The sequence below is a fragment of the Chryseobacterium paludis genome (genome assembly GCF_025403485.1).
Taxonomy (GTDB): domain Bacteria; phylum Bacteroidota; class Bacteroidia; order Flavobacteriales; family Weeksellaceae; genus Chryseobacterium; species Chryseobacterium paludis.
Map to the genome: position 1 here is coordinate 2,652,888 of NZ_CP099966.1, position 115,343 is coordinate 2,768,230.

The 115,343-nt window shown below is 34.3% G+C and carries 102 protein-coding genes and 2 tRNA genes (2 of these 104 cut by a window edge); 57 read left to right on the plus strand and 47 right to left on the minus strand.

Going from position 1 to position 115,343, the window contains the following annotated elements; all coding sequences use genetic code 11:
• Positions 1-471 carry the beginning of a serine hydrolase gene (locus tag NG806_RS11950; RefSeq protein WP_261509822.1) on the minus strand. Its footprint begins 1,074 nt before the window's first position, so only the first 471 of its 1,545 coding nucleotides appear in the window; its start codon is at positions 469-471; its stop codon lies beyond the left edge, outside the window.
• A gap of 76 nt (positions 472-547) precedes the next feature.
• On the opposite strand from NG806_RS11950, the gene NG806_RS11955 reads away from it, so the two are divergent.
• From NG806_RS11955 to NG806_RS11975, 5 genes are read left to right on the plus strand one after another with little or no spacing between them, the layout of a single operon-like run.
• Positions 548-994 carry a hypothetical protein gene (locus NG806_RS11955; protein WP_214828347.1) on the plus strand — a complete coding sequence of 149 codons (447 nt, stop codon included), beginning with the start codon at positions 548-550 and terminating at the stop codon, positions 992-994.
• Entirely contained in the window at positions 994-1,488 is a 495-nt protein-coding gene (locus tag NG806_RS11960) for a metallophosphoesterase family protein (RefSeq protein WP_214828345.1), read from the plus strand. Before NG806_RS11955 ends, NG806_RS11960 begins: the two co-directional genes overlap by 1 nt.
• 7 nt (positions 1,489-1,495) lie before the next feature.
• Positions 1,496-1,990: a Smr/MutS family protein gene (locus NG806_RS11965; RefSeq protein WP_214828342.1), complete on the plus strand. Its 495-nt coding sequence runs from the start codon at positions 1,496-1,498 to the stop codon at positions 1,988-1,990.
• 18 nt (positions 1,991-2,008) lie between these two features.
• Positions 2,009-2,725 (plus strand): DUF3822 family protein, encoded by a 717-nt coding sequence (locus tag NG806_RS11970; protein ID WP_214828339.1) that lies wholly within the window; start codon positions 2,009-2,011, stop codon positions 2,723-2,725.
• Positions 2,726-2,783: 58 nt separating this feature from the next.
• Entirely contained in the window at positions 2,784-3,362 is a 579-nt protein-coding gene (locus NG806_RS11975; protein ID WP_214828336.1) for an RsmD family RNA methyltransferase, read from the plus strand.
• Here NG806_RS11975 and NG806_RS11980 read toward each other — a convergent pair.
• Positions 3,359-3,706, minus strand: a complete 348-nt coding sequence (locus NG806_RS11980; protein ID WP_214828321.1) for a winged helix-turn-helix transcriptional regulator — start codon at positions 3,704-3,706, stop codon at positions 3,359-3,361. The two genes, NG806_RS11975 and NG806_RS11980, sit on opposite strands and share 4 nt — an antisense overlap.
• 85 nt (positions 3,707-3,791) lie before the next feature.
• On the opposite strand from NG806_RS11980, the gene NG806_RS11985 reads away from it, so the two are divergent.
• Entirely contained in the window at positions 3,792-4,391 is a 600-nt protein-coding gene (locus NG806_RS11985; RefSeq protein ID WP_261509823.1) for a nitroreductase family protein, read from the plus strand.
• A 139-nt stretch (positions 4,392-4,530) separates the two neighbouring features.
• On the opposite strand, the gene NG806_RS11990 is transcribed toward NG806_RS11985, so the two are convergent.
• Positions 4,531-5,580, minus strand: a complete 1,050-nt coding sequence (locus NG806_RS11990; protein WP_261509824.1) for a LacI family DNA-binding transcriptional regulator — start codon at positions 5,578-5,580, stop codon at positions 4,531-4,533.
• 248 nt (positions 5,581-5,828) lie between these two features.
• On the opposite strand from NG806_RS11990, the gene NG806_RS11995 reads away from it, so the two are divergent.
• From NG806_RS11995 to NG806_RS12035, 9 genes are all read left to right on the plus strand, one after another.
• A complete protein-coding gene (locus NG806_RS11995; protein WP_214828313.1) occupies positions 5,829-6,767 on the plus strand; it encodes a class II fructose-bisphosphate aldolase in 939 nt (312 codons plus the stop codon).
• Between the two features lie 4 nt (positions 6,768-6,771).
• Positions 6,772-7,653, plus strand: coding sequence for a myo-inosose-2 dehydratase (gene iolE, locus NG806_RS12000; RefSeq protein WP_261509826.1), 882 nt, complete (start codon positions 6,772-6,774; stop codon positions 7,651-7,653).
• A 24-nt stretch (positions 7,654-7,677) separates the two neighbouring features.
• Positions 7,678-8,709: a Gfo/Idh/MocA family oxidoreductase gene (locus NG806_RS12005; RefSeq protein ID WP_261509827.1), complete on the plus strand. Its 1,032-nt coding sequence runs from the start codon at positions 7,678-7,680 to the stop codon at positions 8,707-8,709.
• Positions 8,710-8,737: 28 nt separating this feature from the next.
• On the plus strand, positions 8,738-9,613 hold the full coding sequence (iolB, locus tag NG806_RS12010; protein WP_214828305.1) for a 5-deoxy-glucuronate isomerase: 876 nt from the start codon (positions 8,738-8,740) through the stop codon (positions 9,611-9,613).
• A gap of 12 nt (positions 9,614-9,625) precedes the next feature.
• A complete protein-coding gene (gene iolC, locus NG806_RS12015) occupies positions 9,626-10,630 on the plus strand; it encodes a 5-dehydro-2-deoxygluconokinase (protein WP_214828289.1) in 1,005 nt (334 codons plus the stop codon).
• A gap of 20 nt (positions 10,631-10,650) precedes the next feature.
• On the plus strand, positions 10,651-12,531 hold the full coding sequence (gene iolD / locus NG806_RS12020; protein WP_261509828.1) for a 3D-(3,5/4)-trihydroxycyclohexane-1,2-dione acylhydrolase (decyclizing): 1,881 nt from the start codon (positions 10,651-10,653) through the stop codon (positions 12,529-12,531).
• 17 nt (positions 12,532-12,548) lie between these two features.
• On the plus strand, positions 12,549-14,024 hold the full coding sequence (locus NG806_RS12025; protein WP_261509829.1) for a CoA-acylating methylmalonate-semialdehyde dehydrogenase: 1,476 nt from the start codon (positions 12,549-12,551) through the stop codon (positions 14,022-14,024).
• A 64-nt stretch (positions 14,025-14,088) separates the two neighbouring features.
• Complete coding sequence (iolG, locus tag NG806_RS12030) at positions 14,089-15,069, plus strand: inositol 2-dehydrogenase (protein ID WP_214828280.1); 981 nt, start codon at positions 14,089-14,091, stop codon at positions 15,067-15,069.
• Positions 15,070-15,114: 45 nt separating this feature from the next.
• Positions 15,115-16,722: a solute:sodium symporter family transporter gene (locus NG806_RS12035; RefSeq protein WP_261509830.1), complete on the plus strand. Its 1,608-nt coding sequence runs from the start codon at positions 15,115-15,117 to the stop codon at positions 16,720-16,722.
• 167 nt (positions 16,723-16,889) lie between these two features.
• On the opposite strand, the gene murI is transcribed toward NG806_RS12035, so the two are convergent.
• The 6 genes from murI to NG806_RS12065 form a co-directional block, all read right to left on the minus strand.
• A complete protein-coding gene (gene murI / locus NG806_RS12040; protein ID WP_214828277.1) occupies positions 16,890-17,720 on the minus strand; it encodes a glutamate racemase in 831 nt (276 codons plus the stop codon).
• A 43-nt stretch (positions 17,721-17,763) separates the two neighbouring features.
• Complete coding sequence (locus NG806_RS12045; RefSeq protein ID WP_261509831.1) at positions 17,764-19,362, minus strand: DUF4139 domain-containing protein; 1,599 nt, start codon at positions 19,360-19,362, stop codon at positions 17,764-17,766.
• 39 nt (positions 19,363-19,401) lie between these two features.
• Complete coding sequence (hemW, locus tag NG806_RS12050) at positions 19,402-20,526, minus strand: radical SAM family heme chaperone HemW (protein ID WP_261509832.1); 1,125 nt, start codon at positions 20,524-20,526, stop codon at positions 19,402-19,404.
• 50 nt (positions 20,527-20,576) lie between these two features.
• Complete coding sequence (locus NG806_RS12055) at positions 20,577-21,527, minus strand: PorP/SprF family type IX secretion system membrane protein (RefSeq protein ID WP_172283607.1); 951 nt, start codon at positions 21,525-21,527, stop codon at positions 20,577-20,579.
• Positions 21,528-21,578: 51 nt separating this feature from the next.
• Complete coding sequence (locus tag NG806_RS12060) at positions 21,579-22,643, minus strand: RluA family pseudouridine synthase (protein WP_261509833.1); 1,065 nt, start codon at positions 22,641-22,643, stop codon at positions 21,579-21,581.
• Positions 22,644-22,714: 71 nt separating this feature from the next.
• Entirely contained in the window at positions 22,715-23,815 is a 1,101-nt protein-coding gene (locus NG806_RS12065) for a PASTA domain-containing protein (RefSeq protein WP_261509834.1), read from the minus strand.
• 156 nt (positions 23,816-23,971) lie between these two features.
• Here NG806_RS12065 and NG806_RS12070 point away from each other — a divergent pair, with 156 nt between their 5' ends.
• The 3 genes from NG806_RS12070 to NG806_RS12080 all read left to right on the plus strand — a co-directional run bounded on the left by NG806_RS12070 (position 23,972) and on the right by NG806_RS12080 (position 26,152).
• Positions 23,972-24,964, plus strand: coding sequence for a D-alanine--D-alanine ligase (locus tag NG806_RS12070; protein WP_214828236.1), 993 nt, complete (start codon positions 23,972-23,974; stop codon positions 24,962-24,964).
• Between the two features lie 2 nt (positions 24,965-24,966).
• A complete protein-coding gene (gene coaD / locus NG806_RS12075) occupies positions 24,967-25,440 on the plus strand; it encodes a pantetheine-phosphate adenylyltransferase (protein ID WP_214828233.1) in 474 nt (157 codons plus the stop codon).
• A gap of 79 nt (positions 25,441-25,519) precedes the next feature.
• Entirely contained in the window at positions 25,520-26,152 is a 633-nt protein-coding gene (locus NG806_RS12080) for a trimeric intracellular cation channel family protein (RefSeq protein ID WP_261509835.1), read from the plus strand.
• A gap of 78 nt (positions 26,153-26,230) precedes the next feature.
• Here NG806_RS12080 and NG806_RS12085 read toward each other — a convergent pair whose 3' ends face one another.
• The gene (locus tag NG806_RS12085) at positions 26,231-26,803 is read right to left on the minus strand and encodes a tetratricopeptide repeat protein (RefSeq protein WP_214828230.1); all 573 of its coding nucleotides are present in this window, start codon (positions 26,801-26,803) and stop codon (positions 26,231-26,233) included.
• 76 nt (positions 26,804-26,879) lie between these two features.
• Positions 26,880-27,374: a dihydrofolate reductase gene (locus tag NG806_RS12090; RefSeq protein WP_214828228.1), complete on the minus strand. Its 495-nt coding sequence runs from the start codon at positions 27,372-27,374 to the stop codon at positions 26,880-26,882.
• Positions 27,375-27,448: 74 nt separating this feature from the next.
• Between NG806_RS12090 and NG806_RS12095 the strand changes: the two genes are divergently transcribed.
• The 6 genes from NG806_RS12095 (at position 27,449) to NG806_RS12120 (ending at position 33,290) form a co-directional block, all read left to right on the plus strand.
• Complete coding sequence (locus tag NG806_RS12095) at positions 27,449-28,057, plus strand: LemA family protein (RefSeq protein WP_214828226.1); 609 nt, start codon at positions 27,449-27,451, stop codon at positions 28,055-28,057.
• Positions 28,054-28,485 (plus strand): TPM domain-containing protein, encoded by a 432-nt coding sequence (locus NG806_RS12100; protein WP_214829208.1) that lies wholly within the window; start codon positions 28,054-28,056, stop codon positions 28,483-28,485. Before NG806_RS12095 ends, NG806_RS12100 begins: the two co-directional genes overlap by 4 nt.
• The gene (locus NG806_RS12105; protein ID WP_214828225.1) at positions 28,466-29,272 is read left to right on the plus strand and encodes a TPM domain-containing protein; all 807 of its coding nucleotides are present in this window, start codon (positions 28,466-28,468) and stop codon (positions 29,270-29,272) included. The genes NG806_RS12100 and NG806_RS12105 overlap by 20 nt, the downstream gene beginning before the upstream one ends.
• 579 nt (positions 29,273-29,851) lie before the next feature.
• On the plus strand, positions 29,852-30,766 hold the full coding sequence (locus tag NG806_RS12110) for a hypothetical protein (protein ID WP_261509837.1): 915 nt from the start codon (positions 29,852-29,854) through the stop codon (positions 30,764-30,766).
• A 115-nt stretch (positions 30,767-30,881) separates the two neighbouring features.
• On the plus strand, positions 30,882-31,403 hold the full coding sequence (locus NG806_RS12115) for an NAD(P)H-dependent oxidoreductase (protein ID WP_261509838.1): 522 nt from the start codon (positions 30,882-30,884) through the stop codon (positions 31,401-31,403).
• Positions 31,404-31,406: 3 nt separating this feature from the next.
• Positions 31,407-33,290 (plus strand): monovalent cation:proton antiporter-2 (CPA2) family protein, encoded by a 1,884-nt coding sequence (locus NG806_RS12120; RefSeq protein ID WP_214828222.1) that lies wholly within the window; start codon positions 31,407-31,409, stop codon positions 33,288-33,290.
• 5 nt (positions 33,291-33,295) lie between these two features.
• Here NG806_RS12120 and NG806_RS12125 read toward each other — a convergent pair whose 3' ends face one another.
• Positions 33,296-34,111 carry a head GIN domain-containing protein gene (locus tag NG806_RS12125; RefSeq protein WP_261509839.1) on the minus strand — a complete coding sequence of 272 codons (816 nt, stop codon included), beginning with the start codon at positions 34,109-34,111 and terminating at the stop codon, positions 33,296-33,298.
• A 227-nt stretch (positions 34,112-34,338) separates the two neighbouring features.
• Between NG806_RS12125 and NG806_RS12130 the strand changes: the two genes are divergently transcribed.
• Positions 34,339-36,480 carry a M3 family metallopeptidase gene (locus tag NG806_RS12130; protein WP_261509840.1) on the plus strand — a complete coding sequence of 714 codons (2,142 nt, stop codon included), beginning with the start codon at positions 34,339-34,341 and terminating at the stop codon, positions 36,478-36,480.
• 181 nt (positions 36,481-36,661) lie between these two features.
• Positions 36,662-37,039 (plus strand): YchJ family protein, encoded by a 378-nt coding sequence (locus NG806_RS12135; protein WP_261509841.1) that lies wholly within the window; start codon positions 36,662-36,664, stop codon positions 37,037-37,039.
• Positions 37,040-37,104: 65 nt separating this feature from the next.
• On the opposite strand, the gene NG806_RS12140 is transcribed toward NG806_RS12135, so the two are convergent.
• Together NG806_RS12140 and NG806_RS12145 are read right to left on the minus strand one after the other, a co-directional pair.
• Positions 37,105-37,605: an FKBP-type peptidyl-prolyl cis-trans isomerase gene (locus NG806_RS12140; RefSeq protein WP_214828213.1), complete on the minus strand. Its 501-nt coding sequence runs from the start codon at positions 37,603-37,605 to the stop codon at positions 37,105-37,107.
• Between the two features lie 110 nt (positions 37,606-37,715).
• Positions 37,716-37,967: a VF530 family protein gene (locus NG806_RS12145; RefSeq protein ID WP_261509842.1), complete on the minus strand. Its 252-nt coding sequence runs from the start codon at positions 37,965-37,967 to the stop codon at positions 37,716-37,718.
• Positions 37,968-38,153: 186 nt separating this feature from the next.
• Here NG806_RS12145 and NG806_RS12150 point away from each other — a divergent pair, with 186 nt between their 5' ends.
• The 3 genes from NG806_RS12150 to NG806_RS12160 all read left to right on the plus strand — a co-directional run bounded on the left by NG806_RS12150 (position 38,154) and on the right by NG806_RS12160 (position 43,018).
• Entirely contained in the window at positions 38,154-38,447 is a 294-nt protein-coding gene (locus NG806_RS12150) for a GIY-YIG nuclease family protein (protein WP_261509843.1), read from the plus strand.
• Positions 38,448-38,771: 324 nt separating this feature from the next.
• A complete protein-coding gene (locus tag NG806_RS12155) occupies positions 38,772-39,977 on the plus strand; it encodes a metallophosphoesterase family protein (protein WP_214828198.1) in 1,206 nt (401 codons plus the stop codon).
• Positions 39,978-39,979: 2 nt separating this feature from the next.
• Complete coding sequence (locus NG806_RS12160) at positions 39,980-43,018, plus strand: AAA family ATPase (protein WP_261509844.1); 3,039 nt, start codon at positions 39,980-39,982, stop codon at positions 43,016-43,018.
• 71 nt (positions 43,019-43,089) lie between these two features.
• On the opposite strand, the gene NG806_RS12165 is transcribed toward NG806_RS12160, so the two are convergent.
• The 3 genes from NG806_RS12165 to NG806_RS12175 all read right to left on the minus strand — a co-directional run bounded on the left by NG806_RS12165 (position 43,090) and on the right by NG806_RS12175 (position 45,325).
• On the minus strand, positions 43,090-44,115 hold the full coding sequence (locus NG806_RS12165; protein WP_261509845.1) for an LLM class flavin-dependent oxidoreductase: 1,026 nt from the start codon (positions 44,113-44,115) through the stop codon (positions 43,090-43,092).
• Positions 44,116-44,307: 192 nt separating this feature from the next.
• Positions 44,308-44,622 carry a hypothetical protein gene (locus tag NG806_RS12170; protein ID WP_214828193.1) on the minus strand — a complete coding sequence of 105 codons (315 nt, stop codon included), beginning with the start codon at positions 44,620-44,622 and terminating at the stop codon, positions 44,308-44,310.
• Between the two features lie 10 nt (positions 44,623-44,632).
• Positions 44,633-45,325 carry a hypothetical protein gene (locus tag NG806_RS12175; protein WP_214828190.1) on the minus strand — a complete coding sequence of 231 codons (693 nt, stop codon included), beginning with the start codon at positions 45,323-45,325 and terminating at the stop codon, positions 44,633-44,635.
• 148 nt (positions 45,326-45,473) lie between these two features.
• On the opposite strand from NG806_RS12175, the gene NG806_RS12180 reads away from it, so the two are divergent.
• Entirely contained in the window at positions 45,474-45,854 is a 381-nt protein-coding gene (locus NG806_RS12180; protein WP_214828187.1) for a helix-turn-helix transcriptional regulator, read from the plus strand.
• A gap of 2 nt (positions 45,855-45,856) precedes the next feature.
• Here the strand turns inward: NG806_RS12180 and NG806_RS12185 are convergent, their stop codons facing one another.
• Positions 45,857-46,153, minus strand: a complete 297-nt coding sequence (locus tag NG806_RS12185) for an MGMT family protein (protein ID WP_214828184.1) — start codon at positions 46,151-46,153, stop codon at positions 45,857-45,859.
• Positions 46,154-46,240: 87 nt separating this feature from the next.
• Here NG806_RS12185 and NG806_RS12190 point away from each other — a divergent pair, with 87 nt between their 5' ends.
• Complete coding sequence (locus tag NG806_RS12190; protein WP_261509848.1) at positions 46,241-46,387, plus strand: hypothetical protein; 147 nt, start codon at positions 46,241-46,243, stop codon at positions 46,385-46,387.
• A gap of 162 nt (positions 46,388-46,549) precedes the next feature.
• On the opposite strand, the gene NG806_RS12195 is transcribed toward NG806_RS12190, so the two are convergent.
• The 4 genes from NG806_RS12195 to NG806_RS12210 form a co-directional block, all read right to left on the minus strand.
• Positions 46,550-47,524, minus strand: coding sequence for a deoxyhypusine synthase family protein (locus NG806_RS12195; protein WP_261509850.1), 975 nt, complete (start codon positions 47,522-47,524; stop codon positions 46,550-46,552).
• Between the two features lie 27 nt (positions 47,525-47,551).
• Positions 47,552-48,031 carry a hypothetical protein gene (locus NG806_RS12200; RefSeq protein ID WP_261509851.1) on the minus strand — a complete coding sequence of 160 codons (480 nt, stop codon included), beginning with the start codon at positions 48,029-48,031 and terminating at the stop codon, positions 47,552-47,554.
• Positions 48,032-48,246: 215 nt separating this feature from the next.
• The gene (gene arfB, locus NG806_RS12205; RefSeq protein ID WP_214828178.1) at positions 48,247-48,639 is read right to left on the minus strand and encodes an alternative ribosome rescue aminoacyl-tRNA hydrolase ArfB; all 393 of its coding nucleotides are present in this window, start codon (positions 48,637-48,639) and stop codon (positions 48,247-48,249) included.
• A gap of 24 nt (positions 48,640-48,663) precedes the next feature.
• Positions 48,664-49,680, minus strand: coding sequence for an AMP-binding protein (locus NG806_RS12210; RefSeq protein ID WP_261509852.1), 1,017 nt, complete (start codon positions 49,678-49,680; stop codon positions 48,664-48,666).
• A gap of 99 nt (positions 49,681-49,779) precedes the next feature.
• Between NG806_RS12210 and NG806_RS12215 the strand changes: the two genes are divergently transcribed.
• A tRNA-Gln gene (locus tag NG806_RS12215) sits at positions 49,780-49,850 on the plus strand.
• Positions 49,851-50,058: 208 nt separating this feature from the next.
• Positions 50,059-50,129: transfer RNA gene (locus tag NG806_RS12220), tRNA-Gln, on the plus strand.
• Positions 50,130-50,314: 185 nt separating this feature from the next.
• Here the strand turns inward: NG806_RS12220 and NG806_RS12225 are convergent.
• From NG806_RS12225 to NG806_RS12255, 7 genes are all read right to left on the minus strand, one after another.
• Positions 50,315-51,526, minus strand: coding sequence for a hypothetical protein (locus NG806_RS12225; protein ID WP_261509853.1), 1,212 nt, complete (start codon positions 51,524-51,526; stop codon positions 50,315-50,317).
• A 295-nt stretch (positions 51,527-51,821) separates the two neighbouring features.
• On the minus strand, positions 51,822-52,877 hold the full coding sequence (locus tag NG806_RS12230) for an agmatine deiminase family protein (protein WP_251040530.1): 1,056 nt from the start codon (positions 52,875-52,877) through the stop codon (positions 51,822-51,824).
• Between the two features lie 55 nt (positions 52,878-52,932).
• Positions 52,933-53,547, minus strand: a complete 615-nt coding sequence (locus NG806_RS12235) for a hypothetical protein (protein WP_261509854.1) — start codon at positions 53,545-53,547, stop codon at positions 52,933-52,935.
• A gap of 105 nt (positions 53,548-53,652) precedes the next feature.
• Positions 53,653-54,456 carry an AraC family transcriptional regulator gene (locus tag NG806_RS12240; protein ID WP_214828163.1) on the minus strand — a complete coding sequence of 268 codons (804 nt, stop codon included), beginning with the start codon at positions 54,454-54,456 and terminating at the stop codon, positions 53,653-53,655.
• Between the two features lie 159 nt (positions 54,457-54,615).
• Positions 54,616-55,077, minus strand: a complete 462-nt coding sequence (locus tag NG806_RS12245) for a carboxypeptidase-like regulatory domain-containing protein (RefSeq protein WP_261509855.1) — start codon at positions 55,075-55,077, stop codon at positions 54,616-54,618.
• Between the two features lie 7 nt (positions 55,078-55,084).
• Entirely contained in the window at positions 55,085-56,521 is a 1,437-nt protein-coding gene (locus tag NG806_RS12250; protein WP_261509856.1) for an amino acid permease, read from the minus strand.
• A 129-nt stretch (positions 56,522-56,650) separates the two neighbouring features.
• Positions 56,651-56,944, minus strand: coding sequence for a helix-turn-helix domain-containing protein (locus NG806_RS12255; RefSeq protein WP_214828156.1), 294 nt, complete (start codon positions 56,942-56,944; stop codon positions 56,651-56,653).
• 193 nt (positions 56,945-57,137) lie between these two features.
• Between NG806_RS12255 and ccoN the strand changes: the two genes are divergently transcribed.
• The 5 genes from ccoN to NG806_RS12280 all read left to right on the plus strand — a co-directional run bounded on the left by ccoN (position 57,138) and on the right by NG806_RS12280 (position 68,911).
• Positions 57,138-59,417 (plus strand): cytochrome-c oxidase, cbb3-type subunit I, encoded by a 2,280-nt coding sequence (gene ccoN / locus NG806_RS12260; RefSeq protein WP_261509857.1) that lies wholly within the window; start codon positions 57,138-57,140, stop codon positions 59,415-59,417.
• 19 nt (positions 59,418-59,436) lie between these two features.
• Entirely contained in the window at positions 59,437-60,324 is an 888-nt protein-coding gene (locus tag NG806_RS12265) for a cbb3-type cytochrome c oxidase N-terminal domain-containing protein (RefSeq protein ID WP_261509858.1), read from the plus strand.
• Positions 60,325-60,612: 288 nt separating this feature from the next.
• A complete protein-coding gene (locus NG806_RS12270; RefSeq protein WP_261509859.1) occupies positions 60,613-65,640 on the plus strand; it encodes a translocation/assembly module TamB in 5,028 nt (1,675 codons plus the stop codon).
• Entirely contained in the window at positions 65,641-67,968 is a 2,328-nt protein-coding gene (tamL, locus tag NG806_RS12275; protein WP_214828146.1) for a translocation and assembly module lipoprotein TamL, read from the plus strand.
• Position 67,969: 1 nt separating this feature from the next.
• A complete protein-coding gene (locus NG806_RS12280; protein WP_214828141.1) occupies positions 67,970-68,911 on the plus strand; it encodes a YihY/virulence factor BrkB family protein in 942 nt (313 codons plus the stop codon).
• 31 nt (positions 68,912-68,942) lie between these two features.
• Here NG806_RS12280 and argS read toward each other — a convergent pair whose 3' ends face one another.
• The 8 genes from argS to NG806_RS12320 all read right to left on the minus strand — a co-directional run bounded on the left by argS (position 68,943) and on the right by NG806_RS12320 (position 86,070).
• Entirely contained in the window at positions 68,943-70,703 is a 1,761-nt protein-coding gene (gene argS / locus NG806_RS12285) for an arginine--tRNA ligase (RefSeq protein WP_261509861.1), read from the minus strand.
• Between the two features lie 68 nt (positions 70,704-70,771).
• Complete coding sequence (locus tag NG806_RS12290) at positions 70,772-71,218, minus strand: lipocalin-like domain-containing protein (RefSeq protein ID WP_214828136.1); 447 nt, start codon at positions 71,216-71,218, stop codon at positions 70,772-70,774.
• Between the two features lie 54 nt (positions 71,219-71,272).
• Positions 71,273-72,733 carry a SusD/RagB family nutrient-binding outer membrane lipoprotein gene (locus NG806_RS12295; protein WP_261509862.1) on the minus strand — a complete coding sequence of 487 codons (1,461 nt, stop codon included), beginning with the start codon at positions 72,731-72,733 and terminating at the stop codon, positions 71,273-71,275.
• 3 nt (positions 72,734-72,736) lie between these two features.
• On the minus strand, positions 72,737-75,697 hold the full coding sequence (locus NG806_RS12300) for a SusC/RagA family TonB-linked outer membrane protein (protein WP_214828130.1): 2,961 nt from the start codon (positions 75,695-75,697) through the stop codon (positions 72,737-72,739).
• Positions 75,698-76,189: 492 nt separating this feature from the next.
• Entirely contained in the window at positions 76,190-77,812 is a 1,623-nt protein-coding gene (locus NG806_RS12305; RefSeq protein WP_261509864.1) for a SusD/RagB family nutrient-binding outer membrane lipoprotein, read from the minus strand.
• 14 nt (positions 77,813-77,826) lie between these two features.
• On the minus strand, positions 77,827-80,856 hold the full coding sequence (locus NG806_RS12310; protein WP_261509865.1) for a SusC/RagA family TonB-linked outer membrane protein: 3,030 nt from the start codon (positions 80,854-80,856) through the stop codon (positions 77,827-77,829).
• A gap of 576 nt (positions 80,857-81,432) precedes the next feature.
• Positions 81,433-83,061: a SusD/RagB family nutrient-binding outer membrane lipoprotein gene (locus tag NG806_RS12315; RefSeq protein WP_214828122.1), complete on the minus strand. Its 1,629-nt coding sequence runs from the start codon at positions 83,059-83,061 to the stop codon at positions 81,433-81,435.
• A 9-nt stretch (positions 83,062-83,070) separates the two neighbouring features.
• Positions 83,071-86,070, minus strand: coding sequence for a SusC/RagA family TonB-linked outer membrane protein (locus NG806_RS12320; RefSeq protein ID WP_261509866.1), 3,000 nt, complete (start codon positions 86,068-86,070; stop codon positions 83,071-83,073).
• A gap of 309 nt (positions 86,071-86,379) precedes the next feature.
• On the opposite strand from NG806_RS12320, the gene NG806_RS12325 reads away from it, so the two are divergent.
• Entirely contained in the window at positions 86,380-86,964 is a 585-nt protein-coding gene (locus NG806_RS12325) for a ribonuclease HII (RefSeq protein WP_261509867.1), read from the plus strand.
• Positions 86,965-87,032: 68 nt separating this feature from the next.
• Here NG806_RS12325 and yidC read toward each other — a convergent pair whose 3' ends face one another.
• The 4 genes from yidC to NG806_RS12345 form a co-directional block, all read right to left on the minus strand.
• Positions 87,033-88,829 carry a membrane protein insertase YidC gene (yidC, locus tag NG806_RS12330; RefSeq protein ID WP_214828113.1) on the minus strand — a complete coding sequence of 599 codons (1,797 nt, stop codon included), beginning with the start codon at positions 88,827-88,829 and terminating at the stop codon, positions 87,033-87,035.
• Positions 88,830-89,022: 193 nt separating this feature from the next.
• Positions 89,023-90,630 carry a CTP synthase gene (locus NG806_RS12335; RefSeq protein WP_214828111.1) on the minus strand — a complete coding sequence of 536 codons (1,608 nt, stop codon included), beginning with the start codon at positions 90,628-90,630 and terminating at the stop codon, positions 89,023-89,025.
• Positions 90,631-90,757: 127 nt separating this feature from the next.
• Positions 90,758-91,327 (minus strand): YceI family protein, encoded by a 570-nt coding sequence (locus tag NG806_RS12340; protein ID WP_214828108.1) that lies wholly within the window; start codon positions 91,325-91,327, stop codon positions 90,758-90,760.
• A gap of 64 nt (positions 91,328-91,391) precedes the next feature.
• Positions 91,392-91,796, minus strand: a complete 405-nt coding sequence (locus NG806_RS12345; RefSeq protein ID WP_261509869.1) for a hypothetical protein — start codon at positions 91,794-91,796, stop codon at positions 91,392-91,394.
• Positions 91,797-91,856: 60 nt separating this feature from the next.
• On the opposite strand from NG806_RS12345, the gene radA reads away from it, so the two are divergent.
• The 4 genes from radA to NG806_RS12365 all read left to right on the plus strand — a co-directional run bounded on the left by radA (position 91,857) and on the right by NG806_RS12365 (position 96,725).
• Complete coding sequence (gene radA / locus NG806_RS12350; RefSeq protein ID WP_261509870.1) at positions 91,857-93,206, plus strand: DNA repair protein RadA; 1,350 nt, start codon at positions 91,857-91,859, stop codon at positions 93,204-93,206.
• 14 nt (positions 93,207-93,220) lie between these two features.
• Positions 93,221-94,330 (plus strand): AraC family transcriptional regulator, encoded by a 1,110-nt coding sequence (locus NG806_RS12355; RefSeq protein WP_261509871.1) that lies wholly within the window; start codon positions 93,221-93,223, stop codon positions 94,328-94,330.
• 179 nt (positions 94,331-94,509) lie between these two features.
• Positions 94,510-96,051 carry a zinc-dependent metalloprotease gene (locus NG806_RS12360; protein ID WP_261509872.1) on the plus strand — a complete coding sequence of 514 codons (1,542 nt, stop codon included), beginning with the start codon at positions 94,510-94,512 and terminating at the stop codon, positions 96,049-96,051.
• Positions 96,052-96,131: 80 nt separating this feature from the next.
• Positions 96,132-96,725 (plus strand): acyl carrier protein phosphodiesterase, encoded by a 594-nt coding sequence (locus NG806_RS12365; protein ID WP_261509873.1) that lies wholly within the window; start codon positions 96,132-96,134, stop codon positions 96,723-96,725.
• A gap of 1,108 nt (positions 96,726-97,833) precedes the next feature.
• Here NG806_RS12365 and NG806_RS12370 read toward each other — a convergent pair.
• Positions 97,834-98,334 carry a DUF6702 family protein gene (locus NG806_RS12370; protein WP_214828077.1) on the minus strand — a complete coding sequence of 167 codons (501 nt, stop codon included), beginning with the start codon at positions 98,332-98,334 and terminating at the stop codon, positions 97,834-97,836.
• Between the two features lie 68 nt (positions 98,335-98,402).
• On the opposite strand from NG806_RS12370, the gene NG806_RS12375 reads away from it, so the two are divergent.
• Positions 98,403-98,981, plus strand: a complete 579-nt coding sequence (locus tag NG806_RS12375) for a HupE/UreJ family protein (protein ID WP_261509875.1) — start codon at positions 98,403-98,405, stop codon at positions 98,979-98,981.
• 67 nt (positions 98,982-99,048) lie between these two features.
• Positions 99,049-101,424 carry a M1 family metallopeptidase gene (locus NG806_RS12380; RefSeq protein WP_261509876.1) on the plus strand — a complete coding sequence of 792 codons (2,376 nt, stop codon included), beginning with the start codon at positions 99,049-99,051 and terminating at the stop codon, positions 101,422-101,424.
• Between the two features lie 35 nt (positions 101,425-101,459).
• Here the strand turns inward: NG806_RS12380 and NG806_RS12385 are convergent, their stop codons facing one another.
• Both NG806_RS12385 and NG806_RS12390 read right to left on the minus strand, forming a co-directional pair.
• Positions 101,460-102,161, minus strand: a complete 702-nt coding sequence (locus tag NG806_RS12385; protein ID WP_214828067.1) for a LytR/AlgR family response regulator transcription factor — start codon at positions 102,159-102,161, stop codon at positions 101,460-101,462.
• Positions 102,154-103,263, minus strand: coding sequence for a sensor histidine kinase (locus NG806_RS12390; RefSeq protein ID WP_261509877.1), 1,110 nt, complete (start codon positions 103,261-103,263; stop codon positions 102,154-102,156). Before NG806_RS12390 ends, NG806_RS12385 begins: the two co-directional genes overlap by 8 nt.
• 151 nt (positions 103,264-103,414) lie before the next feature.
• Between NG806_RS12390 and NG806_RS12395 the strand changes: the two genes are divergently transcribed.
• The 3 genes from NG806_RS12395 (at position 103,415) to NG806_RS12405 (ending at position 106,740) form a co-directional block, all read left to right on the plus strand.
• Positions 103,415-104,104 (plus strand): DUF2490 domain-containing protein, encoded by a 690-nt coding sequence (locus NG806_RS12395; RefSeq protein WP_214828061.1) that lies wholly within the window; start codon positions 103,415-103,417, stop codon positions 104,102-104,104.
• A gap of 34 nt (positions 104,105-104,138) precedes the next feature.
• Positions 104,139-105,425 carry a CitMHS family transporter gene (locus NG806_RS12400; RefSeq protein WP_261509878.1) on the plus strand — a complete coding sequence of 429 codons (1,287 nt, stop codon included), beginning with the start codon at positions 104,139-104,141 and terminating at the stop codon, positions 105,423-105,425.
• A gap of 82 nt (positions 105,426-105,507) precedes the next feature.
• Positions 105,508-106,740, plus strand: coding sequence for a cation:dicarboxylate symporter family transporter (locus NG806_RS12405; RefSeq protein ID WP_261509879.1), 1,233 nt, complete (start codon positions 105,508-105,510; stop codon positions 106,738-106,740).
• Here NG806_RS12405 and NG806_RS12410 read toward each other — a convergent pair.
• Together NG806_RS12410 and NG806_RS12415 are read right to left on the minus strand one after the other, a co-directional pair.
• Entirely contained in the window at positions 106,737-107,369 is a 633-nt protein-coding gene (locus tag NG806_RS12410; protein WP_261509880.1) for a hypothetical protein, read from the minus strand. The two genes, NG806_RS12405 and NG806_RS12410, sit on opposite strands and share 4 nt — an antisense overlap.
• 100 nt (positions 107,370-107,469) lie before the next feature.
• Positions 107,470-108,654 carry a trypsin-like serine peptidase gene (locus NG806_RS12415; protein ID WP_261509881.1) on the minus strand — a complete coding sequence of 395 codons (1,185 nt, stop codon included), beginning with the start codon at positions 108,652-108,654 and terminating at the stop codon, positions 107,470-107,472.
• Between the two features lie 279 nt (positions 108,655-108,933).
• On the opposite strand from NG806_RS12415, the gene NG806_RS12420 reads away from it, so the two are divergent.
• The 6 genes from NG806_RS12420 to NG806_RS12445 all read left to right on the plus strand — a co-directional run bounded on the left by NG806_RS12420 (position 108,934) and on the right by NG806_RS12445 (position 113,532).
• Positions 108,934-109,068, plus strand: a complete 135-nt coding sequence (locus tag NG806_RS12420) for a hypothetical protein (protein ID WP_261509882.1) — start codon at positions 108,934-108,936, stop codon at positions 109,066-109,068.
• 190 nt (positions 109,069-109,258) lie between these two features.
• Positions 109,259-109,537, plus strand: coding sequence for a co-chaperone GroES (locus NG806_RS12425; RefSeq protein WP_089027780.1), 279 nt, complete (start codon positions 109,259-109,261; stop codon positions 109,535-109,537).
• A 104-nt stretch (positions 109,538-109,641) separates the two neighbouring features.
• A complete protein-coding gene (gene groL / locus NG806_RS12430) occupies positions 109,642-111,267 on the plus strand; it encodes a chaperonin GroEL (RefSeq protein WP_214828049.1) in 1,626 nt (541 codons plus the stop codon).
• A 215-nt stretch (positions 111,268-111,482) separates the two neighbouring features.
• Positions 111,483-111,974, plus strand: coding sequence for a hypothetical protein (locus tag NG806_RS12435; RefSeq protein WP_261509884.1), 492 nt, complete (start codon positions 111,483-111,485; stop codon positions 111,972-111,974).
• 280 nt (positions 111,975-112,254) lie between these two features.
• Positions 112,255-112,773, plus strand: a complete 519-nt coding sequence (locus NG806_RS12440) for a hypothetical protein (RefSeq protein ID WP_261509885.1) — start codon at positions 112,255-112,257, stop codon at positions 112,771-112,773.
• A gap of 27 nt (positions 112,774-112,800) precedes the next feature.
• Positions 112,801-113,532 carry a hypothetical protein gene (locus tag NG806_RS12445; protein ID WP_261509886.1) on the plus strand — a complete coding sequence of 244 codons (732 nt, stop codon included), beginning with the start codon at positions 112,801-112,803 and terminating at the stop codon, positions 113,530-113,532.
• Positions 113,533-113,627: 95 nt separating this feature from the next.
• Here the strand turns inward: NG806_RS12445 and NG806_RS12450 are convergent, their stop codons facing one another.
• A complete protein-coding gene (locus tag NG806_RS12450; RefSeq protein WP_261509887.1) occupies positions 113,628-113,846 on the minus strand; it encodes a helix-turn-helix transcriptional regulator in 219 nt (72 codons plus the stop codon).
• Between the two features lie 94 nt (positions 113,847-113,940).
• Here NG806_RS12450 and NG806_RS12455 point away from each other — a divergent pair, with 94 nt between their 5' ends.
• The 3 genes from NG806_RS12455 to NG806_RS12465 form a co-directional block, all read left to right on the plus strand.
• Positions 113,941-114,129, plus strand: coding sequence for a type I toxin-antitoxin system SymE family toxin (locus NG806_RS12455; protein ID WP_261509888.1), 189 nt, complete (start codon positions 113,941-113,943; stop codon positions 114,127-114,129).
• A 190-nt stretch (positions 114,130-114,319) separates the two neighbouring features.
• The gene (locus NG806_RS12460) at positions 114,320-114,934 is read left to right on the plus strand and encodes an SMI1/KNR4 family protein (protein ID WP_261509889.1); all 615 of its coding nucleotides are present in this window, start codon (positions 114,320-114,322) and stop codon (positions 114,932-114,934) included.
• 76 nt (positions 114,935-115,010) lie between these two features.
• Positions 115,011-115,343, plus strand: the start of a protein-coding gene (locus tag NG806_RS12465) for a hypothetical protein (RefSeq protein WP_261509890.1). Its footprint extends 342 nt past the window's final position; only the first 333 of its 675 coding nucleotides appear in the window; the start codon lies at positions 115,011-115,013; its stop codon lies beyond the right edge, outside the window.

A 115,343-nucleotide genomic window follows, 5' to 3' on the forward strand; every position in this document is an offset into this window, starting at 1 on the left:
ATGTACAATATCATTTACAGTAAGGCTTCCTCCTTCGGGAAAGAACATTAAATCCCCCTGCCCTAATCCTAATCCTGCCCTGTGAGTTACAAGATCTTTTATCGTAACATTTTGTGAAACATAAGGATCATACATCTGAAATTCCGGAAGATATTTTGAAACTTTATCATCCCAGTTCAGTTTTCCTTCATCTGCTAAAATAGCAAGAGCAGTACAGGTAAAACCTTTTGAATTAGAAGCAATCCCCACCAGAGTATTGTCATCCATCGGTTCTTTTGAAGTTAGAGAACGTACCCCAAAACCTTTTGAGTAAATAAGTTTACCATCTTTAATAACACCAACAGACATTCCCGGAACATCAAAAGTTTTTAAGGTATTTTGAACTAGTTCATCCAGTTTTTTTTTTTCAACCTGAGCATTGAATAAGCCAACCGCTAAAAGAAAAATGAAAAAAGAAATTTTCTGTTTCATTATTTTTAAATTTTCTCAAAGTTAATCAATTCGAGTTTTATTAAGTAAATTTGAACTTTATTTTAAGTGTGAAAAAATGATTTCAGAAAAAATACTGTCCTTCTTTTTATTATTAAGTCTTAATTTATATTTCTCGCAACAGGTCACCATCAAAGATGACAAGGTTCTGGTGGATGGAAAGCAGATTTTAAAAGCAGAAAAAATTGATATTACTCAATACTCATTTTTTACAATGAAAGATGATGAAGAAATTCTCCTTTACCGATATATGGATAATGAGACTCCAAAATATGTAAGTGATGATTATTTTATATTAAACTTTCTGACCGAAAAAGTAAAAGTAGAAACAACTGATATTGCAAAAATTGCCAACTTTATGAATTCCAAAAAAGGAATGGAAAAGCTTATCAAATGGCTATTGAAAGAAAGAGTAATCAATCATGAAGGAGAATTAAATCCTGAACGTATTGCTATATTTAAAGAAAAGTACGACGAAAATATTACTGAAAGAACACTAAGATAATGACTAAAGTCCTTCTCCTTTCCGATTCCCATTCCTATATTGACGATCGAATCTTAGAATATGCCAGTCAGGCTGACGAAATTTGGCACTGTGGTGATTTTGGAAGCTTTGAAATTATAGAACAGCTCGAAAAAATCAAACCTTTAAAAGGTGTTTACGGAAATATTGACAACGCCAAAATCCGTTCTGAATTTCCAGAAGTGAATCGTTTTTTCTGTGAGAATCTGGAAGTTTTGATGATTCATATTGGAGGTTATCCGGGAAGATACACACCATTAGCTAAGAAGGAAATTAGTGAAAAGGCTCCCAAACTATTTATTTCAGGCCATTCACATATTTTAAAAGCAATGTTCGACGCGAAGAATAATTTACTTCATCTTAATCCCGGCGCATGTGGAAAACAAGGCTGGCATAAAGTAAGAACAATGATGCGCTTTGTAGTGGAAGGTGAGGAAGTAAAAGACTTAGAGGTAATTGAATTAGGTCCAAAATAGATTGAATATGAACATTGGTGATCAGGTTTCTGTAGTAGATGAAAATTTAAGCGGCGTAATAACTTCCGTGAAAGGTAATATTGTTGTTTTGAAAGATGAATATGGATTTACCCATCAATATCCTAAAGAAAAGCTGGTTCCGAAAAATCCTTCTTTATATGAAAACATTAAGGTCGAAAAAAAAGCAGAACCCAAAAAGATAATCTCAAAAAAACACCAAAAAGAAGCTCTAATTTTAGACTTACATTTTCACAATCTGGTTAAAAACCCAAATGATTATGATAGTTTCGAAAGGCTTTTTATTCAAAAGGAAAAGCTATTAAGTGTTTTAGCATTCTGTAGAAAGAATCATCTTAAAAGGTTGGAAATTGTTCATGGAATTGGTGATGGAGTCCTCCAGAGAATGGTTTTAGACGTTTTAGAAAGTCAGACTCACCTGGATTTTTACAATAAGGAAATACTTCACCATCAATCAGGTGCCGTAATGGTAGAATTTCACTAAATTTGCATCAATTGAACTATGAACGTACTTAATTTACTTTTCACAAAAGACGGATTAATCTACCAAATTGCCAAAAACAAGAGCATTTTGGAGGAAAAATCCTATTTCGTTACTGAAGAATCTCCTAAGGATTTTATCGCTGAAAAACTGGATGAAGTTTTAATTAAACAAAGATTCGATGAAATTTCTGTTATTTCAGCTTTTAATCATTTTACATTAATGCCTGAAGGTTTTTCAGAGCATGAGGCGGGATATGACCTGATCTCTTTTAACGCTCCCGTTGATAAGGAGAATGAAGAGCTTATGCTTTCTTTAAATAAAAAGTTCAGGATCCAGTTCTATTATACTTTTCCAAAAGCTTTTTACAAGAAAATAAAAGAGTTGGCAATTCCTGTTCACTTTAATTTTTCGGGAGAAAAGTTTTTAAACTCGATCAATAATAAAAATAATAAAGAAATTCACATTAATCTTTATCATAATCAATGTGAGTTTTTTGCAATCGACAATAAAAAACTCATCTTATACAATAACCTGGATGTAAATTCAGAGGTTGACTTTCTTTACTTCGTTATGTTTACTTTAAGTAAAATAGGCTTTGGAATAAATGAAACTAATTTCTATGCATACGGAGAAACTACGGAAAACGAAACCTTCATTTCTGAACTGCAAAAGTTCGTAAAGAATTTGAAAATTGTATTTGATAATGTTCCTAATAAGAATTTCATACTTAACTAGGTTATAGGCAGCAAATAATACCTGCTACCCATTACCTACAATCTAACTACTAAACAACATGTACAGAATAATCTCAGGCCGTTGGAAAGCCAAAAAAATAGCCGCTCCTAAAAATTTCGATGTAAGGCCAACTACAGACTTTGCAAAGGAAGCTCTATTCAGTATTTTGGAAAACAAATACGATATGCAGTCGATCTCTGTACTTGATCTCTTTGCTGGCATCGGTTCTATTTCATTAGAATTTGCCTCAAGAGGCTGCCAGGATGTAACTTCTGTAGAACTGAACCCAAAACACACAAGCTTCATTAATTCGACAGCTTCTGAGTTAGATATGTCTTCACAGATTAATGTACAGAGAGGCGATGTTACCGATTGGCTAAAGAAGTTCAGGAATAAAAAATCATTTGAGATCGCTTTTGCTGATGCTCCTTTTGAAACTGAAGAAAAGAAATACCATGAAATTATTTCTCTGGTATTACACAATAAGTACCTGAAAGAAAACGGAGTTTTAATTATAGAACACCAAAGCCGTTTTAAATTCGATCATCCCAACCTGATAGACACACGAAAGTATGGAAATGTAAGTTTCAGCTTTTTTGAACCAAATAAAATAGATGCTAGTAGCCAGGAAATTTAATTTCTGGCTATTTTTTTTGATATTGATATTGCATCTTCACCCCATTTTGTAATTTCATTTAAAACAGGTAATAAGGTTTTTCCAAAATCTGTTAGGGAATATTCTACGACCAACGGTGGTTTAGCAGTAAAAACCTTCCTACTGATAATTCCATCTTCTTCTAATTGCTTTAACTGAAGACTCAACGTTCGCTCTGTAATCGTTGGAATATCTTTTCTGATCTCATTATATCTTTTTGTTCCCTCAATGAGGTGATATAAAATTACAGCTTTCCATTTGCCACCTATAAATTTCATCGTTACGCTTGTACAGCATGGGTATGTTTTATTATCTATTGTATACATTTTAATACTATCATTTTTGACCGTTATTGCAAAGATAGTAAACTTACATTAGTTTTGCAACTATAAAAAATATAGTATAAAAATTATGAACTTTTTAAACAAAATGAAAACAAGATATACTGTAAAAAAGTATAATCCACAAGGTAAAGTAAGTAGTGAACAAATACTTCAGTTGAAAGAAATTCTTAACCTGAGTCCATCGTCTATTAATAGCCAACCATGGAATTTTGTCTTTATAAATGACAATCAGGTCAAAAAAGAATTAGCAGAAGTATCTTACTTTAACAAAGAAAAGATATTGGATAGCAGTCATCTAATTGCTTTTCAGGTTTTGAAAAATGTTGAAGATTTTGAAAAACAGATAGAAGAAAATCTACCAGAGGGCTCTATAAATTATTACAGAACTATGGTAAAACCTAAAGGCGAAATAGAAATAAAATCATGGCTGGCACATCAGGTATATCTTTCTTTAGGAATTTTGCTTTCCGCTTGCGCAGACATGGGAATAGATTCAACGCCAATGGAAGGAATTGAAACGGATAAATATGATGATATTCTAAAAAATGATTCTTACGAAACCCTCTTTGCTGTTGCAATTGGTGAAAGATCAGAAGACGATACCAATCATCCAATGGTAACCACAAAGAAAAGATTGAAATCCGAAACGGTAATTTTCGAGGTATAAAGAAAAAATTTGTTTCGCAACTAATGATATGGGTTGAGAATCTTCAATTTGAAAATCCCTTCAATAGAAGGTCGATCAAAAAAATAAAAAGACCGTTTTCAAGAGTTTTGATGCGGTCTCTTTTTATAACAGACATGAATCAATCAATGTAATATTCTAAGTTTTCTTTAGCCAGAATCTGTATCGGTGAATGGTAAACTCTGTTAAGTTTCTTTCCATATATTAAATGTTCAAACATTAATTTAATGCTTTTATATCCTTGTTGAAAAGGTTCCTGACAGATTAAAAAGGTAAAAATACCCTTATTCATATATTCTTTATTTTCTTCTGTCATATCATATCCTACAACCATATCCAGCTTTATCTGGTGCATATCAAAATACTTCCCGGCCTTTGTAAGTGCATTAGATGGAAAAAACATCCCACCAATATCATCATACATTTTAAGGCTTTCTTCCAACAATTGATAAAAAACCTGGCTATTTTTATTGGGAACCCTCAGCTTATCGATCTTAAAATAGGAAGGATGGTCTGCGAAAAAACTTATAAAACCTTTTACACGCTGATCTAAACCATAATAATTTTCAAAATCTTCCAATACTTCTACTACTATAATCCTTGGTTTTCTGGTATTTTGAGAAATATGGAAAAGCTTCGCTGCAAGACGGCCGCTTCCAAAAGAGTCTTGCCCTACAAAAGATATATTATTAAGTCCAGTAAGTGGCACATTCATAAAAACGTATGGTATATTCAGCGCTTCCAACTGTGATTTTCTGTCGAGAGTCTCTCTTGTAAAATGAGGAGCAATGATAATTCCATCCAGGTTTTTATCTTTTAAAATTTCATCCAGTGCTTTCTTGTATGTTTCGACATCAAATTCGTCAAAATACGAAATATTAACCTTCATCCCATAACTGGAAACTTCTTCTATAGCTTTCAGTACACCCTCTTTAGGATATTGCCAAAAGGGGCTTTCCGCATTAAAAAGCGGCATTAAAACGGCAATCTGATATACTTTATTAAGTACCAGATTCCGGGCAATAACATTGGGGGTAAATCCGCCAACCTGTTCGATGATCTCAAGAACTTTTTTTTCCGCATCTTTTGAGACTCCGCCTCTTTTATGCAGTATTCTGTCAACCGTTCCAGGAGAAACGCCAGCCAGCCGGGCTATATCTTTAATTGTCAAATTACCTGTTTTTTAGATGAATATAAGGATAACAAATATAAAAAAATACCTCCATTTTTTATTACACCAAAAAACGTTGGATAATCCACCTTAAACACATAAAAATAAAATTAAAAAAATAAATTATCACTAAAAATTTTGCGTATTATAAATAAATATATAAATTCGTGTTCGAACACAATCGATATTTTATCAAAAACAAAACGTATTTATTGATAAAACAATAATAAAAATATTTATTAGCACAGATGAAAATTAATCCCGTTATCCTTTTTAAAAAAGCCTATGGAAAGTTTTGTATTCCGGCGATCAATATATCCAGTCCCGAACAGATTCATGGGCTGTTCAGCACAGCTCAAAAATTGAATGCCCCCTTTATTATACAAACCACACCCGCTGCAAGAGAATACATGAATCCCATAATGCTGGTCAACTGTATCAAGTCTGCAACAAAAATATATCCGAATGTTGTTTTTGCCATGCATCTTGATCATGGCAATGAGCCTCATATCAATAATGCCATTGATTCCGGTGAGTATACTTCTGTAATGATTGATGCATCCCATGATCCTTTGGAAAAGAATATTGAAAGAACGAAATTAGTGGTAGACCAGGCTCATCAAAAAAACATTGCAGTAGAAGCGGAACTTGGTGTACTAAGCGGTATTGAAGATCATCTCAATATAGAGGAAGAAAATGCATTGTACACTAATCCTGCCGATGTAGAGTATTTTGTAAAGAAAACCCATTGCGACAGTCTTGCCGTAGCCATTGGCACAAGTCATGGTGCTTATAAATTTTCAGGAGGAAAAGGCCTGCGTCTCGATTTACTGGAAGACATCCAAAAAAGGGTCCCTAATTTCCCGATTGTTTTACATGGGGCTTCCTCTATAGATATTGAAGAGATAAAACGGATTAATATCGCTGGAGGAAACATCAAAGAAGACGCAAAAGGTATTACCGAGGACGAAATAAGAAAAGCCATCAGCTATGGAGTCTGTAAACTGAATATTGCTACAGATCTGAGGATTCTCTGGATAAGGATCTTCAGAGAATATTTTCAAGATTCTCCCGAACATCTTGATCCTCTTAAGGCCGGTCGACAGTATATGGAAGAACTGGAGGTTCTTTTGACTAAAAAATTTGAGATTTTAGGTAACATCAATAAATCAGCATTATATAAATAACACTATGATACAATTAGGAATAGCCCCTATTGGCTGGACCAATGATGATATGCCCGAATTAGGAGGGAATATCACTTTTGAACAATGCATTAGCGAAATGGCATTGGCCGGATATCAAGGTTGTGAAATCGGAAACAAATATCCGAAAGATCCCAATGTTTTAAAAAAATATCTGGATATAAGAGGTCTTACAATCTGTAATAAGTGGTTCAGCTATGAGCTTACTACAAAACCTTATGAACAGGTAAAACAGGATTTTATTAAACAGCTCAATTTTCTTAAGCATTTTAATACAAAAGTAGTGGGTGGTGCAGAGTGTGGAAACACAATTCATGGAGAATTTAATACCCCTATTACACAGCGTAAAAAAGTGTCCAATGAAGATTGGAAAAAACTGACTGAAGGATTAACTGAGCTTGGAAAAATTGCGCTGAATGATTTTGGAATTCAGCTTTCTTACCATCATCATATGGGCACCATGGTGCAAACCCAAGAGGAGGTAGAACGTTTGTTCAATGAGACTGATGAAAAATATGTAAAACTTAATTATGACTGTGGACATTTTGATTTTGCCAACGAAAATCCTGCAGAAGCATTAACAAAATTCATAGGACGTACAGCGCATATTCACTTTAAGGATGTAAGAAAAGATGTAAAGGACAACATGTATAAAGACAATAATAGTTTTTTAAAATCTGTAAAGCTAGGGATATATACAGTACCAGGAGATGGTGATCTTGATATGCAGGCTCTATCAAAAATTATCCACAGTAGTGACTACAAAGGGTGGATTGTTGTGGAAGCAGAACAAGATCCAGGCAAAGCAAATCCGTTTGAATATGCAAAAAAAGGATATCAATTTATAACGGAAACCTTAAAGTTTTAAAGTAAAAAAAGTAGAAGATAGAAGATGAAAAAACTGAATATCGGAATTGTAGGATTGGGAAGACTAGGTAAAGAATATGCTAAAAACATCACTTACCTTGTGCCCAATGCCAATCTTGTAGCGGCATGCAGTATCAGAAAGGAGGAATTAGATTATGTAAAAGACAGATACAATGTCCCGAATTTATATGCTTCTTATGAGCAAATGCTTGAACAACAAGAGGAAATGGATGCTGTAGTTATTGTTACATCTACAGATCAGCATGCCGATGCCATTATTAAAGCAGTACAAGCCGGTTATCATGTTTTTTGTGAAAAACCTCTCGCTCTTAACATCGAAGACTGCATTCGTGTGGAAAAAGCAGTTGCCAAACACCCGGACAGAATTACCATGTTAGGATTTGTCCGAAGATTCGATGTAAGCTATGCAGACGCTAAGGCTAAAATCAATGAAGGATTGGTAGGCACACCCTACCTTATACATTCTCAAACAATAGATAAAGACACTTTTGCTCCATTTCAAATTAAATTCTGTACAACTGGAGGTGGCATTTTTCATGATTATAATGTTCATGATATTGATCTTGCCCATTGGTTCTTAGGCTCCAGAATCCAAAAAGTATGGGCATTAGGTGGTGCCTACAGATTCCCTGAATTCGCACTAGCAGGAGATGCTGATAATACCAGTTCTATGTGCGAATTAGAAAATGGAACAATGGCAGTATTAACAGCTTCCAGAACATCTTCCTTCGGTCATAATACCTGTACAGAGATCTTCGCCACAGAAGGAAACCTAAAAATAGGTGATCCACCAGCAAAAAACATGCTTCAGATATCCGATAAACACGGTATCAGAAGAGAAGGAATGGAAACTTTTTTCGACAGGTTTCAAACTGCTTTTCTAATACAGATCCAAGCTTTTGTAAACCATGTACTGGAAAACAAACAACCTGAACTTACTATGAATAATGCAACCAATGCCACTTTGGTAGCTACAGCATTAACCAAATCATTCAAAGAAAAAAAGCCGGTAATCATATCCGACCTACTTTCTTAAGATTCTTAATTATCAAAAAAACATGCAAATGAACCTTATCAGAAAACCTACAGATCAGAAAATTTATCAAAACATATCTGCTAAAAATGCAGACTGGAATTGGTTAAATTTTGGAGCTCGCCTCATGGAGCTGAACGAAACATGGACTTATGATACCGGTGAAAATGAAATGGTCATTGTATTATTATCCGGTAATTATATCGTAGAAAGCAACAGAGGAAGCTGGGAAATAAAAAACGGGCGTAAAGATGTGTTCAGAGGTGTTGCACATACGCTGTATCTTCCCCGCAAAACAACATTCATTCTTATATCAACTTCCGATAAGTTGGATATTGCCTACAGTTGGTGCAGAGCCGATGATGATTTTGAACCCCAACTGGTAACCCCGGAAGAAACACCTACTGTGATTTTTGGTGGAGACAATGCTACCCGTCAGTTTAACGATTTAATTCCTCCGGGATTCAAATGTTCGCGACTGGTATGCAGAGAGGTTTACACTCCTTCAGGAAATTGGAGCTCTTTTCCGGCTCACAAGCACGATGAAAGAATTCTAGATGATAGCGGACAGTTACGGGAGGCACAACTGGAAGAGATCTACTTTTACAAATTCCAAAAGCCAGAAGCGTATGCTATCCAGCAGGTTTATACAAAAAATGACGCAGATCCTATAGATGAAATCCTACGGACAAGAAATAATGATGCCGTATTGATTCCTAAAGGCTACCATCCTGTTGCAGCAGAACACGGCTACCACTGTTATTATTTAAACTTCTTGGCAGGAACCGATCAATCTCTGGCCAACACTACAGATAGTGACCTCGAATGGATTTTCGATTCATGGAAGGGAAAAGATTCCCGCCTTCCATTAGTAACCTCAGCAATGAACAATCAACAGAACGATTAATACAAAGTTAAAATGAAATTTGATTTACTAACATTCGGAAGAGCAAGTATAGATTTATATTCCAAAAATATCGGTGCTGAATTTAATGATATCAAAGAATTGACCACTGCCATTGGCGGATCACCCGTCAATATTTCTATAGGAGCACAAAGACTTGGTCTTAAAACAAGTATAGTAACAGGTGTAGGAAATGATCCTATAGGCGGTTTTATCATTAATACATTGAAATTGGAAAATGTAGATACCTCTTATATAAATACTATCGAAGGGACAACGAGTACGGCTGTAGTATGCGGTATTGTACCTCCTGATAAATTCCCGCTTGTATTTTACCGGGATAAAGCCCCTGACAATTATATGACCATCGACATGGTAAATACCATAGACTTTGATCAATATAAATCATTTTTAATGACTGGTACAGCACTTTCCATAGAACCTACCCGAAGCGCTGCGATCTATGCAACAGAAAAAGCAAAAGCAAAAGGTATCACTATTTTTCTGGATATCGATTTCAGGGCCAGTTTATGGCATGATGTACGTGCATTTGGAGTCACTTTACGTCAGTATTTACCCTTATGTGATATTGTAATGGGAACAGAAGAAGAGCTTTTAGCAATGGGACTTACGGATTCTAACCAAGTGAAAATAACCGACAGTGCCATCTCCTCTCCTACTATCGAAGGCGATATCAACACTGTGATCAGACAGGTATTACATTCTGGAATCAAACTTCTTTTAGTAAAAACAGGCCCCAAAGGCGTTACAGCATATTATCCAGATGGAAGGATAGAAACTATTCCTGGCTTTCCTGTAGAAGTTGTTAATGTACTGGGTGCAGGAGATGCATTTGCCTCCGGATTTGTATACGGATATCTTCAAGGTTGGGATACCTACCAATCTGCCCGTCTGGCAAATGCCTGTGGGGCCTGGATGGTCACCAAGCAGGGATGCAGCAACTTTGCTCCTACTTATCCGGAGATTATTCAGTTTATTGAAGATAATGGAAATTTTTAAATCGATCAAGCACCGAAATCATGGATACAAAAAGATTAACCGTGGCACAGGCCACCATAGAATTTTTAAAAAATCAATACACAAAAAGAGACGATAAAGAATTACAGTTTTTTGCAGGATGTTTTGGAATTTTTGGACATGGAAATGTAGCTGGATTAGGTGAAGCACTGAAACAGAATCATGATTTTAAATATTATCAGAGCCGCCATGAACAGGCAATGGTGCATACTGCCGCTGCCTATGCAAAAATGAAAAATAGAATGCAGACATTTGTCTGTACTACTTCTATAGGTCCGGGAGCACTTAACATGGTCACTGCAGCAGCAGGTGCCACGATCAATAGATTACCTGTACTACTGCTACCGGGAGATTTTTTTGCCACCCGCTCTGCTTCTCCTCTATTGCAGCAATTAGAAGTTAGCCAAACGCAGGATATTTCTGTCAACGATTGTTTTAAACCTATCTCAAAATACTGGGATCGTATTCAGCGTCCCGAACAACTTACTTCCTCATTACTGGAAGCGATGCGTGTCCTTACTTCTCCGGCTGAAACTGGTGCTGTTACCCTCGCTCTTCCGCATGATGTACAGACGGAAGCTTATGATTTCCCGACTCAGCTTTTTGAAAAAAGAATATGGTACATTCCCAGACCTATTCCAGATCAGCAATTATTAAAAAAAGCAGTACACCTTATAAAAAAAGCGAAAAAACCGATGTTGATCGCGGGTGGAGGAGTCATTTACTCCGAAGCAGAAGAAGAGCTGAAATCTTTTGTCGAGCAACATGGAATTCCTGTTGCAGAAACCTATGGCGGAAAGGGTTCTTTACATTACCAACATCCGCTTAATTTAGGAGCAATGGGAGGAACAGGTACTAAAGGAGCCAATGAAATCGCCAGAGAAACAGACCTAGTCATCGGTATAGGTACCCGTTATGGAGATTTTATGTCGGCCTCAAAGTCGGCTTGGCAAAACCCCGACGTTACCTTTATTAATATCAATATTGCAGAAATTGATGCCTTTAAACATAGTGCAGTTCCTTTACAGGGAGATGCCAGAGAGATCCTGAAAATACTGAAAGAAATGTTAGGGGATTATTATACTGGAAGTGATTATGTGGAAAGAATCCGAGCTTATCATTATGAGTGGGATGGGATAGTAACGAAAGCTTATTTATGTGAAAATCCTGACTATCCCGTACAGGCAGAATATATTGGTGCATTAAATGATTTTATAGACGATCAAGATGTAGTGTTATGTGCTGCAGGTTCTTTGCCAGGAGATTTACATAAATTATGGCGGACCAAGAGCTCAAAGGGATTCCATCTGGAATATGGCAACTCATGCATGGGATATGAAATTCCCGGTGGACTTGGTGCTAAAATGGCTGCTCCAGACCGGGAAATATATGTAATGTGCGGTGATGCTACCTACCTTATGATGCCATCGGATCTAGTAACAAGTCTACAGGAAGGATATAAAATCACCGTGATATTAATCAATAACAGCGGTTATGCTTCTATTGGAGGGCTTTCAAATTCTGTTGGAGGTGAAGGTTTCGGAACCTATTTCAATTATAGAAATGAAATAACAGGTCAGCTTGACGGAGATCCCCTTATGACAGATTTAGCAACAAATGCTGAAAGTCTTGGAGCAATAGTTTACCGTCCTCAAAATATGGATGAATTTAAAGAAAGTCTGGTCAACGCAAAAAGCAATAATCAAACAACTGTTATCTATGCAGAAACTATTCGGGACAGAAAAATGCAGGGCTATGAATATTCATGGTGGGAAGTGCCTATACCCGAAATATCTGTCTTTCCTGAAGTGAATGAAGCCCGAAAACAATATGAGCTTAATAAACAAAAGCAAAGACAATATATAAAACCTAATCAATATTAATTAATAATAAAACCCATATGGATCAATTAAAAAATTATATCAACGGAGAATGGAAAAGCAGTAGCAGCACCCAAAACCTTTCGGTACATAATCCGGCTACTCAGGAACTCATCGCAAAGGTACCCTATGGACCGGACACTGCAAAAGATGTCAATAAAGTAATAGAATATGCCCATCAGGCCTATTTGGAATGGAAAGATATTCCCGCTATGAAAAGAGTACAGCCGCTTTTCAAAATGAAGACCCTTTTGGAAAATCATAAAGAAGAGATTGCTAAATTGATCACCTCCGAATGTGGAAAAACCTATACCGAATCTTTAGGAGAAATCCAGCGCGCCATTGAAAATATTGAGGTAGCATGCGGTACTTATGTCATGAATCAATCTGAATTTTCAGAAAATATAGCTTCTGGTATTGATGAATTTATGATCAGACAGCCTTTAGGTGTATGCGTCTGTATTACACCATTTAATTTTCCCGGAATGATTCCCTTTTGGTTCCTTCCGTATGCTATTGCAACAGGTAATTCATTCATTTTAAAATCTTCAGAAAAGGTACCTACTACCATGCAGTATGTATTCGATCTTATTCATAACAATATTGATCTTCCAAAAGGAATTTTAAATCTGGTACATGGCGGAAAAGAATCTGTGGATGCTATGCTTCAACATCCTGATGTAAAAGCCGTCAGCTTTGTTGGTTCTACAAATGTAGCCAAATACATCTACTCCGAAGGTGCCAAATACGGGAAACGTGTTCAGGCGCAAGGGGGTGCTAAAAATCCTATTGTCATTATGCCTGATGCAGACATCGAGATGACAACAAAAATCATTACCGATTCGGTATATGGCTGCGCCGGTCAACGTTGTCTTGCTGCCTCCCTTGTAATCACAATTGGAGACGATAAAAATTACAAAGAAGCATTGGTAGAAGCTGCCAAATCCAGAAAAGTAGGATATGGGATGGAAGCGGGAATCGAAATGGGCCCTGTGATCTCCAAAGAAAGTAAAACCAGAATAGAAGAACTTATCCAGAAGGGACTCAGTGAAGGAGCTAATTTTCTGGTAGATGGAACTCAAAAAAAAGTCTCAGGTTATGAAAACGGCCACTTCCTTTATCCTTCTATTCTTGAAAATATTCCATTAGGAAAAGAATTTATCTCCACGGAAATTTTTGGACCTGTCATGAGTCTGCTAAATTTTAAATCCCTGGAGGATTCTATCCAATTTATCAATAGTGGACGTTATGGCAACATGGCGTGTATATTTACACAGGATGGTCTTTCAGCCCGTAAATTCCGTAATGAAGCTATGGCCGGGAATATTGGAATCAACGTTGGGGTTGCTGCTCCTGTTGCTCAATTCCCATTCTCAGGATGGAAAGATTCTTTCTTCGGAGATCTTCATGCACAGGGTCGTCATGGAATAGAATTTTACACTCAGACAAAAGTTGTTATCGAACGTTGGCCAAAAAACTGGTCTAGGACTTTTTAAAATTCTTATCAATATCCTTTATGCTTATTCAGATAAACAAAAACACAAATGAAATTATAAAAAAGTGAGTACAAAAAAAATAAAGGCAGGCATTATTGGCCTCGGAAGAATTGGGCAAATACATCTTGCTGCTCTAAAAGCATTAACGAATATAGAAATAATAGCAATATCAGATCCTGTTATAGAGCATGGAAAAAAAATAGCCAAAGAACATCAGATTCCAGATTTTTATCCTGATTATCGTAACATTCTTCAACAAGAAGAAATTGATGCAGTTTGGATATGCTCCCCTACTGCTTATCATTTTATTCAGGTAAAAGAAGCTCTGGAAAACAATAAATATGTTTTCTGCGAGAAACCTCTGGATGCAGATCTAGGTAAAATACAGTCTCTAATTGATTCCTATCCCAATATCAATAATCGTCTTATGGTAGGTTTTAACCGTCGTTTCGATCCTGATTTTGCTTCTGTCAAAAAAAGGATGAAGGACATTGGAAAACCTGTTATCATTAAAATAACAAGCCGAGATCCTTTTCCTCCTTCTACAGAATACACCAGACAATCAGGTGGTATCTACAATGACATGAGCATTCATGATTTGGATATGGCCCGTTTTATTAGCGGAAGCGAAGTTGAGCAGGTTATTGCTATAGGCTCAAAAAACTACACCGAAGATATAGATACAACCCTTATTACCCTGAAATTTAAAAATGGGATTATTTGCAATATAGACAACAGTAGAAAAGCTTCATATGGATATGATCAGAGGTTAGAGATATTAGGAGATGAGGGAATGATCTGTGCAGAAAATAAAAAGATCAACAACATCCAATTTTATTCTGGAAGCACTATCCAGAGCAGTGTTTTGGAACCGTTCTTTCTAGAAAGATATAAAGATTCCTATGTAGAAGAAGCAAAAGCATTTCTCTCTTGTATACAGGAACAAAAAGATTTTCCTTCTACTGCCAATGACGCTTTGAAAGCATCAATGTTAGCAAATGCATGTGAACAATCCTTGGAAAAGCACCAGTTGATTTTTCTGTAAAGAAAATAATTAATACAACAATTTAAAAAATCAAATCTTAAAATCATGTTTATTATATTAATTCCTTTTCTCTTATTTACTGGTGGAGTAGCATTTATCTCCTGGTGGTATACAAGAAAAACAAAAATGGCACATTCCTCTATCGGTTATTTTTTGGGTGGCCGGGATCTCAGCGCTATCTTAATTGTAGCTTCATTGCTACTTACAAATCTATCGACAGAACATTTAGTAGGTCTCAACGGAAGTGCCTATGCTTTTGGGATGGAAGTAATGGCCTGGGAGACCTTAGCTGCTGTAGCTTTAGTACTTATGGCTGTATATTTTCTTCCGAGATATCTAAAGATGGGCCTAGTAACCATTACAGAGTTTTTAGAACTGCGTTATGATAAACAAACCAGAATGATTTGCTCCACGTTATTCCTTCTACTCTATATCACCACCCTTCTTCCTATTGTTCTCTATACAGGGGCTATCACTATGGAAAGTATTTTCAATGTTTCTGAGAATCTGAATATTGATAAATTCACCGCTATGGTGGTGATGGTGGTTGGAATTGGGGTCATGGGATCTATATATGCTATTTTAGGAGGATTAAAAGCAGTGGCGATATCAGATCTTATCAATGGGATAGGGCTGATTATCGGAGGGTCATTAATTCCGATATTGGCTTTTTATAAAATTGGCGATGGAAATTTTCTAACCGGTGTACACACTGTTTTTGAAGCAGTTCCCGACCGTTTTAATGCAGTAGGAGAATCCACTTCCGATCTTCCGTTTCCCGTACTTTTTACAGGAATGTTTATTCCACAGATTTTCTATTGGACAATGAACCAATCTATTATCCAACGGGCACTGGCAGCTAAAAATCTGGCAGAAGGACAAAAGGGAGTATTACTGACTGCCTTTTTCAAAATTTTCGTTCCTTTTATTGTTGTGGTACCAGGTATAATAGCTTACTATTATTTTAAAAATAGTTTAAATGATCCAGATTATGCCTATCCAGAGCTTGTAAAGTCTGTATTACCCATTGGTGGTATTGGTATTTTTGCGGCGATTGTAGTAGGAGCTATATTAAGTACCTTTAACGGAGCGCTAAATAGTGCTTCCACTTTGTTCTCCATCGATATCTATAAAGGATATTTGAAGAAAGATGCTACCGAAACCCAGATCGTAAAATTCGGCAAAAAAAGTGGTACTGTCATGGCTTTAGTATCTATGGCTATTGCTCCCTTTATTAGCATGGCAGGCAAAGGACTTTATATTATTCTTCAGGAATTCAGTTCCATCTTCAATATGCCCATTTTTGCGATCATCATTGCAGGATTACTACTCCCAAAAGTGTCTGCAAAAGCAGCTAAAATAGGATTAATATCGGGTACAATACTTTATCTATTTTCAAAATTTGGATTAGAAGCAATGGAAGTAAAAATCCATTTTTTACACCGTCTGGCCGTTGCATTTTTTGTTACTATTCTTACCCTTGTTATTGCGAGTAAATATTACCCCAGAGAAAACAACTTCGTTATTAAGGATACAGGTACAGTAAACGTAGAAAACTGGAAATACCTAAAGCCTGCATCTATCTGCATCATTATTCTTACCATTATTGTTTTTATCGTTTTCAGCCCCCTAGGAATTATTCCTAATCGTTAAATTACAATCAGATTTTATTACAGTTTAAAAAATAACAACACATTTCCATTTTTGGTATTTTATATTGATGACCGCCATTAAGTTAAACTTAATGGCGGTTTATTTAGAAAAATCTATTCTCTTATTTCTTTAATTTCTAAACAGTAATCCAGAAGAATATTTTAAGATCATAATACTTTTAACTCTAAATCAATTGTCTTCCCAAAGAACTTTTTCGAAATCTTTTCAAAATTCTTAGTCAGATCCGAAAGATAGAAATGATAGTTTGGCTTGGCATTCTGGTCATTTAAAAGATTGTATTTATCTAAAATAATTTTTAAATGACTGGCTACAATGTTTGGTGAGTCAATAACACGAACACGATTTCCATAATACTGCTTTATTTCATCAATTAATAAAGGATAGTGGGTACACCCTAAAATTAAAGTTTCTATATTCTTTAATTTACTATTACTTAAATAATTATAAATGATCGCATGTGTAATCGGATGATTCTTAAAACCTTCTTCGATCGCGGGCACTAACAAAGGAGTTGCCAATTCATCTACTTTAATCCATTTATTATGTTTTCGGATGCTTTTTTTATATAAGCCTGAATTTACCGTCGCTTTCGTAGCAATTACTCCAACATTCGTATGAATTTCATAGGATACTTTTTCTGCTACCGGATTGATCACGTCAATAACAGGAACTTTTCCGGCTACTGCCTGCATTACTTCATTTAATGCATTTGCTGTTGCCGTATTACAAGCTATGACTATTGCTTTACAGTTTTGCTCCAGCAAAAAATTAGTAATTTTCGTAGAATATTCTATAATTGCCTCACGAGACTTCTCACCATAAGGAAGGTGTTTTGTATCCCCAAAATAAATGAGGTCTTCATTAGGAAGCAGTCTTTTTATTTCTTTAGCCACCGTTAATCCTCCCACTCCACTATCAAAAATTCCGATAGGTTGTTTTGGTGAAAGATGTGAGTAGTCTTGTTTTTTAGTTTTCAAATGAGTTGAAATTTTATACAAAAATAGTAAATACTATGATATCTTAATTAAGATTGTTTATTGAATAATCCTTTGGATATCTTACTTTGTAACTCACCCGAAACTTCTTAGTTTCTGATGGAGAAATTTTCACATTCCAGGTCAAATATCCTTTCTCCTTGTCAACTTCCGCCTGATCACTTTGTAAGAGCTCAATTTTTACAGACTCATCTTTACTTAGCGGAAACTGATCTTTAAGTTCCATATCTATTGGATCCTTCTTATTATTTCGGATTACAATATCATAGGTATAAGTTTTTTCTTGATAAGATGAAAATAATTTGATGCTACTTTTATCATCAACAATTTCTTTTTGAATACTTATTTTTTTATCATCGCCTAAAGTAATACTTAGCTCATCGTTCGTTTGATCAGGTTTAATGTTTGTTTCCCCTATATACATATTTTCAAAGACTATTGTAGCAGGTGCTGAAATGAGATTGAATTTATTAAAGTCCTTAATCTTTGCAACTAAAAATGCATCTCTATTATATTTTGGAATTGCCGAATATTTGTAAGTAGCAGGGATTTTTATTTGTTTAAGATTAATAAGATGATCTTCATTATTACCTAAAATATCATACGGAACATCTACATCAAAACTAATATTAAATTGATTTTCAACAGAGGTAAAACCCATTGCTGTTACAACAACCTCTTCAATATTTTGCTCTTTAGCAATTGTATCACTTTTAATACCATATGCTCTTGCCACAACTTTTTCTTCATTCTTATATGAATTTAGAAACCAAGGGTTTAATACTGGAGCTATATTCTTATGGGAGGATCTTCCATTAATTAGAGACAGCTTAACCCCTTTCCAGTCTAAACCTGTATCTTGTCTTATTTTAGCTTTAAAAATCACATCTAAGGGTTCTGAAAGTTTATTTCCCCTTATTTCATAAAATGGCTGCCATGATGCATTTCTAGTCAAATAGCTTACTTCAGCTTTTACATTTACAGGAGTACTACTCGTTAACCTTACAATTAGAACACCATCTGAAGAGGCTTCTTCCATTTCAGAATTTATTTTCAAACTGCTTTTTAATCTAGCCAATTTTTTCTGAAGCACAGCATTATTTTTATTAACAGCGGCTAAAATATTGCTTATTTCAATTCTTTTATTCTTATAGAATTCTGTTAGTTGTATCAATTGTGTAACATTTGATGCATTGCTACCCACTAAAACAGTTTGGTTTTTATCCAAAAGTTCAAGAGTCTTAGTATTGGCTTCCAATTCTATATTGGATTTTGAAATGAGGTTCTCAACTATAGTAATACTGTCAGTCACTTTTTTAATCCTAGGATTTGTCTTATCCATATCATATTCAGATGTATAGTTATCTGTATACTGAGAAGAAAGGATAGACACATTCTTGTTATTAATATTGATTTGCAAAGATCTTTCTTCAATCTCATCTGAAATATTTGTAATAACAACTTCAGACGAACCAGCAGGTATGGAAAAACTGATGGAATTTTGCAATTCAGCAGAACTTCTATAGACATTCACAGCATTTACTTTCGCTTTAACAAAAATTGGTTTTTGTGCAAGACACAAAGCATTTATACATAGAAAAAATAGGAACAAATTTTTCTTCATAATTATTAGTTTTCAATAAAAGGATATTATTAATTAAAATTATACTAAAAACAGATCCGAAGCAACCCCATCTGCCATAAACCAATGCTTTTCAGGAATTTTTAGATGGCTGTTTTCAATAATTAAAATACCGTCAGCTATTTTTTGCTTTATTTCATTTTGAAACTTTTGAAGTATTTCATCCGAAAATTTAGTCTTCATACTATTCAAATCCACCCCCCAGATTGTTCTCAGCCCAATCATAATCATTTCGTTAAACTGATCTTCTTGTGAAAGGATCTCCGTTTCTTTAGCCAAAGTATTTGAATTAAGCTTTTTGATATAAATTTGATTGTTAGCAACATTCCAGCTTCTTATATCCGATCCATTATAAGAATGGGCAGATGGTCCTATTCCGAGATATTCTTTATATTTCCAATATGCTGAATTATGTCTGGAATAAAACCCCGGTTTCGCGAAATTAGAAACTTCATAGTGATCAAATCCATTATCTTTTAAAAAGTCTGACAGATAATAAAACTCTTTATTCTGCTCCTCTTCTTTGGGTTTGGATACTTTTCCTTTTAAAATCCAGTCATTTAAAGCTGTTTTTGGCTCCACTGTTAATGCGTATGAAGAAATATGAGGAACTTCAAGAGCTATTGTTTTATTGAGATTCTCTTTCCAGATCTCTAAATTAGAAGTCGGAGAGCCATAAATAAGATCAATACTTAGGTTTTCAAACCCAAAATCCTGTGCTCTTTTGATTGAACCCTCAGCTTCTGATGCATTATGAGCACGGTTCATTAACTTAAGATCTTCATCGAAAAAGCTTTGGGTACCAATTGAGAGCCGATTTACAGGCGACCTGGAAAGGTCTCTAAGAAAGTTTTTATCAAGATCATCTGGATTTGCCTCTAAAGTAACCTCTATATCCTTTGCAAAGCTATAATATTTTAGCGCCTCATCGACAATAGAATTGATTTCATCTCCCGAGAGAATGGATGGCGTACCACCTCCAAAGTAGAGAGACTGCAGTGTTTTATTCTGTAATTCATCTTTCCTTAGAAAAATCTCTTTCTTAATAGCAGAGAGTACCTCATCTTTAGATTGCAAAGATGTTGAAAAATGGAAGTTACAGTAGCTGCACTTTTGTTTGCAGAAAGGAATGTGAATATAAATCATAAAAAAAGCTCTGAAAAAATCAGAGCTCAAATTTATTTAAATTAAATTGATTAATATCTATATCCTCTATGATTAATAAAGTTATCAAAGTTATAACCTAATCCGATCATAAAGCTGTTTCCGCCATAAGTCTGGATATCAGATAATCCTAAGTTATAAGTTGCACCAATCATAAATTTATTGAATCTTACTTTTACTAATGGTGAGATACTTAACTGCTGGTTATCAAATCTATTCTGAACTGATCTATAACTAACTCCAAAAGAGAATGAATTGATATCATTAAAGAATGTAGCCATCAGGTTATAATCAATTGTTCTTGTAGAGTTGGTATTCAAGTTAATTAATGCAGATGGTGTTACATACATATTATCTGCAAAATGCCAGTCATATCCTAAGTTTAAGAAGAATTTTATTGGCGATGGCTCACGACCGTTAACGATAGATTCATCATTCGTTAAAGCGATATCATTCACAGAAACACCTGCAAAAATATTTCTGAAAGTAGCTGCTAAACCAAAGTTAGCATAAGCCATGAAAATATTACTTTCTGTACCCTGTAATAATGGGTCATAACCGTCTTCAGTATTAATTTTAGTATAATCAAAATTCATATTGTAGAAACTAACACTCGTACCAAAAGAGAATTGATCTTTTCTTTCTCCCTCACTACTAAGTGGGATAAAATATGAAGCACCCGCTGTAATACCTCCTGCCGAAATAGGACCATTACTATCTCTAAAAACTGATATCCCTGCCCCAACTCTATCAAAAATATTCGCATTAATCCCTACAGATTGTACATTAGGGGATTCGTTAAATTTTGAAAATTGTTGTTGATAATTGAGGTTGAGTTGTACATAATCTGTCTTACCGTATTGTGCTGGGTTGAACAGGAACTCACCATCCAAAAGATATTGTTGATAGTATGGTAATGTTTCTTGTGCTTTGTATGCATTTGACAAAAGAGCCAAACACACTATAGCATATAGTTTTCTCATAACAAATCTTGATTTCAATTCAACAAATATAAAAAAAATCTCAATATATTTTTAGTTTTCCAAATAATTTCTCCATTTTTTTACAGCATCCGCCATATCTTGAGGCATTGGGCTCTCAAAATACAATTCCTGTTTAGTGGTTGGATGTATAAATCCTAAGGTATGGGCATGAAGTGCATGTCTAGGAAGAATTTCGAAAACATTCTTGATAAACTGCTTGTATTTTGGTAGATTAACTCCTCGTAACGGCGTATGCCCCTCATATCTTTCATCATTGAACAAGGTATGCCCTATATGTTTGAAGTGCGCTCTGATCTGATGTGTTCTTCCGGTTTCAAGTTTACATTCTACCCAGGTCATGTATTTAAATCTCTCTAAAACTTTATAATGTGTCACAGCATGCTTCCCGTGGCTTCCATCTTCATATACCGACATCTGCATTCTATTCTTAGGATGCCTTCCTATATGACCCTTAATAGTACCTTCATCGTCCTGTACATTTCCCCAAACAAAAGCCCAATACAATCTTTTGGTCTTTCTTTCAAAAAATTGCTTAGCCAAGAAGCTTAAAGCATATTCGTTTTTAGCAATAACTAATAAGCCCGAGGTATCTTTATCTATTCTATGCACAAGCCCTACTCTATCCAGATCAGATTTTTCCCCTTTCTTAGCAAAATGAAATGCCAAAGCATTCACTAAAGTGCCATCCCAGTTTCCAAATCCTGGATGTACAACCATTCCTGGTTCTTTATCCACAACAACAAGATCGTCGTCCTCATAAATAATGTTGATTGGGATATCCTGTGGAATGATTACATTCTCTCTTGGAGGATGAGCCAGTAAAACGGAAATCTGATCACCAGGCTTCACACGATAATTTTGTTTTACAGGAGTTCCATTTACAACAACATTACCTGCTCTGCAGGTTTGTGAAATTTTATTTCTCGAGGAGTTTTGTCTGAATATTAATAAGAACTTGTCTATTCTTAGAGGCTCCTGGTTTTTGTCGACAGTGATATTAACATGCTCATACAATCCTTTATTTTCCTCATCAATATCGATATTGTTAGGATCTAATAATTCTTCATCTAAAAAATCTTCGTTATCTTCTGTCATGATTTTTATTTTTTACACAAAAGGCTTCAACATAAAAAGTTGAAGCCTATATTTTTTATAATAAATACTTGTTATTCTACTACGACTTTCTTGGCTTTTGGCTTTTGAGCAGGCTGTTGCACTGCATTATTTGCCGTTTTATTGTTACTTCCAGTATTATTTCCTGAAGAAACATTGGTAGTCGTCTTAGGTTTATTTTCCGTTGGTTTTGGTTTTGTTTCCGTAGCAGCTGGTTTTGTAGCAGAAACTTTTGGTGCTTCTACTTTTGCAGGTTCTACTTTTTTATGGACAACAGGTGTAGGAACAGGTTCATAAACCGGTTGCTGATGAACAGGAACTTCTTCATATTGTATCGGTGGAAGTGAGGTATCTACTTTCATTCGATATACAGAATTCAGTTCGTCTATTTTAGATCGTAATTCAGCTGGAGTTTTCTTACTGGCCCAAAGGTCTATTTGCATTCCCTGATCTCTTACATCTCCTGCAGCAGGATCCTGATAATAAATGATATCAGATTCATCTTTTCCACCATCTTCATGTTCTACCAATCCCACTTCAAACATACTTCTCGCGATAGCTGCTCTGGCATCTTTTACAGTGAAGCCAACAACATTGGGAATAGATATATTTCTCATTGGCCCAGAACCTACCACTACATCGATTGTTGAAAATCTAGGAATTAATGATCCTGGTTTTACAGGATTTCCTTTAAATAGGATTCTGAGAATTGCATCTTTCTGGATACTTGGTTCGAAAATGGTATCCCCTACCTTTAGACCAACCTGATCTATTCGTTGGAAAGCTAATCCGGAATACTTATTAATAACATCCGGAATTGCAACCGGAGCCCAGCTTCTAGGATTAACCATTAAATGTATTGCACGCCCGTCTTTCACATGGGAACCAGGTGTAGGCGACATTTTTAAAACCTGAAAAGGTCTGTATTTAGGATTATAAGTAGCACTATCTACTTCATACCCAAGCCCGGCATCATCTAATATTTTGACAGCCTCGTGTACGGATTTGTTGACAACATTGGGAACGGGTATTTCCTGACCATGATTTGTATGATATTCTAACCAACGAAATGTAAGCCAGACCAAACCCACAAAAACACCGATGGCTACTAACAAATTCAGTAAAACTTTCCAGTTGAAAAGTGATTTAAGCATACTTAAAAATACTTTAATTATAATGGCAAATATAGCTAATAATTTTAGAATGTACTTTTTATTTATCACAATTCATATTTGCTTTCAAAATTTTGAATTTTCCCTAATTGCATTACATAAAATGATTAAATTTGCCTTAATTGATACTATATGGTTATGAGCAAAAAAAGTGTTGCCGTAGTTATGGGAGGCTATTCTGATGAATATGTTGTTTCCCTGAAAAGCGGTCAATTAATTTATGATTCTTTAGATAGAGATCTATATAATGTACATAAAGTAGTTGTTTTAAAGGATAAGTGGTATTTTTTAGATGAAAATAACAAACAATACCCGATCAACAAAGGAGATTTCTCTGTAACATTGGAGAATAATGAACAATTAAAGTTTGATGTCTGCTTTAATATAATCCACGGAACACCAGGTGAAAATGGTATCCTGCAGGCTTATTGGGACGCGATAGGACAAACCTATACTGGATGTGATTTTTATCAGAGTGCTTTAACGTTCAATAAAAAAGACACATTAGCTGTATTATCTAAATATGGTATTCCTTCAGCAAAAAGTATTTATTTAAGGAAGGGAGAAAACATAAATGTTGATGAAATAGTAGACTATCTTGGGCTTCCTCTTTTCGTTAAACCAAATCAATCCGGATCGTCTCTAGGAATATCTAAGGTAAAAGAAAAGTCTGAATTACTCCCAGCAACAGAAATTGCATTTAAAGAAGATCATGAAATTCTAATTGAAAGCTTCTTAGATGGTATGGAAGTATCTGTCGGAGTAATTGATTTTAAAGGAGAAACTATTGTTTTAGGAATAACAGAAATTGTTCCTCAAAATGAATTCTTTGATTACGAAGCCAAATACGAAGGAGCTTCTGAAGAAATAACCCCGGCTAGAATTGACGAGGAGACAACTAAAAGAGTAGAAGAAATTTCCAAAAGAGCCTATGATTCTTTAGGGATGAGTGGTTTTTCCCGCAGCGAATTCATTTTAATGGATGGTATTCCTTATATGTTGGAAATGAATACCAATCCAGGATTCTCTCCGGCAAGTATTTTACCTCAGCAAGCAAGACATTACGGAATTTCTATTATGGATCTTTGCGGCAATGAAGTTGAAAAGGCATTAGCGAAAAAAACGAACTAATTATGAAAATTGCTGTTTTCCCAGGATCATTTGATCCAATTACTCTAGGACATTATGATATTATAGAAAGGGCCGCACCACTTTTTGATAAACTCATCATCGCAATTGGACAGAACTCACAAAAGAAATACATGTTTCCTCTTGAAAAGAGAATGGAATTTATTCAGAATTCCGTAGCAGAATTTCCTAATGTAGAAGTCGATTATTTTGAAGGTTTAACGGTTGATTTCTGTTTTGAAAAAAATGCTCAGTTCATTCTTAGAGGACTAAGAAATCCTGCTGACTTCGAATTTGAAAAAGCCATTGCTCATACGAACAGAACTTTAGCTCATAAAAAATTAGAAACTGTATTTCTATTAACTTCATCCGGAAAATCTTTTATCAGCAGCAGCATTGTAAGAGAAATTATCAATCACGGTGGTGAATATGAACTACTCGTTCCAGAAGCCGTAAGGGTTGAAAAAATAAAAAAATAGATGATCATTGATAAATGGTAAAAGATTTGCTTATGGAAGAATCAATCATTAATCTCTTGCCATTTATCATTCATAATATATGCACGAACAGTTCAATTTTGCCATAGAAGTATTGGGAACCATTTCCTTTTCCATGTCCGGAAGCTTTGCAGCGATGCAAAAGCGACTTGATCCGTTTGGTGTTCTCATTATCGCTTTCGTTACTTCTGTAGGAGGTGGAACTGTTAGGGATTTACTTCTTGATATTCCGGTATTCTGGATGCATGATTTATTAACCTGCGCCGTGATTATTATGACCAGTATTTTCACAATGGTTTTTAAATCCCTGGAAAAAAACTTTCAGGTCACCCTATTTATTTTTGACAGCCTTGGACTGGGATTGTTTACTATAATAGGAGTTCAAAAAGGCTTAAATGCAGACATTCATCCTTTAATATGTATTGGACTTGGGACCATTACTGGTTGTTTTGGAGGTATTATCCGAGATATCCTGCTCAACAGAATACCCTTAATCTTTAGAAAAGAGATTTATGCAACAGCCTGTATAGTGGGTGGGGCTGCATTTTTATTAATGACCAAATACACTGATCTTTCATACACATTCATCCAGATATTTACTATTATACTGATTGTAGCAATACGTACATTAGCTGTAAAATACCACTGGCAGATGCCTAAATTTTATGGTTACGATAATAATTCGGAAATGTAGATATAAAGAACAAAATAACACAAACAAAAGGCAGAAAATAAATTTTCTGCCTTTTTATATTTTTAAATTTTGAGTAAATTATCTTATTTTTCCTCCTCTCTGTCTCATATTAGGATTATGCATATGCTTTTGCATTGTTGGCATTTTCAACTGATCTTTCATCATTTTGATCTGATCCGTCATCATTCCTGCACTATCAAGTCTTTTAGCTTCTTCCAATAGTTTTTGCCCTTCCTGTTTTCTTCCTTTAGAAATTGCAGAAGCTGCAAGATTCAACGTAGCCATTGCTCTATCATGTTTCATATTCAAACCATATTCAAGAGCTTTCTTCATTAAAGGTTCTACTTTTGTAGGGTGTTCCTGAGCTAAAGTTAATCCCTGAAGATAGTGAAAATACCCATATTGAGATTTATGAAGCTGGCTTGGATAGTTCGTGATATGATCTAAATATGTCACCGCTTTCTGCATATTTTGTTTTCTCAATTGCCAGAATGCCAAAAGGATGTATTCATTTTTAAAGAAAAGAAAAATAGGCAATGCTGCTAGAAGAAATACTACGATTCCCCAGCCTAAACTTCTTGTGAAGATCATCAAATAAAGACCCGCGATGATAAGAAGTGCTGCGATTACAATTTTTATATATTTGTTCATTATTAAAATTTAGAAGTGCAAAGATAAAAAATTTAGAGGTTAGAAGCTAGAGGTTAGCTGTCTGAATTCTTAACAACTATTCATTTTTAATTTTTTCATAAGTTTGAAAGCAGAAATCATACTGATTTTTTTCATCTTTCTCATGGCAGATCTCACTTGTTTTGCTCCACAATCTTCCATCTATTTTTGGAAAGAATGTGTCAGCTTTTAAATCCGCTTTCACTAAAGTCACTTCAAGCCTGTCTGCAATATCCATGGTCTGTTCATAGATATTTCCACCTCCGATAATAAAGACATTTTCATCAATTTTCTTAGCAAACTTTACCGCTTCTTTAATACTTCCAACAATTAGAATCCCTTCTTCAAACCAATTTTTTTTACGTGAAATAACAATATTGGTACGATTAGGAAGTGGTTTTCCAATACTTTCGTAAGTCTTTCTTCCCATGATAATCGGATGCTCCGAGGTTAAATCTTTAAAGTGCTTTAAATCTTTAGGAAGATGCCAAAGTAACTGGTTTTCAAAACCAATTTCATTCTTCTCTCCCATGGCTACCACTATTGTTGTCATTCAAATTATTTTCTGCAAAATTAGCACATAATTTGTATATTTGATTAGCACAAAAAATTTAAAAAAAATAAACTATGAAAAATAAAGGCTGTCTGAGCGCTGGAACAATTGGCATCGCTCTCCTTATCATTGTTGCTGTCATCTTCTTCTGGGGAAAAAGCGGATATAATAGTTTCGTTACAAAAGAACAAAATGTCAATAGCAAATGGTCTAACGTAGAAACTGTATATCAGAAAAGAGCCAACTTAATTCCTAATCTTGAAAGAACGGTAAAATCGTATTCAAAATTTGAACAAGAGACTTTAACTAAAGTTGTTGAAGCTCGTTCTAAAGCGACATCTATCAATATTGACCCTACCAATATGACAGAAGCAGATCTTGCAAAATTCCAAGCTGCACAGGGAGAATTATCCGGAGCATTAAGCAGATTAATGGCTGTCGTAGAATCTTATCCTAACCTGAAAGCTGATCAACAATATATTAATTTCCAAAGAGAATATACTGCAATCGAAAACAGTATCAGATCAGAAACTGTTTATTTTAACGATGCTGCTAAGGATTATAATACATCAATTAAAACTTTCCCAAATAATATTTTGGCGAATTTTACAAACTTTAAAGAAAAACCATACTTCAAGGCGGAAGCAGGAGCGAGTAAAGCACCTGATGTTTTCTCTGAATAATGAGCAATTTCCTAACAAATCAGCAAATAGCTTCCCTCGTGGAAGCTATTAAATCTGCGGAAGAAAATTCTACAGGCGAGATCAGAGTGCATATAGATTCCAATACAGAGACTCAGAACGCCGGAACGGCGTTAGAAGTTTTTAAAAAACTGGATATGCATAAAACCGCCGAAAGAAATGCAGTACTCTTTCATGTCAATTTCGAACAAAAATATCTTACGATTATTGGGGATGTTGGAATTCATGAGAAGGTGCAGCAATATTACTGGGACCATCTCCATGATTTTATCACTTCTGAATTTGCAAAAGGAAACTATCATAAGGCATTGAAAAGTGCTATTCTGGAAACCGGTCTTGAACTTAAAAAGTATTTTCCTGTAAAAGGAGAAAATCACAACGAACTTCCCAATGAAATTACATTCTCTTAAAATAGTATTTTCATTTCTATTTATTTGCTTTTACAGCTTTGTATCAGCACAATATACTATACCTAAAAAACCAACTGTTTTATATCCTGTTTATGATGAAGCCAACTTGCTTTCACAGCAGGAAAAAGATGCTCTAAATAATAAACTAATTAAGTTTGCTGATTCAACATCAACGGAAATTGAAGTAATCATCATTCCAAGTACCAAAGGACAGGATGTCAATTTTCTGGCAACAATGTTTGGTGAAAAATGGGGAATTGGCAAAAAAGGAGTGGATAATGGTATTGTATTTCTTATTGCTACCCAGGACAGAACAATGTCTATACAGCAAGGAAGAGCAGTTGAACAATACCTGACAGCTTCTGTTTCAGGGCAAATATTGGATTATCTCGTAACTCCTAACTTCAAACAAGGACTTTGGTACGAAGGCATTAACAGGGGAACCTCAGCCATTATGGAGGCGGTACAGGGAAAGTTTAAACCCATCAATGAACCCTCCGGTGGCGGGAATACAAAAGCATTTAAAGTACTCATCATTGCCTTCGTGATATTTATTATTCTCGCTATACTCTTTGGAAACAGAGGTGGTGGTGGCGGAAATAATAATGACGACGATGATGTGATCCTTACAAGAAGAGGTCGTAGAAATTATCCTGGTGGATTCTTTCCTTTCCCAGGCAGTTTTGGAGGTGGTGGTTTTGGAGGTGGAAGCTCCGGAGGCGGTGGATTTGGAGGCTTTGGCGGCGGTGGAAGTTTCGGCGGCGGTGGCGCTTCAGGAGGATGGTAAGATAAAGGTAAACACATACAATAAAGTATTAGAATACATCAATTAGTGATGATCTTTCAACAAATATATTTCCTTTTCCAATTCTTGGAATCATCATTGAGAAAATACTTTCATTAAAGGAGAATGAAGTTATCCATACTGATTCTCAATACTGTTTCTATGAATATTAATATATTTAACAAATCCTATATCTTTTTATAAAATTTAAATATAAAAGCTTCTAAGGTCTTCTGGTCTTAGAGGCTTTTGCTTTTGGGGTAATTCTTATACTTTTTTTCATGTCCTCAAAGACAAATCCCTTAAAGAATAATTTAGTTTCTGTTACAACATAATTTGTCGGGCAATAAGCTGTGAATCACATATCGTAATCCCTAATTACAAAGATTTTAAAAATATTAAATTTATTCTAGGTAAAACATTTACAGTACTAGAAAATCTCAACCAAGATGTTTAATTCAATTAATTTCTATTGTAAAAAATATTCACGAATGAGGGATTTTAAAAAAAAATTGATATTTTTGAAGGAAGTGAAATCTCCGAAGAATTTCATATAATAAAAAACACAAAAAATTATTTAAGATGAAAAAGAAAATTTTCAGAATCTCAGCATTATTATTTCCATTGCTTGTAACAGCTCAGGTAGGAGTAAATACAAGTGATCCAAAAGCAATGTTTCATATCGATGGTAATAGGGATAATGGCACTACAGCAAATTTCATGCAGCAACTAAATGATTTTGTTGTTACTAAAGATGGAAAGGTAGGGATAGGAACAACAACTCCAATAGATCTCCTAACCATGGTAGGAAATGGAAATGCAGATGTAAATATTGGTCTATTTACCAATGGTAATAAAGGCCAGGCAATCGCTTATCATAATACACTTTTTGATGGCACTCCAATTACTCCGCAGACTGTAGGAACATCCAGAAGTATCACTGCTTTTGAAGGATATGCCTATAATCAGAATTTCACAAAACCCAACCTGATATCTTCTGTTGTAATGAGAACAGGAAGGAATGTAGGAGGAGAAATTTGGTTTGGAACCTCTACTACTAATACAGGGAATTACACTAATCACTATAATTCATCTATTGACAACAATGGAAATATGGGAATTGGTGTAGATCCTACAATAAGAACCGCAAAATCAAGGCTTGAAGTAAATGGTGTCATAAGTTCAACCCCTCAAACCTTAATAAGTAGTGGGGCACAAATAACAAGCACTGTAGTAAGTCTACAACCAGCTGCACAAAATGATAATTACATTTTACCAAGCCCTAAAACTGCTCCTGGTGCTATTATTTTTGTACGAAATATTACAACAATTACTGCTCAAATTACTACTCTTGTTGGTCAAATTATTGATGCTTCAAAAATTGGAGGAAATACAAATTTCTCGATGATTGGAAGCGACAGTGATCCCAGCAAAACCAAGACTGTAATGCTTGTGAGTGACGGGTTTAACTGGACAGTATTTAAACCCAGCAATTAGAATAGCTATTTAGAATGAAAAGACTATAACAATCGTTGTAGTCTTTTTTTACATTACCTAGAAATCAATCCATTATTGTAAAAAAATCTTTTTAAATTTACAGAAAGAGCACATTTTGAAAAAGACATTAGTGGTTTTTGCACATCCTTACCTAGAACATTCTAACTCGAATGTAGAGCTTATCAACTTCTATGTTCGCCACCAGCATTTTACCCTACGTGATCTTTATGAGGATTATCCAGACTTTCATATCGCTGCCTTCAGAGAAAGAAAAAGACTGAATAATTATGATCGTTTTATTTTTCAATTTCCGATCATCTGGTTTGGAATGCCTCCACTACTAAGGTTATGGATTGATGAAGTTTTTGACCGCGACTGGTTAAAAGAGGGGGAGTATAATCCATTGGAAGGAAAAGAGGTGCACATTTTAGTAACCACAGGAGGGAAAGAAAGATCTTTTACAAAAACAGGAACTTATAAATACACTATAGATGAACTTATAAGTGGATTAATTGTTTCTTTAAATGTTTTCAAAGCCAATATCAAAAATATCAAGATCGTCTATGAAGCTAATAAACTGACAAAAAAGGAAATTATTCTGCATAAAAAAGAATTTATGGAACTACTGAATCAATAGAATATGGAATCTTCTTTAGCAATGAACACATTATTATTCCTTGGTGTAGCCATTATTATGGTTCCACTGGCGAGGAAATTTGGACTCAGTTCCGTAATTGGATACATTGCTGGAGGAATAATTATTGGCCCTTATGTTCTTAAACTCACAGGAAAGAATGTAAACGATATTATGCATGCCAGTGAGTTTGGAGTGATCATGCTTTTATTTTTAGTCGGATTAGAACTGGAACCCAGAAAGTTCTGGGAAATGCGAAAAAAAATTATCGGACTGGGATTAACCCAGATGCTTCTTACCATTTCTTTGCTTATTTTGGTTTTCATTGCTGTAGGATGGAGAATTGATAAAGCGGCGGCTGTAGCCATGTGTTTTGCACTGTCATCTACCGCTATTGTTCTGCAGACTTTACAGGAAAAGAATAACCTGAAAACAATGGCCGGTGAAGCTTCTTTCTCCACTTTATTATTTCAGGATATTGCGGTAATTCCAATCCTTGCCATACTTCCTCTTATAGCACATTATAAAGCGAGAAGTCACGATAATGAAATACAAATAATCATTCAAAAACTGCCTGAATGGTTGCAAGCAGCTACCGTATTATTTGGAGTAGCTTTTCTTATCTTATTGGGAAGATACGTATTTGTTCCGTTTTTAAGGTATGTTTCAAAATCAGGAATGACGGAATTGTTAACTGCTTCTTCTCTATTTCTGGTTATTGGAGTTTCAGAACTAATGATCGCTATAGGTTTATCTCCAGCACTAGGAGCTTTCCTTGCAGGAGTTATGTTAGCTAATAGTGAGTTTAGACACGAACTTGAAGCACAGATAGATCCATTTAAGGGTTTATTATTGGCTGTCTTTTTTGTGAGTGTAGGATCTACAATGAATTTCAATATTATTCAACAGGATCCCATATTTATTTTCAGCACTGTATTTGCCGTTTTAATGATAAAGTTTGTTGTTTTATATGCGATCGGAAAGTTTTTCAAAATTGATACACCGCAAAGTTTATTTTATGCGTTTGCTCTTTCGCAAGTTGGAGAGTTCTCTTTCGTTCTCCTGAACTACGCCTCGGATCTTTATCTTTTAAGTCCTGAACTAAATGCTCAAATGATGGCTGTAACCGCGATTACAATGTGTATCACTCCGTTCCTTCTAATTTTAAACGATAAATTTCTTACCCCTAAATTCATTAAGAAAGAGCCAGAAGGTGAACATGATTTTAATATTCTCGACAGTAATGTCACTCAAAAGAAAATTATCATTGTTGGTTTTGGTCATTTTGGAAGTACAGTGGGGAGGTTATTAAAAGCCAATAAAATTACAGCAACTGTTTTGGACAGAGATTCTGATCGGGTAAAGTTATTAAGAAGTTATGGCTTTAAAGTGTATTACGGGGATGCTACCAGAATTCCTATCTTAAGAGCCGCTGGAATTGAAGATGCTGAAGTATTGGTTCTCTGTCTTGATGATGCGAATGATAATATGTTCATTGCTGATCTTGTTCGTGAACACTATCCGACCGTTAAAATTTTTGTAAGGGCAAAAAATAGAATTGATGCGTACAGTTACCTAAACAACGGTATTGATAATATCTACCGTGAAACATTAGGCACAGCCGTAGATATGGCTATTGATGTTCTTCATGAAACAGGTATGAGAAAATATGCAGCAAGACGACTTGGTCAAAGATTTATGGCTATTGATAAAGCCTCTATAAGAAGACTGGCGAAAATAAAAGAAGAAGATGAAATACTCCTTTTTACCACAAAAGAACTCCTCCAAAGAGAGGAGGAGCTATTGGCATTTGATAATCTTAGTTTTGATAATAAAGATTGGGAAGGCTCTACAACTGTTGAAGAAGAAGAAGAAGATCCTGAAAATTAACTCCCTTAGTGTATGTTTACACTTCCGCCACTGCTTTCCTCTTTGTTTACAGCAGTAACATTCCCTTTTTTATGTACATCAATACTTCCACCTGAAGAAGCGTTAGCATCAATTTTTGATGTTACACTTATTTCAACATTTGCTCCACTTGAAGCTTCAGCTTTTACATTGTCTGCAACAACATTCTCAGCAGAAATACTACTTCCTGAAGAGGAAGTAATCGTGGCATTTTTAGATTTTCCGGATATTGAAATACTTGCCGCAGAAGAGGCGTCAACATCTAAGTCAACAGCCCAGATTTTACCTTCAAAGCTACTGCTGCTACCAGCAGAAATTTCAAAATCATTAGCTTCCAGGTCTCCGGTAATACTTCCGGCACTGGATATTTCTATATCTGTCTTTTCCTGAACAAACTTATCTTTAACTGTAATTTTTCCCGCAGAATTTGCTGCAAGCTTAGTAAAGTCTTTAGTGTAAATTTTTGCAGTTACATTACTTGAATTCATTACTCTGATTCCTGGCTTATAATGAATATGAAGTTTTCCCCCACTATTATCTACAAGAATTTCATTAATAATATTTTCAGGTGCTGAAATAACTACTCTTTCTGTTTCAGATTTTATAATTTGTGCATCAATAGCCTGAGAAACCTCTATTTCATCAAAGTCACCTTTAAATTCCTTTTCCCTTGTAGGTCCGTGATCTTTGTCTGTTACAGTAGACACCCAATCACTTTTTTCTTTGTATTTTCTATCATGTTTTTCATTACACGAGGCTAATACCACGAAAGCTGAAAAGATAAAAAGAGTCGTTTTTTTCATATGTATCAATTTTATAAATTAAGTTTAAGTATTCTATATTAATAACAACTAATGTATAAAAAATATTACAACCGTCTGGATAATTATATTCATTTTCCAAATTAGAAGCACTGCCAATTCCCATCAAAACAGATTTTCCTGCACACTCTTTTTAATCTTTTCAATAAAGACTTTCGTGTCAATACATTAGTTTTTAATATCTTTATCCTTCAATAATAACTAATTTTATGAAAAATATTTCATCGGTATTATTAATTTCTGCTTTGGCATTTAACTACTCTTGTACAACAATGAAAAAAACCGATACTCAACAGGAAATTCCTGTCCCAGATTCTTCTCTTTCGTCAAACCCTTTTATGAAGAAAAGCAAACTTCAGTATGAGGCTCCCGAATTTGATAAAATTAAAAATGAAGATTTTAAACCGGCTTTTGATTTCGGATTAAAACAGCACGATGCTGAAATCGTTACAATTGCTAACAACTCAGCAGCACCTACTTTTGAAAACACGGTCGTTGCTTTAGAAAAGAGCGGCGAAGTTTTAAAAAGAGCATTGACTGTATTTTCAAACTTAACAGGTGCAAATACAAACCCCACATTACAAGCTTTAGATGAGGAATATGCTCCAATTCTGGCAGCTCATTCTGATAAAATGTATCTTAATGATAATCTTTATAAAAGGATAAAGGCCATTAAAGAAGGTGGCTTAGATTCTGAAAGTAAAAGATTATTACAATTCTATAAGCAGAATTTTGAAATTGCAGGTGCTAATCTTTCTGCTGCAGATAAAGAGAAATTAAAGCAAGTAAACCAAGAGCTAGCCTCACTTTCTACTCAATATTCAAATAAATTGTTAGAAGCTAGAAAGCAAGGTGGTGTTTTCTTTTCAGACGCTAAAGAACTTGATGGGCTTTCTCCTGATGAAATTGAAGCGGCAGCAACAGATGCAAAAACAGCAGGACAACCTGGAAAATATCTGTTAGCTTTACAAAATACCACTCAACAACCTTTATTACAAAACCTAAAAAACAGAGCTACCAGAGAAAAGCTTTTTAAAGCTTCATGGTTAAGAGCTGAAAAAGGAGATGCCAATGATACGAGAGAGACAATTGAAAAACTTGCTAAATTAAGACTTAAAAAAGCCCAGATCTTAGGTAAAAAGAGCTTCGCAGAATGGAAACTGCAGGATCAGATGGCAAAGACTCCTGAAGCAGCTACCAAATTAATGAATCAGATTGCAACTCCTGCTGTAGAAACAGCAAGACGAGAGGCAAAAGATATCCAGGATTTAATTGATCAACAAAAAGGGGGTTTCAAAGTAGAGCCCTGGGACTGGACTTTCTATGCTGAACAGGTAAGAAAGGCAAAATTTGATCTAGATGAAAACCAGATCAAACCCTATTTTGAAGTAACAACTGTTTTAGAAAAAGGAGTTTTCTATGCTGCCGAAAAATTCTATGGTCTTACTTTCAAAAAAAGAACAGATCTTCCAACCTATCATCCTGACGTTGTAACTTATGAAGTTTTCGACCATGACGGAAAATCAATTGCCATTTATTATTTAGATTTCTATACCAGAGATTCTAAAAATGGTGGTGCATGGATGAGTAATTTTGTTGAACAGTCTTACCTCTTGGGAACAAAACCAGTCATTGTCAATTGCTATAACTATCAAAAACCAGCTCCTGGAAAACCATCTTTAATTAGTTATGATGATGTTTCCACTATGTTTCATGAGTTTGGCCACTCTATTCACGGAATGTTTGCAAGTCAAAAATATCCTTCTCTTTCAGGAACTAATGTACCAAGAGATTTTGTAGAGTTTCCTTCACAGATTAATGAGCATTGGGCATTAGATCCTATTATTCTAAAAAACTATGCACTTCATTATGAAACTAAACAGCCTATACCACAAGCATTAGTTGATAAGATAAAAAAAGCTGGAACTTTCAATCAAGGTTATATGACAACAGAATTGGTTTCTGCGGCAGAACTTGATATGGATTGGCATACTGTAACGAATGAAAGCCAGTTGATCCCAGTTCTCGATTTTGAAAAACAATCTTTAGAAAAACATGGATTTAACTTGGCAACCGTTCCGCCAAGATACCATACCCCTTATTTTGCACATATTTGGGGTGGTGGATATTCAGCAGGATATTATGCTTACTTATGGTCTGAAACACTAGATAATGATGCTTGGGAATGGATTGAGAATAATGGTGGATTAACAAGAGAAAACGGAGACCGTTTCAGAAAATACATTCTTTCTGTAGGAAACTCTGTAGATTTGAATCAGGCATTTAGAGATTTTACAGGACATGATCCGGATATTAAACCTTTATTGAGAAACAGAGGGTTTATAAAATAAATTTTTAGAGCATTCATTAAGTTGGATGCTTTTTTTGTTTTTAAACATACATGGTCCAAATAAATTCACGTATAAGCACAGAAATTATACCATTGATTCAAATGAAATTTTAATTAATAGAACAAAAACTGTGGTATTTGTGATAAAAATTCGTGATTTTTGTGTTTTAAAAAATAAATAAATGAATTGTCCCTGTTGCTCTGGAAAATCATATGAACAATGTTGTAAGCCTTATCATACAGGAGAAAAACATGCTCCAACAGCAGAAGCTTTAATGCGTTCCCGATTTTCAGCATTTGCTATTCCTAATGGAGAATATTTAATGGAAACCACTCCACCTGGAAAGCGCAAGTTGCATAACAAAAAAGATTTGCAGGAATGGTGTGAAATTAATGAATGGACAAAATTAGAAATTGTCCAAACTCCAGCTTTAAATCATGTTGAATTTAAGGCTTATTATACAGATCAGGATGGAAACCCACAAGTTCATCATGAGTTTTCTGTTTTTCAGAAAATGCATGACCGCTGGTATTATGTTTCTGGAAAATTTTTAGATTAAAATAATCATCAACAATATTGATATTAAAAAAAATGTCCGAAAAAATCGGACATTTCTATTATTTTTTAGTGAGCATCTGTTCCGTCAATTCCATGAGGATGACCATGTGCTAATTCTTCTTCTGTAGCGGGACGTGTGTTTAAAATTTCCACCTGGAAATCTAAAACTTTTCCAGCCATCGGATGGTTAAGGTCAGCTATTACAACTTCTGGCGTTACTTCAACTACCAATGCTTGAAAATTATTCCCTTGATTATCAGACAAAGGCAAAATAGCTCCAACAGGTGGAAGACCAGATTCATTAAACATATCAACTGGTAATTGTGCTATAGCATCCGGTTGTCTGTCACCATAGGCTTCTTCAGGCAGAATAGTAAAAGCTGCTTTATCACCCGCTTTTAAACCAAGGATATTTTGCTCAAACTTTGGGATCATCATTCCTACACCGTGCAAAAATGTAAGTGGATTTTCTGCTGTTGTTTCTTCTACAAGAATCTTACTTCCATCCTCTTCGATTGTGTGAAGTATGTAACTTACAGCTACAACATGATTGTTTTCGATTGTCATATTTTTTCTTTTTTTCGTGAGTCTTTTTTCACGATTAACGGTGCAAATATACTATTTTGATTTATTTAGAGAAGAAATACGAAAAGAGTATTAAAGCAATATCAGATCTTCTACTTTCTATTCTTTGTTTCATTCCTTTTTTTCTGTCTCAACATAAAGAGATACAGACTTTCAACTTTTGTTCTTGCCCAATCGGTTTTACGTAAAAATTTCAACGAAGAATTAATACTTGGATTATCCGTAAAACATTTAATATTAATCTGCTCTCCTAACTTTTCAAATCCTTCATAATATTCAACTAACTCCTCTAGCATAGCATCAAGCCTTTTGCCGTGTAAGGGATCTGGAGATTTTTCGTGCATCTTTTTTTTGTAAAAATAAGAATAAGACTTTAAAATTCTTTAAAATTTAAATAAGTATGCTAAACCACTTCTTGATACTCCGTTTTGTAATCGAAGTGATGATGGCCATTCCGTCAGTTCGAGTGAAATTATTTGAAATGAAATGGAAAATAATTTTGTATCGAGAACTTTTCACTATTTTTAATTATGCAAAGTTCATTTGTCTACATATTACTATGTTCTGATAATACTTATTACACCGGTGTAACAGAAAACGTTTACAAACGTTTTGAAGAACATCAGAATGGAAAACACTTCGACTCATACACGTACGGAAGAAGACCTTTGGACTTAGTTTACTACTGCCATTTTATGGATATCACACAAGCATTCACTTTTGAAAAGAAAATAAAAAAATGGTCGAGGGCTAAAAAACAGGCTCTTATCGAAGACCGTTTTAATGACTTACCTAATCTGGCAAAGAAAAATTTTACGAAATAATGAGAGAGATCACTTTTGCAATAGATCATTAATAGAGGTTTGAAAAACCACTTCTCGATACATTCTACTTCGTTTCATACTCGAAGTGACGACAGTCATTCCGTCAGTTCGAGTGAAATTATTTGAAATGAAATGGAAAATAATTTTGTATCGAGAACCTTCTACTACGAAGTACGATAAACCATTTCTTGATACGCTCCATTCCGTTTCATATGAAGTGACAATTGTTATAATTAACCACACCTAATAGCTCAATCTATTATTAGGTTAGCGAAATTACCATCTAAATTTCACTTTCCCTTTTTTGTTTCTTACATTTGAGTTATGAAAATTCTGCATACTGCCGACTGGCATTTAGGGAAACGTCTGGATCGGTTTTCACGTCTGGAAGAACAGGTTCAGGTTATGAATGAAATTGTTCAAATAGCCGACGTACAAAAGGTAGATCTGATTATTGTAGCCGGGGACCTGTTTGATAACTTCAACCCTAGAGTTGATGCCATTGAGTTGTTTTATAAAACGTTAAAACGTTTATCATTAAATGGGAAGCGTCCTGTTATAGCTATTTCGGGAAATCATGATGCTCCAAGTTTAATTGATGCTCCCGATCCACTTGCCAGAGAATGTGGAATTATTTTAATTGGTCATCCAAAAGCTAAGATTAACCCATTTGAACTGGAAAATTTTACGATTTCAAATTCGGTTGAAGGATTGATCGAGTTACAACTTAATGGTTTAGATTTCCCAATACGAATTTTACATACTCCTTATGCAAACGAGGTCCGATTAAAGGAATATTTTGGAGAGAATAAAGAGGAAGAACTTAATAAAGTTCTAGCTGAAAACTGGAAAAAGCTTGCTGATGAATTTTGTGACACCAATGGCGTCAATATTTTAACAGCTCATTTATATATGAATAAAAGAGGCACAGAACTCATTGAAGAGCCTGAAGGTGAAAAGCCTATTAAAATTGGAGCTGCAGACCTTATTTATTCCGATATTATCCCTGATCAAATTCAATATACTGCTTTGGGACATCTTCACAGTTTTCAGAATATTGGAACAAAAGAAAAACCGGTTGTATATTCTTCTTCACCCCTATGTTATAGCTTCAGTGAAGCTGGACAAACAAAATATGTCAATATTATCGAAGCAGAGCCCAACAAAGAGGTTTCATATGAAAGAGTAGCTCTAAAAAATGGAAAGTCTCTCATTAGAAAAACATTTGATTCTATAGAAAAAACTATTGAATGGTTACTTGAAAATCAAGATACTCTGGTTGAATTGACACTGGAAAGTGAAACATTTTTAAAAGCAGATGAAAGAAAACGTATTTACCAGTCTCACAATGGTATCGTTCACTTGATTCCGAAGGTTAAAAATCAGGATTTCAATGAAAACCATCTTCATGAAATTAATCTGAATCAGGATATTCAATCTTTATTTCAGGATTATTTTAAATCTAAAAATAATGGACAGCAACCTAATGAAGACTTAATGAAAATGTTCAATGAAATTTTAAACGCTTAATCATGATCCCAATTCAAGTAACAATAGAAGGTCTATATTCTTATCAGGAACGTCAGACTATCGATTTCAGAAACCTTACTGAGGCTGGATTGTTCGGAATCTTTGGTTCGGTTGGTTCCGGAAAATCATCTATCCTTGAAGCAATTTCTTTTGCTTTATATGGTGAAACGGAGCGTTTGAATATGCGTGACAAACGAGCTTACAATATGATGAATCTGAAATCAAACAGTTCCTATATTGAATTTGATTTCATAAACCATGAAAATAAATTATTCCGTGCAACCCGAGATTTCAAAAGAAATTCCAAAAAATTTGATGATGTAAAACCTTCCTCTGTAACTTTTTATGAAAAGAGGAATGAAAAATGGATACCACTCGACCATTCTGATGCTGAGCAAATTATAGGATTAAGTTATGCGAATTTTAAGCGTACAATTATTATTCCGCAAGGCCAGTTTAAGGAATTCCTTGAATTGGGAGCAGCAGAAAGAACGAGCATGATGAAGGAAATTTTTAATCTTCAACGGTTTGATTTACAAAACAATGTCTCGGTTTTAAATATCAGAAACAAATCTGAGCTGGATCAATTACAAGGTGAATTGAAAGGATTTGAGGAAATAAGTGCGGAACAGATTAATTCTCAAAAAGAAAATCTTACAAAAGAGCAGCAAAAATACGATCAGGTAAAAAATGAGCATCAACAAGCTTCAGAAAAATATCAGCAATTAAAAAGTCTAAAAACAGATTTTGAAAATTTACAACAAAAGAAAGAGGATTTTGAAAAGATATCTGCTGATAAATTAAAGATTGATGCTTTAGAAAAGAAAACAAATATCTATGATACTGTTTTCAGAATCTTTAATCCTTTGCTAAATGAAAAAAAGAAGCTATCACATGAAATTTCCGCAAGACAAAAAGAGCAGGAAGTCCATATAAAATATGTAGCGGAAACCGAGAAAAATTTCACTAAAATAAGAGAACAGCTTCTATCGCTCCAACCTAAATTTGATGCATTAGGACAGTCAAAAACACAAGAAAATGATTTAGGTTTGATCTTACAAATATTGAAGTTTTCGACTGAAATAAAAACACTTGAAGAAAGGACACAGAAGGGTTCTGAAAAAGTGCAGGAAGTTGAAGAAAAACAAAAGAACACTTTAAAAAAAATAAATGATCTTACTAAGGAGACAGAAGCTTTAAAACCAAAAAAAATTGAGGCTAATTTATTAATTAGTGTTGGAAATTGGTTTGTACACAAAAAAAATCTGAATGATCTCCAACACAAGCAAACCGAAAAACTAATTCATTACAAGGGATTAATCACAAAGGTTTTAGAAGACTTAAAGCCCTTTAATATCAATCCTGAAAATTTTCGAGAAGATTTTAAACTAAAAACAGATTCTTTAGAAACTGGCAGAAAAGAATTATCACAAAAGTTTGACCACCTTAAAATTCAGAATGAATTATCCCGTTTTGCCAACGAATTACATGATGGTGAATCATGTCCACTTTGCGGATCGTTAGAACATCCAAATATTGTCGGATTTCACGATGTGAATACTGAGCTCAATGATATTCAGGAAAAAATACAATCTATCGAAAATGAACTTTTAAAAATTCAAAAACAGACTTCTGAAATTGAAAAAATTCTGGATCGTAAAAAGATCTTTGAAGATCAATTACGAACAGAGCAGGAAGTTTTAAATCAGCTTCAAAAAGAGATATTAACTCATCGTCAAAATTTTATATGGGAAAATTTTAATGCTGATCAAGAAAATGACTTTGAATTAAAACGTCAACAGTCATTTACCATAGAAAAGCAGATGGAACAAATCAGTCAGCTGATTTTAAAGGAAAGAGAAATTCTTGAAAAAGAGCAGGAAACCCTAGAAAAGTATAAAAAAGCTTTGGACGAATTTAAACTGGAAGAAGCAAAAAAAGAAGAACAGATCAACACCAATCGTTCAAATTTAAAGACTTTGAATTGGAATGATTATAAGGACCAATCATATCCTGAGGTTTTCGACCTTCATCAAAAATTAGCTGAATCCAATCTTGATGTTGAAAGAAATTATCAGACTCTAACTAATCAGGAAAAAGAAACTGCGCCCAAACTGGCAGAACAAAAAACCATTGTAAATCAGCTAGCTATCAGGGTTTCAGAGCTAGAAAAAGAAATTTCTTCCAACGAAGAATCATTACAGCTCGCTTTAGCACAACAAGGTTTTACTACATTAATGGATGTTCAAAATATCTTAATAGAAGAAATCCATGTTCAGGAGAAAAGGAATCAAATCCAACAGTTCAGAATTCAGTTTGAAACATTAAAAAACGGAATTCAGGAACTAGAGGTAAAGCTTAAAGATTTCTCTTTTAACAAAGAAGAGTTTCATTCTGTTGAAGATCAATTTAAAATTATTGAAACAACATTAAAGCAAGCTAACGACACTGTTGTTAAAACTATTTCTGAAATTGACAGGCTTGAAAAAGAGTTTAAGAAAAAAGAAAGTCTTCTGAAAAATCTCAGTGAACTTCAGAAGCGATCTGAGAATTTAAAAGTGATGACCAACTTGTTTAAAGCAGCCGGTTTTGTTCAGTACGTTTCATCCATTTATCTAAGACAACTCTGCGATCACGCAAATGTACGATTCCATAAGATGACCAGAAATCAACTGAGTCTCCAACTGAATGAGAACAATGATTTTGAAATAGTTGACTACCTGAATGAGGGACGAACCCGAAGTGTAAAAACATTATCTGGAGGACAGGCATTCCAGGTATCATTAAGTTTGGCTTTAGCTTTAGCAGAAAGTGTACAGGCTACAACAAAAGCAGATAAAAATTTCTTTTTTATAGATGAAGGTTTTGGAACACAGGATGTGGAATCAGTAAATATTGTTTTTGAAACGTTGATGGGGCTCCAAAAGGAAAACAGGATCGTAGGAATTATCTCGCATGTAGAAGAACTTAAAGAAAAAATCCCCGTTTCATTGAGTATTGTAAAAGATGAAGAGCGTGGAAGTCTTATTAAGATCATTTAAATAGCATTTTTCAATCTTCAATATCATATCAAAAAAAACTCCATTGAATTGCTCAATGGAGTTTCTTTGTTTTATAAAGATTTAATGTTAGGTAATACTTCCTGACCAAATAATTCAATAGATTTCATCATCAAATTATGGTCCGGATCCCCTACATCCATGTGTCCAACAAATCTGGTAATACCAAAAATTTCCTTCATATAAGCAATCTTATCAGAAACTTCAGCAAGACTTCCAATAAATAAAGCACCATCTTTACTTCTTCCACCATCATATTGAGCTTTAGTATATGGAGCCCAACCTCTGGAAGATCCTATCCTGTCCATCTGTGACTTATAATTATTGAAATAGCCATCTACCACATTCTGGTCATCACTTACAAAAGTATGAGAATGTATGGCGATCTGCATCTCAGAAATATCGTGTCCAGCATTTTGATATTCCTGTTTATAGAATTCTATCAGGTTTCTAAACTGAATAGGCATTCCACCAATAATCGCCACGACTAATGGCATTCCTAGTTTCGCAGCACTTAAAACTGATTGCGGAGTTCCACCAACAGCTCTCCATATAGGAAGCCTTCCATCATTCTTTGCTCTTGGATAGACCGTTTGATTCTGCATCGGTGCACGAAGCTTTCCTGACCATGAAACATTCTCTTCTGAGTTTATTTTTAACAACAATTCTAACTTCTCATCAAAGAGTTGCTCATAATCATTCAGTGAATATCCATAAAGTGGAAAGGATTCAATAAAACTGCCTCTTCCTACAAATATTTCTGCTCTTCCATCAGAAATAAGGTCTAATGTTGAAAAATCTTCATAAACTTTTACTGGTTCCGATGAACTTAAAACAGTAACACCACTTGCCAGTTTAATATTTTTTGTAATGCTCGCTGCTGCTGCCAATACCATTTCAGGAGAAGAAACAGCATAATCAGGACGATGGTGTTCTCCCATTGCAAAAACGTCGATTCCAACCTCATCCATTAATTTTACCTGTTCGAGAATTTCTCTGATTTTTACTCCGGCATCTTTATATTTCCCTGTTGTCTGGTCAAAAGCTAAATCACCAAACATTCCTATTCCTAATTCCATATTGTATGTTTTTAATTTATCTCAAAATTACAGGAATCAAAAATCAAAAACATTGATCAATGGTAAGAATGGAAATCAAGATTATTAAATGAAATTACCATCCATAATCTTGACCTTTATAAAAAAACAACTGAAATAATTAGATAATACTAGGAAAAATAAATCCATGTCTTGATAATAAAAGTAGCATAGTTAATCTATGCCACTTTTATTTTTTGCTCTACTCCATTCCAGAATTCCCAGAATAAGCATTATTATTAAAAGAATAATCTGAACAAAAAAATAATTATCTCCTTTATCCAATACTTGGATACCATTCGTCAGTATTAAGAATACATATGCAATAAATGCCATTCTTTCATTTCGTTTCCACGCAATAATTGCCAACAGAAAAAATAGTATAAAACAGGAAATTTCAAAAATAATACGCCATGTGCTATCTCTTGCAAATAAAGGAGTAAGAGCTAATATGAGGACTGAAAACATTAAAGCATATTTAAATTTCATATCTTAAATTTTATTTTCCACCTCCATTTCTCACACATCCCTGATAATCACTTTCTGCATCCGAATTACAGACTACCATATGGGCGGTAGCTATACCTCCTGCAATAACTCCACCAACTCCACCAGTAAATACACCAACTAAAACTGATCCACCTATTTCTATAGCATAATCTCTCATACATCTATTAGAAGCTGTCATAAAAGCAGAATGACAATTTCTTCTACCTGTAAGGGTACCATTTTCATTATAGCCAAGCTGTTGATCTATTTCATTCGTTAGCATTTTCCTTCTTTCTCCTTCATTATATTTGGAATAAAAATCTGAGTTAGAATCTCTAAAACTCTTGCTATTATCCCTTAATTTTTCATACATAGAAATTAATTCTTTACTATGTTCAACTTTCGCAGATTTATACAATATTTCCAGCTCTTCGACTGTATTTATTCTATTTATTCCTGATTGAATTACAGAAAAGTTGGCATTCTTTTCATTGTCAAGAATACTTTTAATTTCAGACTGAATGCTGAGTTGAACGGACACATAATTAGATAAAGCTTCTGAACTTAATTTCCCATTCTTTAAAGAAACTTTTTGAGTTACGTCCGCATTAGAATCTTTTCCAGTAGATAAATCTTCATTAGAAGAACATGACTGAAAAACCAGCAGGAACATTGTTCCTACTATAAATAATTTTTTTCTCATTGTGTTGTGTTTTTGTTTGTTGTCTTCCAAAACTATAAAAGTAAGAACGTTCTTAGTGCATCATCGTATTGTATCTTTTTTGTGTTTTTACTGTACACGCGTCATGTGATTTGTACATTTTTTTTGCATATTTGTATAAAAATGCGAGATGCAAAAAGAAAAATTACGTTTGATTAGAAAGAAAAAGGGATACACTCAGCAGCAGATTGCTGATATCATTGCTACCGATGTCTCCAACTATAGTAGAAAGGAAAGTGGGGATGTGAAAATAGTACGAGCCGAATGGGAAAAAATAGCTAATTTCTTAGATGTCACCATGGAAGAGATCTATGAAGAAGATGATGCTCAAATCGTAGTTAATAACGACCATCCTGTTTTTAATGACAGTTCGGCATCTGGTATCTATCAATATAATAATAGTACAATTCCTCTTTCTATCGTTGAGAACCTTCAGGAATATATTTCTTTATTAAAAGAAGAAAATCGAAAATTAAATGAAGAAATTAAAAGCTTAAAAGGAAAAAAATAAGTCTACAATTCTTTAAGAGGATCCCAGAAAAGCTGTTTGAAGTTTTTGATTCTAAAATTCTCAACTACAACACCCTCTGCTTCAAGCTTAGGCTGAAACTCTTTTACCGATAAAGTTCCGGAACTTGAAATAACCCGATGTGCCGGAACATCTTTTGGGCAACCGCCCATGGCTTTTCCAACATGTCGGGAATGATTTGGATAACCCACTGCTTTTGCTATTGCTCCATACGAAGAAACCCGGCCTTTTGGAATAAGCCTGGTTATTTCATAAATCTGTTGCTTGAAAACCTCGTCCATATCAGGTATATTAAGATTATTTAATTATTTGCATCATTTTTGAACTATAATAATTTCAATGATGTTTCTCATTAAAAATATAAAGTTATGAAAAAATCATTCTTCAGCCTTCTGAATAAAATCAATAAAAAGATTTTACCTAAATTAAGTGATAAAGATCCAGGCTCTCTAACAAAGATCCAAAAAGGCATTTTGGCCTATCGATACTTTGTACTTATTAATTCTATGGATTAGCTGCCTATTATTTTGCATCTCATTACAAACCTGATATTTTTTTATTTATTCCCACATCTATCAGATTGCATGAATATTTTTCATATCCCAACAAATAAAAAACGCTCCAACAAAGTGAAGCGTTTTTTATATTTTTTTCTCACGATCAGTGAGAAATAATGATTAAGAATTCTCTAAAATGTAAGAAAACATTAAAGGTGCACAAATTGTCGCATCACTTTCAACGATAAACTTAGGTGTTGTAATATCCAGTTTCCCCCAAGTGATCTTCTCATTTGGAACAGCCCCTGAATATGAACCGTAAGATGTTGTAGAATCAGAAATCTGACAGAAATAAGACCAGAAAGGCACATCATGCATTTCCATATCCTGATATAACATTGGTACTACACAAATAGGGAAATCTCCTGCAATTCCGCCACCAATCTGGAAGAATCCAACTCCTTTTCCAGCAGAATTTTTAGTATACCAATCTGCCAAATACATCATGTATTCAATTCCTGACTTCATTGTTGTAGCTGTAAGTTCTCCTTTGATACAGTAAGATGCAAAAATATTCCCCATTGTAGAATCTTCCCATCCCGGAACTACAATTGGAAGGTTTTTTTCAGCGGCAGCAATCATCCATGAATTCTCTCTCGGGATCTCATAATACTGCTCTAAAACTCCTGAAAGAATCATTTTGTACATATATTCGTGTGGAAAATACCTTTCACCTTTTGCCTCGGCATCTTTCCAGATCTCAACAATATGTTTCTGTAATCTTCTGAAAGCTTCTTCTTCAGGGATACAAGTATCTGTAACTCTGTTTAAACCTCTTTCTAACAAGTCCCACTCTTCCTGCGGTGTAAGATCTCTGTAATGTGGAACTCTTTCATAGTGAGAATGTGCAACCAGGTTCATTAAATCTTCCTCAAGGTTCGCTCCTGTACAAGAGATAAAATCTACTTTATCCTGACTGATCATTTCAGCAAGAATTTTCCCTAATTCAGCAGTTGACATTGCTCCCGCTAAAGTGATCATCATTTTTCCACCATCTTTAAGATGTGCAACATAACCTTTTGATGCATCCACCAATGCAGCTGCATTGAAGTGCAGGTAATATTTCTCTATAAACTCAGAAATTGGCTTGTTCATTTATTTTGATTTTTGCAAAGATAAAACTTAAAATCGGAATGTTGCAGCCGCACTTAGAGAAAGTCTGGTTAATCCTTCTTTTTCATCATCTCCTAAATTCACTGTGTTTCCGTTGAAAGTCATTTTACTCAATGTTCCGGCAGTCAATCCTACTTTTGGACCGATAAAGAAATATTTTGATAATGCATACTGATAAGCAAAATTAGCATCTAATCCCAAGTTAGAACCTTTTCCTTTTACTGTTCCGGTTTTTGTAGTATATGTAATAGCACCTAATGCAACATCATAATAAAACTTATGCTTTGACTCATCATTGAAATTAGAATACATAAATGCAGGCCCAAAGAAACTGATATTATCTTTTGTACTTACATTTGCAGAAACAACTTGTCCATTATTATCCAGCACAGAGATTCTTCCATTACTTGAGGCACTGTAATTAGAATATTTTATTCCCAAATTTATATTCCCTTTCACATTGTAGTAGGCTGAAATATCGAAATTCACACCGCTCTTTAAGCCTTTAATATAATTTTTTGTATCTCGTGAAATATTTGTTGGGGTCTTAGCAACTCTCCATGCGTATCCAACCGAAGGAAGAATTTAAATTTTTTGCTGTGCCAGAGATAACATAGAAATAAAAAACATCCCTAATAATGTAATTTTTTTTATCATTTATTTTAATATTTCGGCAAAAATAATGTTTTTGTCAAACTAAACAATTAAAATTTAAAACGGCGGTTTTCTTTTTTATCTGCTATTTTCTTTTTAGTATCAAGCCTTTTCTGCTTTTGCCCTTTTGACGGCTTTGTTGCTACTCTTTTCTTAGGAATTATTAAAGCTTTATTTACAATTTCTAGAATTTTTTCAATAGCTTTATTTTTATTCATTAGCTGGGCTCTGCTCTCAGAGACCGTTAAGAATAAAAAGCCCTCTGCATTGATCCTATTTTTTAATTTATTTTGAATTAAAACCTTTTCATTCTCATCAAAAAATCCAGAGTCATCAACATGCCAAAGTACAGTAACAGCGGTTTCAACTTTGTTTACATTTTGCCCTCCTGCGCCACTGCTTCGGGAAGTTTTAAAATTAAGTTCTTTGGAAAAGTCTTTCATGATTATGGATTAGGAAATTAAGGGTTATAAACTATCGCTTATTTTTTTGTATAGCTCAATACGACTAACCTTTCCGTTTGGAGTTCTCGGTATTTGCTGAGTAAAAATAATCTTTTTGGGTTTATGAAAGTTTTTTTCAAACGGGATATTTGATATCGTTCTTATGATTTCATCTGATTCTTCACCTTCAATTACTAAAATGAGTTTCTGTCCTAAAAGTTCATCTGCTGCTCCCATAAATACCACTTCATTCGGAATTTCCTTTTTCACCAAAGCTTCCAGTTCTTCAGGAAATATTTTTGCTCCACCAGTGTTGATAACATGATCAATTCTCCCCAAAAATTTAAACTGATTTCTATTCCTAACATCAACTAAATCGTTAGTTTGTAAAATCTCACCATTCACATTAGGTGCGAAAATTTTCAGACATCCTCTTTCATCTGTAGAGATGGTAACATGTTCAAAGGCAGTGAAATAATCTTCCTTTTGTGGTGCCAATTGTTTTAAAGCAATATGTGAAAGGGTTTCAGACATTCCATATGTTTCAAATATATGGGTTGTAAGATGTGAGATTCTTTTCTTTAAACTTTCTGATACTGATGCTCCACCAATGATTAAGTTTCTAACTAAATGTAGCTTATCCACTGAATTTTCAACCTGTAATGGAGTCATGGCACAAAAGTCGATTTCTGTTTCAAGATTCTTAAGCGGTTGTAAAGATGGTTCAGCAATTATTAACTTCATCTTTCTTTCAAATGAGCGTACAATCATCATCTTCCCGGAAATGTATTCTGTTGGTAAGCACAACAAAGCTATATCTCCCGTTTTCAAATGTAAGAAGTTACAGGTCATCATTGCGGAATTCAGCATTTTGTCCTTTTCAATTTCAAAAACCTTTGGAACTCCGGTGGACCCCGATGTTTGCACCGCCACCGTTTTTGAATCATCCAACCATTTTTCTAAAAAAAAAATCACTTTTCTTTCAAATTCAGTCTGTGAATGTAAATTATTAGTTTTGAGATTATTGAAGTCTATCACCATGTTTGTTGTAAATAAAAAGTGATGTAAATGTAAAAAAAAGTTTAAAAAGTTCTTGTATGTATAGAAAAAAGCTTTAAATTTGCATCACCAAAATAAAACAGACTCATAGTGTAACGGTAGCACTCCGGTTTTTGGTACCGTCAGTCGGGGTTCGAATCCCTGTGGGTCTACAAACCATCCTTTTTAAGGGTGGTTTTTGTTTTTCATATGGTTTGCTTTAATTTCATTAATAAATAATCTAATTCAAAAAAGATCTTTCAATAACAGACTAAAATACAATTTGTTATTATTTTATATTGATCAACAAAGAGAATTTTCGCCAAAGATTTTTGCATATAAGGAAAAAATTTATAAATTTGCACCACCAAAAAATAACGCAGACTCATAGTGTAACGGTAGCACTCCGGTTTTTGGTACCGTCAGTCGGGGTTCGAATCCCTGTGGGTCTACAAACCATCCTTTTTAAGGGTGGTTTTTTATTATACTTGCTATTATATCATCAGAAATCATTCTTGACATTCAAAAATAAAAAGTATGACTGGTAAACCAGCCATACCTATATTAAAAACGGTACGTTTTTCACTCGATCACTTTACTATCTTATGAAAGAGCAATTATAGTAAAAACACGAAAATTACAATCTTGAATTAAATTTGATTTGTCCACTTATATCTCTTGAAAAATGATTCATATCACCAGGTCCATTAAGATAATTATAGATAATTCCTTTATCATAATAATTATCTGCAGAACGATACTGATAATTTCCATTAAACCCATTATTGTTAATAGTCGTTGATTTCACTCCTGTTGGCCATGTATCTTTTTCATAAATAACATAATTCAGTGCATCTCCTTGCCACCCGCCAACATTTCCTGGTCCTGGATCCCAAGATCCTGCATATCCACAAACAACATATAATGCTATATTAGGAATCATATATCTTGTGAACTTCTTTACAAACACCTCACCATTCGGATTATTGGTCCACATAATACGAGATAAAGAAGAGTTACAAGGATTTACACTATTGGGTGTATTCCATCCGGTATAGGTTTTAGTCCAGATATCACTTTTCCCGGCCAGGAATGATTCATTATGTTTTCTTATGGTCATATATTCAAAATAAGGCCAATAATGAATTCCGTTCTGGCAACGATCGTCTGGAGGAGGGGGAGGACCTGCAGGATCGGGTTGCTGAGTACGTTGAACATTTTCCTTAGGCAATATTGATAAATCTATCGTATCAACAAAAGTTTCATTTAAAGAGAAAATCCATACTTCTTCATTATTAACAGTGTCTTCATCAATCATTTTTACAAACTCCCAATCTCCAGCAGCATTTAGCTTATATGCTCTTACCGATGTCTGTGTTTCATCACCTGTGTGAAAAGCTACTAAAATTGGATTTGTTGTTCCTATATTACCCGCAGATTTTAGGCCACTATAGTTATAAATAAAGATTTGCGGAAAATATTTATTTCCTTCCAAATCATTGAAAGCCATAAGACTGTTTTTAAATTCATCACTATTATTTAAAGCTGGAATATTTTTGTAAAAAACATCAACTAATGCATTATCATCACCATCAATGTTTTTCTCTAATTCAGTGTATATGACGTGCCTTGATTCATCATTGTTCTGAGCTTCCAAAACGATGGCTTTAGCTGAATTCATTAAGATAGATTCCAAAAAACTCCTTTTGTCATCTAGAGACATGTTTGGTAAATCAGCTTTCATAGCTGTTGGATTTGCTTTTAGATTTGCTGCGGGAGGATCTGGGTCATTATTACAGGATGAAATAATAAGCCCCACCAATACTAAGGATAAAGTAATTTTTTTCATGGCTTTTGAATTTGGTTTAAAGATTCCTTACTTCTTTTTAAGGTTGTTTTTCAGAATTAGTTCCAACCATTAGAGCTATACAAACACTGCTTTTGTTCTATAAAGCAGATATATTCAGCACTTAATTCAACAAATTTTGAATTAATAAATCATATAACAAACCTGGATTTAGCAAGTGTAGAAGATTATCAATTAAGTGTAGCACTTTAGATTGTTTCTGTAATCTGCCTGATTAAAAACAATAAAAAACCTTGACCAAATTCTGATCAAGGTTATTACTTTTATTTTTGTATTATTATTTGAGAAGACTTCCAGCTGGCTGCTGTTGAGTAACACAATGTACCATTCCTCCATTTTCATATAGATTTCTTACATCAATCCCTATTACTTTTCTACCCGGATATTGCTCCTGAATAATTTTATTAGCAACTGCATCATTCGGATCTCCATAGTTAGGAACAAGAACGACATTATTTGCCACATAATAATTTACATACGAACCTTTCTCTTCCAACTGTTTTCCATAAGCCGTTTTTACTTTATTTTTTGTAGCAGGCACATAGATTTTTTTATATTCTTTTCCATTAATGTTTGCCGCAGTATAAAGTGTATTGATATCTTTATCAGAAAGTCCCATATCTGATAAATCTTCTTCATCCATGGTAATCATGGTATTATGATTGATGAATTTCATAAATCCATCAATATGCATATCAGTAACATCCAAACCTGTAACACCATCCAACCAGATCACTTTTGACACTCCATAATAGGTTTCAAACATCTCCTCAGCTTCTTGCTGGGTGATTCCTTTTGTTCTTGTAGCTCCACTTTTCTGACTGATCACTGAACTTTTACACGCCATCAAAACTCCATTTCCATCAGTTTCTACAGCACCACCTTCATTAACCATTTCTTCATTTAAATCAATAACCTTGATACCAAGATCTTTTCCAATACGCTGTGGAATTTGATCACAGTTTTCGGAGTCAAATTTATCCCCCCAACCGTTAAACCCCCAATCTTCAATCAAAAGACGGCCTTGATCATCTTTTACGAAAATAGGTCCGTTATCTCTTATCCATACATCATCAGTAGGATAAATTTTAAAATCAATATTCTTTAACGAAACCTTATTTTGTTCCAATAGGCTAATGATCCTTTTTTTCTCTTTTTCATCATAAGCAATAATGTGCACTTTCTCATTATTCTGTAGCGCTTTGGTCATATCGATCCAGGTCTGTTCTACTCTTTCCCTGTATGTTTTTCCATGTTGATAATGATGTGGCCACTGAAGCCAGGTTCCTTCGTGAGGTGATGATTCTTCAGGGAAATGATAATTCTGTGACATACAAAATATTGAACCTAATGTTAAAAAAAACGTGAAAAATTTATTATTCATAATATTAAAATTTCTTTCCTATAAAAATTCCAAAATCAGCCTCCGTTTCAAAATTATTCCCAGTCTGAGAAATAGTACTACCTAAACCAAATTGCAGCTTTTTTCTGGTCTCTAGTCCCAGTCTGATTATCTGGCCACTACCCTGATGTTGTTTAAAACTAAAATCAGATTCCATAATCAGCATACTGTACAAATTAAAGTGTTCATTAATTTTAGGAGTGTATTCAATTAATGTGTAAAGTCCAAATCCCATTTCTTCACTATCAAAAGAATAAGTTAAGGCTGGAAATAAATTAATTCCAAAATCACCTTTTTCTTTGATAAATGCAAAGCCTGCAGATGGCATAATATCTTCATTAGAAATATAAACCCCCGCAGAAATTCCCCAGTTTTGACTTATATAATAATTGAGGTTTTGATATACTTCCGCATTCAGTTTTTTAGATTCATATCTATAAGAAATCGTTCCTGAAGCAAAATAGTTCCACTTTGATTTAAAATCTTTATCATAGATTCCTAAAACTTCCGATTCTTTAGTTCCTGCATATCCCTGTATAGAAATTTGAGCAGTCACTTCATATGAAAATAGCAGTAAAAGAGGAAATAATATTCTTTTCATTAATCTTGTCTTCTAAATTTTTAAAATAAATTTCTGTTGTTATAGATATTTACTTTTGCAAAATTAGATCATCAGAAAAACAAAAATTGTCCTAAAAGGACAATCTTATGAGTATACAGGAAAATAAACATGAGTAATATTCTCTCCATTTTGAGAATGCATATATTCTTCAATTACCTCTGAATGATCAAGCATTAAAGAAGATTCACCCAACCAAAATCGATAAAAAAGACGATAGGTTTCCAGGATATTTTCAAAATCTCCGTAATGGGTAAATTTTATATATTTTCCACCAAAAATTTCCTTTTTTTGAAACCCTGAAATACTCGAAGAGATTTCACTTATTGCTACTCCATATCTGCAGTGTGAACCACTTGTGATAAGTGGCTGATCACTAATAATCCCATAGGAAGAAATGGAAATACCATTTTCATTTTCAATTGTTTCCCATAGATCATTAATCTCCCGATTATTATAATCTTTGGCTTTAATAAATTTACAATAAACTAAAATTGAATCTTTGTATTTTATTTCATACTGAAAATCAGCTTTGTCATTCTCTATAAATTTATTAAACATATCCTGTTTATTTTTTCTCGCCAATGCCGGTGAAATATGATACTGTTGTTTAAATGCTTTTGAAAAAGACTGAATGTTAAAATAACCAACCTGCCATGAAATATCAGAGACCTTATCTGTTGTATAGATTAGTTTTTTATAGGCATTCTCCAGACGTAGTCGTTTTTGGAATCCGGAAATAGTTTCATTAAAAATTTTAAAAAATATCCGTTGAAAATTTCGATAAGAATAATGGGACATATTCTCAATTTCATAAGCCGTAATTTCTCTGTCAAAATTTTCTTCGATATGATCAACAATCTTCTGGATTTCACTAAAACTTATAAGCATGATCCTACATTTTACAAATTACCATGACTATACAATTTATTCATAAGTATATTAGACTATTAAAGATACAGCATTTTAGGTTATTTTTACTGAGCACAAAAAAAAGGATAAATCAACATCTATCCTTTGTATTGTTTTCATTAAGCCTATCTCTGCATTTTATAAATTTTCGTTCTTTATAAAACGTTCGGCAATTGTATCATAATTGACAAGATCATTCTTCACTGGAAGCATTTTAGAAAAAGAGTCATCATTGATTCTCCATTTATTCTTTATTCCCAAATAATAGATTGCACCAGGATCCTTCTGATCTGCCCAATGTTCTATTTGAGTGAGCTTGGTGTACCCTTTTTTCTTAACCGTAAATCTAAAATCAATCTCGCCTTTTTCAGATTTATTCAGTTTTGAAAAAAAATATCCTTTATCGTCTGTAGAAGCAATAACATTATTATTTTCATCTACAATTGTAGCTCCCATTACCGGTTGCTTTGTTTTAGAATCAATAATAATTCCTGCAATATGAATTTCTCTTGAATTTTCTTGAATTTGGGCATACATAGTAGAAAAAAATGCAGCTACGAAGATCATTAAAAAACCTAGAATTCCTGTTCGTTTTTTCATTTATTAATTATTTAGTTTTAGGTTTATACAATTTATACATTACAAATAAGAAGGTTAACCAAATCGGAATTAAAATTACCTGTATCTCCATTCCTGTGATACACATAAGTACTAAAATTATCAATAAAAAAACAATACAGATATAATTAGAGACAGGATAAAATATAGATGGAAATAGTGTTCTAACTCCATCTTTTATTTTGCTTTTTCTGAATTTTAAATGGGTATAGCATATCATCAACCAGTTGATAATAAGTGTAGATACCACCAAGGCCATTAAATATTCAAAAGCCTTTTCAGGAACTAATTTATTAATGATGATACAGATACCCGCAAAACAAGAGGACACGATAATCGCATTGGTAGGTACGTGATTTTTATTAAGTTTCATTAAGCCTTTGGGAGCGTTTCCTTGCTGAGCCAATCCAAAAAGCATTCGACTATTGCTGTAAACACTACTGTTATAAACTGACAGAGCTGCTGTTAGAACAATTAAATTAAGAATATTTGCAATCAATGAATTGAATTGAATCACTTTCCCAAAAATGGTAAATTCAAGTCCGTTTAGATTTTGAAAAACCATCACGAAAGGGCTTGATCCCTCTGTAATATCTCTCCATGGGCTTAATGCAAATAAAATAACCAAAGCCCCAACATAGAAAATTAAAATCCTATAAATTACCTGATTGGTCGCTTTTGGTATTGTTTTTTCGGGGTTTTTAGCTTCAGCAGCAGTAATCCCAATTAATTCTAATCCGCCAAAAGAAAACATAATCATAGCCATTGCTGCGAAAAGACCTGTATATCCGTTTTCATTTTTATTAAATAATCCTTTTGGGAAAAATCCGCCATCATTCCATAAATTCTGGATGCTCGCTTTCTCACCTCCGCTTCCACTTACCAATAAGTAAATACCAAAAACGATCATAGCAACGATAGCTACTACTTTGATAATTGAAAACCAAAATTCGGTTTCTCCATATACTTTTACAGAAGCGAGATTAAGCGCATTAATCAGCACAAAGAAAACTAAGCTTGAAACCCAGAGTGGAATTTCCGGCCACCAGAAATGAATATAGTGACCAATCGCTGTAAGCTCGGCCATACTCACCAAAATATAAAGAATCCAATAATTCCATCCTGAGGCAAAACCAGGGAAATTCCCCCAATATTTATAGGCAAAATAACTAAAGCTTCCTGATACAGGTTCCTGAACGACCATTTCACCAAGCTGACGCATAATAAAGAAGGCAATAATCCCAGCTAAAGCATATCCTAAAATAACAGATGGACCTGCTAAAACGGCAGCGGGACCGATTCCAAGAAACAGTCCTGTTCCAATAGCGCCACCTAAGGCGATTAATTGAATATGTCGGTTGGTTAGTCCTCTAACCAAAGAGGTATTTTGTTGTGGATTTTGTTCAGTTTTCTCTTCGTGGTTCATAGAATGAATTATTCGCTAAATATATAAAAACTTCACAGAAATTCCCTTCTATAAACAAAGTTCAACGTTCAATTTATTAAACACTCAAGAATTTAGCTAAAATTAGAAAAGTAGAATAATTATAGAAAATTAAATATATTCTTCAGGAATCGGAATATTATTTTGTTTCATATAGTGAATAAGATCATGGTATTTATCTTCATAATCTGTTATTCCACATCGATGAGAAATGCTGCAAATATCTGAGGGCTTAATTTCCAGGATATTTGAAATTTTACTTAAAATATCGAGATTGATCTTTACTTTAGAATTCTCAATATCAGAATAGGCTTTTTGTGAAATCCCCATTTCAAAAGCCATATATTCCTGTGTAAAATCTTTACTTCGTCGAACTTTTCTTATATTTTGACCACATATTTTCATCGTATTTGTTTTAGTAGTTTTTGGTATGGTTTAGAAGGATATCTACTAGCCTCTAACAAAGTTAATAAATACCTTTGGCAAAACATTATACACGTTACATGATATTTATTTCCTAATCAGATTTAGCCTTAAAAACATCAGTATAAAGCTAAATGGTAATAAATATTAATTCTGTACAACAACTATTGGAATTATGGAGACGCAAAAATTTAATTATGACAATAATATTGTCAGAGCATTTCTCTATGCTACTATTGTATTTGGCCTGGTTGGTTTTTTACTTGGTCTTACTGCAGCATTAATGCTCTTCTACCCGGAGTTACCCGAATTTTTATTCGGAACTGATGATACAACGATCCAAAGTTTAAGAAGTGGAAATATCCAGGGATTAATAAACACACAGGGAGCAATGGGATTCGGAAGAATCCGAATGCTTCATACAAGTGCTGTTATTTTTGCTTTTGTCTGTAATTCATTTTTCTGTGGTGCCTATTATAGCATGCAGCGATTATTAAAAACAAGAATGTATAGTGATACCTTGTCATGGATCCACTTCTGGTCATGGCAGATCATGATTATCAGCGTTGTTATAACTTTCTTAATGGGAATTAATACTTCAAAAGAATATGCTGAACACGAATGGCCAATTGATATTTTAATTGCTTTCTCGTGGATCATCTTTGGTATTAATATGTTTGGAACGATTGCCAGAAGAAGGGTCAGACATCTGTATGTTGCCATCTGGTTTTATATTGCAACCTGGATTGCTGTAGCCATGCTTCATATTTTTAATAATCTTGAAGTTCCATTATCATTTACGAGCTGGAAATCCTATTCTGTATATGCGGGAGTAAAAGATGCTCTTGTGCAATGGTGGTATGGTCATAATGCAGTTGCATTTGTACTGACAACTCCGGTATTGGGTTTGATGTATTACTTTATGCCAAAAGCGGCACAGCGTCCTGTATTTTCTTACAAATTATCTATTATCCATTTTTGGTCGCTGATATTCGTATACCTTTGGGCAGGTCCGCATCACCTTCAGTATACAGCGCTTCCGGCATGGGCTCAGGCGGTAGGTACAGGTTTTTCTATTATGCTTATTGCTCCATCTTGGGGAGGCATGCTCAATGGTCTTCTTACTTTAAGAGGAGCTTGGGATAAAGTAAGAGAAAATCCTATCCTTAAATTCTTCGTTGTAGCAGTAACCTGTTATGGAATGGCCACTTTTGAAGGACCACTTTTAGCGACTAAATCTTTAAATAAAATCGGACATTACACCGACTGGGTAATTGGCCACGTTCACCTGGGAGCTCTTGGATGGAATGGTTTTATGGCCTTTGGAGTAATTTATTACCTGATCCCGATCATGTGGAGAACAGAGCTTTGGTCTAAAAAACTGGCCAACTGGCACTTCTGGCTGGGAACTTTAGGAATCATTTTCTACGCTGTTCCGATGTATATTTCAGGATTTACTCAGGGATTGATGTGGAAGCAATTTAACCCGGATGGAACACTATTGTGGAAAAACTGGTTAGATACGGTAACTGCTATTATACCTTACTTCAAAATGAGATTTTTGGGTGGTATCCTTTATCTGTCAGGAGCGATCTTAATGGTTATCAATGTTATTAAAACCATCAAAGCAGGCTCATTCCAGAAAGAAGTTCCGGCAGAAGCACCTGCTTTAGCTAATATTGGAAGCCAAAGAAAAGAGGGTGAAGGTGCTCACCTTTGGCTTGAAAGAACACCAAAACTACTTTCTATATTAGCTTTTATTGTAATCTCAGTTGGTGGATTGGTGGAAATTGTCCCTACCCTGACCATAAAAAGTAATCTCCCTCAAATTACTGCTGTAAAACCATATTCACCACTGGAACTTGAAGGCAGGGATCTGTATATCCGTGAGGGTTGTAATTCCTGTCACTCCCAAATGGTCAGACCATTCAGAGATGAAGTGATGAGATTTGATGGTAAAAATGGACAATACTCTAAAGCGGGAGAGTTCGTATATGATCGTCCATTCCTATGGGGATCTAAAAGAACAGGACCCGACTTACATAGGGAAGGAAGTAGAAATCCAGATTCATGGCATTTTAAACATATGTACAATCCAAGAATTACTTCAGCAGGATCTATCATGCCTCGTTTCCCGTGGTTAATTACCAATAAACTTGACCGTTCTGAAATGGTTAGCAAAATGGAATTAATGAAAAACACTTTTGACATTCCTTACACAAAAGCTCAGATAGACTCGGCCAATCAATGGGCAGACAATCAATCTAAAGCTATTGTAAAAAGAATCTATTCTGAAGCAACTGACGTAAAAGATCAGGTGCAGAAAGACAAGATAACAAAAGGTCCGGCATTCGTTCCTCTTGAACAAAGAGAAATTATTGCCATGATCGCCTATTTGCAAAGATTGGGTACAGATATCAAAACCACCGATATTAAAACTGCAAGTGTTGACTAACTATTAAAATCAATGTAAAATGAAAACGAGAACACCCATTTCAATATATATCATTGTAACCATCGGGCTAACCATTATGGCATTTGAGATGTTCGCACAGGATTCGGGTTATTTCACATCTCCTTTCTTCTGGGCATTATTACTCATTGCAATCATCCTGCTTTTGATTATGAATTCTATAGGAGATCTGGTGGAAAATGAACAGTTCAGCAGATTAACAGAAAATGAAAAGAAAGAATATCTGACAGAAAAGAATATTTCCTATTTTCAAAAGCTTTGGAATTCTGCGTTTAAGAAACAGTCGCAGACTGAAGAAAAAGACATTCTCATCGATCATGGTTTTGATGGAATTACTGAACTTGATAATTCTTTACCAAAATGGTGGATTGGATTATTCTATTTTGGAATTGTCTTCTGCGCCATCTATATGATTGCTTTTGCATTTACAGATTACGCGCATCCTGATGTGGAATATGACAAGGAAACAAAAACGATGCTTGCATCGATTGTAGAATATGAAAAAAATGCACCTACTATTGATTTAGAAACAGCAAAATACAGTGCTGACAATATCGCAGAAGGTGAACAGCTTTTCAAAACCAACTGTGTAACCTGCCATGGAGATGGTGCAAAAGGAGGAATCGGACCAAATCTTACTGATAAGCACTGGATTAATATCAAAGAAAAAAGCCTTTTTAAGAATGTTTTCTGGATGCTTGAAAACGGTTCTCCAAATAATCCTACCATGAGACCTTTCATTAAGGAAGGAACGATCACAGGAAGGGATGCCGAAAAAATTGCAGCTTACATATACCATATCAATCAGGAAACAAGTCCGATTACCCAAGCTCTGGGCGGGGCGGCTCCACAAGGAGAAGAAGTAAAATGGGAAAACAATAATGAATAAATATTTAACTAAAACTATCACTATATCATGCCCCCTTTTATCACTAACTAACATTAAATTTCATTTTTCTAAACCTTTTCATACTTTGAAAAATGTATAAAAAGGGGGCTTTTTAAACTAAAAAATAAATCCAAGCCTTGACTGTTGTCTCAACTAATTCACTTCACTTCGATTCAACTAAAATTCCATAAAAGGCAGTCAAGGCAGGATTTTTGCATTCGCAAAGGGGTACCACATCGGGTAATTTTTTAAATAGTATTATTATCTTTGTTATAAACCCTATCACATTTGAAACTAAAAATTAATAAAAGAAAACTCCTGAGGCGCTTTGCCATTACCATTATATCAATATTGGTACTTCTTGCCCTACTTATACTAAGTTTGCGTCTTCCAGCGGTTCAAAACTTTATTAAAGACAAACTTATTGTCTACCTCGAGAAAAAAATCAAAACAAAAGTCAGCCTTGAAAAGGTTTATATAGGATTCCCTAACAGTCTTGTTATGGAAAATCTTTATTTAAAAGGTCAGGATATTGATACCCTTCTAGCTGTTAAAAAACTGGATGTTGGATTAAATATGCTTAAACTCATCAATTCTACTGCGGATATTACTTCTGTCGATCTTGAAGGTGTGAAGGCTAATGTGGTCAGAAAAAAACATGGGAAATTTAATTTCGATTATATTATTGATGCTTTTGCCACTTCAGATAAGGAAGAAAGCCCTTCAAAACCATTTATTATTTCACTTGATAAAATCAACTTAAAAGATATTGGGGTTACTTTTAATGATCAGCAATCAGGAAATGACATAAAATTATACTTCAAATCTTTCGATACAAGAGTAAAAACTTTTGATTTAAATAAAAATAATTACGCAGTCAATGACATTAATCTGGATGGATTAAAACTAAAATTAAAACAAGATCTCGTAGAAGAAGTTTCGAAGAAAGTTGAGAAAAAAGTTGATTCTTTAAATCAGAAAAAATCAATGAATATTGGTTTGAGAGGAATCAAACTAACCAATTTTGATATTGATTACGGTGATGACAATACAAAAACTTTTGCAAAGGTTTTATTTAAAGAACTAAGTACAAAGGTCAATAAACTGGATCTGGATAATAATTCCTATAATGTGTCAAATATTATTCTTTCCGGAGCAGATATCAATGCCAATCTTTATTTACCTGCCCAAAATGCTAATCCAAAAAAAGAAGAAGCCACCTCACCAGGAAGCTCAGAAAAGGAAAAAGCAATGAAAGTACTTTTGGGTAAACTGGTTCTTAATGATGTAAAAGTAGCTTACCATAATACCGCAATCGCTCCTACCAAACAGGGGATGGACTTCAACCACCTTAATTTTTCAAAAATGAATGTTGAGGTCCGAAGTTTCAAAATGGAAAACAACACCTTTGCAGGAACGGTAAATTCAGCAGAAATCCAGGAAGGACGTGGTCTGGATATTCAAAAATTTAACACAGATTTTGTTTATGGAGAAAAGGAAGCCTATCTTAAAGATCTATACTTACAGACTCCAAAAACAATATTAAGAGATGAGGTTATTTTACAATATAATTCTATTGAACAGCTGACTTCTAATCTTGGGGCCGTAAAAATATCTGCTAATATCCATGATTCTAAAATAGGTTTTTCTGACATTCTAAATTTAGTTCCGACCTTAGGAAACACTGTTCCATTCAATAAATACCCCAATACCATACTTGCTGTAAATGCAAATGTAAAAGGAAGTGTGAATGATTTATTGATTCAGGATTTAAAAGTTGCAGGATTGGATCAGTTAAGGGTTGCAGCATCAGGAAGAATCAGAAATGCCATGAACCCTGATCAATTGTATTATGATTTAAAAATTGAAGAATTTTCTTCATCAGCAAAAACGATCTATAATCTGGTTCCTAAAAATACTATACCATCCAATATTTCATTACCTTCTAATTTCAGTATAAAAGGAACTGCAAAAGGAACTACCAAACTGGTCAATACCAATCTTAATCTTTATTCTACTCTAGGGAATGCAGCTATCATTGCCAATGTAGATATGCGTAGAAAAAATTACGAATTATATGATATAAAAGCCAATCTTCAAGGAATACAGGTTGGAAAGATCATTCAGAATAAAGATATTGGATCAGTTACTGCACAGATTTCCGCAAAGGGAGAAAGTTTTGATTTCAAAAAAGCAAAAGCGGATCTTAAGGGTCATGTTGCTTCCGCCACATATAAAGGCTATCAGTACCGCGACATGAATTTGACCGGAAAAATAAATAATGGTGCTTATCATATTCTTTTAGATTCTAATGATCCGAATGCCAATCTGAAATTGACCGCTTCCGGAGTTTATAATGAGAAGAATCCTACAGTAAAGGTTAATGGAGATATTATCAAACTAGATCTTAATAAACTTGGGTTCTATGAAAAACAAATGATCATTGGAGGGAAAATTGATGGTGACTTCACCAATCTGGACCCTGATCATTTGAATGGATATTTAAATCTTCAGAACTTCGCATTTTCAGATACCAAAGAGGTTTATCCTATTCAGGAAGTACATTTGAAAGCAAGTTCAGCAAATGATTCAACGAATATTGTTTTCAATTCTCAAATCGCAGATGTAGAACTGAAAGGAAAATATAAATTGACTCAGATATTTGGATCATTAACCCAAACTATTAATCAATATTATCAATTTCAGAAACCCGATAAAACTCAAAAGATTGATGCTGGTCAGTATTTTACATTTAATGCGAAGGTTAAAAATGACGATCTGATCAGAAAATTTGTTCCTGATCTGAAAAGTTTTGAAACCATCAATTTAGTTGGAAATTACAATGCCGATTCTCAAAAGATTGAAATTGATGGACAGATCCCACAGTTATTATACGGAGAGAATTCAATTGAAAATGCAACGTTAAAAGTAACCAACGAGAATCAGGCATTACAATACAACCTGAATGTTGCTGCCCTAAAAAGTTCGAGTCTTGCTTTAAATAAAATTAATATCGGAGGTGATGTTTCGAACAATATCATTAATTACAATATCACAACCAAAGATCAAAAAGATGTTACTCAATTTCTGATTGCCGGAAATGCAAAATCATTAAATGACATTACAGAAGTTTCTCTGAATCCGGATGGTTTAAAATTAAATTATAATGACTGGACAGTTGCTGAAGGAAATAAAATCCAAATTGGCAGTAAGGGGATTGTAGCTGATAATTTTAAACTTTCAAATGCCGGAAGTGAGATTTCTCTGCAGTCAGAAAGTGAATCTGCCAACAGTCCTTTAAATATCTCATTGAAAGATTTCAAAATCGAAACCATCACCGAGATCATTAAGAAAGACTCTCTTTTAGCTAAAGGAACCATTAACGGGACTGCTCAGCTTCGGGATTTAACAAAAGATATGACATTCACTTCTGATCTCAATATTTCAGATCTGTTCGTGTATGGAAATCCAATTGGAAATCTAGCTGTAAAGGTAAACAGCACATCATCTAAACTTTTAAATGCTGATATTGCGCTTTCCGGAAATAACAATGATGTGAAAATTGCTGGAAATTACAACACTTCTTCCAGCACATTTGATCTGAATATGGCCATCAATAAGCTTCAGATGAAAAGTGTTCAAGGATTCTCCATGAATGCCATTACCAATACAGAGGGTTATCTTTCCGGAAATCTGAATATAACCGGGAGTACAGATAAACCTAATATCTTGGGTAAAGTGAAATTTAATAATGTAGGTCTTGAAATCGCTAAAACGGGAAGTGATTTCAGAAAGCTGAATGATGAAATTGATTTTACAAACAGAGGCATTGAGTTTAATAAATTTAAAATCAATGATAAAGATGGAAATGCACTTGTTGTAAACGGTCAGGTTCTTACACAAACATATCGGGATTTCGCATTCAACCTTGATGTTAATGCTAAAGGTTTCAAGGTAGTCAATTCTGAAAAATCTAATGACGCCATGATGTATGGAACACTTGCGATTGATGCGGGGTTACATATTCGAGGAAACTTAGACTTACCAAAAGTGGATGGAAGATTGGCTGTGACTGACAATACAGATTTCACTTTTGTACTGCCTCAATCCAGTCCTTCATTACAGGAAAGAGATGGAATTGTAGAATTTGTAGATCAGGATCAGGTTGTTCTCAATAAGACCATTAAAGCCGATTCCTTAAAAGCGCAAAGCCGTATTAAAGGAATGGATGTAAGTGTAAATATCGAAGTAAGCAAAGAAGCTAAAATGTCGATCATCATCGATAAAGCCAACGGTGATTTTGTACAACTTCAGGGGGAAGCACAACTAACTGGTGGGGTTGATCCATCAGGAAAAACGACTTTGGTTGGAGTATATCAGGTAGAAAAAGGATCTTATGACCTTTCCGTAAGTTTACTTAAAAGAAAATTTGACATTCAGAAAGGAAGCACCATTACCTGGACAGGAGAACCTACTGCAGCGATTATGGATATTACTGCCGTCTATAAAGCTGACGTAGCACCTATCGATCTTGTAGAACAACAGATAAGTGGTGAAAGTTCTTCGACTATCAATCAATTTAAACAAAGAATCCCTTTCAATACTTTATTAAAAATGAGTGGTGAATTGCTGAAACCGCAGATTACATTTGATATTACCACTGATAAAAAAAATAGTTCTGTTTCATCAACAGTAACAGATCTTGTTGATCAAAAACTTACCCAGCTCAGAACTCAGGAATCTGAAATGAATAAACAGGTTTTTGCTCTATTATTATTGAATCGTTTTATAGGTGAAAACCCCTTCCAAAGCGGCGCAGGAATGTCTGCTGAGGCAATGGCAAGACAGAGTGTAAGTAAAATTCTTTCCCAACAGCTAAATAACCTTGCTTCAGGCTTGATTAAAGGGGTAGACTTAAATTTTGGACTGGACTCCTCTGAAGATTATTCTACCGGGCAAAAAAATACGAGAACTGATCTTAATGTAGATATCAGCAAAAAACTATTGAATGATCGTCTTAAAGTTACGGTAGGAAGTAATTTCGGTTTGGAAGGTGATGCCAGACAAAATGAGACTACGAACAACATTGCGGGAAATGTAACGGTAGATTACAGCCTCTCCAAAGACGGCAGGTATATGTTGAGAGCTTATCGTAAAGATGAATATCAGGTGGCTCTGCAAGGACAAATTATTGAAACCGGAGTTGGATTTATCATCACATTGGATTATGATCAATTCCGTGATATTTTCAAAAAATCAAAAAAAGACAGACCGAAAAAAGAAAATAAGAATAACCAAGTGGTAGAATTTAAATAAATGGGAAATAAACTCAAAAAATACTTTACATATTTTTTCGCTTCAGGACTTACTGCAGTTAGTCTTTCGTGTAGCAATACCAGATTTCTTAAGGAAGGGCAGATGCTTTATACCGGCGCAGAAGTAAAGATTGACAATGATACCATCCCTAAAAAAGATAAAAAAGAACTTCAGGCTGCTCTGGAGGAAAATCTAATTCCTAAACCGAACTCAACCCTACTTGGGCTACGTCCCAGGTTATACTTTTACAATATTGCCAAAGAACCTAAAAAAGATAAGGGTTTCAACTACTGGTTAAAATACAAGATCGGTGAAAAACCGGTTCTATTAGGTGATGTTGATCGTGAATTCAATAAAGATATCATTGTCAACTATTCTGAAAATAAGGGATATTTTAACGCTAAAGCAACCTATGATACGATTTCAAAAAACAAGAAGGCAAGAGTTATTTATACTCTAAAACCTGGTGCTCAGTATTTAATCAGTAGTGTGAAATTTCAGCAGGATTCTTCTGTGGTCAACCATGAGATTCAAAATTTAAAAGAAAAAACCCTGCTTAAAAATGGAAATCCGTTTGATCTGGGCGTTATCAAAACTGAGCGGGATCGAATTGATAATGGTTTGAAGGAAAAGGGTTTTTATTATTTCCATCCCGATAATATTATTGTTCAGGCAGACAGTACAGTGACCAAGAATCATAAAGTAGAGCTTAATGTAAAATTAAAAGAGGACACTCCTGATCTGGCTACCCAACAATTCAGTATCGACAAAGTGATTGTTTTCCCTACTTATAATCTTCAGGATGTAAAAAAGGGTAAATACAGTGTTCCAATGAACAAGGATTCTCTTTCAAAGTATGCTTATAATGACATATATGTGATTGACCCACAACATAAATTTAAACCTAAAATTTTCGATAGGGCATTATACTTTGAGAAAGGAGATTTGTACAACCGTACCGATCACAATCTTTCATTAAACCGTTTAATCAGCTTAGGCGTTTTTAAATTTGTAAAAAATGAATTCATTGTTTCAGATTCTCTACAGCATAAATTTGATGCTTACTATTTATTGACGCCAAGAGAAGTACAATCTCTTCGTCTGGAAGCTTTAGGAAGAACCAATTCTGCCAGCTATGCAGGTAGTGAGTTGAATCTAAACTGGACGCATCGAAATTTTTTCAAAGGTGCTGAACAATTTAAAGCAGCTATTTATGGAGCTTTTGATGTACAGATGGGTGGCCAGTCACAGGCTAAAAACATGTATCGTGCCGGAGCAAATGTACAGTTGTCTATTCCTAGAATAGTTGCCCCATTCAGATTCCACTCTTCCAGCGCTTTTGTCCCAAGGACCAATATAACTCTTGGGTATGAATTCCAAAACCGTACTGAATATTACACACTTAATAATTTTACAGCTTCATTCGGATATGTATGGAAGGAAAATGCAAGAAAAGAACATGACTTAAAAGTTCTAGATATAACTTTAGTTTCACCAGCTAATGTCACTCCATTATATCAATCAATAGCGACTACTCCTGCTATGCAAAGAGTAGTCGAAGAGCAACTTATTTTTGGTCCTACTTATTCATATACCTATACGAATACTATGTTGCCAAAAACAAATACCTTCTATTACAAGGGCACACTTGATTTGGCGGGAAATATTACAGGCTTAGTAACAGGAGCCAGCGCAAAAAAAGGGAAACAAAAAGAAATCTTTGGAGTTCCGTTCAGTCAGTATGCAAAAATGGAAAACGATTTCAGATTCTATCACAAGTTTTCAGAAAAAACTAACTTCGCTTCACGAATTATAGCCGGTATTGCTTACCCTTATGGGAATTCAGAATACATCCCTTTTTCCAAACAATTTTTTGTAGGCGGAAGTAACAGTATTCGAGCGTTTCGAGCAAGAACCTTAGGACCTGGAAGCTATGATCCAAGAGGCTTAAATGAGAAGCTTTCGTTTGATCAATCGGGGGATATCAAATTAGAGATGAATGCAGAATATCGTGCTAATCTTTATAAATTTTTAAATGTAGCCGCGTTTATAGACGCTGGAAATGTTTGGTTAATTAAGGATAAGGACAATGACCGCCCAGGTGGAACATTTTCAAAAGATTTTTTGAGTGAAATTGCTGTAGGTGCCGGAGTTGGTCTAAGACTTGATTTCTCAATATTAATTTTAAGATTAGACTTAGCAATGCCCCTTCGTGTTCCTTACTATGAAAAAGGAGACAGATGGACTTTTAACAGGATCAATTTTGGAGATGGCAGCTGGAGAAAAGATAATCTTGTTTTAAATATAGCAATCGGATATCCATTTTAATATGATCAACAATATAAAATTTTTCTGGGAGGTTTTAAAAGACACATTTGCAGAATGGAACAGTTCTACCGCATCAAGAGATTCGGCGAGTTTAGCATATTATGCGATCTTTTCTATTCCGGGATTATTAATTATTATCATATGGATTGCCGGAAACTTTTTCGGGGAAGAAGCCATCCGTGGGCAGATCAGTACTCAGATCAGTGGATTGATGGGAAATGATGTTGCCAAAAGTGTAGAAAATATGATTGCCGGCGCATTGATCGACAAACAGAACATTTTCATGAAGGCAGTAGGAATAGGCTCTTTGGTCTTTGGTTCCACCACATTATTTTTTCAATTGCAACATTCTTTAAATACCCTTTGGGATGTACAATCAGCACCAAAAAAAGCATTAATTAAATTTCTTCTTGACAGAGCCAATTCCCTGGGAATGATCCTCATCCTTGGATTTTTATTAATGATCACCATGATCCTTTCTTCAGCAATAAGCCTTTTTAATACCTGGATCACAAATTATTTTGGTTTTGAAACTTATATGCTGGTGGAATTGGTAAATTTTGCTGTTGGCTTTGCTCTTGTGATGCTGTTATTCGCCCTAATGTTTAAATTTCTACCTGATGTACAAATCAACTGGAGACCGGTCTGGAAAGGTGCTATATTGACGACCCTTTTGTTTACATTAGGTAAGTTTTTATTGAGTCTTTACTTTAGTAATTTCAAACCAACCTCAACTTTTGGAACCGCAGGAACTGTTATTCTTATTATGATGTGGATCAATTATTCCTGTATGCTGATATTTTTCGGAGCAGAATTTACAAAAGTATACTCTTACAAAAGAGGATATAAAATTGTTCCTTCCAAACATGCCAAGTGGAGTGACGCCAAATTATATGAAGACAGTCACAAAAATCAACCTAAACAAAACGAATCTGCTTCATAAAAAAGCCTCTTGAATTCAAGAGGCTGATATTTTACATTCTGTTTACGGTTCCTATTCCCAGTAATCCTAAAGATTTCTTTATTGTCTGAGCCGTTAGATCTGATAGATTTAATCGGGTCTGTTTTACATTCTCATCTTCCTGAATCATAATAGGATTATTCTGATAGAAAGAATTGTAAGATTTTACAAGATCGTAAAGGTAATTAGCAACTAAGGCTGGGCTTAATGTTTCTGCTGCTCTAGCAACTACCGTTTTATAATTGGCTAATTGCATGATCAGTTCCTTTTCAGATTGATTTAATTCAACATTAGCTACTTCTTTTTGAGCGTACATTGCTTTTGTTAATAAAGATTGAATACGAGCATAGGTATATTGAATAAAAGGACCTGTATTTCCGTTAAAATCAATACTGTCTGCCGGGTTAAACAGCATTTTTTTCTTAGGATCTACCTTTAGCATAAAATACTTTAATGCTCCCAATCCAACAGTCTCGTAGGATGTTTCTTTATCTTCATCAGACAGGTGTTCAAGTTTTCCTAATTCCTGCGCCTTAGATTTCGCTGTTGCATACATTTCCTGCATCAAATCATCAGCATCTACAACAGTTCCTTCACGGGATTTCATTTTTCCTTCAGGAAGTTCCACCATTCCATAAGATAAGTGGAATAATTGATCAGCCCAGGCATAGCCTAATTTTTTCAGGATTTTAAATAAAACCTGGAAATGATAATCCTGTTCATTCCCTACCGTATAAATTAGCTTTTGAATATTATTTTGCTTAAATCTTTCAACCGCAGTTCCCAAGTCCTGAGTCATATAAACAGAAGTCCCATCAGAGCGTAATAAAAGCTTTTGATCCAATCCTTCATCTGTAAGATCACACCAAACCGATCCGTCTTCTTTTTGATATAGAATCCCTTTCTCCAAGCCTTCCTGGATAAGATCCTTTCCTAAAATATAGGTATTGCTTTCGTATTGAACCTGGTCAAAATCAACGCCTAGTCTCTTATAAGTTTCATTAAACCCTTTATAGACCCAAGAGTTCATTTCATTCCACAGGCTTCTTACTTTTTCATCACCATTTTCCCAGTCCAGCAACATCTTTTGAGCTTCCTTCATTAAAGGAGCCTCTTTCTTCGCCTCATCCTCTCCTATTCCCTTCTCAACAAGCTCGGCTATTTCTTTTTTGTAATTTTTATCAAATTCTACATAATAATTTCCAACAAACTTATCTCCTTTGGTATGGGTTGTCTCAGGTGTTTCCCCATTTCCAAACTTTTCCCAAGCCAACATCGATTTACAAATATGAATCCCTCTATCATTAATGATCTGTGACTTGATCACATCATATCCTGCCTCTTTTAGAATTTGAGCAACAGAGAAACCTAATAAATTATTTCTAATATGTCCTAAATGCAGTGGTTTGTTAGTATTTGGAGAAGAATATTCTACCATCACTGTTGCATCTTTCTTTTCAATTTTTGAGAAACCATCAGTTACAGATCTCAATTGATCTACAAAGAATTGGTTTTTAACTTTAACATTCAGAAATCCTTTAACCACATTAAAGCTTTCAAACACATCTGTTTGTGCTGTTAAAGATTCTCCTAATTCTATTCCTATACTTTCGGGATTTTTCTTTAATTGTTTAACTAGTGGAAAGGTAACAATCGTAAAATCTCCTTCATACTCAGTTTTATTTTCCTGAACCTCCAGATTAATTTCTTTTAACTGATATACATTTAAAATGACTTCCGAAAGTTTTTCCTCTATTATATCTTTAATATTCATGTTCTAATTTTGAAATACAAATATACGGAAATAAAAAAACCGCCCGAAGGCGGTTTATTATAGAAATACTATTGTTTTATAAAAATTAAAACGGCTTCATCATTTCCAGGCACATTATCTAAATTTTTAGAATTATCATATACCCTAAGCTCAGTAGTGGAAAATGACTCTACCTCCTTTTTAAGAGTTTTAACTGCTCCACCTTCATTATATGTAAGTGTAAGAGTACTATATAGATTGTCATAGCCCCATTTACCAGCAAAGGAATCAAATTTAGTACAGTTACCTGAAGTAGAAAGATCATATCTTTCATAAACTCCAGTAAAATCTGCATTGATCAATAGCTGACCTTTGAGACCACAATCATTTACCATATAAGTTTTACCCCTGAATTCATATTTATAGGGTTTCCAATTTCCATTGATGCTTACATTGTCTACAATATTGTTATTATCGTCATCATTGGAGCATGAAATAATGCACATTAAAAAAAAGAATCCTATTAAAAATTTCATATAAAAACATTTACTTTATCTAAACAGAAATACTTGTTTAGATTATTAATTAATTTAAAATTTGTCCCAAAAGATTTTTGTTGACACTTTATCGCCTCCAATTTTTGCAGCTGCAGCTTTTACATTAGTAGCATTTAAAAGATATTCCTGGTCAGAATAAGGCATTCTTACTGGCACTGCTTCTACTAATGATCCTGATGGATTTGCAAATACAGGAAAATCCAGTCTTCTTGTAAAATTCCATGCTTGGAAGCCCTTATTAAACATCGCTATCCACGCCTGCTCACCAATTGACTTTTTCCAATTAATTGGATCAAATGGATGTGCAGCTATAAATGCACTAGCCTGAGTTGGGTCAACATTATATTCCGTCATGGAAGCTTGAATTGCCTGCGAATATAAGGTAGTAGCAGTTCCACCCACAGCAAAACCTCGAGCAGCAGCCTCAGTTCTCAAAAACATAATTTCAGCATAATCTAATAAAAATCCTTGTGCATTCTCTCCTGAAATAACATTTGTAAAGTGAGAATATTGGTTAAATACATTTTGGCTACCGTACACTCCACCAATATAAGCATTAGCAACAGTAGTAAACCAAACCGCTCTTCTTGGATCATTATTAGTATTCATGAAATTTACCAGAATATTTGAAGGTAAGAAATCATTTCTACCAGATTGTATTACGTCTTGATAAACCGGATTGGATAATAATCCTGAAGGAAATGTCTGTAGTCCAAAATTATCAGCCTTCTCTGTAAATAACCCTCCTGTATATGCCGCTTCAGCATAGGTTTTGGCAAGTACGGGTTCTACATCTGCTAAAGCAATAGCGAGTCTAAACTTCAAAGAATTTCCCATCTTTTTCCATTTAAACATATCTCCTTTGTAAATTAAATCTTTATCATATCCTATTTCAGAAGTATTAATCAATGCCAAAGCAGCATCAATCCTTTTAACAAGATCAAGGTAAATGACCTTTGCATCATCATAAGGAATTTCAGCATTTCCAGGATTTTCCGCTGTAGCTTTCAATGCTCCAAAATATGGTATATCTCCATAAGTATCTACTAAATTAGCCCATGCGTAAGCATTCACTAATTCTATCATAGCGATGCTATTATTTCTTTGAACCGGAGTTACACTTTCTCCATCAAGAAACCTTCTTGCATCTCTTAATGCTGACAGAACCCCCGGAGAGTTTATTGTAGCAGAAGCAGACGACATCATACGGTTGTAATGATTTCTAGGTATCGGACGAGCAGTCATATTATAATTTGTCTCATCCGGATATGTTGTTTCCGACCATTGCTGGGTGAAAAATCGACTTATGTTTCTGTTAACATTAACGTTCAATACCTGATCAAGCAATGCGTGTTCCGCACTTGCAAAAAGTACTCCTGATGGAACTTCTGTTGGATGTTTTGGATCTTCGTTCAATGAAGTAATATCCCTCTCACATGAATTCAAAGTTAATGCGAGTGAAGCAACACCTATAATTAAAAATATTTTTTTCATTTTTTAGAATTTTAAAGTTATGTCTATCCCAATGTCACGAGTTGTAGGCAACGATCCTATGGATTGTCCTTTAGCAGCTAGCCCATTCCCTGTTCCTGTTTCAGGATCGGCATAAGGTAAATTTTTATGGATGATCCAAAGGTTTCTTCCAACAATTGAAATTTTTGCATCCTGGATACCTGTATTCGCTAAGTATGATTTTGGTAAATTATACCCTATACTGGCTTCTCTTAATTTTACATAAGATGCGTCATAAACAAATCGTTTGTTTGGCATAGCATTATATCCATCTACACGACCACTAATTCCAGGAGTACTTGTAGGTGTTGTATTGACTTGTCCATTTGGATTCACTCCTGGATAGACTACCCCACTTTCTCTATAATACGCTGTTTCTTCATATAACCCGGTAGAGATACCATATCCCATATCTGGAGAAAATACATCCCCTCCTTGTTTCACATCAATCAGGAAGCTGAATGAAAAATCTTTGTAGCGAAGACTATTTCTTACACCACCTACCCAATCAGGTGTAACATTTCCTATAATCTGATTATTGTTTCTTAAATACCTTCCTGTAGTCGCATTAACTACTTTTTGTCCATTAGCATCATATACATAATCCGATCCCACCAAAGCTCCAAATGCTTCGCCAACACGAGCATTAAGAGATACATTGTTCTGATAACTTGCTAAAAGATAATTTTGAGAATTTCCATTTAAAGAAACTACTTCATTTTCATTTTTAGACCAGTTTACATCAATATCCCATCTAAAGTCATCGGTTTTAAATGGCGTACCATTTAACTGCACTTCTATACCTTTGTTATTGACCTGCCCGGCATTTACTAAAAACGTTCTATATCCTGTAGCTGAAGATACTGGCAAATTAATGATTTGATCAATTGTTCTTGTTTTATAGATAGCTACATCAAATCCTAATCTGTTTTTAAAGAATTGTGCTTCCATACCAAATTCTGTTTCCTTAGATCTCTGCGGCTTTAAATTTGGATTAGCAAGGAAAAAAGGCTGATCAAACAATCCTTCTCCTCTGGCTTTAAATGTATTTACTAATCTGTAATTCGTTGTTGAGGAACCTACCTCTGCATAATTTCCTCTTATTTTCCAGAAGCTAAGCCAATCCTGCTTTACAAATTCTGAAAGAATTAAAGATCCTGTAACTGAATAATAATCGTAGTTATTATTCTTTTTTGGAAGGTTAGAACTTTGATCCATTCTATACGTTCCATCAACGTATAAGAAATTTTTATACCCAAAAGATGCTGTTGCATAAATACTCGAAGTAACAAACTTTTGGTAGGTCTCATCAGGAGGAAGTATTGTTCTTACTGAGTTTGAAATCGCAAATAATCCCGGCTTCGAAAGTCCTCCTTCCGTAGTTGCAAATACATTATCTACTAAATTTCTTCTGACGTTTCCTCCGACAATACCACTCACATTCAAATCAGAGGTAATATCAAATTTATAGTTAGCAAATAAATCAAAATTGATTTCTGTATTTTTCACATTTGTTCTCGAATATCCTGAACCTACATTAAGGCCTGACGCTCCAAATACCTGAGGTATTGATCCGTTCATTAACCTTTCTTCTATAACCATCTGTAGATCATCATACGATAACTTTCCTGTAATTCCGAAATTTTTGGAAACATCGTATTTTAACTGTGCATAACTGAATATTCTGGTTCTATCATCTGACTGATAACTCTGATATCTTTGAAAGTAAGGGTTGTTCCAATATTGAGGTGTTGCATCATCAGAAGCAGTTCTGTTCCAGGAAAAATTAGAGTTTCCATTATTTTGATATGCCTGTCTCAATGCTTCAACATCTACGTTAGTCTGCCACCATTGTCGGAAACCAGTAATAATATTGTCAGAATAACCTGTTTCGTTTCTACCTCTTGTACCCTGCAAAGTTAAAGTGGTGAAAACTGATGCATGTAATTTCTCTGTAAAATCATGATTAAATTTTGCTGATATGGTATTCTTCCTTAATTCAGAGTTTGGCATAAGACCATTAGAAAGCATATTAGAATAAGATAGTGAGAGATTCGATGTTTTATTTCCTTTCTCAAGCGTAAGCGTATTCACATAGGTAATCGGAGTTTCAAAAAATTTAATCGGTCCGTTTTTAGCTGCAACCCATGGTGTTGCTTTTTTATAATTTGGAGACGATGGATCGTAAGAATCCCATTGATATACCAAAAGATTGGGATCGAATGCAGGTCCATAAGATGCATCATCTACGAAGTTAGCATAATTGTGTCCGTCTGGGTTTGGATCTTCATTCCAAGAATTCCCTCCGTAACCGGCGCCGTATTTTGTTTGGTATTTAGGAAAGGTAGACTTGTCAATAAATCCCGCAGTTATTCCAGAATTTATTGTTACTCCCCAAGTACCGTCATCTTTACCTTTACCACTTTTTGTAACGATCAAGATAACACCATCACTACCTCTTTCTCCATATAATGCAGATGCGGCGGCTCCTTTCAGAACGTTTACAGACTCAATATCTTCCTGATTAATATCGGAGAGAAAGTTTCCGTAATCGAATATTGATCCTGCAACCGTGTTATTGTTCACTGGAGAACCATCTATTACGATAAGTGGAGAACCTCCGGATAGAGATTTGTAACCTCTAATTAAAAGGTTAGCTGATCCGCCAAAGTTATTGTTTGTATTAACCTGTAACCCGGCTACCTTACCTGAAAGAAGTGATGCTACGTTTCCGGTGTTTGTCGTTCCACCAGTTAACGCCTCGGCCTTTATTTCTTCAGAGGCATAACCAAGAGATTTCTTATCTCTTTTAATTCCAAGGGCAGTCACTACGACTCCTTCGATGTCTTGTGTTCTTACTGTATCTGTCTTCTTTTGTTGTGCATTGGTGAGTGCAAACGATGAGGACAACACAAGTATAAGTACACTTGCTGTTATTTTCTTCATATCAAATTATTTAAGCTTTACAAATTTGTAAAACTTTCTTAAGAACACAAAAGAAAATTATAAAAAATTAACAATTGTTCAAAAATCATCAACATAATCATCAATTAAGTTAATAATTTCTGTTAAACATTGAAGATTTAACAAAAACTAAAACTCTAATAAGTGATTTAATTGTAAAAAATAGACCAGTCTATAAAAACGACATACTATATCATACAGTAGTGATATTTAATTATAAAAAGGAGCCTAATAATAGAATTAACAGCTGATTAACAGAATATTAAAAGCAATCCCTTCATTAGATATTACATTCAATTACTATATTTTCAATCCATTCGTGATCAAATTTACGACCATATACAATGCTATGCATATAATATTTTTATCCTTATTTCTTCTTATTAGTATAAATTATCAAAAATTAAATATTACTTAAAACAAAAAAAACCGCTCTAAAGAGCGGTTTTAAATATATTAAAATGAATGATCAAATTAATTTCTTGCCCAGAATGGCGTGTACTGATTTTTGCTAAATACATCAGAATTACTTATTCCTGGAACATTGCTAGCATTACCAATATATTCTGAAAGAGGATAAATCAGTCTGTTAGGTTTTGGATTTGAAGAAACAGTTGCTAGAGGAGTTACAGGGAAACCTGTTCTAGTATAATCAAAGAAAGATTGCTCAGGATTAACACCTGTTAAAGCGATCCACTTCTGTGTCATAATAGCATCTAATTTATTCGCATCAGTTCCAGTCCAACCCAACCCCGGTCTTGCTGCTATTGCTGTTAAATAGAGTCCAGGTATGTCAATAGGTGTAGCTGGAGGAACGGGAACAGTATGATCAATCGCATCAAAGAATTCAAAAGAAGCTCTTATTCCTGCTTTAAAATTTCCTTCAGCATCTCCTCCAAAGATTCCAGGATATCTTAAAGCAGCTTCCGCTTGTAAAAATTTCGACTCTGCTCTGGTCATGATACAACCAGACTTAGCAGAAGCTTTAGCTGTATAATCAGCACCAGTATTCTCAGGTGTCCCTTTTCCTATAGTGATTCCATAAGTAAATCTCGAAACAGCAGTTGGAACACCCGGCTGACCTGGTAAATTCCCCTGTCTAATACCTTGAACTTTTCCACCTGGAAGAGTAAACATTCTTCCTCTTCTACCATCAACTATACCGTTAAATTTCTGATAAACTGGACGGGTATCTCCCTCCATATTTCCATTTAATACAAGTGCTTCATGCTCAGAAGCAACATTAATGGAGAAATTTGCAGCATTATTACCTGAACTAGTTCTTACATAGAAATTAGTGAACGGATTTTGTTGCGCATCATTTGCTGCTGAATATCCTGGGTTCTCCAATACATCTTGATCAATAAACTGCGCACCACTTAATGATGCTAATTTTTGATCTCTGTAAGTCGCCATAGCACCTGTTACATTCGACATTCTTAACAAATATCTTAGCTTTAATGTATTAGCAAAAGCTTTCCACTTAGTTTTATCTCCTTTAAAAACGATATCAGCCGTTGGAGTATCTCCTGTATTAGAATTTAATAGAGCAATTGCACTTTCTAAATCAGCAATAGAAGCTTTATAGATATCTTCACCTTTATCATATTTAGGTGTTAAATTATCCTGTCCTTTCCAAGCTTCAGAATATGGCATATCACCATACAAATCTGTTAATATCTGTACATAATTCGCCTTCATAATCATTGCCATCGCCTTATGCTGGGTATATTTCTTAGTAGGATCATTAAATACGATTATCTGTTGAAAATTGGCAATCCCTCTGAAAATACTATCCCAAACATCATTGTAAAATGTATTGGAAACGTTAGGCTTATAATCATCAATAAATGGAGCACCGTATACCAATGAGTTTCCTGCAGTTGAATTCATTGCAACGCTGGCAAATCTGTTTAATGTCTGAGACTGCTTTGCATATGTTAATGTAATACCAACAGGCAATAATTCATTTGGAGTAACTTTATCAATCCCAATGTTATTTGGATCTTCATTTACATCAAGATATCGATTACAAGATACCGAAGCAAACAACATTGATAAAGATAAAACCGCTGTTGTTAATTTTATATTTTTCATAATTTTATTAAAGTTTAGAATGTAGCTTTTAAGTTAATACCAAAAGATCTTTGAGAAGGATATTGGCCTGCGATCGCAATACCAGCACCATTACCATTAGTGTAAGAGGTTTCAGGATCAGCATAGTTTCTGTTTTCTTTTGAATAGACAAAGAATGGATTTCTCGCAAACAATCCTACTGTAAAACCAGTAACAAAGGTTGACGATAAAACAGATTTTGGAATATCATAAGATAATGCAATTTCTCTTACCTTAAAGGCTGTAGCATCTAATACCATTGGTTCTCCTAATCTTTGTAGAGATTGAGAACTGAAATATCCTGCAACACCATCATAATCTGCAGTTCCTCCTACTGGAGTAACGTTGGCAACAGATTGACCATTCACTATTTGAACTGAATTAGGAATCACATACCCTTGGCTTCTGTCAAAACCAGCAGTATCTTCTGTCATCCCGGCAAATGTAAGAATACTCTTACCTAATGATGCAAATTTACCTCCTTTACGGTAATCCATAGTACCGGAAAGTGTAAAGCTCTTATATCTGATAGAAGTATTCAAACCAAGTGTATAATCTGGAGTCACTCTACCCATACTAGTTAAAGTAGTACTTTGCAATGGAACACCATCTGCGCCTACAATAATTCTTCCCTGATCATCTCTTTGGAATGTTGTGGCTTTAATAACCTGTGCATCAGATCCCTTTATTGCAAAAACACCAAGTCCAACCGTTTGATAAGGAACAGCAAGTGCTACTTCATCAAGTCCATTTGGTAAATCTATTACAGTAGTTCTGGATTTCGCGAAAGAAGCTCTTAAATTCCAAGTGAAGTCTTGAGTTTTGAATGGTGTAATACCCAAATCTATCTCCAAACCTTTCATTCTGGTTTTCCCAAAATTATCCTTCAAGGTATTAAGTCCTGAAGTATTTGAAACATTCGCATTCGTAATCAAATCTTTTGTATCAGACTGATAAATTGATCCTTCTAAAGTAATACGATCATTGAAGAAACCCAACTGAACGTTTAAGTCAACAGTAGATATAAATTCTGGTTTAATAGCTCTGTTTGTTTGTGCAGCATTTACCGCATAACCTGGTAATCCTGAAAAAGGATAGCCAGGAGGAATAATACCAACATTTGTAGTATTATAAGGCAATACCGCTGATGTATTCCCAACTCTTGTGAAACTTGGTGCAATCTTGATATAACTAATCACATCGTTTTTCAATCCTTCAAATGCTTTTGTAGGAACAAATGAAAGACCTACAGAGTAATAAGGGTATGTTTTATTATGAAGCTCTCCATTATAGAATGTAGATAAAACAGAACTTTGTTCAATTCTAAACGTAGAGTTTAAGAATAAATAGTCTTTGTATGATAAATCTAAATTGGCAAAACCAGCAACAACTCTTTGTCTTGTTGTACTATTATCAAAAGCGATATTATCTAATGCAGCTGCTCCATTTAAATTTCCAGGCTGAATAGGACTGTTAACATTACGAATATCATACCATCCCGGAACAATTAAATTGGTTCCTCCCATTGCTCTTGAAGTTCTGTAGCTATCCTGGATGTTATTACCAATGTTTAATTTCAAATTAATGTCATTGGTTAGATCATAGTTAAAATTCAACATGATATCTCCGTAATAGCTTCTAGTGCTTACTGTACGACTGATATAATAGGAATCATAATTAGCATTTTGCGTATAATCCTGTAAATTCCCTCCGTCAAATGCTAGCCCGGCATTATATATCTGAGTTGCTTTAAAACCATCATCATGGTTGTCTGATCTCGAATTATTTAAATATACGTTACCTGTATATGTTAAATTGATATTCTTGTTAAAATCATATTGTAATGACAAGATTCCAGACAAATAATCATTAATAGTATTCTGTCTGGTATGCTCAATCTGATAATAAGGGTTTTTAGTAAATGCAGATAAACCACCTTCGATACCAGAGTTTCTATACTTTCTGATATCGTTCATTGTAGGCATTTGCAGGATATCGTTGTATAGCTCAGAATCAGATTGGTTTGTTATTTTGCTAATGTAATTAACAGTTCCGTCAATTCTTAATTTATCTAATTTTTTACCAGCCTTCAATAAAAAGCTATTTTGTCTTAATTTATCACCTTCAACAACGAAATCATTCTCTAATCTGTTGATTGATAGCATGGCATAAGAATCGGCCCCACCAGAATTGATAGTAATACCGTTCTGTAAGATTACTCCATTTTTGAAAAATTTAGAAAAATGATCTTTTACAGGAGCAAACTTTTCATAGATAAATTGATTGTTTGCCTGTGGAAGTCCTGAAGGAACCATTTGTCCTCCAATATCTGGATTGTTATAAGCTGGACCCCAAGACATATTTTCGAAAGGTACATAAGTTGCTCCATTATAATCTGGATCACCAGCACTAAAAGCTGGCTCATGAGGATAACCTTTCCCATATTGCTGTTGTACTATTGGGAACTTGAAAGCTTGATTCATTTGTATTGAAGAGGTAAGAGTAAATGACATTTTCTCTCCTTTAGATCCTCTTTTAGTGGTTACAATAATAACCCCGTTTACCCCTTGTTGTCCATAAAGTGCTGCTCCTTGTAAACCTTTAATAACGTTTACATTTTCAATCACTTCAGGAGGTAGTTGAGCTAAAACAGTAGCACTAGAAATTACATTATCAATAACAACTAAAGCCTGGTTATCACCAGAAATTGATTTATTCCCTCTAATTACAATTCTACTTGTAGCTCCTACACTATTGTCAGTCTGAGTAATCTGTAAACCAGATACTTTTCCTGTTAAAGCTTGTACAGCATTTGGAGCTGAAGCCTGGTTTAATTCTTTTGTACCAACTACTTGTTGCGCATTTGTTACTGCATCAGCTTTTTTCTTAATACCAAGAGCCCCTGTAACAACGACTTCTTCGATATTCTGTGTTCTTACTGTATCACTCTTTCTTTGCTGTGCATTTGCAACAAAAAAAGACGAAGACAAAACTACAATTAGAACACTAGTTGTTAATTTCTTCATATTTAAATTGATTATTTTTTTTATTATTGCAAATTTGTAAAACTTTCTTAACAATACAAAAGAAAATCGTAAAAAATTAACAACTTTTTAATAATCGACAAAATTAAATATTAAAATTTAACACAATTAGTTAAATATAAGGATTTTAACAAAAATTCATAAAAAAAAAGAAGGTTTAATTAAATTAAAAATACATTTGAGAAAAATTACAAAGCCGTTATATTAATGGAGATAATTTGATTAAAAAAAAACAAATTAAACACTGATTAACAGTAGATTACGATTAAAAGCCATATCACATTGTATTATTCACCACTAGTTGTATTAAATTGTTTTTAAATTTAACAAATAAAAACAACCATCAATTAAGCACTTTTCATCGAAAATTTTTCTTAAAATAAGCACAAATTGTAAAAAAAATGCCAAAATTTAAAATATATGATTCAGATTTGAATTACAAAATCATCATTAAAAAAAATCACCACATTTCGAGTGATATGAAATAAGATGTGACCAGAATTTCTTCCGGTCACATCTGCTATATATAGCATTTGTTAATTGAATGTAATTTTTAAATTATTTCATCCAGAATGGTGAATACTGATTAACCGTATACATTTCATCAATTCCCGGATTTGGAACATTTGCCGTATTTGAAATATATTCAGATTGAGCATACATTAATCTTTTTGGCCTTGACGGATAATAAGATCCTAAAGGCATTGGTAAAACTGGAAATCCTGTTTTATTATAGCTAATAAATGTTTCAGTAGGATTAATATTCGTCAGAGCAACCCATTTTTGATATTGAATAGCCTGAATTTTATTAGGAGAAGCTGCCCATCCCATTCCTGGCTTAGTAGAAATAGCTGCCAAATAATTATTAGTAGCTGTTGGACTAGCACCAAAAGTAAGAAAAGATTGAGTAACACCATCATTAAATGAAGTCTGAGCATTAAATGCCATTGTCGTAGGATAAACAGTCGCTGCTTCAGCCTGTAAAAACCTAACCTCAGCAAGAGTTAAAACCAAACCTGGCAATGCTGAACCTCCAGATGGAGATGCAAAAGCAGAGAATAAGCCCAAAGTCGCAAAATCGGTTTCAACCTTGGAAGCATCTTTACCCCCACCCTGAGGCTGTCCAACCATTAAATTTGCATTAGCAGAAGGCCCAGACACTCCCCCAATATAATTAGATGCCTGTCCAACTCCATTATTTAAGAACAATCTTGTAATCCTACCATCAGCAACGCCAGAAGTCTCGGGTATTTGTCCTTTTAATGCTTTGATAATATGATCAGAAGCAAATGTCAATCTATAATCCGCACTCATATCATTTGAGGCTATATTAATCACACCATAAGTTGTATAAAATGGGTTCTGCTGCCCCGTACTAGCACTACTATACCCTGGATTTATCTTAACATCGGCGCTTACAAATTTTGTTACATCTGACGTTAAAGGTGCTAATGCTTGCAACTCTGTATTTCTCCAGGCGATTACTTCGGGATCTGTACAATTTGAAAGCCTCACCAACATTTTCAACTTCACCGTGTTTGCCATCTGAGCCCACTTACTCATATCAGCAGATGCAGCCGCAAATATAGGATCCTCAACAGGCAACAAAGCATAAGTTGCATTTTCAGGTGTTTGCCCCAATAAAACTAAAGCTTGATTAAGCTCAGCTAACAATCCTTTGTAAACATCTTTACCCTTATCATATTTCGGATGCTTATTAGCTTGACCTTTAAAAGCCTCAGTATAAGGCACATCATTATACAAATCCACAATCATTTGCATATAATAAGCCTTCATAATCTTAGCAATCGCTACATGATGTGGATATTTAGCTGCATTAGGACTTTCAATTATCGCCTGATAATTTGAGATTCCTAAATATAAATTATCCCAAATCGTATCATAAAATTGAGAATCAGCTCTCATTCTAAATTCATCTCCATAAGGTGAAGCATAGAAATAAATATTTCCAGCCCATGCATTCATTATTAAATTCCCAAACCTATTCATAGTTCCTGCTTGGGTTCTAAAAACTACAGTTTCTGCAGCAGACAATCTATCTTTTGGGGTAAGCTGATTACTGTAAGCATCATTAACATTCTTATTCACATCTAAGAACTCCTCACTACACGAGTTAAAAAATAACAATGCTGTTATTCCTAAAATTGGTATTAATATCTTTTTCATTGTTTTTATTTAAAAATTAATTGTAGTAGTAAACCCGACAGTTCTTGTCGACGGATACTGGTTAGAATTTGATATACCTGAAATATTTCCTGTTGTAAATGATGCCTCAGGATCTGCATACCCTCTATTCTCCTTAGCAAACTTATAGAATGGATTCCTAGCATAAACACTAAAACTAAGTCCGGTTAACCCAATAGATCGCGCTGCATCTCCTCCAAGAGCATAAGATACCCCAAGTTCTCTTACTCTAAATGCCGTACCACTCATGATAAAATTCTCAGCAACTCTACTGTAAACACTTCCATAATAATCCGGCAGTCCTGCATAAGAATCTCCACCCGATTTAATAGAGGTATTTTCAACATATTGACCGGCATTATTCATATACACTGAATTTGGAATAATATACCCTCCTTGAGTTCTATCAAAAGATGCAGACTGCTCTAGACCTCCACTAAACGCTAGGTTTTGCATTGCTCCAGAGTACAAAACCCCGCCATTCCTATAGTCAAGCACCGCATAAACTCCAAAATTCTTGTATTTAAAATTGGTATTAAGTGCTAATGTATAATTTGGAGTTACCCTACCAAAGTTTACATAATTATTTGAGATGTATGGATTACCGTTATCTGGGTTAATAATAATTCTTCCCTGATCGTCTCTTAAATAAGCAGTTCCTTTTAACATTGGAAACTCTTCACCTTTAATTGCATAAATACCAGCATTTCCACCCACAGAAAGATTCACCTCATCCTGTCCGTTAGCAAGCTCAATAACTTTAGTTCTATTGATACTCCATCCAAAATTCAGATCCCACGAGAAGTCCGACGTCTTAATTGGAGTAGCACCTAAGTTAACCTCAAACCCCTTATTTCTAATATCACCAACGTTAATAGGCGTAAATCTTATACCAGTCGTATTAGATGTAGTTTGGTTTGTTATCAGATCTTTTGTGGTCTGAATATACCCACTAACATCTAATGTAATTCTATTTTTCAAAAAGCCCAAACCTATACTGATTTCATTACTGGTAACAATTTCAGGTCTGATATTAGTATCTGTTGGCGTCTGATTATTAACAAAACTTAATGGACCAGTTCCAAATGGATAACCAGGCGCAAGTGTAGCAGTATCCTCAATTCCAAAAACATTTACATTGTCATTACCAACACGTGTATAAGAACCTTTAACAACCAATCGGCTTAAGATATCGCTTTCAACCTCAAAAGCCTTTAAAGGCATGAACGACACCCCAGCAGAATTATAAAAATAATGTGCTGTACTCTCAATACTTGAGTCAGAATGCAATAGTTTAGAAGAATTCTCCAATCTACCTGTTACATTTAAGTATAAATAATCTTTATAGGACAAATCAAGATTTGCAAAAAAAGCGAATTTATTGTCTGTAAATCTCCTATTATTTAAGTTATAAGGAATCGTTAATGTAGTCAAATTCCAATATTGATAGATTCCAGGAATTTTCAAACCAGTACCACTTACTGAAGTAGTTTTAGATTCATTCTGTTGAACATTATAACCAACTAATAATTTAAAATTAATATCCTTAGTAAAGTCATAATTAAAATTAGCCATTAAGTCATTATAAAAATATCTGCTAATAGCATTAGACTGAGATAATGATGAAGTAACTGAACTAACAGCAGTAATCCCATCTACATCAGTGATCCTTGGGCTGGCAGTTGAAGCAACATATCCATTATTATAATTTAAAATATCAGTTGAGGTAATTTGAGCCGTTCCATTATTATTAATCGAAATATGATCATTAATTTTATAACCTAATGAAATGGTTCCATTGAAGATATCCTGTTTTGAAGTATTCCTTACATTCTGAATAGTCCAGTATGGATTCTGATAATACATTGTCCATGCATAAGGCAAAGAACTATCCCGGAAAGCAGTGATAGGAATCTCTGAAGAAGATTGAAGAAGATTGGTGTACAAATCTGGAGTGGTTGTAGAAGCAGACCTATTAATGTACGTAACGCTTCCATCCAAAGAAAGCTTACCTAACTTAAAGCCTCCATTAAACATTACTGAAGTTTTCTTTAATTTATCTTCCGCTACAATAAACTCTCTATCCTGACGGTTTATTGACAAACCACCATATGCACCCTCACTTCCACCTGTAACAGTTAAAGTATTATTAAAACTCGGCCCTGTCTGAAAAAATTCTTTAGCATTATCCTTTTTTCTTGGCGAATAAATCCCACGTACTGAAGCCGCAGCATCTTCACTAGGAACATCCCCGTTAGGATCCACAAATATCATTCCGTCACCATTTACATCATAGAACGGAACACCCATTGCAAGGTTTTGTCCCGCATATGCCGGATCAGAATAAGACGGACCCCACGATCCATTCTCAGCATGAATTCGATCACCAAACCAACCTTGACCATAAGCCTTTTGTCTGCTTGGTGTAAATAATACATTCTCAAATTCAACGTTACTATTAAAACTAATTCTCGGCTTTCTTGACCCACTTCCTTTTTTTGTAGTTATAACAATTGCTCCATTTACACCTTGTGAACCATATAGTGCGGCACCTTGCAAACCTAACAATGTAGTAACAGATTCAAGCATATCAGATGGGAGAGCCTGAAATATTTGAATTGATGATATCACCCCGTCAATTACGATTAAGGGAGATGTACTACCAGTCAGTGTTCTCGAACCTCTAATTTTAATATCATAAGTCCCATCAACACCACTGCTGGTTTTATTAATGGTAAGCCCAGGCACCTTACTGGTTAAACCCGCGATAGCATTTGGAGCACCTGCCTGAGTAAGCTTCTCCTTACCAATAACAGCTGCCGTTGAAGTTTGGGCATCTAATTTCATTTTACGCCCCATAGCTCCAGTCATAATAACTTCGGCAATGTCTGTGGTTTTGAGAGTATCCCTTCTTTTCTTTTCCTGTCCACTTGCTAACGCAAATGTCGAAGAAAGCACTACCATCAAAACACTTGTTGTAAATTTCTTCATATTCAAATTGATTATTATTTTATCAATTACAAATATGTAAAACTTTCTTAAAAAAACCAAATAAATTGTTAAAAAGATTTAATTTAATATTTTTTCCATCATAAATAACACTCAAGAATAACAATAAAACAATAAAAAACATTTATTATTAAATCTTGAAAAAAGCTTTATTTTAACGACTTCCCAATAATTATAAATTATAAATAATATATTTTCACTATTTAATGAAATAAATAACTAAATACTTATTTTATTAAAAATATATTTTTATTTATTTTTACACCTATTTACAAGATTATATACAATTTCATGGATTTATTAAAAAGCTGGTCAGAATCTTATATTGAAGCAGGATGCGATGAAGTTGGCAGAGGATGCCTAAGTGGCCCTGTTGTAGCCGCAGCTGTTGTCCTTGATCATAGCTTCAGCCAAAGTCTAGTAAACGACTCTAAAAAGCTTAATTTTAAAACACGAATGGATCTTGATAATTATATCAAAGACAATGTTCAGGATTATGCGATTGCAGAATTACCCCCGGATTTTATTGATCTACACAACATTCTTAACGCCAGTATCCATGCCATGCATAAGGCGTTAGATAAATTAACAATAAGGCCCGAGCTCATATTAGTAGATGGAAACAAATTTCATCCTTACAATTATATACCTCATCAATGCATTATAAAAGGGGATTCAAAAATGCTTTCGATAGCAGCGGCTTCTATATTAGCTAAAAACTACAGAGACCGTTTAATGATCAACCTTCATGATGAGTTTCCGGAATACGGCTGGGATACAAATTTCGGCTATGCAACCAAGAAACACCAGAATGCACTTATAAAATTTGGACCAACCCGATATCATAGACAATCTTTCAGGCTTAAATACGATTAACAAAAAATATAAACAAAAAAAGAGGGGCAAATAAATTTGCTCCTCTTTTTTATAATCTATTAACAAGATTATTTTTTCTTCTTTTGTTGCTCTGTAACTTTTTGTTGTTCCTGAGCCTTCTCCATCATTTCTCTCATTCTCTTCTGGAATTTGCCCTCAGTTTTAGGCTTCTCTTTATTAGCCTGAATCTGAGCATGAATCTTCTTCTCATCCAAAATTACATATTTGATAACAAGGATAATTAAGATGTTGATCGCATTTGATACAAAGTAATACCAAGAAAGACCTGATGCTGAAGTATTCAGGAAGAATAAGAAAGTAATCGGGAAGATATACATCAATACCTTCATATTCGGCATACCTTCCTGCTGTGGCTGCTGGATATTCCCTGATGTCATAATCGTATAGATTAAGATTACTACTGTACACGCCAATGCAAAAACACTTAGATGATCTCCCAAGAAAGGAATCTTAAATGGTAATTTAATTAAATCATCATATGCCGTTAAATCTTTTGCGAACCAGAATCCTTTTCCTCTTAAGTCAATAAAGTTTGGGAAGAAACGGAATAATGCATAGAAAATAGGAATCTGAACCAACGCCGGTAAACAACCCGCCATTTGATTAACTCCTGCCTTTCGATAAATCTCCATGGTCGCCTGCTGCTTTTTCATAGGATCTGCATCCTTCAACTTAGCTGTAGCTTCATCAATCTCCGGACGAATCACTCTCATCATCGCACTCAGCTTATGCTGCTTGTACATAATCGGAGACAGGATCAATTTCACGATAATCGTCATGATGAAAATTACCCATCCTGCAGTTAATCCCCATGATGCAATAATATTATACATCGGCATGAAGAAATAACGGTTCATTCCTCCGATCAACGACCAACCTAATGGCAATATTTCATCAAAGTTTTTATCATAAGATTTCAACAACGGCAGATCCAATGGCATAAAGTACCAGGTAAAATCCTGATTTAATTCGCTCCCTGTCATCTGAACAAACCCTTCATAGTTGAATTTCTTCAAATACTCCCCTTCTTCTATAGATTCCTGATTTCCTTTACTTTGTGTAAATCCATTCTTAGCTTCGATTACTGAAGAGAAAAACTGCTGTTTTACACCAATCCAATTAAGGGTTTCTTTTTCCTCCTCCATTGTAGTTCTTCCATCATAATCATAACTCTTATAGTTATTAAATGCATATGAGAATTCTGAATGAGACTGCTCTTGAGCTCTACCTTTTTCAAAATTCCTTACATTATAATTCCATAAGAAATCAGCTTTTGTATCTGAAGTTATTTTAGCTAACCCTTGAGTTCTTACTTTAAAATCTAAAGTATACTTTGGAAGTAGTGTATAAATAAACTGAATAACAGCTCCGTTATAATTAGCTGACAACGTTACCGCGTTTCCATTCACTGTTGGAGAGAAAACTAGGTCTTTAGTATTAATAACTTTTCCAGTCTTATCTTTAAACTGAAAACCGTAGTTTGAGTTGTTTTTATTGATTAGATAAAGAGGCAGATCAGCTTTATCACTCTTATGATCATAAGCCTTATATTTTAAAAGTTCTACTTTAGAAACCTGTCCTCCCAAGCTGGAAAATTCCAATTTCAATTCATTATTTCCTAGGGTAGAAACCTGAATAGCATTAGGAGTTACATTTGGATTGATATTACTTGCCTGAGTTTGTTTTACGGCAGTTTTTACTTGTTCAGTTTTTTGTTGTTGAGCTTTCAACTGTTCCTCTTTCTGCTGTTTATTTTGGAAATAAAACATGAATCCGAAGAGAACCAAACATAAAACCGCAAAACTAATCATTTGACTTTTATCGAGTCCGTTGTTCTGTTGCATTTTGATTTTATTAAAATTATTTTTTCATAACCCATCGCAAAACTCAATATTAAATTTCACCCTGGATTTCGAGCTGACAAAAATACTGATTTTTTATCAAAACTCTATCTTTTACTCTATTACAATATAATAAACTCAGACTGATAATAATCAACCTGAGTTTACACATGACGTTTATACGATATAAATCCCTTTATTTCTTTTCACAAGCTTTAATAAAAGCTCTGAATAAAGGATGCGGTGTTGCTACCGTACTCTTATATTCAGGATGATACTGTACTCCTACATAGAAAGGATGATCTGTAAGCTCAAGAGCTTCAACCAATCCTGTTTCAGGATTTGTTCCTGTTGCCAAGAAACCATTTTTCTCAAATTCCTGTAAATAATCACTGTTAAACTCATAACGGTGACGGTGTCTTTCGGAAATATTCTTACTTCCGTAGATCTCCGATAATTTAGAATGGTTTTTTATAGAACACTTCCAAGAACCAAGACGCATCGTGCCGCCTTTATCTACTACATTTTTTTGCTCTTCCATTAATGAAATTACAGGATGCTCCGTAGCAGTATCAAACTCCATAGAGTTTGCTTTTGAATACCCAAGAATATTTCTTGCAAATTCAACAGTCATAATCTGCATTCCCAAACAAATTCCTAACATTGGAATTTTATTTTCTCTTGCGTACTGTGCTGTAAGAACCTTTCCTTCAATACCTCTGTCTCCAAAACCTGGAGCAACAAGGATTCCGTTAACTCCTTTTAATGTTTCTTTAATATTCTCTGGAGTAATATCTCCACTGTAAACCCATCTTACTTTAACTTCAGTTTCCTGATCTGCTCCAGCGTGTTTGAAAGCTTCAGCAATAGAGATATAAGAATCCTGTAGAGAAATATATTTTCCAACTAAAGCAATCTCAACTGTTCTTTTCGGATTCTGGAATTTCTTAAGGAAGTTCTTCCAGTCTTTAAGATCAGCTTCTTTATCACTCTTAAGATCCAGTCCTTTTAAAACTACATCATCAAAATTTTGTTTCTGAAGGTACATTGGAACCTCATAGATCGTTTCCAGATCCTTACATTCAATAACGTTATCTAATGGAACGTTACAGAACTGAGCTAATTTGGCCCTCTGATCTTTTGGAATTTTATGTTCTGTTCTACAAACCAAAACATCAGCCATAATTCCACTTTCCATCAATTGACGAACGGAATGCTGAGAAGGCTTCGTTTTTAATTCTCCACTTGAAGCCAGATATGGCAACAAAGTAAGGTGAATCACCATAGAGTTTTTCTCACCTAACTCCCATTTTAACTGACGTACAGTTTCAATGTAAGGCAAAGATTCAATATCTCCGACAGTACCTCCGATTTCAGTAATAATGATATCATAGTTCTGCTTGGAAAGCATTTTAATTCTACGTTTAATTTCGTTTGTAATATGAGGTATTACCTGAACTGTTTTCCCAAGGAAATCTCCTTTTCTTTCTTTTTCAATTACAGTTTGGTAAATTTTCCCTGTCGTAACATTGTTATTTTGGGAAGTGGGAGCATCCAAGTATCGCTCGTAGTGACCTAAATCCAGATCCGTCTCCGCACCATCTTCGGTTACATAGCATTCTCCGTGTTCATAAGGATTCAAAGTTCCTGGGTCAATATTAATATAAGGATCTAGTTTTTGGATCGTTACATTAAAACCGCGAGATTTCAGCAATAGTCCCAGAGAAGCAGAAACGATTCCTTTTCCCAAAGATGAAGTTACACCTCCTGTCACAAAGATGTATTTAGTATTCTTTTTACTCATTAGATTAGGTTTGTGCAAAGTTATGGGAAAAAGAAATACGAGGCAATTTATTTACCAACAAATAAAAAAAAGGTTCCTCAAAATTACTTGAGAAACCTTTCACCAAACCAAATTATATTTAAAAAAATTATTCTTTAATTAATTCGAAATATAAGTTAACATCAACATCTTTAGCAACTCCGGCACCCGTTGGATCGTATTTAATATTATAATCTAAACGGTTAACTGTAAATTTCGTTTGAAAACCTAAAATTTCTTTTCCCTGTTGGTTTTTTGTTATTCCACCATAGGTTACCGGAACAGAGATCTCTTTAGTTACATCTTTGATTGTCAATTTTCCTTTAAGTGTATAGGTGTTATTTTTACCCTTCGTAATAGAACCGCTTTCAAATTTCATTGCCTGAAATTTTTCAGCATCAAAGAAATCGGCACTTTTTAAGTGCTTATCTCTCATCTCAACGCCCGTATTCACAGAGCCAGTGATAACACTAAACTTGAACGTTGCATTATCCAAATCTTTTCCGGGAGCAGCTATTACCCCTTCGAACTTATCAAATCTTCCCTGTACAAAGCTAATCCCCATATGCTTGATATTGAAGTTAACTGAAGAATGCATAGGATCTACGTTCCACGTAGACTGAGCAAAACCGGTGATGCTTAAAAAAGCAAAAATAAAAGCTAATAGTATCTTTTTCATAATAATATATTTTATATTTATTTATAATCCAAAGGTAACGTGATAAACTCAATTGTGTCTTGATCTATGATAGTTTTTTATTTTTTGAAGAAGAAATTTTTGAATCAATTAGATACAAAAGGTAAATAATAAGTAAAACAATACCTGAATTCGCATAAATTAGTAAACTAAAAAAGTTATCATCCTTACTGCCAAAAGGATTAAAGCCCGACATAATAAGCCCAATCAAATAAATAATTTCAAACAAAACAGCAATTCTCATCATTGAATGATAGCTTTTTTTAAAAATTAATACTGTAATAAAACCAATAATTGATACCAATATATTTTCTATTAAAATAAAAAAGGGAGTCATTCCAAAACTACCACCAGGCAAATTCATAATATATAGAACCACGACGCTCAATATAAAATTCAGAAATGCCATTACTCCAAAAATTTGGACACTATTTAGAAGAATATTTTTCATGATTGAAAATTAACCAAAATTTCAGGAGCAAAATTGAAAAAAAATTTTGAACTTCGCAGTATGGCAAAACTTAGAACAGCATATTTCTGTCAGAACTGTGGAACACAGTATTCACAATGGATGGGACAATGTAAAAACTGTGGAGAATGGAATACTTTAGTGGAAGAGGTTGTAGAAAAACCGGCTAGTAAAAGCCTTCCTTCCTCCCGAACAAAGCAGCATGTCATTAATATCATTGAAGTTGAGGCTATTGAAGAACCACGAATTAAAACACCTTCCGAAGAACTCAACCGAGTGATGGGTGGCGGAATTGTTTTAGGTTCTGTTACGTTGATTGGTGGCGAACCTGGAATTGGAAAATCTACCTTACTGCTACAGTTAGCCTTAAAAATGAAAAAGAAGGTATTCTACGTTTCTGGAGAAGAAAGTGCCTCACAAATTAAGATGAGAGCAGATAGATTATCCGAAGTTCAGAATCCTAACTGTTTTTTGTATACAGAAACTTCATTAGAAAAAATTCTTCATGAAGCTAAAAAACTGGAACCGGATTTTGTAATCATTGATTCTATTCAAACTCTGCAATCTCAACTGATTGAAAGCTCACCGGGAACAGTTTCTCAAATCAGAGAGTGTTCTAACGAAATTATTAAGTACGCCAAGGAAAACAATACACCAGTCTTCTTAGTCGGTCACATTACAAAAGACGGACAAATTGCTGGTCCAAAAGTTCTGGAGCATATGGTGGATGTGGTTTTAAATTTTGATGGTGACAGAAACCATCTTTTCAGATTATTGAGGGCAAATAAAAACCGTTTTGGTTCTACGTCAGAAATCGGAATTTATGAAATGATCTCCCAAGGTTTAAAGGAAATCAAAAACCCCTCTGAAATTTTAATCACTAAAAAATTCGAAGAACTTTCCGGAAACTCTATCGCGGTAACCTTAGAAGGAAACCGACCAATGCTCTTGGAGATCCAGGCATTAGTAAGTACAGCAGTTTATGGAACACCACAAAGAAGCTCTACCGGTTTTGATGCAAAAAGATTAAACATGCTTCTTGCTGTATTAGAAAAACGGGCTGGTTTTCAGCTGGGTGCCAAAGACGTTTTCCTTAATATTACAGGTGGAATAAAAACCGATGATCCGGCTCTCGATCTGGCTGTTGTCGCTTCTATTCTTTCTTCCAATGAAGATATTGCGATCTCTGAACATTTCTGTTTTGCAGGAGAGATTGGCCTTAGTGGTGAAATCAGACCTGTAGCTCAAGTTGAGCAACGAATCTCAGAAGCTGAGAAGCTAGGATATGAAAAAATATTTGTTTCAAATCTTAACAAAATTCCGAAAAGAAAATTTGGGATTAAAATTGAAGAGGTAAGCAAAATCGAAGATTTCCATGAGCGAATCTTCTAATAAAAAATAATATAATGTCACTAGAAAACATCCAGAGATTCGTTCTTGTATTGCTTTATGGCGGCTTAATTTTGTTTTCATTCACCGTATTGATCAATCCAATGCGGGTCAACAAAAAAGCAAACTTATTTTTTGGATTATTTCTCTTTTTATGGTCAAGCTACTGGATCCTGAATGTATTGCAATTTTGCGACATTCCCTCGGATCCTTTATTTGAACTTGGAGTATATGCTATACAAATATTCACGCCCATCTTTTTGTTTTTCAGTGTTATATTTTTCATTAATCCGAATTACAGGTTTCAAAAAAGAGATGCTGTCTGTATCATTATCCCTTTTATTTATTGGATATTGCTCGTAAACTCTGGGGATAATAAAACGATTCATGCTATTGTAATGCTCATAGCCGTCTCCCACAATCTTCCTTATATCACTCTTATTTATTTTAAAATAAGAAAACATCAAAAACGAATAGAAACCATCTCTTCCAATACCGAAAATATCGACCTCCAATGGCTCATTAAACTCAGCTTCCTTCTTTTCATAACAATAATTATAACTGTCGGTTATGAGCTATTCAATACTTTTATTTATAAGATGCACCAACATCTGGTAATGGATCTTTTATTTTTGTTTATTGTATACAGCACCTTATATTATGTACTCCGTCAAAAGGAAATCTACCCAGTAGATAAAAAGCAACGGGAAGAACTTTTATCCATCGAACTGGAAAGTGATTCGGAGCAAATTGAAAAGAAAAAATTAATTTCTGATCAGGAGTTTGAGATTTTAAAGCAAAAACTGATCTCTTTAATGGAAGCTGAAAAACCTTATCTGGATGGTGATCTTAATTTATTGAAACTCTCTGATTTAATTCAAATCAATGCACATCAGCTATCTTATCTTCTGAATACGGGTTTTAATGAAAATTTCTTTCATTTTGTAAATAAGTACCGTGTACAATATGCTAAGGAACTTCTTTTAGACGATTCTCAAAAAAAACTTTCTATGGTAGGAATTGCTTTTGAATCCGGTTTCAATTCTAAAACAGCTTTTAATACCATTTTCAAAAAAATGACGGAAATGACTCCTTCTGAATTCAAAAAAAATCATTCTGATCTATAAAAATACTCCCTTTAATTCCGAGACCAAAGAACTTACGACTTTACACAACAACCAGCAAACAAGCTTAAAAATCCACATAAAAACAGAGGATTCATTGTGAAAACTTTCATTAAAATATAAAATTCACCAAGTATTGATATTTTGTATATATTTGTATTACACCACTTAACCAAATTAAAATGAAAACAAAATTCACTATTCTAGTCATGTTTTGTGCTGCCTTATTGTTTGCACAAAACAAGGTTTTCCAAAATCCCATTAACGAAAGTACCTTAAAAAACAATCAGAAAGTAAGCAGGGAATTATCATCCACTTATTTACTGACGAAGTACTATTCGCAATCTCCTTTCAATTTAAAATCTGATCTCCAGATCACTCTTCCTACCGGTAACGAAATTACTGCAAAATTTAGCCGTACCTTCAACTACAGTAACAAGAGTGAATCTTATGTTTATGCTATTGAAAACGATCCTAAAGCAGAGCTTGTTCTTTCAAAGTATGATAACATTGTAACAGGAATGTATGCTTCCGGCACCGGTGAAAAAATTATGTTCCATCAGACGGATGCCTCTGTTTTTGCACTCTCTTTAGTAAGTGATTCTAAAATCATCAATCAGGATACTATAGATGATTATATTTTAGACAAAACAGAAAACTTTAACAAAGCCAATTCCAATGTCTGTTCATCTTCAACACCGGTTTGCCCGGCAACAAGAATAGATGTCATGATCGTTTTTACAACAGCAGCAAAAAATGCATGGGGAGGACTTTCCCAAAGTAATTCTTTTGTTGCAACAGCAATTACGAATTTCAATACAGCATTAACAAATTCAGGAGTTTCCAATGTAACAATCAATCTTGTTTACTCAGGGGAAATTGCCTATACCGAATCCGGAAGTCTAAATACCGACCTACCTCGACTTAGAAACAACAATGATGGTTTCATGGATAATGTACACACCCTAAGAACAACATATGGAGCCGACTTATGTGCATTAGTCACTTCTACACCAACCAATACCTGTGGTTTAGGATACGTAAATACCAGCTCAACCAACTACTCCAGTTCTTCAGGATTCTGTGTAAGCCTATATAATTGTGCTGTTTCCAATTATTCCCTTGCTCATGAACTTGGCCACAATATGGGTCTGAGACATGACTGGTATGTAGATACCAGCACCACCCCATGTGATCATCATCATGGCTATACCAATAAAAAAGCTATTGATCTGGGAACCTCCAGTACTTCTTCCCAGAGATGGAGAACAATTATGGCTTACAATGATGAATGTTCATCAAAAGGATTTAACTGTACCAGAATCAACCGTTGGGCTAATCCAAGTGTAAATTACAATAGTGATCCTACCGGAGTGGCTATAGGAAGTACTAAACCAGCTAATGAAGCCTATGGATTTACAAGATTTGCTTGTGTTGTTTCCAACTTCATGCCTGAAACTCAATCTTTCTTAGCCATAAAAGAGGAAACTAAGGAGAAACAGAATTTTTCATTATACCCGAATCCAGCTAAAGATGTCATTACTATTTCTGGAGAAGATAAAGGTAAATATTCATTCAGAATATACAATTCTTCCGGGCAGCATATCACAACTACGAATGAAAAAACAATCCATTTGAAAGGACTGACATCGGGAGAATATTTTTTAAATATCTATAATGATAAAAACGTCATGATAGAAAGTAAAAAGTTTATTGTTAGATAATTTCTCTGAAGAAATAACAAATAAGACCTTCAAATATCTTACATTTATTTGAGGGTTTTATTTTTTGGCCTTAATACGATATGAATTATTTAGCTCATTCCTTTCTTTCTTTTACAGATCAACAAATTGTAGGACAGTTTCTGGAAGACTTTATCCGAAATAAGGATAGATATTCTTTTCCAAAAGACATCCAGGATGGTATCACCCTTCACCGGGCAATTGATACTTTTACAGATTCACACCCTGCTATTCATGAAGCGAAAAAAGTATTCAGTCCATTGGTGAGATTATATGCTGGAGCATTTGTGGATGTCTCAATGGATTATTTTCTGGCAAATGACCTTACACAACATTCATTACAAGAATGGAAAGAACATTCTTCAAGAGTCTATCGGGTTTTAAATGAAAATCAAAAGTGGCTTCCCGAGAATTTCAAAAGGATGCTGGTAAAAATGGAAGCCGATGACTGGCTGTATAACTACCGTGAAGATTGGGGAATAAAATTCAGTATACAAAATGTTTTAAACAAAGCGAAATACCTGGATAAAGACATCCCGGTTTTCAAAGCTTTTCTGGAGAATAAAAGCATACTACAGAATTGTTATGATCACTTTTTCCCAGACCTTCTTGCCCATACCAAAGGCATTAATACAGTCTTACAATTAGAAAATTAAATAAAAAAGTACCTACAGGTGTAAGTACTTTTTTTCATTTGTGTTTTTAGAATATCCGTCTTATTTTTTGGGATGAAATAAAACCTTCATCTTAAGGATTAATTACCAAGTAATTTCTCATCATTTGTGTTTGTTAATTTACAAATCACTTTAGTAAAAATTTAACATCATATCATTTTCAAAAAATAAGCCATAAAGTATATTTATAAATATTCTAATGAAATTCTAATTTTTTTTAACGTGTTATCCTATAATTGAATAACATAAAAATACGTAAGATTTGTAATAACAAAAGCACCTACCGAAGTAAGCGCTCCATATATTGAATTTGTGTTATTAGAATTTGTGCCTGTTTGGTAAATGGGAACTTTTACCGTAAATTTTATATAATATAGTTTTCATGGTTATTTTAAACTATTTATCAGAAAGTCATTCACTTCTGTAACGATCAAATCAGCATCTGCTACTCTAGTATTAATCCTTGCAAGCGCAATAGGTTGGTACTGCTAATAAGCATCTCAGCACCATCAATATTAAAAATACACCTTGTAGGGGCTTCTCCTATTGATCCTAACTTACGCTTGCATCTTGGGGGCTAAAGCTAAAAACAGAAAAAAAAGATCGATTTTTTTACTTTTCATAACAAACTTATTTATTTTAAATATTCTCCTTTTTAGTATTAAAAGTAATCTTACTTTTTACTAATATACCAGCCATTATAAATATTGATAATTTTACATAAAAAATAACATTTTAATTAAAATTAACATAAATATGTTAAATCAAATGTAATACTATTTATTTAAATATCAAAATAATAATATAAATATTAATAATTGTTAATAGTTAACATAGTCACCAATACGTGAATTTTAAATATTTACAAACACCTGTATTATAAACAAATAAATTCACAATAAAATGTTAACGTATAATATTAATTAATAATTATAAAACTAATGAAATATTTTTTATCACACAATAGTGTATTAATGTTTCGTTTTAAATTCTCTTAAAATTTGTGGAAAAAATGCATAAAAAAGACACTTATCTATAAAATAAGTGTCTTTAAAGGATTCTTAAATGATGTAGCTTTTATCCTGAATTTCTAAAATTGCTGATATACATACCTATTTGGATAGCTTAATTTTTCACTTTTGCGCTGACCATTAATGATCATATGGACGATATTGATTTGATCATCAAACAAATTATAAAGAAAACTAACTGCAGATTCTAATTTTTTAGGAGCATTTACAGATTCAGATTCCAGAAAAACATTTACAGATTCACTGTCTTCTTCATATCCAATATAATTGACCTTTAAAAAACGACTGTCAGCTTTTAATTTAAAGTATTCAGCGCTATAATTCTTAAGAGCCTCATTAAGCTGAGCTTTGTATTTTTCATCGTTAAAATGGAAAGGTTTTCCATACTTTTTTGTCAACCCATTTTCCAGATCATCAAGAAAAAAGCGTCCGGTAATTTCAAAAGTCTTTGACTTTGAATTATAATTAATTTCTACCGAACCCACATGATAAGGGTGCTTAATCCTGGCAAAAGAAAACAAAAAAATAACAGGAAGTAAAAACAGCCACAAACTCTTCATAAAGTACAAGATTAAATTTGTTCCGAAATTAATCATTATTTTCGTAAGCTTTATATCATCACAATATCATGCAAGACTTTTTATTCTATTTAAAGCTGGGTTGGGAACATATTATTTCTCTGGATGCACTGGATCATCAACTTTTCGTTTTGGCCTTAATTGCCGTCTATTCGTACAAAGATTTGAAAAAAATTCTGATTCTTGTCACTGCTTTTACGGTTGGACATTCTATAACTTTGGCGTTAAGTATTTTAGACATTGTGAGAGTTCCGTCAAATTGGGTTGAATTTTTAATCCCTTTAACGATCGTACTTACTGCATTGGGGAATATTCTAATGAAAAACAAAAAGCAGACCCTGGACAGAACCAATTACTATATGGCCTCAATTTTTGGATTGATTCATGGAATGGGATTTGCCAATACAGCAAGGGTAATGATTGCAAAAAGTCAAAGTATAGCAGTCCCGCTTTTGGGTTTTAACATTGGGCTGGAAGTTGGCCAGATCGTTATTGTTCTTGCCATATTGATCCTGCTTTTTATAGCATTAAATATCTTCAAGGTCAACAAGAAAGACTGGATACTATTTGTGTCTTCCGGCGTTTTTGCTTTGGCACTGAAAATGACTTTAGAAAGAATTCCATTTTAAGGAGTAACGATTGATATTTTTTCAACGACTTATTGTTATATTTGAAAATTATTAAATCATTTCGCTTATGAAACTAAAAGTAACTGTACTTTCTGTATTCACATTTGTAGGCTTAACCGCTCAAAACATTCAAAATAATCCAGGGAGCAATCACGGAAATAAATTTGAACAATTGGGAACTATTTTACCTACTCCCAATATATATAGAACAGCATCGGGATCACCAGGAAACGGTTACTGGCAGAACAGAGCAGATTATAATATTTCAGCATACCTTGATGAAGATAAAAGGAATCTAAAAGGATCTGAGACCATTACCTATTACAATAACTCTCCGGATGATCTGGATTACATCTGGCTGCAACTGGATGAGAATGAAGCTTCATCTATAAATAAAGCAAATTATCCTACTTCAACCACACTTCCAAAAATATCAAATGATCAACAGCTGAAAGCTTCCGTTTTACCGGAAAAAGACAATGGATACGGAGTGCATCTTGAAAAAGTAACCGATGAATCAGGAACTCCTTTACGCTACACGGTCAATAAAACAATGATGCGTATTGATCTACCTAAGGTTCTAAAAAAAGGTGAGAAATTAGTTTTTAAAGTAGACTGGAATTATAACATTACCAACAGAATTAAAATGGGTGGCCGTGGTGGTTATGAAAATTTTCCTGAAGATGGGAATGACCTTTATACAATCACGCAATGGTATCCGAGAATGTGCGTTTACAGCGATTTCCACGGATGGCAAAATCATCAGTTTACAGGAAGAGGAGAATTCGCTTTAGCTTTTGGAAATTTTAAAGTTTCAATGAATGTTCCTTCTGACCATGTTGTAGGTGGAACAGGAGAATGTAAAAACTATGAACAGGTTTTATCTTCTGATCAGCTTTCAAGATATAAAAAAGCTCAGAGTTCTGCAGAACCTGTAGAAATCGTAACTCTTGAGGAAGCTAAAAAAGCCGAAAAAAATAAATCAAAACAAAGAAAAACCTGGGTATTCGAAGCTAATAATGTCAGAGATTTCGCCTGGACCTCATCCAGAAAATTCATCTGGGACGGAATGGGTGTTACCATCCCGGAAAATAATAACAAAGTAATGGCTATGAGCTTCTATGGAAAAGAAGCTTATGGATTGTATAGAAAATTCTCTACTAGGGCTGTTGCTCACACCATTAAAACCTATTCAGAATTCACTATCCCATACCCTTACCCGGTTGCTCAATCTGTAGAAGCTGCCAACGGAATGGAATACCCTATGATCTGTTTCAACTTTGGAAGAACTGAAAAAGATGGAACTTATTCTGAGGGAACAAAAAACGGAATGATCGGAGTAGTCATTCATGAGGTCGGACACAACTTCTTTCCGATGATCATCAACTCGGATGAAAGACAATGGACCTGGATGGACGAAGGATTGAATACATTTACAGAATACCTTACAGAAGAAAAATGGGATAATAAATTCCCTTCAAAACGCGGACCGGCATGGACGATCGTAGATTATATGAAACTTCCAAAAGATCAATTGGAACCGATCATGAGTAATTCTGAAAACATTGTTCAATTCGGACCCAATGCCTATTCAAAACCTGCAACCGGGTTGAATATCCTTCGTGAAACGATCATGGGCAGAGAACTTTTTGATAAAGCTTATAAAACATATGCTAAAAGATGGGCTTTCAAACACCCTGAACCTGCTGACTTTTTCAGAACTATGGAAGATGCAAGTGGTGAAGATTTAGACTGGTTCTGGAGAGGGTGGTTCTATGGAATTGATCCTGTAGATATTGCTATTGATAAAGTTACCATTGCTACCCCTGACCTGGATGCTGTCCCAACAGGTAAAGAAATAAAGTATAAGGTCGACAAAGCGCTGGTGAATGATTTTGAAGACCTTTCAAAAATCAGAAACAAAGAGGATAAGAATATTACATTTTATGTAGATAAAGATAAAGAAGCTCAGGATTTCTATTATCGTTATGACAGAGGTCAGGAAAAAGTAGACAATGATAAAGAACATTCTCTTACTCAGGATAATACCACCACTCTAGATAACAAAGACAAAGAAAAGTTCAAAAACATTCAGGCTTATCAAATTGACTTTGTAAATAAAGGTGGATTGGTAATGCCTATAATTCTTGAGTTTACTTTTGAAGATGGTACGAAACTTTACGATAAATCTTCTGCACAGATCTGGAGGCTGAATGAACAAAAAGCTTCCAAAACCTACTACTTTGAAAAGAAATTAAAATCTATCCAACTGGATCCAATGAGAGAAACAGCTGATATTGATACTTCAAATAATTTCTGGAGCAACGATGGAACCAATTCACAGACTTCAAAATTCCAGGTGTTTAAACAGAAACATGAAGGCGGAGTAAGAGGTGGAGCCAGCGGAAAAGTAAATCCAATGCAGGCCGCAGGAAAAAAATAAATCAACAATTAAAAACCGTCCATAAGGCGGTTTTTTTATTTACCTAAATGATCTTTTAATATGGCTTTGTATGTTCTCCCTAAAGGAACTTTATCTCCATCTTTCAAGTAAACATTTTTCACATCATAAGAATCGATATGAGAAGATAAAACAATGTAAGATTTGTGCACACGGATAAATCCAAAAGCCTGAAACTTCTCTTCAAAATTTGACATCCTGTCCAGGATCATGTACTTTTTTAAAGGGGTTACCAAAACAATATATTCTCCAAAACCTTCTACCCACAGAATATCCTTAAGAAAAACCTTATTCATGATATAATTGGATTTAAACATAATAAAATCTTCTTTTTCTGCTTGTTCAGAAGAGTTTTTAAACTTCATGAAATCCTTAGCTTTGTGTATCGCTTTTCTGAAAGTCTCAAAATCTACCGGCTTCACCAGGTAATGCACAACATCCAGTTCAAAAGCTTTTACAGCATGCTGAGTTTCTAATGTCATAAAAATACACAGGGGCTTATAAGGAAGTTGCTGTAACAATTCTACTCCATTTATTCCAGGCATATTGATATCCAGGATCACAAGGTCTACTCTATTTTTTATTAAATATTCCAATGCCATCTCAGGGTTCTGAAATGAACTTTGCAACTCTATCCCTTCTATCTGCGCACAGTATTGTTTGACAAGCTGCAACGCAGGATATTCGTCGTCTACATTTACTACAGATAGATTAGTCATTCAGATTAATTTTTAAAGTTGTCTTATAGGTATTATCTTCAAGTACTTCAGAGAAAAGGTTAAAATTTCCTGAGTAATGCTTTTCTAATATTTGTATAATCGCTTCATTTCCCAACCCATTATATCCTGTATCTTCAGAAGGCCTTTTAGTAGTAATAGAATTTATAATTTCAAAGAATATATCCCGCCCTTCAATAGCATACGAAACTTTTATAAAACGATCAGATTCCAAACCAATTCCTGAATGCTTCAACGCATTTTCAAAAAGTGTCAGAAATACAGATGGCGGAATTTCGATTACATCCAAAGTCTCTTCATTTTGAATATTAAAATCAATATTAAGTTGATTATCATACTTCAACTGATACAGCGTAGCCAAAGAATGTATCGAAGAAAACTCCTGAGCCAGGCTTATCTTTTCTTTTCCACTGTCATAAATGATATACTGTAAAAGCTTACTGAGCTGCAAAATAGAATCTGAAGTTTTTCCAGAAGAAACAAAACTGTTTGCATAAATATTATTCAGCGTGTTCAATAAAAAATGTGGATTCATCTTCGATTTTAAAAGATCCAGATAAAGCTGCTCCTTTTGTTCTCCCAGATCAACAACATCCTGCTCAATGATAAATTTATCTTTTGTAATCCCCAGAAATGAAGCAACAACAATAATGATTCCCTGAGCCGTATACACATTATATAAAAATTTTGTATTGGAAAGAGTTTCATTAAAATTCATATTAAAAATCTCAGGTTCGAGTAAGATTCTGAAAAGACTCGACACCAAAAAGAGGATCAAAGCATACAGGATAAATTCCGGATACTTATTGGACAAATAAAAATAAGGAACTAAATAATAATACACCAGATAATAAATTCCAATATTGAAAATAGTTACAGAAAGTATACTCCAAATCAAATCAGGAGCATCGAGGAAGTAGTTTTCGGTAAAATAAGTAATCAAAATGAAGAGGCAAAAGAAGAAAACATGCTGTAACCTCAACAAAAACTTCCAACGGGAATCCATAAGGACCTTCAGAATTTTAGAACTGAATAAAATCCTGAAAACCAGCAGTATAATAACAATATTTATAATTAAAAACATTTCAAAAAACCTATTTCAAAAGTTTTCAAATATAGGATGTTTTTGATGGAAAATGCAGTTCGCTGATAAAATAGGTCATTGATTGAAAAATTGACAGCCCGGTACTTCTAATAAATATATTTGAGAAACAACAACATTAACCAAATATTATATGAAAATTAAGAGAAAATTAATTTTTATTTTTTTAATACTGCTCAACCATTTTTATGAGGCTCAAAGTAATGACACTTATAATATGTGGTTCCAATATATAATGACCGCAAAGGTATCGGACAAGAGTACATTAACCGCTTTAACGCAGTATCGATCTTTTGACCTTGCCTATGACACTAGACTTTTCCTTGTTAATGCTTACCTGGATTATGAAGTAACAAAAGGAGTAAGGCCTGCTGCAGGAGGGATGTTTCTTATTTTAGATTCCTATCAGTCCAATGATCAGAAAAAAACGCGGTATGAAAAAAGAGCATTCCAACAGGTAACCCTGGATCACGATATTGGCAGAACATCCGTCTCCAGTAGATTTCGTGTAGAAGAAAGATTTATCAATAATCCTGATGAATTTGTACTTAGAGTACGTTATCTGATCTCTATGAGAATTCCTTTCAATAAAAAAGGTGAAAAAGAGAAATTATATGGCATCCTGAAGAATGAAATAAGGATGAATATTAAGAAAGAAGACCCCTTCGACAGCAACCGTATTACTGCCGGACTCGGAATAAAAGCTGGAAGAAATTCAGCCATCGAATTGGCTTTTATCAATCAATTGTCACCAGGAAAAACAAGCAATTATGGATACATAGGTTTCAGAAACACTTTTGACTGGAGAAAGAAACAAAAATAACCGATACATTACTTATAAAATTTAATATACTGCTATGCTAACATTTCTTGGGTTTTTGATGATCCTCATTTTCATGGTACTCATCATGAATAAAAAAATGACACCTCTTACTGCTTTGGTGATCGTGCCGGTAGTAGTTGCTCTCATTGCAGGATTCGGTCCTCAGCTTGGGGACATGATGAAAAATGGAGTCAAAGAAATAGCGCTTACCGGCGTCATGCTGATTTTTGCTATCCTCTATTTTAGCTTAATGATCGACACCGGACTATTTGAACCATTGGTTAATGTAATATTAAAAGCCGTTGGAGATAATCCTATTAAAACAACCATAGGAACAGCTATCCTCACCACATTGGTTTCGCTGGACGGAGATGGCTCTTCTACCTATATTATCGTAGTCGCTGCCATGCTTCCCCTTTACAAAAAACAGGGACTGAATCCACTTATTCTTACCTGTATCATTATGCTTGCTGGTGGTATTATGAATATTCTTCCCTGGGGTGGGCCCACTGCCAGAGTCATGAGCTCCTTGAAACTTGGACATACAGAAATTTTTGTCCCTATGATTCCCATTATGATTTTAGGAATCTGCTGGGTGCTATTTGTCGCTTACATTCTAGGTTTAAAGGAAAAAAAACGAATTGCAAAACATGGAAAATACACCAATTACAGTGGCAGTGATATTGTTGGGGAGGTAGACCCCAAACTTCTCCGTCCAAAGCTTATCTGGATCAACCTTGGACTTACGGTCGTTCTTTTAACGGTTATGATTTTAGATCTCGTTCCCCTTGGGATTGCATTTATGATTGCATTTTGTATCGCTTCTGTTATCAATTATCCAAAATTAAAGGACCAGCAGAAAATAATGTCCAAACATGCAGGAAATGCATTATCCGTGGCGGGGATGATCTTCGGAGCAGGAATTTTCACAGGAATTCTAAATGGTTCCGGTATTATGCAAGCTATGGGAAACAGTATGATAGAGATCGTTCCGAAAAGCTGGGGTAGTTCTTTAAATATTATTACAGCCGTATTCAGTGTTCCGTTAACCTTCTTTCTTACCAATGATGCTTATTATTTTGGAATACTGCCTATCATTGCAGCTACAGGTCATCAGCTTGGTATTCCACCGGATATATTAGGAAGAGCAAGCCTTGTAGGACAGGCTTCTCACCTTTTGAGTCCGCTGGTTCCTTCAACTTATTTACTGGTTTCACTTGCGGGTGTAGAATTTTCTGATCATTTAAAATACACACTCAAATGGGCTATCGGATCATCTATTGTTATGTTATTGGGAGCACTGCTTCTTGGAATTATATAGCTGAAATTAGTTTATAATTATTATATTTCAAACTTATAATTATAATCAGCCATCCTTTTACGCAGAGAATAATAATTTTGAAATGAACCTTTTCCATACAAAAAAAACATTCACCAGCAGATATTTAAAAAATCTTACGCTGTATGTCTTCGTAGCCATCATTGGTGGTGTACTTGCCGGACATTACATTCCTGAGATAAGTATTAAGCTTGGTGTTATCAGCAGATATTTTTTTATGGTTTTGGAAATGATCATACTGCCCATTATTTTTATGGCGATTATTTATGGGATCTGTCATTTATCAGATATCAAAAATGCAGGAAGTGTGGTCTGGCATACCGCTCTTTATTTTTTAATTATAAGTTCAATAGCCATTTTACTGGGATTTATTTTTGGTATTGCTGTGCAACCCGGTGCCAATACAGGAATTGAGCTAACTAAAATAAATACAACCCTCCCAAAGAATTTTGAAATCAATGACAGCTCTATAACGTCTGTTATCTATCTTAACAGACATGGTATCTTTCTTATTACCTCCATTATTATCGGAATCTATATGAATCTGTCGAAAGGAAGGGAAAAGTTTATAAAAATATTAGATCGGGGTCTTGATATTTTTTATACCATCATTAAATATTTATATTTCACGCTCCCTTTTATTATTTTTTGCAACATCGCTTATGGCATCGCTGTATATGGTATCAATACCCTTCTGCCACTTAGCAAAGTTGTGGCAACCGTATACCTCACAGATATTGTTTTTATTTTTGGGATTTTAGGACTTGTTTCCTATGTATTCAAATTTAATCTGTGGAAATTTCTTGTCAGTATCAAAGAGGAAATCATTCTTGTCGTTACTACATCTTCTTCGAAAACCGCATTCCCCATTATTTTTGAAAAAATGGAATCCCAGGGGTACAGCAGAAAGATTTTAAGATTTATTATTCCACTTGGGTATAATTTCAATCTTGCCGGAGCCTGTATCTATATTTCTGTAGCCTGTTGTTTTCTGATCCAGTTTTATCATATTTCTTTAAGCCTTAATGATTATTTATGGCTTTTTGTCATTATTTCCATTACCTCAAAAACAGCTTCGGGAGTTCCTGGATCTGGCTTTTTGGCCCTTATATTTACTTTGAATAGATTTGGAAAAATTCCGGTGACTGATTTAGCATTACTTTACAGTGTAGACCGTTTTATGAATGAAGCAAGATCGGTAACCAATTTTATTGGCATTGCTGTTTCAGGTGCTGTAATTTCAAAAATCAATCAGCCTTTGGAGAAAAATGAAGTGACAGAATTCAATAATAATTAATGCTCCTGAGAGGTCCATTTCTTTTTAGAGGTGCTAAAATAGTCCCACACATCATCATAGTTCTTTACAGGTATTTCCGGTTTTATTTCTGATGCCCTGTTTTCTAAATCCTTTATTTTTTCGCTTTCAGAAACAGCACCAAATCTGTAGTTTTCATGGGTTGTTTTCACATAAATTAGATGCCGGAACATTCCATTTTTATAAGTGTCTTCAAAGATGCCTATCTCCTTCATTTGACCAAAAGGAATGGTTTCCAAATTTGCCGTTCGCGTAATAATCAGATCATTTTGAGTGATGATAAACATGGGTAATATTTGATTGGTATTAAAAAAAGTAAAGCTTTTATTCTGCATTTCTATTTTTCGCCAATCCTTTTCGGGTAACCTTTCAATAACAACTTTTATTCTGTTATATCTCTTTCGGATCATACGCCAGAAGAAAAAAACAATCAAAAGAAACAAGATAAATAAAATAATTTCTGTTGGACTGCTTTTATTTAGATTTTGCAGATTTATTTCATTTTGGAAAGTCACTATAAAAACTACAGCAATCAAACTAAAAAGAAGGAATGCATACAGATATTTTCTTATGCTGACTTTTCTTAAAACCTGTTTCTTTTTTTCATTCATTTAGAAATAATTTTCAACAGAAAAGTACAAAAAAACGCCTTACAAAAAAGTAAAGCGTTCTTTATATAGATCATTTATTGTTTTTTAAGGCCTCCTGTCACTAATTCCCCCAGTTATTTCTTGCCCAGACAACCAGAGCAGGTAACATGTCTCCTCCCGAAGCTACAGAATGAAGATTTGAACCGAAAAGTTCCCAATCTGTTTCATTACCATGATGAACTCCTATAGCATACATCTGTCCGTTAGAGAACCAACTGTACAATGGTGAACCCGATGCTCCACTTGCCTCATCAGCATAAGATTCTATCTGGGTGCTGTCTACTGTTCTTCCATCCGGTAATTTAACATCATCACCGTCGTCGTCATCCACAACACTGATACTGCTTTGGTAGGTTGGTCTATTTTCCCCTTTATCATACGGATAACCTGTCATCGTCCATACATTCATGTCTTCCCAATCGCTGTTATAGCTTTTGGCTCCGAAGTACCCTGTCGTATCTCCAATATTATCATATAATTTTACGACCATCATATCATTACCCACATCACTTTGATAGGCTATATAACTTTCTCCGTAGGTGTAGAATGAGTTTCCATAAATTGATCTTCCATCGTAATAAGCAGGTATTACTTTTATCATCCATGATTTGTATGGCTGTTGCGGTCTCATATGTCCTGAAGTCATCAGAATTTTTCTACCGACCATAAATCCGGTTCCCCGCCCTTGATATGACCAGGGTGATGCGTCAGTTAGCTTAGTATAAACCTCTACTCTACAGACACAACATTCAGGATAGGTATTAGGATAAATATTCACTCTGTTATCGCTGCCAAAAATCGTGGTGTGGTTGGCACTTTTCGTAACGATTCTGTTTAGTCGGTTTCTCTTTGCAGATTTGGTATTTGCAAAAACTACTTTAGGATGCAGTCCAAGGATATGCGTTTCCGGAACAAAAGCTTCAGCTTCGGTCACTTTTATTTTCTCAGACTTGATTTTAGTCTGAAGTTTTTCCATAGAAATAATTTCTTCCGTTTTACCTGGAATCCCCCAGTCAAATGGGGAGATCTGATCTAACTGACCTAATTCCTTATTCAGTTTTGATACCGAAAGCTTCGCTGAATCTTTTACCTTTTCAGTGAGCCTAAAACTTTTGGCAGCATCTGTAATAAAAAGATTTCGATCCAATTCTTTAGTTGGACGTGGGTTCTCCTGTTCCAATAACAACTCCTTAGGAATTGGTGAGTCGGCTGGAACACCTTGAAAGATTTTTTTTAATTTTTCCATTTTTTTAATTTTATGATGGTTTGGTTTAACAAAGGTGAAGCAATGCAACAGCAAATACTCTAGTGGTATCCCTGCTTTTATTCAGTACAATCCCCGCAATCGATCGCAGTATAATCCACAGGGTATCAATTTATTATATTTTATTTTTTTTCTACATAAAGAGAAAATTGCTTATATTAGAAGAACCAAAAAACAAATACTGTTTAACTCGCTAAACAGATAGTCAAAAGTCCCAATTGACTTTAAATGTTTGGGGTCATCAAAACAAAATATTTACTTATGAAAAATGCTAAATTACTAAGCAGAGACGCACAAAAATCCATTCAGGGAGGTGCCGCGAGACTTGTTTGTTGCGAACGCGACGATAACGGAAAATGTACTCTTTGGATCGGACCAGGGCAAAATTGTCCTTAATCAAAAGACCATTACAGTTAAATACAGGCCGGAATTTTTCCGGCTTTATTTTTTATTGTTCTGCCAAAATTTCACACCCGAAATAAAACTCTGCCATTTTTAACTGTCAATGATGAACAATGAACCCTGAACTTCATTTGGCACACATTTAGAGAATTTGAATGCAGAAATAATTAAAAAAAGATATATTATGTCAGTAAACTTTAAACCACTAGCAGATAGAGTTTTGATCGAACCAATCGCTGCAGAAACTAAAACAGCTTCAGGTATTATTATTCCGGACACTGCAAAAGAAAAACCACAAGAAGGTACAGTAGTAGCAGTAGGTCCTGGTAAAAAAGATGAGCCTACAACTGTTAAAGCAGGTGACAAAGTTCTTTACGGAAAATATTCAGGTTCTGAATTAAAATTAGACGGGAAGGATTACTTAATTGTAAAGGAAGGAGATCTATTAGGAATTATTGGATAAGATTCCAGATTTCAGATTTCAGATTTTAAACTGGATAAAAAATTAATTTAAAAATAATGCTTGGCGTCTAATATCTGACGTCTAACATCTAATATCTAAATAAAATGGCAAAAGAAATTAAATTCGATATTGAATCAAGAGACGCTTTAAAGAGAGGGGTTGATGCATTAGCAAATGCGGTAAAAGTAACTTTAGGACCAAAAGGTAGAAACGTTGTGATTGAAAAATCTTTCGGGGCTCCACACGTAACTAAAGATGGTGTTTCTGTAGCAAAAGAAATCGAACTTGAGGACAGAGTAGAAAATATGGGAGCGCAAATGGTAAAAGAAGTAGCTTCCAAAACTAATGATATCGCAGGAGATGGTACAACTACCGCTACTGTTTTAGCACAGGCTATCGTAAGAGAAGGTCTTAAGAATGTAGCTGCTGGTGCTAACCCAATGGATCTGAAAAGAGGGATTGACAAAGCAGTAACAGCTGTTGTTGCAAGTTTAAAAGCTCAATCTAAAGAAGTTGGAGATTCTAAAGAAATGGTGAAGCAAGTAGCTTCTGTTTCTGCAAACAACGACGAAACAATCGGATCTTTGATCGCTGAGGCTTTCGGAAAAGTAGGTAAAGAAGGAGTAATCACTGTAGAAGAAGCTAAAGGTATCGATACAACAGTAGATGTTGTAGAAGGTATGCAGTTTGACAGAGGATACCAGTCTCCTTACTTCGTGACTAATCCTGAAAAAATGTTAGCTGAAGTAGAAAACCCTTACATCCTTTTAGTAGAGAAAAAAATCTCTTCAATGAAAGAATTGCTTCCAGTTCTTGAACCAATTGCACAAAGCGGAAAATCTTTATTAATTATCTCTGAAGAAGTGGAAGGTGAAGCTTTAGCTACTTTAGTCGTAAACAAATTAAGAGGTTCTCTTAAAATTGCTGCCGTAAAAGCTCCGGGATTTGGTGACAGAAGAAAAGCAATGCTAGAAGATATCGCGATCTTAACAGGTGGACAGGTTATTTCTGAAGAACAAGGTTTCACGATGGAGAACGTTTCTTTAGATATGCTTGGAACTGCTGAGAAAGTAACAATCGATAAAGACAATACAACGATCGTAAACGGTGGTGGTGAAGAAAGCAAGATCAAAGGTAGAGTAAACCAGATCAAAGCTCAGATGGAAACCACTACTTCTGATTACGACAGAGAAAAACTACAGGAGAGATTAGCTAAATTAGCTGGTGGTGTTGCCGTACTTTATGTAGGTGCAGCTTCTGAAGTTGAAATGAAAGAGAAAAAAGACAGAGTAGATGATGCACTTCATGCTACAAGAGCAGCTGTTGAAGAAGGTATCGTTGCAGGGGGTGGTGTTGCTTTAGTAAGAGCGATCACTGCTTTAGAAAACCTTACAGGAATTAACTCTGACGAAACGACAGGGATCAAAATCGTAAAAAGAGCAATCGAAGAGCCATTAAGACAAATCGTTGCTAACGCAGGAGGTGAAGGTTCTGTAATCGTTGCTAAAGTTGCGGAAGGTACTGGAGACTTCGGATACAATGCTAAAACTGACGAGTATGTAAACATGCTTGAAGCAGGAATCATCGACCCTACGAAAGTAACAAGAGTTGCCCTTGAAAATGCAGCTTCTGTATCAGGAATGCTTCTTACGACTGAGTGTGTAATCACTGAGATTAAGAGCGCTGAACCTGCTATGCCAATGGGAGGTGGAATGCCAGGAATGATGTAGTAGCAAGTCGCTAAGACAAATTTAATATACTAACCGCTCTATTTTATAGGGCGGTTTTTTTTGTTTAATACTGCTTTATAACATTCAACATTGGTTTAGGGATTTATATATTTTTGCAGCACCAAAATTAACCAAGAAACATATTTTCAAAAGTTACAAAGTTTCATATATTTGACAATTGGACTTTACTTAAAAAGAAAATCAATAAAAATATAATGACACTAAAAATAAAAAATTATTTCATTGTTTTTTTTAGAACTGCACTCTCTTTTTTTTCAATCTCCCTGCCATTTATTTTTACCGAAGGAGCATATCAAAATATGATTTCACAAGGCCATTATTTATGGTTTAGTTACTTTATTTTAATCTTTCTATTCATAATTTTCCTACTAGTGAAAAAGAATTATTATGAATTGATACTTGCTAATATTCAAAACGAAAATCTAGTCTATCGTAACTTCTTAATAATAAAAAAGACTATACACTTAAACGATATTCTTGGATATAAAAATGGAGTTGATGATGATGGAAATGAATTTATAAGTCTATTCGATGATAAAAACAAAAAATTGGTAACTTTAAAAATAAACATATATTCCAATGTACCTGAATTTGTAGAAGCTTTACATAGTAAACACATTGGATATGAATTGACCTCTTTTCAACATGTAATTGAGAGGATTAAAAAAAAATTTACAAATAAATAAAACTTCGTATCACATTACATTGCAAAATACAACTTCTGTATATGGAATGCTTTTAACAAATGAAAGTATAATCACTGAAGCGAAAAGCCCTGAACCTGCTATGCCAATGGATGGTGGAATGCCAGGAATGATGTAGTAGCATGTCACTGCGACAATCTAATATACTAACCGCTCTATTTTTACAGGGCTTTTTTTTTGGATATAAATCCAATAAAATACTATAATACCTATTCATTATATCGAAGCTTTCTGTAAATTAGAACCGGATAGAAAATTAACCATGAAGCAAGTCTTAAACTGTGTTCTTATCACCATTATTTCAATTTTACTGGCTGGAATGTATGGAATACTGCACGATCAAATTACATTTACCATTTCACCTGAATATTATACCCTTTTTAAGTTTCCACAGTTTGGAATTGAACGGTTACACTTAAATACCCGAATCAAAGTCGGAATCGTTGGATTTCTGGCGACTTGGTGGGTAGGTCTTTTTTTAGGAATAGTATATGGCTTAATCTCTGTGTTTCTTGATCCCAAAAAAGTACTCAAAGTGACAATCCGATCAATCTTAATCAATCTCTGTGTTACGATTTTATTTGGAATAGTTGGATACCTATATGCCTTTTTATTTTTATCCCCTGAAAGCACAAATTGGTATATTCCGAGTAAGACTAAAGATGTTCACAGTTTTATAAATGTTGGATCAATACATAATTTCGGATACATTGGAGGGATTATTGGGTTATGTATAGGTGTGATATATCAAATAAAAAAAACAGGAAAGAGCATCCTGTAAATATGTTTCAAAATATTTTACTACAGAATGAAAATTAAATTGTTCCCCATACTATCTATTCTTTCGATGTTTTATGGTTGCGGTTTTGGAAATCCAGAATGGAGAATTGATCAATTATACGTCCAAAAAATCGAAGGAACATCAAAGGTTATTTATAATTTCAGTGCCTGGGGAGGACTTGATTCAAATCCACATGGATATATCATTTTAGATTCATCAAAAACTTTCAAAGTTGAAGTTGAAAAAATTCTTCCATTTTATAACCTATCAAATATTCCTTCTAAATATGATATTGAGGGAGTGAGCCATGAATGTTACGGAACTTGCGGAGAATCGTATTATAAAAGTGTACCCATTTTCAAACCAATAAAAACTATAAATTCCAAAGACGAAGACATTAATTTAACAAACAGAATATATCAATATCGAGGATATTCAGACCATGAAAATGGATTGCAAAGATTTGTATTTGAAAATTTTAAAGAAACAAAGGATAGTTTATTCTTTTATAATTTAGATGATATAGAAAGTATGAACGGAATACACCTTGACGAACTCAAGTTAAAAAAAGGTGACATCTACTTACAGTTGGGTAAAAATACAGATATAAAAAAAATAATTGCTGATGAAGTCATCATTCACCCAAAGACAAAATTACTCGTAAAAATTAGGCACATTTCCCTAACTCCAAAACATAAAATATCAAATACTGAAATATCAGAAAGAGGAATATTTAGAGAAGCAAAAATTCCAAAATAGTCATGTATATATGAGTTAACCAATCGTGATCAAATTCAAGATATTTTATATAGAATTTGTTTACAATCCAAAAGCTTCCAGAAAACAAAGAGTATTTAAGAAAGATCAACCAACTTAGATAAAGAAACTTCTAAAGCATTGGCAACTTCAAACAATGTATAAAGTGTAGGATTAACTTTCCCATTTTCTAATTTTTCAATTGCCTGACGGTCTTTACTGCAAGCCCGAGCAAGGTCTGCTTGGCTCCAGCCCTTTTGCTCACGAAGCTCAATTATTCGTTTACCGAGTTCTTTCTTTAGTATTTCTCTAGTCACAAATCAAATGTCAGCTAATTTGTTGACAAAAATGTCATATAAAAAGTTGACAGTTTAAAAATTTGATCTACATTTGTCATATAATTATATGACAATGGCTAATTTAAGAAAACTTAAAATATATCGTAAATACCAAGCCAGATCATATGGTTTGACAACGATACCAGAAATTAGGCTGAAGGGAAAATGGCTTGAGAAACTTGGTTTCAAAGAAGGAAAAAGTATTAGCATAGAACTAAAGAAAAATAAACTGACAATTACTCTTAATAATGAAAAGGAATAATACCTCAATGTTGTGCAAAGTCTTTCTAATTTAATACGATAAATAAATCCTAGATCAGAAAACTTTGGATAACGAATTAATTATTATAAAATTCGAGCTTTGTAATCTATTAAACTTTATTTTTGTGATTCAATTCTTCAACCAAATACAAAGCACTAATCCTTCAGCTGTAATATTTAGAAGAAACATTATGACAATAAAAGAAGTAAAAAATCTAGACTGTTCCATTTCAAGCTTTCAATTGATAAAAAAGGAAAGTGAAAAGTATTGGGAAAAAGTTGATTTAGAAGTTTGTTGGGGACTTCAAATTCAGGAAGGAAGTAAATGGAAAAAAGGATTATCAGAACATCAATTAGAAGATTTCCAAAGACAATTAAACATAATTTTCCCAGAGTCATTAAAGAATTTTTACAGAACAATGAATGGGCTCGATAGACCAGGAATAGATAATAATGGTGGCTACGGAGAAATTGATTTTGGTCCTATATTTTATTCATATCCCGATGACATTCCCACAATAAAATCAAGAATTGAATGGATAATGGAGGATAATAAGGTGACTGAAGATATTATAAATGAGCAAAGTGTACCTGCAATCTTTCCCTATTTTGGACATCGCTTTTTAATACTGAATGATGAAGAGATTGTTCTTTCAATGTATGGCACTGACATTATATTTTGGGCTGACAATTTATCAAAGGGAATCGTAAAAGATATTTTTTTACTTTATTCAAATAATAAGGCAAAGAAAATCAATACAGATTCATTTTGGAACAAAAAAATAGGATCGCTAACAAGAAGGTGACTCCCAATGCTTAAAGTCTGGAGACTTCGCAGAGTAAGAAGATCTGTTGTACAAACCTTAAAAATTTATATTACCAATGAAAATAAGTTTATCAATATTATTCTTTATTTTTTCTAATTTGCTGTATTCGCAAGCCCCTAAACTCATTGAAGATATAAAGGATAAAGCAGCATTTTACACATCAAACGTAAAAAATTCTTGGGAGAGAGAACCTATTTATATGGGAAACTTTCAAAAAGAGATCATTAATAAATTTGAAGATAATAGACTTCTAGCAATTGAAAATCATTATGAAAATCCATGTAATAAAGGTTACATAAAAAGGGAAAAGAATTCTTTTAAAAATGCATTTGAAGGTAAGGTTACTATTTTTGTTGATACAACTCAAAAAATAAAATTTTCAAAAATT

Bases quoted from the DNA above. Each gene is read 5' to 3' on its own strand.
- NG806_RS11955 (WP_214828347.1), top strand. From the start codon at position 548: ATGATTTCAGAAAAAATACTGTCCTTCTTTTTATTATTAAGTCTTAAT.
- NG806_RS11960 (WP_214828345.1), top strand. From the start codon at position 994: ATGACTAAAGTCCTTCTCCTTTCCGATTCCCATTCCTATATTGACGAT.
- NG806_RS11965 (WP_214828342.1), top strand. From the start codon at position 1,496: ATGAACATTGGTGATCAGGTTTCTGTAGTAGATGAAAATTTAAGCGGC.
- NG806_RS11970 (WP_214828339.1), top strand. From the start codon at position 2,009: ATGAACGTACTTAATTTACTTTTCACAAAAGACGGATTAATCTACCAA.
- NG806_RS11975 (WP_214828336.1), top strand. From the start codon at position 2,784: ATGTACAGAATAATCTCAGGCCGTTGGAAAGCCAAAAAAATAGCCGCT.
- NG806_RS11980 (WP_214828321.1), bottom strand. From the start codon at position 3,706: ATGTATACAATAGATAATAAAACATACCCATGCTGTACAAGCGTAACG.
- NG806_RS11985 (WP_261509823.1), top strand. From the start codon at position 3,792: ATGAACTTTTTAAACAAAATGAAAACAAGATATACTGTAAAAAAGTAT.
- NG806_RS11995 (WP_214828313.1), top strand. From the start codon at position 5,829: ATGAAAATTAATCCCGTTATCCTTTTTAAAAAAGCCTATGGAAAGTTT.
- iolE (WP_261509826.1), top strand. From the start codon at position 6,772: ATGATACAATTAGGAATAGCCCCTATTGGCTGGACCAATGATGATATG.
- NG806_RS12005 (WP_261509827.1), top strand. From the start codon at position 7,678: ATGAAAAAACTGAATATCGGAATTGTAGGATTGGGAAGACTAGGTAAA.
- iolB (WP_214828305.1), top strand. From the start codon at position 8,738: ATGAACCTTATCAGAAAACCTACAGATCAGAAAATTTATCAAAACATA.
- iolC (WP_214828289.1), top strand. From the start codon at position 9,626: ATGAAATTTGATTTACTAACATTCGGAAGAGCAAGTATAGATTTATAT.
- iolD (WP_261509828.1), top strand. From the start codon at position 10,651: ATGGATACAAAAAGATTAACCGTGGCACAGGCCACCATAGAATTTTTA.
- NG806_RS12025 (WP_261509829.1), top strand. From the start codon at position 12,549: ATGGATCAATTAAAAAATTATATCAACGGAGAATGGAAAAGCAGTAGC.
- NG806_RS12035 (WP_261509830.1), top strand. From the start codon at position 15,115: ATGTTTATTATATTAATTCCTTTTCTCTTATTTACTGGTGGAGTAGCA.
- NG806_RS12045 (WP_261509831.1), bottom strand. From the start codon at position 19,362: ATGAAGAAAAATTTGTTCCTATTTTTTCTATGTATAAATGCTTTGTGT.
- hemW (WP_261509832.1), bottom strand. From the start codon at position 20,526: ATGATTTATATTCACATTCCTTTCTGCAAACAAAAGTGCAGCTACTGT.
- NG806_RS12055 (WP_172283607.1), bottom strand. From the start codon at position 21,527: ATGAGAAAACTATATGCTATAGTGTGTTTGGCTCTTTTGTCAAATGCA.
- NG806_RS12060 (WP_261509833.1), bottom strand. From the start codon at position 22,643: ATGACAGAAGATAACGAAGATTTTTTAGATGAAGAATTATTAGATCCT.
- NG806_RS12065 (WP_261509834.1), bottom strand. From the start codon at position 23,815: ATGCTTAAATCACTTTTCAACTGGAAAGTTTTACTGAATTTGTTAGTA.
- NG806_RS12070 (WP_214828236.1), top strand. From the start codon at position 23,972: ATGAGCAAAAAAAGTGTTGCCGTAGTTATGGGAGGCTATTCTGATGAA.
- coaD (WP_214828233.1), top strand. From the start codon at position 24,967: ATGAAAATTGCTGTTTTCCCAGGATCATTTGATCCAATTACTCTAGGA.
- NG806_RS12080 (WP_261509835.1), top strand. From the start codon at position 25,520: ATGCACGAACAGTTCAATTTTGCCATAGAAGTATTGGGAACCATTTCC.
- NG806_RS12085 (WP_214828230.1), bottom strand. From the start codon at position 26,803: ATGAACAAATATATAAAAATTGTAATCGCAGCACTTCTTATCATCGCG.
- NG806_RS12090 (WP_214828228.1), bottom strand. From the start codon at position 27,374: ATGACAACAATAGTGGTAGCCATGGGAGAGAAGAATGAAATTGGTTTT.
- NG806_RS12095 (WP_214828226.1), top strand. From the start codon at position 27,449: ATGAAAAATAAAGGCTGTCTGAGCGCTGGAACAATTGGCATCGCTCTC.
- NG806_RS12105 (WP_214828225.1), top strand. From the start codon at position 28,466: ATGAAATTACATTCTCTTAAAATAGTATTTTCATTTCTATTTATTTGC.
- NG806_RS12110 (WP_261509837.1), top strand. From the start codon at position 29,852: ATGAAAAAGAAAATTTTCAGAATCTCAGCATTATTATTTCCATTGCTT.
- NG806_RS12120 (WP_214828222.1), top strand. From the start codon at position 31,407: ATGGAATCTTCTTTAGCAATGAACACATTATTATTCCTTGGTGTAGCC.
- NG806_RS12125 (WP_261509839.1), bottom strand. From the start codon at position 34,111: ATGAAAAAAACGACTCTTTTTATCTTTTCAGCTTTCGTGGTATTAGCC.
- NG806_RS12130 (WP_261509840.1), top strand. From the start codon at position 34,339: ATGAAAAATATTTCATCGGTATTATTAATTTCTGCTTTGGCATTTAAC.
- NG806_RS12135 (WP_261509841.1), top strand. From the start codon at position 36,662: ATGAATTGTCCCTGTTGCTCTGGAAAATCATATGAACAATGTTGTAAG.
- NG806_RS12140 (WP_214828213.1), bottom strand. From the start codon at position 37,605: ATGACAATCGAAAACAATCATGTTGTAGCTGTAAGTTACATACTTCAC.
- NG806_RS12145 (WP_261509842.1), bottom strand. From the start codon at position 37,967: ATGCACGAAAAATCTCCAGATCCCTTACACGGCAAAAGGCTTGATGCT.
- NG806_RS12150 (WP_261509843.1), top strand. From the start codon at position 38,154: ATGCAAAGTTCATTTGTCTACATATTACTATGTTCTGATAATACTTAT.
- NG806_RS12155 (WP_214828198.1), top strand. From the start codon at position 38,772: ATGAAAATTCTGCATACTGCCGACTGGCATTTAGGGAAACGTCTGGAT.
- NG806_RS12160 (WP_261509844.1), top strand. From the start codon at position 39,980: ATGATCCCAATTCAAGTAACAATAGAAGGTCTATATTCTTATCAGGAA.
- NG806_RS12165 (WP_261509845.1), bottom strand. From the start codon at position 44,115: ATGGAATTAGGAATAGGAATGTTTGGTGATTTAGCTTTTGACCAGACA.
- NG806_RS12170 (WP_214828193.1), bottom strand. From the start codon at position 44,622: ATGAAATTTAAATATGCTTTAATGTTTTCAGTCCTCATATTAGCTCTT.
- NG806_RS12175 (WP_214828190.1), bottom strand. From the start codon at position 45,325: ATGAGAAAAAAATTATTTATAGTAGGAACAATGTTCCTGCTGGTTTTT.
- NG806_RS12180 (WP_214828187.1), top strand. From the start codon at position 45,474: ATGCAAAAAGAAAAATTACGTTTGATTAGAAAGAAAAAGGGATACACT.
- NG806_RS12185 (WP_214828184.1), bottom strand. From the start codon at position 46,153: ATGGACGAGGTTTTCAAGCAACAGATTTATGAAATAACCAGGCTTATT.
- NG806_RS12190 (WP_261509848.1), top strand. From the start codon at position 46,241: ATGAAAAAATCATTCTTCAGCCTTCTGAATAAAATCAATAAAAAGATT.
- NG806_RS12195 (WP_261509850.1), bottom strand. From the start codon at position 47,524: ATGAACAAGCCAATTTCTGAGTTTATAGAGAAATATTACCTGCACTTC.
- arfB (WP_214828178.1), bottom strand. From the start codon at position 48,639: ATGAAAGACTTTTCCAAAGAACTTAATTTTAAAACTTCCCGAAGCAGT.
- NG806_RS12210 (WP_261509852.1), bottom strand. From the start codon at position 49,680: ATGGTGATAGACTTCAATAATCTCAAAACTAATAATTTACATTCACAG.
- NG806_RS12225 (WP_261509853.1), bottom strand. From the start codon at position 51,526: ATGAAAAAAATTACTTTATCCTTAGTATTGGTGGGGCTTATTATTTCA.
- NG806_RS12230 (WP_251040530.1), bottom strand. From the start codon at position 52,877: ATGTCACAGAATTATCATTTCCCTGAAGAATCATCACCTCACGAAGGA.
- NG806_RS12235 (WP_261509854.1), bottom strand. From the start codon at position 53,547: ATGAAAAGAATATTATTTCCTCTTTTACTGCTATTTTCATATGAAGTG.
- NG806_RS12240 (WP_214828163.1), bottom strand. From the start codon at position 54,456: ATGCTTATAAGTTTTAGTGAAATCCAGAAGATTGTTGATCATATCGAA.
- NG806_RS12245 (WP_261509855.1), bottom strand. From the start codon at position 55,077: ATGAAAAAACGAACAGGAATTCTAGGTTTTTTAATGATCTTCGTAGCT.
- NG806_RS12250 (WP_261509856.1), bottom strand. From the start codon at position 56,521: ATGAACCACGAAGAGAAAACTGAACAAAATCCACAACAAAATACCTCT.
- NG806_RS12255 (WP_214828156.1), bottom strand. From the start codon at position 56,944: ATGAAAATATGTGGTCAAAATATAAGAAAAGTTCGACGAAGTAAAGAT.
- ccoN (WP_261509857.1), top strand. From the start codon at position 57,138: ATGGAGACGCAAAAATTTAATTATGACAATAATATTGTCAGAGCATTT.
- NG806_RS12265 (WP_261509858.1), top strand. From the start codon at position 59,437: ATGAAAACGAGAACACCCATTTCAATATATATCATTGTAACCATCGGG.
- tamL (WP_214828146.1), top strand. From the start codon at position 65,641: ATGGGAAATAAACTCAAAAAATACTTTACATATTTTTTCGCTTCAGGA.
- NG806_RS12280 (WP_214828141.1), top strand. From the start codon at position 67,970: ATGATCAACAATATAAAATTTTTCTGGGAGGTTTTAAAAGACACATTT.
- argS (WP_261509861.1), bottom strand. From the start codon at position 70,703: ATGAATATTAAAGATATAATAGAGGAAAAACTTTCGGAAGTCATTTTA.
- NG806_RS12290 (WP_214828136.1), bottom strand. From the start codon at position 71,218: ATGAAATTTTTAATAGGATTCTTTTTTTTAATGTGCATTATTTCATGC.
- NG806_RS12295 (WP_261509862.1), bottom strand. From the start codon at position 72,733: ATGAAAAAAATATTTTTAATTATAGGTGTTGCTTCACTCGCATTAACT.
- NG806_RS12300 (WP_214828130.1), bottom strand. From the start codon at position 75,697: ATGAAGAAAATAACAGCAAGTGTACTTATACTTGTGTTGTCCTCATCG.
- NG806_RS12305 (WP_261509864.1), bottom strand. From the start codon at position 77,812: ATGAAAAATATAAAATTAACAACAGCGGTTTTATCTTTATCAATGTTG.
- NG806_RS12310 (WP_261509865.1), bottom strand. From the start codon at position 80,856: ATGAAGAAATTAACAACTAGTGTTCTAATTGTAGTTTTGTCTTCGTCT.
- NG806_RS12315 (WP_214828122.1), bottom strand. From the start codon at position 83,061: ATGAAAAAGATATTAATACCAATTTTAGGAATAACAGCATTGTTATTT.
- NG806_RS12320 (WP_261509866.1), bottom strand. From the start codon at position 86,070: ATGAAGAAATTTACAACAAGTGTTTTGATGGTAGTGCTTTCTTCGACA.
- NG806_RS12325 (WP_261509867.1), top strand. From the start codon at position 86,380: ATGGATTTATTAAAAAGCTGGTCAGAATCTTATATTGAAGCAGGATGC.
- yidC (WP_214828113.1), bottom strand. From the start codon at position 88,829: ATGCAACAGAACAACGGACTCGATAAAAGTCAAATGATTAGTTTTGCG.
- NG806_RS12335 (WP_214828111.1), bottom strand. From the start codon at position 90,630: ATGAGTAAAAAGAATACTAAATACATCTTTGTGACAGGAGGTGTAACT.
- NG806_RS12340 (WP_214828108.1), bottom strand. From the start codon at position 91,327: ATGAAAAAGATACTATTAGCTTTTATTTTTGCTTTTTTAAGCATCACC.
- NG806_RS12345 (WP_261509869.1), bottom strand. From the start codon at position 91,796: ATGAAAAATATTCTTCTAAATAGTGTCCAAATTTTTGGAGTAATGGCA.
- radA (WP_261509870.1), top strand. From the start codon at position 91,857: ATGGCAAAACTTAGAACAGCATATTTCTGTCAGAACTGTGGAACACAG.
- NG806_RS12355 (WP_261509871.1), top strand. From the start codon at position 93,221: ATGTCACTAGAAAACATCCAGAGATTCGTTCTTGTATTGCTTTATGGC.
- NG806_RS12360 (WP_261509872.1), top strand. From the start codon at position 94,510: ATGAAAACAAAATTCACTATTCTAGTCATGTTTTGTGCTGCCTTATTG.
- NG806_RS12365 (WP_261509873.1), top strand. From the start codon at position 96,132: ATGAATTATTTAGCTCATTCCTTTCTTTCTTTTACAGATCAACAAATT.
- NG806_RS12370 (WP_214828077.1), bottom strand. From the start codon at position 98,334: ATGAAGAGTTTGTGGCTGTTTTTACTTCCTGTTATTTTTTTGTTTTCT.
- NG806_RS12375 (WP_261509875.1), top strand. From the start codon at position 98,403: ATGCAAGACTTTTTATTCTATTTAAAGCTGGGTTGGGAACATATTATT.
- NG806_RS12380 (WP_261509876.1), top strand. From the start codon at position 99,049: ATGAAACTAAAAGTAACTGTACTTTCTGTATTCACATTTGTAGGCTTA.
- NG806_RS12385 (WP_214828067.1), bottom strand. From the start codon at position 102,161: ATGACTAATCTATCTGTAGTAAATGTAGACGACGAATATCCTGCGTTG.
- NG806_RS12390 (WP_261509877.1), bottom strand. From the start codon at position 103,263: ATGTTTTTAATTATAAATATTGTTATTATACTGCTGGTTTTCAGGATT.
- NG806_RS12395 (WP_214828061.1), top strand. From the start codon at position 103,415: ATGAAAATTAAGAGAAAATTAATTTTTATTTTTTTAATACTGCTCAAC.
- NG806_RS12400 (WP_261509878.1), top strand. From the start codon at position 104,139: ATGCTAACATTTCTTGGGTTTTTGATGATCCTCATTTTCATGGTACTC.
- NG806_RS12405 (WP_261509879.1), top strand. From the start codon at position 105,508: ATGAACCTTTTCCATACAAAAAAAACATTCACCAGCAGATATTTAAAA.
- NG806_RS12410 (WP_261509880.1), bottom strand. From the start codon at position 107,369: ATGAATGAAAAAAAGAAACAGGTTTTAAGAAAAGTCAGCATAAGAAAA.
- NG806_RS12415 (WP_261509881.1), bottom strand. From the start codon at position 108,654: ATGGAAAAATTAAAAAAAATCTTTCAAGGTGTTCCAGCCGACTCACCA.
- NG806_RS12420 (WP_261509882.1), top strand. From the start codon at position 108,934: ATGAAAAATGCTAAATTACTAAGCAGAGACGCACAAAAATCCATTCAG.
- NG806_RS12425 (WP_089027780.1), top strand. From the start codon at position 109,259: ATGTCAGTAAACTTTAAACCACTAGCAGATAGAGTTTTGATCGAACCA.
- groL (WP_214828049.1), top strand. From the start codon at position 109,642: ATGGCAAAAGAAATTAAATTCGATATTGAATCAAGAGACGCTTTAAAG.
- NG806_RS12435 (WP_261509884.1), top strand. From the start codon at position 111,483: ATGACACTAAAAATAAAAAATTATTTCATTGTTTTTTTTAGAACTGCA.
- NG806_RS12440 (WP_261509885.1), top strand. From the start codon at position 112,255: ATGAAGCAAGTCTTAAACTGTGTTCTTATCACCATTATTTCAATTTTA.
- NG806_RS12445 (WP_261509886.1), top strand. From the start codon at position 112,801: ATGAAAATTAAATTGTTCCCCATACTATCTATTCTTTCGATGTTTTAT.
- NG806_RS12455 (WP_261509888.1), top strand. From the start codon at position 113,941: ATGGCTAATTTAAGAAAACTTAAAATATATCGTAAATACCAAGCCAGA.
- NG806_RS12460 (WP_261509889.1), top strand. From the start codon at position 114,320: ATGACAATAAAAGAAGTAAAAAATCTAGACTGTTCCATTTCAAGCTTT.